Below are 111,374 nucleotides of genomic sequence, written 5' to 3' on the forward strand. Positions count from 1 at the left end.
CAGGCGAATCTCGCCGGCGGCATCGACGAACAGCGCGGCGTGCAGGGCGCCGCTGCGGCGGCCGATCTCCTGCACGGCGTTGACCCGTTCACGCAGGTGTTCGAAGTGGGCGGCGGGCGGCAGCGGCGCCGACGGCAACACCGGCAGGCCGGGCAGCGCCTGGTCCAGCGCCTCGACGCCGCACAGGCCGCAGCCGGTATTGCCGGCCAGCTGCCGGCGCTGGTCCTTGAGGGCCCAGAAGGCGCGATTGCTGACTTGCAGCTCGGCCGCGATAGCGTCGCCGTGGGGCGTCAGGCGCACGTCATAGATGTCGTCGATGGAGTCGATGAGACCGGCGCCAAGGCTGAAGCCGTAGGCGAAGTCTTCCAGGTCGTTCGGCGAGACCATCATGACGGCCTGGCTGAGCCCGTTGTAGGCAATTGCCAGGGCGATTTCCCCGGCCAGCACGGCGCGACCGGTGTCGCCCTCCGGGGTGAGTTCGGCATAGCTGTAGCCGTCGGCAGGCACGACGGCATCCCGGACCGCGGCGCTGGCCGGGCGGGTGATCAGGCAAGGCATGGGCTGAGCCCTGTGGTTCTAATAATGCGACCAGCCTATGCCTATGCCGGGGCAGCGTCTAATGGCTGCTGTCGATGTTGTGATCGACGCGGTCTATCGGTCTGCTTCGGAACCGCCCAGCAGAACCGCTGCTTCGCGGAAGCAGGCCTCGGCCAGTGCCGAGCGCGGCTCGCTGCGGCGCAGGATCAGGCCCAGCGGCGCCAGCGTGCGCGCGTCCTCTATCGGGGTGAGGGCGAAGTGCTCGCCCTGGGCGTCCAGCCCGCTGCCCAGCGGCATGATCGCGCAACACAGCCCGCGCTCCACGGCCTGCACCAGTTGGTGCACGGCGTCGGTTTCCAGGCGTGCCTGGGGTGTCAGGCCCCGGCTGCGAAAACCGTGGTCGATGGACTGGCGGAAGTGCATGCCGGCCGAGAGCAAGCCCAGCGGCAGCTCCGCCAGGGCGTCCCAGCTCAGGGTCGGGCTGTCGATCTGGAAGTGCCGGCGGTCATGCAGCAGACCCATGCGCGTGGCAGCCAGTTCGAGGCTTTCGAAGTGCTCGCGGTCGAGGCGGTCGAGGTACGACAGGCCGAGGTCCAGCTGGTTGCGACCGAGGCCTTCGAGGATGTTCTCCGAGCTCAGGGCGAACAGCTGGAAGCGCAGTTCCGGGTGGCGCTGGGCGAACAGCTCGATCAGTCGCATGGGGTCGAACCCCGCCAGTGGCACCAGGCCCAGGCGCAGGGTGCCGACCAGTTGGCCCCGACACGCGGCCGCTTCGGCGTAGAGTCCGTCGTGGGCCGCCAGCAGGCTGCGGGCCCAGGCCAGCACGCGTTCGCCGGCTTCGGTGAAACCCTCGAAGCGCTGCCCACGGCGCACCAGTTCCAGGCCCAGCTCTTCCTCCAGGCTGCGCACGCGCATGGACAGGGTCGGCTGGGTGACATGGCAGCGCGCCGCCGCCTGGCCGAAGTGTCGCGTCTCGTCCAGGGCGCAGAGAAATTTCAGCTGCTTGATGTCCATCGGCGGAAAGGCTCCGGGGGCGTTCTGTCGGGTCGGGGAGGGATTAGGACTTTTCCGTCAGGCGCTGCGGAAGTCGCCGTCTAGACTCCAGGGGCGCGCGGTCTGCCCAATGCCGGCCGCCTGTCACTGTAACCGTAGGGAGGTTGGAAATGGGCATTTTTGCGTTCGTGAAGGAAGCCGGCGAGAAGCTGTGGGAAAGCATTGTGGGCCAGGAGGCGCAGGCCGCCGAATCGCTCAAGGACCACATCGCCAAGGTTGGCCTGGGCAACCCGAACATCCAGGTCAGCGTCGAGGGCGACAAGGTGATCGCCACCGGTGAAGTGGCCAGCCAGGAAGAGAAGGAAAAGATCCTCCTCGCGCTGGGCAACGTTGCGGGGGTTTCCGGTGTGGAAGACCACATCACCGTTGCCGCTTCTGCAGCCCCTGCTGCCGAGGCGCGCTTCGTCACCGTGAAGAAGGGCGACACCCTGAGCGCCATCGCCAAGGCCGAGTACGGCAACGCCAACGCCTACATGAAGATATTCGAGGCGAACAAGCCGATGCTCAGCCATCCGGACAAGATCTATCCCGGCCAGGTGCTGCGGATTCCGGAGTAAAGCCAGAGAGCCCGGCCCAGCGCCGGGCTCGCTGTTTCTGCAGCCCTCGATTCACAACCCTTCGAGCAGCGCCCGGTAGTCTTCCTGGGCGGCGAATTCCTCGGTGTCCTTCGGCCCCTGGCGGCTGTCCGGCTGGCGCACCGCCAGCAACTGGGCGACGCCGAAGGTCCGCGCAGCGCGCAGGATCGGCAGGCTGTCGTCGATGAACAGGCTGCGCGCCGGATCGAAACCGACGTCCGCCCGCAGCGCCTGCCAGAACTGCTGGTCTTCCTTGGGGAAGCCGTAGTCGTGGGAGCTGATCAGCCGGTCGAACCAGGGCGACAGCTCCACTCGCTGCATCTTCAGCGTCAACGAATCGCGGTGGGCGTTGGTGATCAGCACCGCGCGCTTGCCGTGGCGGCGCAGTTCGGCGAGGAACAGGTCGGCGTCAGGGCGCAGGGCGATGAGGTCGGCGACCTCGTGCTTGAGGTCGAGGATCGACAGCTTGAGCTCGCGGCTCCAGAAGTCCAGGCAGTACCAGTTGAGCAGGCCTGCATTGTCGCGGAACAGCGGCAGCAACTCGGCGTCGGCCTCGGCCCGGCTGATGCCATGGTGTTCGGCGTAGCGTTGCGGGAGGTGTTCGAGCCAGAAGTGGTTGTCGAAATGCAGATCGAGCAGGGTGCCGTCCATGTCGAGCAGGACGGTGTCGATCTGGTTCCAGGGCAGGCGTGGCATGCTGGGCTTTCGCAAAAGGGTGTCGCAATTGCGCCGCTGGTGGACGGAATCGGCGCGATATCTGACACGGAGAATCGGAAAAGGCGGGTTATCATAGCCGACCCGGCCACCCCCAGGAGTCGCCCCATGCGTCAGAAACCCACGGTCCTCGCCCGAGAGATCGTTGCCAGAAGCCGGCTTTTCGCCGTCGAGGAGCTGCAGCTGCGCTTCTCCAATGGCGTCGAGCGTACCTACGAGCGCCTGGTGGGCAAGGGGCAGGGCTACGGCGCGGTGATGGTGATCGCCATGCTCGATGCCGAACACGCCGTGCTGGTCGAGGAATACTGTGCCGGGGTCGACGAGTACCAGCTGTCGCTGCCCAAGGGCCTGGTGGAGCCGGGCGAGGACATCCTCGACGCCGCCAACCGCGAGCTGAAGGAAGAGGCCGGCTATGGCGCCCGCCAGCTCGAGTACATCACCGAACTGTCGCTGTCACCCGGCTACATGAGCCAGCGCATCCAGGTGGTGCTCGCCCGCGACCTCTACGAGGAATCGCTGCCCGGCGACGAGCCCGAGCCGATGGGCGTGGACAAGATCAGCCTGCGCGAGCTTTCCAGCCTTGCGCAGAATGCCCAGTTCAGTGAGGGGCGGGCCCTGGCCGCGCTCTATCTGGTACGTGACCTGCTGACCCAACGAGGGGAATTCCAGCCGTGATGAATGCTTTTCTGCCCGCCGTGATCGACCTGGTACACAAGGCGGGTGATGTGATCCTGCCGTTCTGGCAAGGCGACCTGGATGTCCAGAGCAAGGCCGACGAGTCGCCGGTGACCGCCGCCGACCTGGCTGCCCACCGCGTACTGGCCGACGGTCTGCGCGCGCTGGCGCCGGATGTGCCGGTGCTGTCCGAGGAAGATTGCAACATCCCCCTCGAGCAGCGCGCCCAGTGGACTCGCTGGTGGCTGGTGGACCCGCTGGACGGTACCAAGGAGTTCATCTCCGGCAGTGACGAGTTCACCGTCAACGTCGCGTTGATCGAGCGCGGCCGGGTGGTCTTCGGCGTGGTCGGCATTCCGGCCAGCGGCCGCTGCTACTACGGCGGTGCCGGTCTGGGCGCCTGGTGCGAGGACCGTGGCGACGAGCCCGAAGCCATCGAAGTGCGCACCGAGCCGGACGATGTCTTTACCGTGGTAGCCAGCAAGCGCCACTCCAGCCCGCAGCAGGAAAGCCTGCTGGCCGGCCTGGCGCAGCGCTTCGGCAACCTGAACCTGGCCAGCATCGGCAGCTCGCTGAAGTTCTGCCTGCTCGCCGAAGGCTCGGCTGACTGTTACCCGCGACTGGCACCGACCAGCCAGTGGGACACCGCGGCGGCCCAGGGCGTACTGGAAGGTGCTGGCGGCGAAGTGTTGGATGTGCGCGGCGAGCCCTTCACCTATGAAGCGCGGGAGAGTCTGCTCAACGAGTCCTTCCTGGCGCTGCCCAAGGCGGCCCCCTGGCGCGCAGACCTGATCCAGCTGGCTCGTGCGCTGGACTGAGCTGCGTTTCATCCGGCAGGCATACGCCCGGCATTTACTTGCCGGGCGGTTCGCGAGCAAGCTCGCTCCTACGTAAAAGCCCCTCAGATATCGTCATCCATGCCCGAATTACCTGAAGTCGAAACCACCCGCCGGGGTATCGCACCCCACCTCGAAGGCCAGCGCGTCAGCCGCGTGATCGTCCGCGAGCGCCGCTTGCGCTGGCCGATCCCCGAGGACCTGGACGTTCGCCTGTCCGGGCAGCGCATCGTGCAGGTGGAGCGGCGCGCCAAGTACCTGTTGCTCAATGCCGAGGTGGGGACGCTGATCAGCCACCTGGGCATGTCCGGCAGCCTGCGCCTGGTGGAGTGCGGCACGCCGGCCGCGCGCCACGAGCATGTGGATATCGAGCTGGAATCGGGCATGGCGTTGCGCTACACCGACCCGCGTCGATTCGGTGCGCTGCTCTGGAGCCTGACACCACTGGAGCACGAACTGTTGCGCCACCTCGGCCCGGAACCGCTGACCGACGCTTTCGAAGGCGAGCGTCTGTTCCAGCTGTCGCGCAACCGCAGCATGGCGGTGAAGCCCTTCATCATGGATAACGCCGTGGTGGTCGGCGTGGGCAACATCTACGCCACCGAGGCGCTGTTCGCCGCCGGTATCGACCCGCGCCGCGAGGCCGGAACCCTCTCGCGAGCGCGCTACGTGAAGCTCGCCCAGGAGATCAAGCGCATCCTCGCCATTGCCATCGAGCGCGGTGGCACCACGCTGCGCGACTTCGTCGGCGGCGATGGCCAGCCCGGCTATTTCCAGCAGGAACTCTTCGTCTACGGACGCGGCGGCGAGCCGTGCAAGGTCTGCGGCTCGACCCTGCGCGAAGTGCGCCTCGGCCAGCGTGCCAGCGTCTACTGTTCGCGCTGCCAACGCTGAGGCCCTGGGGCGGCCGTTAAGCTGCCGCCCCATTCTGCCCGATCCACCCCCCATAACAACAAGGGTCCCCGAAGAGGGGCCTTCAGGTGATTCATGTCTGGCAACTATCTGCCCCGCAACCCGTTCGCCGAGGCGCTCGGCCACAGCATGCTGCGCGTGGCCGGCTGGCGTATCGAAGGTGCGCTGCCCAAACTCGACAAGTTCGTGGTGATCGGCGCGCACCATACGTCCAACTGGGACTTCATCCTGTTCCTGGCGGTCAAGTTCGTGCTGCGCCTGAACGCCCGCTGGTTCGGCAAGCACACTATCTTCCGCGCACCCTTTGGCGGCCTGATGCGCCGCTGGGGCGGCATCCCGATCCAGCGCCACCTCAAGCTGAACACCGTGGACCAGGCGATCCAGGCCTTCGCAGACAACCGCGAGATGATGCTGATCCTCTCCCCGGAGGGCACGCGCAAGAAGGTCGAGCGCTGGAAAATGGGCTTCTACCACATCGCCCGTGGCGCGGGCGTGCCCATTGTGCTGGCGGCGCTGGATTACCCCGGCCGGCGCATCGTCATCGGCGAGCCGTTCTGGCCCACCGGCGACGAGTCCGCCGACCTGCGCCGCATGCTGGCCTTCTACCGGCCTTTCGTGCCGAAAAAGCCTGAATACGCATTCTTCGGCGATTGAAGGCTGTCACGCGACAAGTCACGGAGCGCTGTTATAGTTATGGCAGTCTGCCTGCCCAACTACACAAAAAAGGACTTCCCTCCATGAACGTGTTCCGCACCGCCGCCACTGCAATGGCCCTGGTCTGTGCATTCTCGGTGTTGCCGGCCGTTGCTCAGGAAGAAGTGAGCAACGTCAGCGGTGACCCGACCTATGTCGTCTCGGCCCCGCCGTTCTACTCCATGATTGGCGACCTGCTGATCGCGCGTCCGCTGCTGATCGCCGCCACCGTGGTCGGCACCGCTGCCTTCGTGGTCACCCTGCCGTTCAGCGCGGCCGGCGGCAACATCGGCGAAGCGGGCAAGGCGCTGGTCGTCGATCCGGGTAAGGCCGCCTTCGTGCGCTGCCTGGGCTGCACCACCAGCGGCTACAAGAAGGACTGATCCGTCGTCCTGTTCCGGGGCGGAGCGTCCGCCTCGCCAGCCCGGCTTGCCGGGTAAGTCCCGTAGGTAGCCCATGAACCTGAGCGGCCTGAAGAAGCACCTGCGTCCGCTGCTTCTGCTGCTGGTCGCTGTCATCCTGGGCTACACCTTCTGGTCCAGCGCCGGTCTGCTGCAGTTGGGAGCGGGCCTGGCGCTGTTCCTGTTCGGCATGCAGTGCCTGGAAGAAGGCCTGCGCGACCTCGCCGGCAGCCAGCTCGAGCGCTGGCTGGAGAAGAGCACCGCGACTCGCGGCAAGAGCCTGCTGTTCGGGCTGTTCGGCACCTTCCTGCTGCAATCCTCCACCCTGGTTTCCCTGCTCACCATCGCCTTCATCAGCACCGGGCTGATCCAGCTGGCCGGTGGCATCGCCATTCTTTTCGGCGCCAACCTCGGCGCTACCAGCGGCATCTGGCTGCTGGCGCTGGCCGGGCAGAACCTCAGCCTCAGCCCCCTGGCGCTGCCACTGCTGGTGTTCGGCGTGCTGATGGGCTTCAACGGCGCCAAGAGCAAGGCCGCCGGGCGCATCCTGCTGGGCATCGCTTTCATCTTCCTGGGCATCGACCAGATCAAGGACGGCTTCGGCAGCTTCGGCGATGCCATGGACATGAGCGACCTGCGCTCCGAAGGCATGCTCGGCGCGCTGCTGTTCGTCACTTTCGGCATCCTCATCACCGTGGTGCTGCAGTCCAGTCACGCGACCCTGATGCTGACGCTCGCCGCCCTCGCCGGTGGCCAGCTGGAGCTGGGCCAGAGCCTGGCGATCGCCATCGGCTCCAACGTGGGCAGCAGCGTGACCACGGCCTTCGTCGGTTCCCTGGGCGGCAACCGCAGCGGGCAGCGTTTGGCGCTGGCGCACGTGCTGTTCAACGTGGTGACCGGGGTGCTGGCGTTCCTCCTGCTCGCGCCGCTGACCTGGCTGGTGCACTGGCTGGTGACGCCGGTGGGGCTGGCGGACAACCCGATGATCCAGCTGGCGCTGTTCCACACCCTGTTCAACGGCATGGGCGTGGTGCTGTTCTGGCCGATCCAGGGCGCATTGGCCAATGCGCTGGTGCGCTGGCTGCCGGAGGTCGAAGAGCCGGCGGTGCTGATCACCGACATGGCCCCGGCGCTGCCCACCATCGAACGTACCCATGCGCGCTACCTCAATGAGCGCGCGCTGGATTCCGCTGACGCCGCCGCCAGCGCGGTGCTGCAGGAACTGCGGCACCTGGGGCGGCTGAGCATCGAGGTGATCTGCCACGCGCTGTACCTGCCGGTGGAGATGCTCAACCAGCCGCGGGTGGACGAAAGCCAGCTGCAGGCTGCGCCGGATCGCCATGCGCTGGCCGCGGAAGTGCTTTACCAACGCCATATCAAGGGCGTGTACGGCGACCTGCTGAGCTTCATGAGTCGCCTGGAAGTGCCGCTGGACGAGGAGCACCAGCGCTTCTGGCTGTCCTGCCAGGTGGTGGCGCTGCAACTGGTGGATGCGGTGAAGGACGCCAAACACCTGCAGAAGAACCTTGGCCAGGCCTTGCATGGCGAGCCTTCGGCGCTGCGCGATACCTACGTCGAGCTGCGCCGGCACTTGATCGGCATGTTGCGGGAAGTGCGCGCGCTGGGCTCGCTGCTCGGTGGCGAGCTGCCGGAAGAAGCCCTGGTGGCGCGCTTGCAGTTGCTCGACGAGAGCGCTGCGGAGTTCGATGCGGCGTTCCGCCAGCGCCTGTTCGCGGCAGTGCGCCGGCAGGAGCTGGACGGCCTGCAGATGAGCTCGCTGATGAACGACCTGGGCTACGTCAGCCGGATCATCCAGAGCCTGCGCAACGTGCTGCAACTGGGCACCGAGCATGGTCTGTTCGATACCCGCGAAGACGACGCTCCGGCGCTGATCCTGCCCTGATCAGCGCAGCGGCGCCGCCAGTTCGGTCGCCAGGCCGATGCCGCGCGGGTCGCTGGCGGACTGCACTTCGCCGGACTTCTTGTTCCACAGCAGCACCTGCTGGTTGCCGTAGGCGCGGCCGACATCCTTGAGGGTGTAGCCACGGCGCTGCAGGTCGGCCATTTCGGCGGCCGTGAAGGCGCGCGGTTCGTGCTCGATCACGTCGGGCAGGAACTGATGGTGGTAGCGCGGCGAGGAGACCCAGCGCTGCACCGGCTTGCCGTCCAGATAATCCAGCATCGCCAGCAGCACCATGCTGGGAATCCGGCTGCCGCCCGGTGTGCCGAAGGCGGCCAGCTCAGTGGGGCTTTCGATGAAGCTCGGGCTCATGCTCGACAGCGGGCGCTTGCCGGCGGCCACCGCGTTGGCCTGGCTGCCGGCCAGCTGGTAGGCATTGGCGCCGCTGACGTCGGTGGCGAAGTCGTCCATCTCGTCGTTGAGCAGCACGCCGGTGCCCGGCACGGTGAAGGCTGCACCGAAGGGCAGGTTGACCGACAGGGTGGCGGCCACGGCATTGCCGTCGGCATCCATCACTACAAAGTGGGTGGTGTGATCGCCTTCGCGCCAGGCGGGTGCTGGCGGCAAGGAGGAGCTGGGTGTGGCGCGCTGCGGGTCGATGCCTGAGGCGAGGCGCTTCAGGTAGTCCGGGGCGAGCAGCTGGCTGACCGGGTTGGCGACGCGGTCCGGGTCGCCCAGCAGGCCGCGGTCACGGTAGGCGCGGCGCAGGGCTTCCACCACGTAATGCACGCGCTGCACCGGCTCGGCCTTCCGCCACGGCAGTTGCTGCAGTATGCCCAGGCTCTGCGCTAGAGCCACGCCGCCGGCGGAAGGCGGCGGGGCGCTGATCAGTTCGCGGCCGTCGGCCAGCGGGTAGCGCAGTGCCTGACGTTCGACGGTGCGGTAGCTGGCGAGGTCTTCCAGGCTCCACACGCCGCCGGCGGCGCGCACGCCTTCCACCAGTTTCTCGGCGGTTTCACCTTCGTAGAAACCGATGCGGCCGTAGCGCGCCAGTTTCTCCAGGGTGTTGGCCAGCTGCGGCTGGCGCATCAGGCTGTATTCCTCGGGCAGGTTGCCCTGGTCGAGGAAGATGCGCGCGGTCTCGCGGTCCTTGCGCATCGCGTCGAGGCGCCAGGAGGCACGGTCGATGTAGACGCGGTCGATGGACACGCCATCGGTGGCCAGGCGGATCGCCGGCACGAGGTTGTTCGCCAGGGTCTTGCGGCCGTAGCGGCTGCTGATGTCCGCCAGGGCGGCAGGCAGGCCGGGGATGCCGGCGGCCAGCGGGCCGTTGAGCGACAGCTGCGGGTCAACCTTGCCGTTGCGCTCGTACATCCGCGCGTGGGCGGCCAGCGGGGCGCGCTCGCGGGCGTCGATGAAGTGGTAGGTCGGCGGATTCCCGGCCTTGCGCAGCAGGAAGAAACCGCCGCCGCCCAGACCCGAGCCATAGGGCTCGACCACCGCCAGCGCGGCGGCGATGGCCACGGCGGCGTCGAAGGCGTTACCGCCGTCGGCGAGGGTCTCCAGACCGGCAACGGTGGCCGATGGATGTGCGCTGGCGACGCTGGCCTGGGCGGGATGTTCCGCGGCGTGCAGGGCGAAGCTCAGCAGCAGGAGGCTGCACAAGCCAAGCAGGGAGGCGCGGGAGCGGGAATTCAACAGGGACATGGCATCTCACGAACCGCCGGCAGGGCCGGCTGGAAAACCAAACGGGGCGAAGGTGGAGGATAGACAATCCACAACGCCCCGGGTTTGTGAGAACTCAATGAAAAAGTGTCGAAACGCGCGATGTCAGGCTTTGCCGGTGAGCTTCTTGTACTTTTCCATCAGCTGATCCTTGCTCTCGACGTTGCTGTCGTCGAGGGGGATGCAGTCGACCGGGCAGACCTGCTGGCACTGCGGCTCGTCATAGTGGCCGACGCACTCGGTGCACAAGTTCGGGTCGATGACGTAGATCTCCTCGCCCTGGGAGATCGCGGCGTTGGGGCACTCGGGTTCGCAGACGTCGCAGTTGATGCAATCGTCAGTGATTTTCAGGGACATCGAACAACTCCAACCATGACGGCAGCCATGGCGATCGGTAGCAACAATGGTGAAATTGTGCCGTATCGGCGCGCGTAGTGCACGCAATCAGGGAGTCAGCTGACGGAAACCGCCATCCTTGGCGGCACGCGGGTCAGCGCTTGAAGCGCTCGGCCAGGGCGCTGGCCACCGCGGGATGGACGAACTTGGTGATGTCGCCGCCCAGTGCTGCGATCTCGCGCACCAGGGTGGAGGAGATGAAGGAGTACTTCTCCGACGGCGTGAGGAACATGCTTTCCAGGTCGGGCGCGAGCTGGCGGTTCATGTTGGCCAGCTGGAACTCGTACTCGAAGTCCGACACCGCGCGCAGGCCGCGCAGCAGGATGTTGGCGTTCTGTTCCTTGGCGAAATGGGCGAGCAGCGTCGAGAAACCGACGACTTCCACGTTGGGCAGGTGCGAGGTGACCTGGCGGGCCAGTTCTACGCGCTGTTCCAGCGGGAACAGGGGGTTCTTCTTGGGGCTGGCGGCGACGGCAATGATCACCTGGTCGAACAGTCGCGAGGCGCGTTCGACCAGATCGGCATGGCCTTTGGTGATGGGGTCGAAGGTACCCGGGTACAACACTCGATTCATCGCGGCGTCCTGGTCGGCTCTTGTTGGCAGGCTGGTGCAATAGCGGGCGGATGGTAACGCAGCATGTCCGTGGGGCCAAGCGACCTTGGTAGTGCTTCTGTGAACGGACTACCTGAGATAACCGGCGAGAGACCGGCGAGTCACGCGCAGGCCCCGTGCCAGAGCCTGCGCGTGCGGATTTGCTCGATCCGGCTCCGTTTCGCAGGGCGAATAACCCGGAACGGGTTATCCGCCGGACAACCGGCGGCGGATAACGCTGGCGCGTTATGCGCCCCGCGGGTGCGCAGGAGTCGGCATGGGCGCTCGGGTTGCGTGTCAGGCCTTGCCCAGGCGCTTGGCCAGGGCGTCGGCCAGTTGCGCGGTGAGGCCGTAGACCGAGAGCTGCGGGTTGGCGCCGATGCTGGTGGGGAACAACGAGCCGTCGTGGATCGACAGGTTCTCCAACTGGTGGTGGCGGCCGAGGCTGTCGCACACCGATTGCTTGGCATCCTCGCCCATGGCGCAACCGCCCATCACGTGGGCGCTGCCCAGGCGGGTGCGGTACAACTCCAGGCTCAGGCCGTCGATCAGCGCATGGGCTTCCTTGGCGCTCTTCACGTAGTCGGCATCGGCATGCAGCGGCAGCACGGCCTTGGCGCCGGCGGCGAACTGGATGTCGGCCATGGTGTGGAAGGCGCGGCGGATGCCGTCCCAGGTGTAGTCGGTCATCTGGTAGTCGAGCACCGGGGTGTCATCGCCACGCAGGCTGACCGAGCCGACCGCGCTGTCCGGGTGGAAGCCGTCGCGCATCAGCGCCAGGATTACGTTGGTATGCGGCAGCTGCTCCATGCGCAGCGCGTTGTCCTCGCCGAAGCGGCCGAGCAGGGTGGCGCTGAGCGCCGGCTGTAGCGGCGGGACTTCGAGCTTGTAGGACATGCGCCCGGCGGCGCCGTCGTCCCACTGGAAGTGGTCGGAATAGATCGACTGCGGCGCGCCGTAGAAGGGGTTGATGACCTCGTCGAACAGGGCGGCGCTGAAGTTCACCGTGTGCAGGAAGGTGCGCTGGCCGACGCGGCCGTTCGGGTCCGGCGCCTTGGAGCGCAGGAGGATCGCCGGGGTGTTGATGCCGCCGCCGGAGAGTACGTAATGGCGTGCCTTGATGGTGATCTTGCGGCCGGTGGGGGCGACGCAGCGCTCGTCCATGGCCGAGCATTCCAGGCCGCTGACCTTGTTGCCGTCGTGCAGCAGGCGATCGGCGCGGGCGAGGAACAGCAGTTCGCCGCCCTTTTCCAGGGTGGCCGGAATGGTGGTCACCAGCATCGATTGCTTGGCGTTGGTCGGGCAGCCCATCCCGCAGTAGCCGATGTTCCAGCAGCCACGGACGTTTCGCGGGATGACCTTCCAGTGCAGGCCGAGCTTCTCGCAGCCGTTGCGGATCACGTCGTTGTTGGCGTTGGGCGGCATGATCCAGGGCGCGACGCCCAGGCGCTGCTCCATTTTCTCGAACCAGGGCGCCATCTCGGCGACGCTGTGGCCCTTCACGCCGTGTTCCTTGGCCCAGTGTTCCAGGGTCGGCTCGGGGGTGCGGAAGCTGGAGGTCCAGTTGACCAGCGTGGTGCCGCCCACGGCGCGGCCCTGGAGGATGGTGATGGCGCCATCCTTGCTCATGCGGCCGATGCCTTCCTGGTAGAGGCTGGGGTAGGCGTCGGACTCCTGCATCTTGAAGTCGCTGCTGGTCTTGAGCGGACCTTCTTCCATCAGCAGTACCTTGTAGCCGGCGGCGCTCAGGGCTTCGGCAGTGGTGCCGCCGCCGGCGCCGGAGCCGACGATCACGACATCGGCTTCCAGGGTCAGGTCCTTGTCCAGGCGCGAGCCGTTGTGGACTTTCCAGCCGCGGGCCAGGCCTTCGGCGAACAGATCGGGTACGGGCATCGGGAATCTCTCAGGCGAATTCTTGTTGTTCTGGTGACATCAGATCTTCGGCGGTCCGGGGTAGCCGCAGTGGCCCCAGGACTCCGTGCGGCCGTACCAGGCCATCATCACCAGTTGCAGCAGCGAGCTGTGGCCCATCTTCAGCAGGGAGATGAAGCTGTTCTGCCAGCGCTGCAGGAAGTTCTTCACGTCGTCCGCGCTGGCGTTGTCCCAGCTGCCCCAGATGCCGGTGAGCGGCCCGCGGGTGACCGGCAGGGCGAGCACGTCGAACAGCTGCACGGTGAGCTTGAGCATCTCCGGGGAGAGGTGGTTGAGGCTGTTGTCGAGGCTTTCGATGGTGCCCTTGACCGCCTCGGCCATGCGCTCGGCGGGCACGGCGCCGGCCAGCATCACCGGGATCAGCGCACGCAGGAAGGGCATGTCGGAGTCGCGCAGCACGGCGAAACCGTTGGCCGGAGTACTGGCCGAGCAGCCGCTCAGGGTGGCGGTGACGCCCGCCGTGGCGAGGAATGCCCCGCCCAGCAGGCCGATCTTGAGCACGCCGCGCCGGGAGAGTCCCGGCGCGCTCAGGGAGGTGTCTGTCATTCTTGTTCTGTCACCTTGGATGGATAGGGGCGGTCAGCGGATGAACAGCTTGTAGACCAGCTTTTGCAGCGACTTGCCGTAGGGCGGGTAGATCACCCGCGCGGCGTTGAAGCGCGGCTTGCTGAACACGCCCTTGGCCTTGGAGAAGGTCAGGAAGCCTTCGTGGCCGTGGTAGTGGCCCATGCCGGACGGGCCGACGCCGCCGAAGGGCATGTCGTCCTGCGCAACGTGCAGCAGGGTGTCGTTCAGGCATACGCCGCCCGAATGGGTCTGGGCCAATACGTGGTCCTGCTCGCGCTTGTCGTAGCCGAAGTAGTACAGCGCCAGCGGGCGGTCACGCTCGTTGATGTAGCTGAGCGCCTGGTCGAGGTTCTGGTAGGGGATCACCGGCAGCAGCGGACCGAAGATCTCTTCCTGCATGATCTTCATCTCGTCGGTCACGTTCAGCACCAGCGCCTGCGGCAGGCGGCGGCCCTGGGCCTGCGGGAACAGCGGCACGACGGTGGCGCCGCGGGCCTGGGCGTCGGCGAGGTAGCCGTTCAGGCGCGACAGCTGGCGCTCGTTGATGATCGCGGTGTAGTCGGGGTTGTTCTCCAGTTTCGGGAAGAAGCCCTGGACCACCTGGCGGTAACTCTCGACGAACTCGTCGACGCGATTCTGCGGCACCAGCACATAGTCCGGCGCGACGCAGGTCTGGCCGGCGTTGAGCGACTTGCCGAAGGCGATGCGCTCGGCGGCGTCCTTCATCGGCACGCTGGCGGAAACGATGGCCGGCGACTTGCCGCCCAGCTCCAGGGTGACCGGGGTGAGGTTCTCGGCGGCGGCGCGCATCACGTGCTTGCCGACACTGGTGGCTCCGGTGAACAGCAGGTGGTCGAAGGGCAGCTTGGAGAAGGCCACGCCGACGTCGACTTCACCCTGCACCACGGCGACCAGGTCTTCGGGGAACACCTTGCCCAGCAGCTCTTTCAGCACGCGGGCGGATTCCGGGGTGGATTCGCTCATCTTGATCATCACCCGGTTGCCGGCGGCCAGCGCCCCGGTCAACGGGCCGATGGCGAGGAACAGCGGGTAGTTCCACGGCACGATCACACCGACCACACCCAGCGGCTGGTAGATGACCTTGGCCGAGGCCGGCATGAACTGCATGCCGACGCTGCGGCGCGACGGTTTCATCCACTTCTTCACGCGCTTGGTCGCGTAGTGCACGCCGTGCAGGCTGGGCATCACTTCGGCGAGCAGGGTCTCGTCGGCGGAGCGGTTGCTGAAGTCACTGCTGATCGCATCGATGATCGCCTTCTGCTCGGTCACCAGCAGGTTGGCGAGGCTTTTCAGCCACTGGATGCGCTGGCCCGCGTCGGGCATCGGGTTGGCGCGGTACGCCTGGCGCTGGCGTTCGAGAAGGGTTTCCAGCTGACTGATCTGCTGCTGGGTCTGCTGCAGGTAGGCGATATCGGCAACCATGACGGGCTCCTGGCGCAAGCGTGGTGGGGAGGCTCTCGGATGATTCGCACAGGAATCCCGGATGCCTCGCGTTTTTATGCTGTCGCTGGTTTTTTAGAGCAATTGCTCTAGAGTGTCAATCAGCATGCCGGTTCCGCGTCGCCAGGCCCAGCCAACGAAAAGTTGGGCAGGCCCGCCAGTTGTGTCAGGTGGTAGCAATCGGTGTACCTTTGCGTCCGCGCAATCCGTTTCGATGAGTTTTGGCAATGGCACCACGCATCAACACCCGTGACCGCATCGCCCAGGCCAGCCTTGAGCTGTTCAATGCCCAGGGCGAGCGCAGCGTCACCACCAACCACATCGCCGCGCACCTGGGTATCTCGCCGGGCAACCTGTACTACCACTACCGCAACAAGCAGGTGATCATCGCCCAGCTGTTCGCCGAGTACGAAAGCCACGTCGACCAGTTCCTGCACCTGCCCGAGGGCCGCGCGCTGACGGTGGAGGACAAGACCTTCTACCTCGAAGCGCTGCTCGCCGCGATGTGGCACTACCGCTTCCTGCACCGCGACCTGGAGCACCTGCTGGATTCCGACCCGGAGCTGGCCGCCGGCTATCGTTCCTTCGCCCGACGCGCGATGGACAACGCCAAGGGGATCTACCGGGGCTTCGTCGACGCCGGCATCCTGCAGATGGACGAACCCCAGCTCGAGGCCCTGACCCTCAACGCCTGGATCATCCTTACTTCCTGGGTGCGCTACCTGTGCACCACCCGCGAAGTGGCCAATGACCTCAGCGAAGCGCTGATGCGCCGCGGTATCTACCAGGTGCTGGCGCTGGAAAGCGGACACATCGCCCCGGCGTTCCGCGAGGCCGTGGCGGCGGTGTTCGACCGCTTGTACGTGCCGCTGGAAGATTGATCTTCAGATGGCGGATAACCGTGAACGGTTATCCACCCTGCGCGTAACCATTGCGAAAGGCGTAGGGCGCATAACGCGCCAGCGTTATCCGCCGACAGCACCGCCCTACACGTCACGCATCCACCTGGCGCGGCCCCGGCACCCGTGGTCGGCGCAGGGCGATGCCATGGCGCAGGAAGAACTCCTCCACACCCTCGGTGGCGTCGGTGTAGAGCGTGCGGTTCGGGTGATCGGCGAGGAAGCGCGCCATCAGCGCAAGGCCGATCCCGCGGGACTGGAAGCCCGGCAGCACGGCGATTTCCGCCAGCCAGGTGGTCTGCGCCGTTTCGCTTTCGGCGCGTAGCAGGCCGAGCACCTGCTCGCCGTCCACGGCCAGCAGGAAGTAGCTGGAAAACTCGTAGAGGTCGCGCAGTTCCGCCGTGGTGCCGGGCGAACCCCAGCCCACGGCGCGGTACAGCGCGGTGATGCCCGCGCACTGGGCATCACTCAGCGGTTCGTTGTGCAGAATCGTCAGCGGCGTGTCGTGCATGGCGGCGCTCCTTCCTGGCGTTTCCTTCCTGGTGCAGCTCCAGTCTGCCTTATTCCCGCGCCCGCTGGCTGACCCAGCGCAGTCAGGACTCCCGCCGTTCGCGCAGCCACTGCGGGATACGGCGCTCCAGGTAGTAGTCCGGGCGGCTGGGTGAGCCGCCGATGAAGCCGACATGGCCGCCGTGGGGCAGCAGTTCCATCTGCGTCGAGGCGGACAACTCGTCCAGCTGCGGCACGCTGTGGGCGTGGATGAACGGATCGTCGCTGGACTGGATGATCAGCGTCGGCACGCGGATGCCGCCCAGGTAGTAGCGGCTGGAGGCGCGCCGATAGTAATCGTGCACATCGGCGAAACCGTGCAGGGGCGCGGTCACCCGATCGTCGAAGTCCCAAAAGGTGCGCATGCCGTCCAGCGGCCCGAGGCGCTCGAGCGCGGCGAGGTTTTCCGCGTGGCCGCCGGCGGCGAAGGCCTGGCGCTTGGTCTGCACATAAGCCACCAGCTCGCGCATGAAGTGCGCCTGGTAGACCCTGGAGAAGCCGATACCGATGCGGTCGGCGCACTGGTCCAGGCGGAAGGGCACCGACACCGCCACAGCGCCCTTCAGCGGGCAGCTGTCCGAGGCTTCACCCAGGTACTTGAGCAGCACGTTGCCGCCCAGCGAATAGCCCACCGCGTAGAGCGGCGCCATCGGCCGCTTGGCGCGGACGTGGGCGACCACCGAGGCGAGGTCTTCGCTGACGCCCGAGTGGTAGCCGCGCGGCAGCAAATTCGACTCGCCCGAGCAGCCGCGCCAGTTCAGCGCGACGCTGGCCCAGCCCTGCGCCGCCAGCTGTTGCTGCACGCCGAGGATGTAGTGCGAGGACGACGAGCCGGTCAGCCCGTGCAGCGCCAGCACCAGCGGCGCGTCGGCCTCGTGCGGGCCGTGCCAGTCGAGGTCGATGAAGTCGCCATCCTCCAGCCACAGGCGCTCGCGGATGCGCTCGAGGCTGGGCGCCTTGCGTGCGAGCGAGCCATAGAGGGTTTGCAGGTGCGGGCCGGGTAACCACCAGGCGGGTTTGAACGGGGAGGGTATAGTCATCACGGATCGAATGGGGCCGACGAGTCGTGATAGTAACGCCAACTCGGCCGTGCGATGGATGCCTCCTGCATCCGTCGTCAGGAAAACCCACGCAAAGGAGGGGAAGGAATGTGGAAGAAAATCGCGGCGTTGAGCCTGCTGGTGTGGCTGGCCGCGTGCGGCGAACCGGTGCCGCAGGAGCACAAGTCCTACGTGGGTTTGTGGACCGCGCCGCAGATGAGCCTGCTGGTCACGGCGGATGGCCGTGTCGCCTACAAGCGGGTCTCGGGCAGCACCTCAAAGTCCATCGAAGCGCCGATCAAGAGCTACGAAACCGACGGCTTCACCGTGGGCTTCGGCCCCTTCGACACGCACTTCAAGGTCTCCAGGCCGCCCTACCAGGACGGTAATCAATGGAAGATGGTGGTCGACGGCGTGGAGCTGGTGCGCACCAGCACCGTCGATGTCGGCAAGTCGATCTGAGCAATCAGCCTTCGCGCTGCCACAGCGCGTAATGCACCGAGCCCGCCTTCTTCTCCCGATGCAGCCGCCAGTTGCCCGGTAGGCCGAGGCTGGAGGGCACGGCTTCGCTTTCGGTGTAGACCCACGCGTCCTTGGCCAGCCAGCCGCGCTCTTCCAGCAGGCGGCAGACATTCTGCAGCAGGTCCTGGTGGAAGGGCGGGTCGAGGAAGACCAGGTCGAAGGGCTGCGCGGCCTGGTTGTCCAGGTAGCGCAGGGAGTCGGTCATCACCAACTGGCCATTGGCGCACTTCAAGGTATCGAGGGTGCTGCGCAGGGCGGCCACCGCTACACCGTTGGTGTCCAGCGCAAGGCCCGCGCTGGCGCCACGGGACAACGCCTCAAGGAACAGCGCGCCGCTGCCGGCGAACGGGTCGAGCACGCGGGCGCCAGGGACGTAGGGCGCCAGCCAGTTGAACAGGGTCTCGCGCACCCGGTCCGGCGTCGGGCGCAGGCCCGGGCCATCGGGGAAGGCGAAGCGCCGGCTGCGCCACTCGCCGCCGATGATGCGCAGCTGGCCCTGGCCGCCGTGGGGCTTCTGTGCGGCGCGCGGGGCGCCGCCGGGTCGTTTGCTCATCAGTGCTCCGGTACGCCGGCAGGTTGCGCGGCGGGTTTGTCGGTGGGCGGCGGCAGCGGTTGCTGCGGCACGGTGGGGCCGGCGGTGACGATGACGAAAGCGTCCGGGTCGAGGTGGCGGCGCATGGCTTGCTTCACCTGTTCCACGCTCAGGCCCTGGACCTGGCTGAGGAAGGTCTCCAGGTAATCCAGCGGCAGGTTGTAGAAGCCGATGGCGCCCAGCTGGCCGACGATGTCAGCGTTGCTCGCGGTGGACAGCGGGAAGCTGCCGGCCAGCTCGCGCTTGGCGTCGTCGAGTTCCTTCTGCGTCGGGCCCTTGTCGAGGTAGTCGCGGACGATGTCCTGGACCAGCTTGAGGGTGCCTTCGCTCATCTCGGCGCGGGTCTGCAGGCCGATGGTGAACGGCCCGCGCGACTGCATGCCGGTGAAGCCGGAGTACACGCCGTAGGTCAGCCCGCGCTTCTCGCGTACCTGGTCCATCAGGCGGGTGCCGAAGCCGCCGCCGCCGAGGATCTGGTTGCCCAGGTAGAGCGCGGCGTAGTCCGGGTCGTTACGGGTGATGCCCAGCTGCGCCAGCATCAGCTGGGTCTGCTTGGACGGGAACTCGATGTGGGTGACGCCGGCCTTGGGCATCTGCGGCTCGCCCGGTGCGGGCAGGGCAGGGCCCTTGGGCAGGGATCTGGAGACGCTGCCGGCGATGGCTTCGGCTTGCTCGCGGGTCAGGTCGCCGACCAGTGCGATGACCACGTTGCCGGCTGCGTAGGCCTTCTGGTGGAAGGCGCGCAGTTGGGCGACGCTGATCTTCGGCACCGACTTCTCGTTGCCGTCGCTGGAGTGGGCGTAGGGATGGTCGCCGTAGAGCCGCTTGAACAGCTCCAGGCCCGCCAGCTTGCCGGGGTTCTGCTTCTGGTACTCGAAGCCGGCCATGACCTGGTTCTTGATGCGTGCCAGGGCGTCCTCGGGGAAGGTCGGCTGGCCGATCACCTGGTCGAACAGCGCCAGCGCGGCGTCGCGCTTGGTCGGCTCGCTGAGGCTGCGCAGGCTGGCCACCGCCATGTCGCGGTAGGAGCCGTTGCCGAAGTTGGCGCCGAGGTCGTCGAAGCCGGCGGCGATGGCACTGGTGTCCTTGCCGGGCACGCCTTCGTTGAGCATGGCGTTGGTCAGCATGGCCAGGCCGTAGCTGTCGCCGTCCTGGCTGCTGCCGGCGGCGAATGTCAGGCGCAGGTCGAACATCGGCAGCTCATGGGCTTCGACGAAGAGCACGCGGGCGCCTTCGGCGGTCTGCCATTGCTGGATGTTCAGCTTGCGGTGGCTGGGCGCCTTGCCGGCGGCCTCGGCGAGGGATTGCAGGCCGGTGGGCGCGGCGGCTTCGGCGGCAGCCGGCTGTGCCGGTACTGGCGTGGGGGCGGGCGCGGCTGCCGCCGTCTCGGCGGCGGGGCGGGAAACGAACAGCACCAGTCCGGCGATCAGCGCGATGACGATCAGCCCGACCAGGCCGTAGCGCAGGCCATTGCGTTCACTCATGGCTCGGCTCCTTGTCGGTGGCGACTTCCGGCAGGACCTGGGCAAGGGTCAGGCGGGAGCGGGTGAAGTAGGTGCGGGCGGCTTGCTGGATGTCTTCGGCCGTGACCGCCTGGATGGCTTCCAGGTCCTTGTCCGCCAGGCGCCAGCCGAGGCCGACGCTTTCCAGTTCGCCGATGGTGCTGGCCTGCCCGGCGATGGAGTCACGCTCGTAGACCAGCCCGGCAATGACCTGGGCGCGCACGCGCTCCAGTTCTTCCTTGCTCGGCGGGTTCTTCTTCAGGTCCTCCAACTGCTTCCACAGCGCGGCCTCGACCTGGTCGAGGGTCTTGCCGGTCTGCACGTTGGGCGTGGCGGAGAGGAAGAACAGGCCGTCGCCACGGGAGAAGGCGTCGTAGGAGGCCGAGGCGCCGGCGACGATTTCCTCGCCGCGCTCAAGGCGCGCGGACAGGCGCGCGCTGTAGCCGCCGTCGAGGATCGCCGAGATCAGGCGCAGGGCGTTGATCTGTTTGGAGTCATCGCTGCTGCCCTGGGTCGGCACGTTGAAGCCCATGATCAGGCTGGGCAGCTGGGTGCGGACGTGCAGCTTCAGGCGGCGTTCACCCGGCTCGGCCAGTTCCAGCGGTTTGCGAGCGGCGGGCAGGTCGCGCTTGGGGATCTCGCCGAAGTACTTCTCGGCCAGGGCCTTCACCTCGTCGCCGCTGACGTCGCCGACCACCACCAGGGTGGCGTTGTTCGGCGTGTACCAGGCCTGGTACCAGTGGCGCAGGTCGTCGATGGTCATGCGTTGCAGGTCGGCCATCCAGCCGATGGTCGGCGTGCGGTAGCCGCTGGCGGGGTAGGCGGCGGCCTTGAAGCGTTCGAAGGCCAGCGCGCTGGGCTTGTCCTCGGTGCGCAGGCGGCGCTCTTCCTTGATCACCTCGATCTCGCTCTTGAACTGGTCGGCCGGCAGGGCGAGGTGCGCCATGCGGTCGGCTTCCAGCTCCAGCGCCACCGGCAGGCGGTCGCGGGCCAGCACCTGGTAATAGGCGGTGTAGTCGTCGGTGGTGAAGGCGTTCTCTTCCGCGCCGAGGTCGCGCAGCACCAGCGAAGCCTGGCCGGGGCCGAGCTTGCGGCTGCCCTTGAACATCATGTGTTCCAGGGCGTGGGAGAGCCCGGTGAGGCCGGGCGTCTCGTAGCTGGAGCCGACCTTGTACCAGAGCTGGGAGACCACCACGGGGGCGCGGTGGTCCTCGCGGACGACGACCTTCAGGCCGTTGTCCAGGGTGTATTCGTGGGTGGGCTGTGGCTCCGCGGCCACCGCCATCAGCGGCAGCAGCAGGGAGCCGAGCAGCAGGCCGGCGTGGCGGCGTGCAAGGGTTTTCATCGTGGACTGAACCTTTCGGGCTGTCCGCGGGGTCTATGCAGGCTGGCGGCCAGCCTCTTAACCCCGGCGGGCGAGGAGATGCTAGGATACCCATCCGTTTTCCGGGCGGCCACGTTCAGGGCTTCTCAAAGCTGTTTCGAGGCTTTTTTCTGCCTGGCTCTTTGTTGCCTGCCTGTGTGGCGCCCCCTAGAGATTCGATCCCTACATGTTTGGTTCCAACGACGACAAGAAGGCCCCGCCAGCCGGGGAGAAGAAGGGTCTGTTCGGCTGGTGGCGCAAGAAGCCCCAGGCCGAGGAACAACCCGCCGAGCAAGCCGAGTCCCAGGCTGAACAGCCTGTTGCCGCTGAACCGGCTCCCGCTCCCGAGCAGGCTCCCGCCGTCCAGGCCGAGCCGGTGGTCGCGCACGCCGAGCCGACGCCCGAACCCGTGATCGACGTAGTGCCCGCCAGCGTGCCGGTCGAGCCGCTGGCGCAGCCTGCCTTGCAAGCTGAGCCGGTGCCCGTGCCGCAATCTGAGCCGCAACCCATTGCGCCAGTCGTTGCCGAAATGCCGCAGCCCGTCGCCCAGCCGGTCGAGGCGCCAGTGGTTGCGCAGCCGGTAGAGTCCGCGCCGGTCGCCACTCCCGTTCAGCCCGAACCCGTTGCCGAAGCGCCCGTCGTGGTCGCCCAGCCGGAACCCGAGCCCGCTCCACAGCCCGAACCCGAGCCGCAGGCCAAGCCTGCTGCCAGCGAGCCGGCCAAGATTGGCTTCTTCGCCCGCCTCAAACAGGGCCTGTCGAAGACCAGTGCCAGCCTCGGCGAAGGCATGGCCAGCCTGTTCCTGGGCAAGAAGGCCATCGACGACGACCTGCTCGACGAGATCGAGACCCGCCTGCTGACCGCCGACGTCGGCGTCGAGGCCACCACCACCATCGTGCAGAACCTGACCAAGCGCGTGGCGCGCAAGGAGCTGGCCGACAGCGAAGCGCTGTACAAGGCCCTGCAGGAAGAGTTGGCCGGCCTGCTGCGCCCCGTCGAGCAGCCGCTGACCATCACTCGCGACAAGCAGCCCTACGTGATCCTCGTGGTCGGTGTGAACGGTGTCGGCAAGACCACCACCATCGGCAAGCTGGCGAAGAAGCTGCAGCTCGATGGCAAGAAAGTCATGCTGGCCGCCGGTGACACCTTCCGCGCCGCCGCCGTCGAGCAGCTGCAGGTCTGGGGCGAGCGCAACAACATCGCCGTGATCGCCCAGCACACCGGAGCGGACTCCGCCTCGGTGATCTTCGATGCCGTGCAGGCCGCCAAGGCCCGTGGCGTGGACGTGCTGATCGCCGACACCGCCGGTCGCCTGCACACCAAGGACAACCTGATGGAAGAGCTGAAGAAGGTGCGCCGCGTGATCGGCAAGCTGGACGAGACGGCTCCCCACGAAGTCCTGCTGGTGCTGGACGCCGGCACCGGGCAGAACGCCATCAACCAGGCCAAGCAGTTCAACAACGCCGTGGAACTCACCGGCCTGGCCCTGACCAAACTGGACGGCACCGCCAAGGGCGGGGTGATCTTCGCCCTGGCCAAGCAGTTCGGCCTGCCGATCCGCTACATCGGTGTCGGCGAAGGGATCGACGATCTGCGAACCTTCGAAGCCGACGCTTTCGTCCGTGCACTCTTCGAGACCCGGGAAATCGCATGATCCGTTTCGAGCAGGTTGGCAAACGCTATTCCAACGGCCATGTCGGCCTGCACGAGATTTCGTTCCGCGTGCCGCGCGGCGAGATCATGTTCGTCACCGGCCACTCCGGCGCGGGCAAGAGCACCCTGCTGCGCCTGATCCTGGCGATGGAGCGACCCACCTCCGGCAAGCTGCTGCTCGGCGGGCAGGACGTCTCGCGCATCTCCACCGCGCAGATTCCCTTCCTGCGCCGGCAGATCGGCGTGGTGTTCCAGAACCACCAGCTGCTCGATGACCGCAGCGTGTTCGAGAACGTCGCCCTGCCCATGCAGATCCTCGGCCTGCCCAAGGCGGACATCGCCTACCGCGTCGAAGCGGCGCTGGACCGGGTGAATCTCAAGGAGAAGGCCGAGGACCGTCCGTCCGACCTCTCCACCGGCCAGCAGCAGCGCGTCGGCATCGCCCGCGCGGTGGTGCACCGTCCGGCCCTGCTGCTTGCCGACGAACCCACCGGCAACCTCGACCCGCGCCTGGCCTCGGAAATCATGTCCGTGTTCGAAGACATCAACCGCCTGGGCACCACCGTGCTGATCGCCAGCCACGACCTGGCGCTGATCGCACGCATGCGCCACCGGATGATCACCCTGCAGCGTGGCCGGATCATCGCCGACCGTGAGGAGAACGCCTGATGAGCGCCAATGACCTGCCCCGCGGCGACGAAGAAGGCACCCCGACGCGCAACACCCGCGAGCGCCCGGAAGACAACGAACACCAGGACCACAGCGCCTCCCTCTCGGCCTACGCGGAAAACCACCGCGCCAGCCTGATGGACAGCCTGCACCGCCTGGTCAGCCACCCTTTCGGCAGCTTCTTCACCTGCCTGGTGATGGGCATTACCCTGAGCCTGCCCATGGGCCTGTCGCTGCTGCTGAACAACGTCGAGCGCCTTGGCGGCTCCTGGCAGCGCGCCGCACAGATTTCCCTGTTCCTCGACCTGAAGGCCAGCGAGGCCCAGGGCCAGGACCTGCGCGAACAGATCGAGAAAATGCCCGATGTGATCGAGGCGCAGTTGATCAGTCGCGACGATGCGCTGAAAGAGTTGCAGGAACAGTCCGGCCTCGGCGAAGCGCTGAAGGAATTGCCTGACAACCCGCTGCCGGCGGTCATCTCGGTGACGCCCAAGCAGATCGACAAGGCCCAGCTGGATGCCTTGCGTCAACGGTTGTCGGAGCTGCCGGGTGTACAACAGGCGCAGCTGGACCTGGTCTGGGTCGAGCGGCTGTCGGCGATCCTCAAGCTGGGCGACCGCTTCGTGTTCGGTCTGACCCTCCTGCTGGTGCTGACCCTGTTGCTGGTGATCGGCAACACCATCCGCCTGCACATCGAAAACCGCCGTAACGAAATCGAAGTCATCAAGCTGGTCGGCGGGACGGACGGCTATGTGCGTCGCCCCTTCCTCTATATGGGCGCGCTGTACGGCCTGGGTGCGGGCATCCTGTCCTGGGCCCTGCTGGCCTTCGGCCTGGACTGGCTGAACAGCTCCGTGGTCAACCTGGCCGGGCTGTACGGCAGTGATTTCGGCCTGGCGGGCGTACCGGTCGACGACGGCCTGTCGCTCACCATCGGCGCTGTGCTGCTGGGCTGGATCGGCGCCTGGCTGGCCGTGGCGCGCCACCTGCGCGAGCTGGCACCGCGCTGAAACCCCCTGATTTTGCAGGGGTTAAGTGGGTGTAAAGGAACTTTTACACCCGCTTGCAGTCAGATTTCGCAGTGCTACACTGCGCGAGTTTCGTGAATCGGAGGATTCGCATGACCACTTCTCTGCAACCTGTATATGCCCTGGCTCCCGGTGCAAACCTGGAAGCCTATGTGCACTCGGTGAACAGCATTCCGCTGCTGACGCCGGAGCAGGAGCGCGAACTGGCCGAACGCCTCTTCTACCAGCAAGATCTGGAAGCGGCACGGCAAATGGTTCTGGCGCACCTGCGCTTCGTCGTGCATATCGCCCGGAGTTATTCCGGGTACGGCCTGGCTCAGGCCGATCTGATCCAGGAAGGCAACGTCGGCCTGATGAAGGCCGTGAAGCGCTTCAACCCGGAAATGGGTGTGCGCCTGGTGTCGTTCGCCGTCCACTGGATCAAGGCGGAAATCCATGAGTTCATCCTGCGCAACTGGCGGATCGTGAAAGTCGCGACCACCAAGGCGCAGCGCAAGTTGTTCTTCAACCTGCGCAGCCAGAAGAAGAAACTGGCCTGGCTGAGCAATGACGAAGTGCACCGCGTCGCGGAAACCCTCGGTGTCGAGGCCCGCGAAGTCCGCGAGATGGAAAGCCGTCTCACCGGGCAGGACATGGCCTTCGACCCGGCGGCGGACGCCGACGACGAGAGCGCCTACCAGTCCCCGGCGCATTATCTGGAAGACCATCGCTACGACCCGGCGCGCCAGCTGGAGGAAGCGGACTGGAGTGACAGCTCCACCGCCAGCCTGCACGAGGCGCTGGAAGGCCTGGACGACCGCAGCCGCGACATCCTCTACCAGCGCTGGCTGGCCGAGGAGAAGGCGACCCTGCACGACCTCGCGGCCAAGTACAACGTGTCCGCCGAGCGGATCCGTCAGCTGGAAAAGAACGCAATGAACAAACTCAAGGGTCGCATCGAAGCCTGACCGGCTTCGACGCGCCCCGCGAGTCGCGAACCGCACCCTGGTGCGGTTTTTTTCTGCCCGCAATCAGCGTCTGGAGAGTCCCATGCCGCGCCTGCGTCCCGTCCACGGGATGTTCTTCCTGATCATCGCCTTGCTGGCCTTCGGCCTCGGTTCCTGGGTCGCCCGCACCTCGGCGCCGCCCAAGCCGCCGCAGTGGTTCAACGACTGGAAGGAAAAGGTCTTCGAGCCGCTGGCCGATGACAAGCTGACCCTGAACGAGCTGCGGGATCAGGAGCCGGGCGAGCTGTGGCTGACCGCCAGCCAGGACGGCCCGCAGCTGCATTACCGCGGCCGGCTGGTGACAGAAGAGGGCCCCTGGCACGTCGAGGCGGAGCTGGCCCTGAGTGAGGCCGAGCATGCCAGCCTGGCCAAGGCCACCGGCATGCAGCCGACCAGCAAGGACCAACCACTGAGCGCCGAGCTGATGGGCCAGCTGGGCAACAAATCGGTCTCCGAGCTGGCGCTGGCGCCGCAGGAAGACCTCGCCATCGGTCGCCTGGCGGTGAGCCTGGGCGACCCGCGCCTGCGCCTGCAGGTGGATGGCGGCGAGGCCTGGGTCTATCCGGAGAAGGGCATGACCCTGCTGCACCGCGACGGCACCCTGCAGTGGGTGCGGGTGGTGCCGCGCAATACCCTCAAGAGCAGCGAGACGCCTTAAAGGCGTTCGAGGTAGTCGCTGCCGCCCAGCTGCCACATCTGCTGGCGAATCCACGAGGCGCGCTGGCGCACGTAGGGGCCGGGCTTGCCGGCGCTCCACTTGCGCGGGTTCGGCAGTACGGCGGCCAGCAGGCTGGCCTGCTGCTGCGACAGGCGCTTGGCGTCGACGCCGAAGTGATGCTGAGCGGCGGCCTGGGCGCCGAATACGCCGGCATCCCATTCCACGCTGTTGAGGTAGACCTCGAGAATCCGCTGCTTGGACCAGAAGGTCTCGATCAGCAGGGTGAACCAGGCCTCGAAGCCCTTGCGTACCCAGCTGCGGCCGGTCCAGAGGAAGACGTTCTTCGCCACCTGCTGGCTGATAGTGCTGCCGCCGCGTACCCTGCCGCCCTGCTCGTTGTGCGCCAGGGCCTTCTGGATCGCCGGCAGGTCGAAGCCGTGGTGCTCGGCGAACTTCTGGTCCTCGCTGGCGATCACGGCGAGCTTGAGGCTGTCCGGCAGCTCGTCCCAGGAGCGCCAGCTGCGCTGCAGGTCGATGGGCTTGCCGTTGAACCAGGATTCGACCTTGCGCTCGATCATCACCATGGTTCCCGGTGGCGGCACCCAGCGCAGGACGACGACCAGCCCGACGCTGATGGCGACGAACCAGAGCGCGATCTTCAGCAGGCGGCGGAGCAGCTTGGGCATTCGAGGCTTTGACTGGGCGGATGAGCGGGCCATTATAGCGGCACTCACCTGTCTGGAGCTTTCCGATGCTGCGTACTTTCCTGATGCTCGCCGCCTTCTTCGGTTTCACCGGAGTCGCCCTCGGCGCCTTCGCTGCCCACGGCCTGAAGAGCAAGCTCACCCCCGAGTATCTGGCGGTGTTCCAGACTGGCGTGCATTATCAGATGCTGCATGCCCTGGCGCTGTTCGGCGTGGCGCTGCTCTCGGCGCACATCGGCGGCACCCTGGTCAGCCTCGCCGGCTGGGCCTTTACCGTCGGCATCCTGCTGTTTTCCGGCAGCCTCTACCTGCTGACCCTGGCCGGTCTGGGCGTGGGCATCATCACCCCGATCGGCGGGCTGTTCTTCCTGATCGGCTGGGCGCTGCTGCTGGCCGCGGCCTTCCGCCTGGGTTGACCCGGGCGTCAGAAAAGCCCGAGTGCGACGCTCCGGTAACTTGGTCATCGGGCGCGATCGGGCTAGAATGCGACCCCCTCCAGCAACGACCGTCCCGCCCATGCGTATTCAGTTGAACGGCGAACCCTTCGAGCTGCCCGACGGCCACAGCGTCGCCAACCTGCTCGAGCGTCTCGACCTCACCGGCAAGCGTGTCGCGGTCGAGCTCAACCAGGACATCGTGCCGCGCAGCCAGCACGCCGCCACCGCCCTGAGCGAAGGCGACCAGGTGGAAGTGGTGCATGCCATCGGCGGCGGCTAGCAGCCGCCTCCCAGACTTTCAGGCCCCGCCCGCCTTTCCTTCAGGAGTGATCCGATGAGCCAAACCAACTCCAACCTGCCGGTCGACAAGCCCTTCACCCTGGCTGGCCGCACCTACAATTCGCGCCTGCTGGTCGGCACCGGCAAGTACAAGGACCTCGAGGAGACCCGCGTCGCCATCGAGGCCTCGGGCGCCGAGATCGTCACTGTTGCCGTGCGCCGCACCAACATCGGCCAGAACCCGGGCGAACCGAACCTGCTGGACGTTATCCCGCCGGATCGCTACACCATCCTGCCGAACACCGCCGGCTGCTACGACGCCGTCGAGGCCGTGCGTACCTGCCGCCTGGCCCGCGAGCTGCTCGATGGCCACAACCTGGTCAAGCTGGAAGTCCTGGCCGACCAGAAGACTCTCTTCCCCAACGTCGTGGAAACCCTCAAGGCCGCCGAAGTGCTGGTCAAGGACGGCTTCGACGTCATGGTGTACACCAGTGACGACCCGATCATCGCGCGCCAGCTGGCCGAGATCGGCTGCATCGCGGTGATGCCGCTGGCCGGCCTGATCGGCTCCGGTCTGGGTATCTGCAACCCTTACAACCTGCGCATCATCCTCGAAGAAGCCACCGTTCCGGTGCTGGTGGATGCCGGCGTGGGTACCGCCTCCGACGCCACCATCGCCATGGAGCTGGGTTGCGAGGCCGTGCTGATGAACACCGCCATCGCCCACGCGCAGAACCCGGTGATGATGGCCGAGGCCATGAAGCACGCCATCGTCGCCGGCCGCCTGGCCTACCTGGCCGGCCGCATGCCGCGCAAGCTGTACGCCAGCGCGTCGTCGCCGATGACGGGCCTGATCAACTAAGTATTTCCATCCCGACGCGCGGGCCGGTTTGCCAGAGGCAGCCGGCCCGCGCGTGCATTTACCCGCAAGGTCCGAGTCATGAGTGACATTCCCGAGAATCAGCCCGAGAACCAGCCCGACGCCGAAAACCGTCCGATGCGCGCCATCAAGAGCTTCGTGATGCGCGCCGGGAGAATGACCGAAGGCCAGCAGCGCGGCCTCGACCAGGGGTGGCCGAAGTACGGCCTGGAGCTGGCCGACGGTGCGCGGGACTTCGACCAGGTATTCGGGCGCCAGGCGCCGCGTACCTTCGAGATCGGTTTCGGCATGGGCCACGCCACCCTGGAGATGGCGGCTGCCGCGCCGGAGCAGGACTTCATCGGCGTGGAAGTGCACCGTCCCGGTGTCGGCGCGCTGCTCAACGGCATGCTGACCCAGGACCTGAGCAACATCCGCGTCTACAGCTGCGATGCCCTTGAAGTGCTGCGCGACTGTGTGGCCGATGCCAGCCTCGACCGCCTGCTGCTGTTCTTCCCGGACCCGTGGCACAAGTCGCGTCACCACAAGCGTCGCATCGTGCAGCCGGCCTGGGCGGAGCTGGTGCGGCAGAAGCTGAAGGTCGGCGGTGTGCTGCACATGGCCACCGACTGGGAACAATATGCCGAGCACATGCTGGAAGTGATGAATGCCGCACCCGGCTATCGCAACCTTTCGGCGGACAATACCTACGTGCCGCGCCCGGAAGAGCGTCCGGTCACCAAGTTCGAACGTCGCGGGGAGCGACTCGGGCATGGCGTCTGGGATCTGAAGTTCGAGCGCGTCGACTGATGTACCGAAAGGCCTGCGCAGCAGGCCTTTTTCACGGATGAACACCCTATAGACCGGGATCACCCGGCAGGCCGCAAAGGCCACCCCTCACCTCCTGAATAAAAAGCGGCATCCGCCGCGGACGAAAATAAGAGTGATGGACAGGAGTCCGTCGCAAAGGAGTCTGCTGTGTTGAAGAAACTTGCTGTACTGCTGATGGCGGGGGCTTGGGCCCTGCCGGCGCAGGCGAAAGTCGATGCCACCGAGGCCGCTCGACTGGGCCGCGACCTGACGCCGATGGGGGCGGAAATGGCCGGCAACGCCAGTGGCACCATCCCCGCGTGGACCGGCGGCATCACCAGCGCCCCGGCGGGCTACCAGCCCGGCACCCACCACCTCGATCCATACGCCGCCGATACCGTGCAGTACAAGATCGACAGCAAGAACCTGGCGCAGTATCAGGCGCTGCTCACCCCCGGCACCCAGGCGCTGCTGCAGGAAAACCCGGACTACTACCTGCGCGTCTTCCCCAGCCGTCGCAGTGCATCCTTGCCCCAGCGCATCTATGACGCCACTCGCTTCAACGCCGAGAACGCCGAGCTGATCGCCGACGGCAACGGCGTGCAGGGCGCCGCCGCCGGTGTGCCGTTCCCGATGCCGAAGACCGGCCTGGAAGCCATCTGGAACCACATCATGCGCTACCGTGGCGAGCAGATTCACATGGTGACCAACCAGGCCGCCGTGCTCGCCAGCGGCAGCTACAACCTGCTCAAGCTCGACCGCTACGTGTACTTCAACTACGGCCGCGAGGGCATGGCTCCGCAGGACCTGAACAACACGCTGTTCTACTACAAGTACAACATCGTCGCCCCGGCCAAGCTCGCCGGCTCCGCGCTGGTGGTGCAGGAGACCATCGACCAGGTGCTGTCGATCCGCAAGGCCTGGCGTTTCAACAGCGGCGAGCGCCGCGTGCGCCGCCTGCCGAGCCTGGCCTACGACACCCTGCAGCCGGACACCAACGGCCTGGCTACCGCCGACACCGTGGACGTCTACAACGGTGCGCCGGACCACTACGAGTGGCAGCTGCTGGGCAAGCGCGAAATGCTGGTGCCGTACAACAGCTACGCGGTGCACCAGAAGGGCATTCCCTACGCCGACATCCTCAAGACCAAGACCCTCAACCCCGAGTTGCTGCGCTACGAGCCGCACCGCGTCTGGGTAGTCGAGGCGACCCTGCGCAAGGGCATGGGCCATCCGTTCGCCAAGCGTCGTTTCTACCTGGATGAAGACAGCTGGCAGATCCTCGCCTCGGACATCTACAACGCCGACGGCAAGCTGATCCGCGCCCAGGAAGTGCACCCGATCAACTACTACGACGTGCCCATGGTGCTCAGCACCCTGGAAGCGCTGTACGACTTCGAGGGCGCGCGCTACTTCGTCGACGGCCTGGACAACAACGAGCCGATGTACGATTTCAAGGTCCCGCTGGGGCCGCGCGACTTCACCCCTCAGGCGTTGCGCCGCGAGGGTAACTGAGTCCAGCAGAGGCCGCCGCGAGGCGGCCTTTGTGTTTGTGCCCGATGGGATGTCGTTGCTGACGCAACGAGTCGCGGGCATGGCCCGCTCCTACAACTCGGCGCCATATGGCAGCGCACTTTGTAGGAGCGGGCCATGCCCGCGAACCGCCTGAAAGGCGGTGCTTTCAGTTGGCGCCGTAACGGGCCGATCGTGGATGAGTCCGCTCCCAGGCAGACGCAGGCCTGCTACTCGATCAGCTCGGCCCCCAGCACGGTGGTCTCCGGCATGCGCATCGGCGCCGGGCTGATCTGCAGGTACTTGATGCTGGTGCGAGGGATGATCAGCAGGTCGCCGTCCACCTCGATGCTGATCACCGGCGATTCCATCTGCTTGCGGATGCCGCGGGCCACTTCGGCGGGGTCGTCGCTCTGTTGCGGGAAGCGCAGCGCCAGGCGCTGGCCATCGGAGAAATGCAGGTAGAGATGCTTGATCGGCTTCATGTGTCCTCCGGCGGGTTTGTGGCCAACCGCCGGAGGAACGCAGCTCAACTGCGGTCGGCGATCATGCCAATCACGAAGAACACTAGCAGCAGGACGGGCGCCAGGGTGTAGTTGTTGAAGTAACCCAGGCCCTTGGCCAGCCATGGGGTCACGAAGACCATCGCCAGGCCGTAGCCCACCGCGCAGATCAGCACGAACAGCAGGGTGCGGAAGACGAAGTTCAGGCTGCCGATGCGCTGCTGTACCCAGGCGTTGATCGCCGGGCCGAACAGCACCAGCACGGTCGCCATGATCGCCAGGGCGATGTCGGACAGGTGGCCGCGGCACCAGCGGGAGACGTTGGCAATCAGGTCGAGCGCGAAGTCCATTGGGGCTCCTTGGGATTCAGAGTCGCCGGGGAGTGTACACGTCGGGCGACGGCAGCGTCGCCCGACGCATTCTCAAGGCAGGAAGCGCTGCAACAGGTCGTTGAGGAACAACTGGCCGCGCTCGGTTGGCGCAAGACGCTGCGGGTCATCGAGCAGGAGGCCGTCCTGGCGTGCCTGGTGACAGGCTTCCTCGATGGCGGCCAGCGGCAGGCCGGTGCGCTCGGCGAAGGTCGCTGCCGGCACGCCGTCGGTGAGGCGCAGGGCGTTCATCATGAACTCGAAGGGCAGGTCGTCCGCTTCCAGGTCGCGCTCGCCGGCCTGGAAGGGTTTCTCCGGATTCAGGTAATCCTTCGGCAGGCGGGTCTTCCAGGTGCGCAGGATGCGGCCTTGCGGGGTGCTCAGCTTGGCGTGGGCGCCGGCGCCGATGCCGAGGAAGTCGCCGAAGGTCCAGTAGTTCAGGTTGTGCCGCGCGCGCTGGCCGTCACGGGCATAGGCCGAGGTTTCGTACTGCACATAACCCGCCTGGGCGAGCAGCGCCTGGCCGGCCTCCTGGATTTCCCACAGCTGGTCGTCCTCGGGCAGCTCCGGCGGCTGGCTCCAGAACACCGTGTTCGGCTCCATGGTCAGCTGGTACCAGGACAGGTGCGTCGGCGCCAGGGCGATGGCCTGCTGCAGGTCGGCCAGGGCGTCGGCGACGCTCTGTTCCGGCAGGCCGTGCATCAGGTCCAGGTTGAAGTTGTCGAAGCCGGCGCGGCGGGCCATTTCCGCGGCGCGTACCGCTTCGTCGCCATCGTGGATGCGCCCCAGTGCCTTGAGTTTCTCGGCCTGGAAGCTCTGGATGCCGATGGACAGCCGGTTGATGCCCAGCGCCCGGTAGTCGGCGAACTTGGCCTGTTCGAAGGTGCCGGGGTTGGCTTCCAGGGTGATCTCGATGTCGCTCTCGAAGCCGACTTGCCGCTCCAGGCCTTCGAGAATGCGCCCCAGTGCGCTGGCGGAGAACAGGCTGGGCGTGCCGCCGCCGAAGAAGATCGACGTCAGCTTGCGGCCGTACACGTAGCCGCGATCGGCCGCGAGGTCAGCCAGCAGCGCCTCGACATAGGCGTCCTCGGGCAGCTCCGGGCCGGCGGCGTGGGAGTTGAAGTCGCAATAGGGGCATTTGCGCACGCACCAGGGGATGTGCACGTACGCGGACAGCGGTGGCAGGTGGAAACCGGAAGCCACCGGCCCTGCGTCGAGCCCGTGGCTTCCTGCCTGGCTCATAGACCCAGCCGCTGCTTCAGCAGGGCCATCGCGCGGGCGCGGTGGCTGATCTGGTTCTTGCGCTCGGGCGCCAGCTCGGCGCTGGAGCACTCGGCTTCCGGCACCCAGAACAGCGGGTCGTAGCCGAAGCCGTGTTCGCCACGGGCTTCGCGCAGGATGCTGCCGTGCCAGAGACCTTCGCAGAGGATCGGCAGCGGGTCGTCGGCGTGGCGGACCAGGGCCAGCACGCTGACGAACTGGGCGCCGCGTTGCCCGTCCGGCACGTCCTTCAGGGCGTCCAGCAGCTTGGCGTTGTTCGCCGCGTCACCCTGGCCGTCGGCGTAGCGCGCGGAATAGATGCCCGGCGCGCCGCCGAGGAAGTCCACCGCCAGGCCCGAGTCGTCGGCCAGCGCCGGCAGGCCGGAGATGCGCGCGGCGTTGCGGGCCTTGAGGATGGCATTCTCGACGAACGACAGGCCGGTCTCTTCCGGTTCCACGTCGCTGAACTCGCCAATGGAGCGCACCTTCACGTGGGCTCCGAGCATGGCCTGGAGTTCCTTGAGCTTGCCGGCGTTGTGACTGGCCAGCACCAGTTGTTCGAGCTTGATCATTCGTCTGGGAAGATTTCCTGCATGAAATCGAAGCTTTGCGGGGCTTCGTTTCCGGACTGGACCTGGATGGAGAAGGTCAGGGTTTCGCGGCCTTCGATGGGGAACTGCGCCAGGTTGTAGACGGCGCCTTCCTCGACCACGCGCTTGAAGGTCAGGGGGACGGTCTGCCCCATCAGGTTCTTCGCGGAACCTGCGACGGTGACGTTGGCCGGTTTGCCGCTGGCGTCCAGCGGCACGATGTTGACCACGCCCTGGGCCTTGCTGCGCACCACGCCCACCGCTTGCGCGACATTGGGCTGGAGGAAGCTGGAGTTGAACACGCTGTAGTGCACCTGCAGATCACCCAGGCGCTTCACCTGTTCGGCAAAGGCGGGCAGGGCGAGAACCAGGCAGGCGAGGAAGGTAAGCAGGCGGCGCATGATGTTTCTCCCGGGCTCTATCAGATAGCCGCGATCAGACGGCGATGCGGTGGTCTTGCACGCCAGCGCCGCTGATCCGGTAGATGCCGATCTCACCCAACAGATTAGGCCAGATTCGCGAGGCCCAGCCATGCTGGTGTTCGTGGTCTACCGCCAGGCGGTCGAGCACTTTCGCGTGTTGCTCGTGGCAGAGCGCCTCGAAGTCGCGGAAGGTGCAGAAGTGGATGTTCGGCGTGTTGTACCAAGTGTACGGAAGGAACTCCGACACCGGCATGCGGCCATTGCGCGCGAGGTACCAGCGGCAGCGCCAGTGGCCGAAGTTGGGGAAGGTGATGATGCAGGTCTTGCCTACACGCAGCATCTCCGCCAGCACCTTGTCCGGGTAGCGCAGGGCCTGCAGCGACTGGGTCATCACCACCACGTCGAAGCTGTCGCTGGCGAAGTTGCCCAGGCCCTTGTCCAGGTCCTGTTCGATGACGTTGACGCCACGTTCGATGCATTTGGCGATCTTGTCCGGGTCGATCTCCAGCCCGTAGCCGCCGACCTGCTTGTGGTCGCGCAGCCAGGCGAGCAGCTCGCCGTCGCCGCAGCCCAGGTCGAGCACGCGGCTGCCGGCGGGGATCCAGTCTTGGATGATTTCCAGGTCGGCGCGCATGGTGGTCCTTATACGCTGATGCGGTGCATGTAACCGCTGAAGGCTTGCAGGTAGCGCGGAATCGGCATCAGGAAGGCGTCGTGGCCCTGCGGTGCGTCGATTTCCAGGTAGCTGACGTTCTTCTTCGCCGCCAGCAGCGCGTCGACGATCTCCCGCGAGCGTGCCGGGGAAAAGCGCCAGTCGGTGGTGAAGGACATCAGGCAGAAGTCCGCCTTCACCCCCGCGAGGGTGCGCGCCAGGTCGTCGCCGTTGGCGGCGGCCGGGTCGAAGTAGTCCAGCGCCTTGGTCATCAGCAGGTAGGTGTTGGCGTCGAAGCGGGTGGAGAACTCCTCGCCCTGGTAGCGCAGGTAGCTTTCCACCTGGAACTCGACGCTGTGCAGGTCGTAGTTGAGCTTCTCCGACTTCATGTCGCGGCCGAACTTGGCGCCCATGGCGTCATCGGAGAGGTAGGTGATGTGCCCGACCATCCGCGCCAGGCGCAGGCCGCGCTTGGGAATCACGTCGTGCTCCTGGAAGTGGCCGCCGAAGAACTCCGGGTCCGAGAGGATCGCCTGGCGCGCGACTTCGTTGAAGGCGATGTTCTGCGCCGACAGTTTGGGTGCACTGGCGATGCACAGGCAGTGGCGCACGCGCTCGGGGTAACTGATGGTCCATTGCAGCGCCTGCATGCCGCCCAGGCTGCCGCCGACGATGGCGGCCCAGCTGTGGATGCCGAGGCGGTCGGCCAGGCGCGCCTGGCTGTTGACCCAGTCTTCCACGGTGACCACCGGGAAATCCGCGCCATAGGTCTTGCCGGTGGCGGGGTTGGGGCTGGTCGGCCCGGTGGAGCCGTTGCAGCCGCCCAGGTTGTTCAGCGCGACGACGAAGAACTTGCGGGTGTCGATGGGCTTGCCCGGGCCGATGCAGCTGTCCCACCAGCCCGGCTTGCGTTCATCTTCGCTGTGGTAGCCGGCGGCGTGGTGGTGGCCGGAGAGCGCATGGCAGATCAGCACGGCGTTGCTCGCCGTGGCGTTCAGTTCGCCGTAGGTCTCGATCACCAGCTGGTATTCGGGCAGGGTCTTGCCGCAGGCCAGGGGCAGCGGTTCGTTGAACTGCAGCGTCTGGGGGGTGACCAGACCGACGGAATCTTCGGGGAAGACTGTTGGCATCGACCCAGCTCATGAATAAAAAAGGACGGCCAGTCTAAAGAGCGCCGCCCCCTGCGGCAAGCGCACTCGGAAGCGGCAGAGCGGGCGTGGCGCGGGGTTCAGGCGCGCTGGGAGGTGGGCAGGGTGACGACCTTGGCCTGGCGCTGCAGCGGCGCCGGGCGGCGCAGCTGGCGGAGGATGTCGGTGGCCTCGGTGAGCTGCTGTTCCAGCTCCTCGGTATAGCGTCCCAGCAACAGCGAGCGCTGCCGCGCCTGCTGGGTTTCCTGGGCCAGGGCCTTGAGGCGCAGCATGTGGGTTTCCAGCATCTGCTTGTGCTCCAGGCTGTACTGCATCAGCGGCATCAGGGCGTCGGCGGCCCATTGCTCGGCCTCTTCGCGCAGGCGCTGGTGCAGGCCGATGACTTCCTGGGCGACGGTGGCGAAGAAGCGCCGGGTCAGCAGGCGCTGCTCGGTGAGCAGGGTCTTGAGGTGCAGGCGGAAGCGGTCGGCCTTGTCCTGCAGCTTGGCGAGGTCGCGCAGGTAGCGCTGGACGCGGAACTGCGGGGCGTCCAGGGCATTGAGCGGGTTTTCCTCATTGTGCCGCTGGTAGATGGCCGCGACCATGCGGTTGGCGGTTTCCGCTTCGTGGCCGAGGGCGACCAGATCGCCTTCCACGGTACGGAAGAACTGCAGGATGGCCTGGTGGATGCCGACCGTGGTCCAGCTGCCGCGCAGCTTGTCGTGGACCTTCTTCAGGTGCTGTTCCAGGCGCTCGGCGCGCACTGCCTCGCGCAACTGCTCGCCCTGGTGGCGCAGCAGGCGCTGGTTGGTCTTCAGGCTGAGCAGGCGCTTGTGATGCAGGTTGTGGTCGTCCTTGGTCCGCGCGGTCAGCTCGAACAGCAATTGGCCGCTGTCCTGCTGCTGGTCATTGAGCAGCGCCTGTTGCTCCTTCACCTTGTCCAGGCGCACGCGCAGGCTGTGCTGGCTGTTGTTGACCAGTGCCAGCACCTGGCCGACCACGGCACTCTCCAGCAGACGCTCCTTCTGCGCGACGATGCGCTCGCAGAGCAGCTCTTCGAGGGATTCCATCTGGCTGCGCGCGAGCAGTTCGCGGTCGCCGCGCACCTTGGCCAGCAGCGCCTGCTTGGCCGACAGCGGCAGCACGTCCTCGCGGGCGATGCCCAGCTGGCGCGCGGTGGTGTCCTGGATGTGGCGGATGGCGTTCTGCACGAAGGCTTCGCCGGCCAGGTCGTCCCAGAGCACGTCGATCTTGTTCAGCACCGCATAAAGGGTGGTGTGGCCGTCCTCGCCGAGCTGGCGCACGTGATCTTGCCAGATCGCCATGTCGGAAGCGCTGACGCCGGTATCGGCGGCCAACAGGAAGAGGATCGACTGCGCGCTGGGCAGCATCGACAGGGTCAGCTCCGGTTCGCTGCCCAGTGCGTTCAGGCCGGGGGTGTCGAGGATGCGCAGGCCCTGGCGCAGCAGCGGGTGGTCGAAGTTGACCAGCGCGTGACGCCACGCCGGCACCAGCACGATGCCGGGCTTGTCGGTGGCTTCGAGCATGTCCGGGTGGAAGCCCAGCTGGATCGCTTGTTCTACCGGCAGCGGCTTGGTCTTGGCGACCTGGGCGAAGGCCTCGGCCATGTTCGCCGGGTCCGAGGTATCCAGCGGGATGTTCACCCAGTGCCGCGGAATGCGCTTGAACTGCGCCACGCTGGCATCGGCGACGCGGGTCTCGATGGGCAGCAGGCGGATGTACGGGCGCTCCGAACGCGGGTCGAAGAACAGCTCGGTGGGGCACATGGTGGTGCGCCCGGCCTGGGACGGCAGCATGCGGCGGCCGAACCCGGCGAAGAACAGGCTGTTGATCAGCTCGGTCTTGCCGCGCGAGTACTCGCCGACGAAGGCCAGGGTGATGTGGTCGACGCGCAGCAGGCGCAGGGTGCGTTCGAGGCGGTTCTCGATTTCCGGGGTATTCAGCCGGGCGCGCTCCAGCCAGCTGCGATAGCGGGTGATCTCGCGGACCAGCTCGCGCTTCCAGGTGACGTAGGCATCGATCTGCTGACTGAGACGTTCCATGCTCATCCGGGCGTTCCTTGGGCTGGCGCGTCCTGCGCGGGGAATGGATGGCGTGGATTATGCGACGGAGTGTAGGAATAGCAATTGGCCTACAGCACATTCCTACGCGTAAGGTCGGCCAAGGCTACCGAGCGGCTATCCCAAGTTCTGCCGGAAGTTTCGTCGGACGGGGAATGCGCACGCGCTTCTGGCGGTTCAGCTCGCCGCTTTCCAGCTTCACCGCGCTTTTCGGTACGCCGAAGGCCTTGCCGAGGAAGGCCAGCAGGTGGGCGTTGGCCTTGCCTTCGACCGGTGGCGCGGTAAGGCGGATCTTCAGGCGTTCACCGTGCAGCCCGGCGAACTCGTCGCGGCTCGCCTTGGGCTGCAGGTGGCAGTCGAGGATCAGGTCCTCGCCGTCCCAGTGATAGAACGGCATGCCTGATTACATGAAGGGGCTGAGAATCTGTGGCATCCCGGTCATGGCGGCCAGGTTGCCGATCACCAGCATGTCGATCAGCTTCAGCGCGATGAACGCGAAGATCGGCGAGATATCCAGCCCGCCGAGGTTCGGCAGCAGCTTGCGGAACGGCGCCAGGAACGGCTCGCAGATCTGGTTCACCAGCTGGGCGCCGGGGTTGTGGCTGCCCGGGGCGACCCAGGAGAGGATCACGCTGATGATCAGGGCGAAGAAGAACACCTTCAGGAACAGCGAGGTGACCGCGATGATCGACCACACCAGCAGTTGCAGGATGTAGCCGCCCACGCCATAGCCCATCAGGGTCAGGGTGATGACCATCAGCACCAGCTGGACCAGGATCGCCAGCACCAGCGAGGCGAAGTCGATGCCGCCGAAGCCGGGAATGATGCGGCGCAACGGGTTCAGCAGCGGCTTGGTGGCGCGCACGATGAACTGGCTGAGCGGGTTGTAGAAGTCGGCGCGGACCAGCTGCAGGATGAAGCGCAGCAGCACGATCAGCAGGTACAGGCTGCCAAGTGTCTGGATCACATAGATGGCGGCTGTGGAAAGTCCGGTCATTGGGCGGTCCTTGGTGAACGTTGGGCGCCGGCGCGCAGGGCCGGGCGAATCGGGCGGTCGGTCAACGACGGCGCTGTAACGCCATACTGTAGGGAATTCATCGTCGCCGGTCGCGTGTAAGTGTGTTTCGTCACGTGCAATTTCAACCCCGCCTGGCCATCAGGTCGCGGCCGTTGCACGGCGGGGCAGGGCGGTGGCGCTGGCCAGCAGGAAACAGACAGCGAGGGGCAGTGCGACCTTCCCTGGTCGCCGGGCGGCGTGCGTCATCGCAATCAGCGGCCCAGTTGTTCGGCCAGCTCGGCGGAGCGATGGTCGGCGGCGCCGACTGCCTTCTCCACCAGTGCCTCGAAGCCGTTGGCCTGGAAGGTGGTGATGGCGGCTTCAGTGGTGCCCTTGGGCGAGGTCACGCGGCGGCGCAGTTCGGCCGGGTCGACATCGCTGGTGGTGGCCATCTGCGCGGCGCCCAGGGCGGTCTGCCGGGCCAGCTGGCCGGCGACTTCGCGGGACAGGCCGAGCTTCTCGCCGGCGGCGGTCATGGCTTCCATCAGCAGGAAGAAGTAGGCCGGGCCGCTGCCGGAGACGGCGGTGACCGCGTCGATCTGGCGCTCCTCGTCGAGCCACAGGGCGATGCCCACGGCGCTCAGCAGTTGCTGCGCCTGCTCGCGCTGGGCGGCGCTGACGCTGGCGTTGGGGTACAGGCCGCTGGCGCCCAGGCCGACCAGCGCCGGGGTGTTGGGCATGCAGCGGACGATGGCGCGCGGCTTGCCGTTCACCTCGCCGAGCCAGCGCTCGAGGCTGGCGCAGGGGATGCCGGCGGCGATGGAGACGATCAGAGCGTTCTCGGTCAGCGCCGGCGCCAGGGCCAGGCAGACGTCCTTCATGACCTGCGGCTTGACCGCCAGGACCACCACATCGGCACCGGCTACGGCGCTGGCGTTGTCGCCGACCACTTCGATGCCGTGCTCGGCGGCAATCTTCGCGCGCTGCTCGGCGCCCGGATCGCTGGCGCGGATGTCGCTCGCGGCGACGCCCTTGGCGCGCAGGCCACCGATGAGACTGGCGGCCATGTTGCCGGCGCCGATGAAGGCAATGCGGGTGCTGCTCATGGAGTCTCTTCCTTTATTCAGTGGGAGGCGCCGTAGTCGCGGGCGCCGAACAGGGCGGTACCGATCCGCACCCAGGTGGCGCCTTCGCCGATGGCGGCTTCGAGGTCGTGGCTCATGCCCATGGACAGGGTGTCCAGGCCGAGATTCAGGGCTTGCATCAACTCGCGCAGGCGAGCGAACGCGGCGTGCTGCGCGGCAACGTCCTCGGTGGGTTCGGGGATGGCCATCAGGCCGCGCAGTTTCAGATGAGGCAGTTGCGCAACCGCCTGGGCGAGGGCGGGCAGCTCGGCAGGCGAGCAGCCGGACTTGCTGTCCTCGCCGCTGACATTTACCTGCAGCAGCACGTTCAGCGGCGGCAGGTTCGCCGGGCGCTGCTCGGAGAGGCGCTGGGCGACCTTCAGGCGGTCCACCGAGTGCACCCAGTCGAAGTGCTCGGCGATGGGCCGGGTCTTGTTCGACTGGATGGGGCCGATGAAATGCCAGGTCAGCGGCAGGTCGGCCAGTTCGGTCTGCTTGAGCAGCGCTTCCTGCAGGTAGTTCTCGCCAAAATCGGCCAGGCCGCAGGCAAACGCTTCGCGGATCGCGGCGGCGGGTTTGGTCTTGCTCACGGCAAGCAACTGCACCGAGTCAGGCGTGCGATTTTTCGCTTGTTCCGCCTCACGGATTCGTACGCGAACCTTTGCAATATTCTCTGCTATCGTGGACATTACCGTCGCTTTTCCGCCCGGCTGCTGCGTGTTCTGCGGCATTCTACCTGCTTGCTCTTGATTGGGGAGTCCCATGGATATTACCGAGCTGCTCGCCTTCAGCGCCAAGCAGGGCGCTTCGGACCTGCACCTCTCGGCCGGCCTGCCGCCGATGATCCGCGTCGACGGCGATGTTCGCCGCATCAACCTGCCGCCGCTGGAGCACAAGCAGGTTCACGCGCTGATCTACGACATCATGAACGACAAGCAGCGCAAGGATTACGAAGAGTTCCTGGAAACCGACTTCTCCTTCGAAGTGCCGGGCGTCGCCCGCTTCCGGGTCAACGCCTTCAACCAGAACCGCGGCGCCGGCGCCGTGTTCCGGACCATTCCCTCCAAGGTACTGACCATGGAAGACCTGGGGATGGGCGAAGTGTTCAAGCGCGTCTCCGACGTGCCGCGCGGCCTGGTCCTGGTGACCGGCCCGACCGGTTCGGGCAAGTCCACCTCGCTGGCGGCGATGCTCGACTACCTGAACAACACCAAGTACAGCCACATCCTCACCGTCGAAGACCCGATCGAATTCGTCCACGAGTCGAAGAAGTGCCTGGTCAACCAGCGCGAAGTGCACCGCGACACCCTGGGCTTCAACGAGGCCCTGCGCTCGGCCCTGCGTGAAGACCCGGACATCATCCTGGTGGGCGAGATGCGCGACCTGGAGACCATCCGCCTGGCGCTGACCGCCGCGGAAACCGGTCACCTGGTCTTCGGCACCCTGCACACCACCTCTGCGGCCAAGACCATCGACCGTATCGTCGACGTGTTCCCCGCCGAGGAGAAATCCATGGTCCGCTCCATGCTCTCCGAATCCCTGCAGGCGGTGATTTCACAGACCCTGCTGAAGAAGATCGGCGGCGGTCGGGTCGCGGCCCACGAGATCATGATCGGTACCCCGGCGATCCGTAACCTGATCCGCGAGGACAAGGTCGCGCAGATGTACTCCGCCATCCAGACCGGCGGTGCGATCGGCATGCAGACCCTCGACATGTGCCTCAAGGGCCTGGTCGCCAAGGGCCTGGTGACTCGCGACGCGGCGAAAGAAAAAGCCAAGATCCCGGAAAACTTCTAATCCCACCGGGCCCTTGCGGCCCGGCGCACGGAGCGCGCCACACGCACCCGCTTCGTGATCCGACAGCCCTGTCGTAGTCAGCGTGAACTCGGCGAGAAAGATCATGGAATTCGAGAAGCTGTTGCGCCTGATGGTGGAAAAGGGAGCCTCCGACCTGTTCATCACGGCGGGCGTGCCGCCTTCGATGAAGGTCAACGGCAAGGTGCTGCCGGTCACCAAGACTGCGCTGTCGCCGGAGCAGACCCGCGAGACTGTGCTGTCGGTGATGAACGAGCAGCAGCGCCGCGACTTCGCCGAGAACCACGAGTGCAACTTCGCCATCAGCGCCCGTGGCGTCGGTCGCTTCCGTGTCAGCGCCTTCTACCAGCGCAACCTGGTGGGCATGGTGCTGCGTCGCATCGAGACCAACATCCCGACCATCGATGACCTGAAGCTGCCGGAAATCCTCAAGAAGCTGGCGATGACCAAGCGCGGCCTGGTGATCTTCGTCGGTGCCACCGGCACCGGTAAGTCCACCTCGCTGGCGGCGATGATCGGCTACCGCAACAAGAACTCCACCGGCCACATCATCTCCATCGAAGACCCCATCGAGTACATCCACCAGCACCAGGGCTGCATCGTCACCCAGCGTGAGGTGGGTCTGGATACCGATACCTTCGAGGTGGCCCTGAAGAACACCCTGCGCCAGGCGCCGGACGTGATCATGATCGGCGAGGTGCGCTCGCGCGAGACCATGGACCACGCCGTGGCCTTCGCCGAAACCGGCCACCTGTGCCTGGCGACCCTGCACGCCAACAACGCCAACCAGGCGCTGGAGCGGATCATTCACTTCTTCCCGGCCGACCGGCATGGCCAGGTGTGGATGGACCTCTCGCTGAACCTCAAGGCCATCGTCGCCCAGCAACTGGTGCCCACCCCGGACGGCAAGGGCCGCCGCGCGGTGATCGAGGTGCTGCTGAACACCCCGCTGGCCGCCGACCTGATCCGCAAGGGCGAGGTCCACGAGCTCAAGCCGCTGATGAAGCGCTCCACCGAGCAGGGCATGCAGACCTTCGACCAGGCGCTGTACCAGCTCTACACCCAGGGCGAGATCACCTACGAAGATGCGCTGGCCTACGCCGACTCGGCGAACGACCTGCGCCTGATGATCAAGCTGGGTTCGGAGACCGACGCCGACCACCTGACCACCATGACCCAGGGCCTGACCCTGGAGATGAGCGAAGACGATCCCAACCGCCGTTTCCGCTGATCCTGCTCCTTGAGAAGCCCGCCCCGTGCGGGCTTTTCGTTTATGCTGGATGCCTTGTAACGCAACGGGAGAAAGGCATGTCCGCCAACCCTGATACCCACAGCAAGGTCATCGGCTACCTGCTTTGGATCTTCGGCTTCACCGGTTCGCATCGTTTCTACTACGGCCGGCCGATCACCGGCACGATCTGGTTCTTCACCCTCGGCCTGTTCTTCATCGGCTGGATCATCGACCTGTTCCTCATTCCCTCCATGGATGACGCGGCGGACCAGCGCTTCCGTTCCGGCGGCGTGGACTACAACGTCGCCTGGATCCTGCTGACCTTCCTCGGCGTGTTCGGCGTGCACCGCATGTACATGGGCAAGTGGCTCACCGGCATCCTCTACCTGTTCACCGGCGGGCTGTTCTTCATCGGCGTACTGTATGACTTCTGGACGCTGAACAGCCAGATATCCGAGCGCAACGGGCCGCAGCGTATCTGACGCCGCACCGTTCCCTGTAGGAGCGCCCCATGGGCGCGATCGCGCCTTCAGTGCCTTTATGGAAAACGGGCCGCTCCTGCAGGTGAACGCCATTCCTGACCGCCGTCTTTCGTCGCGCCGCCTGGCGCGACCTGTGCCTCCCGCCTAAGGTCAGGAGGACAGTAGCAGGCGCCGCCGGGCGATCCCCGTGGCGCCGCAGAAGGAGTGGCTGCCATGAGCAACGAATCCCGCCCTGCCGTACTCGACCTGATCGGCAATACCCCCATGGTCCGCGTGACGCGCTTCGATACCGGACCCTGCACCCTCTTCCTCAAGCTCGAATCGCAGAACCCCGGCGGCTCCATCAAGGACCGCATCGGCGTCGCCATGATCGAGGCCGCCGAGCGCGACGGCCGGCTCAAGCCCGGCGGCGTGATCGTCGAAGCCACCGCCGGCAACACCGGCCTGGGCCTGGCGCTGGTGGGCCGCGCCAAGGGCTACCGGGTAGTGCTGGTGGTGCCGGACAAGATGTCCACCGAGAAGGTCCTGCACCTGCGCGCCATGGGCGCCGAGGTGCACATCACCCGTTCCGACGTCGGCAAGGGCCACCCCGAGTATTACCAGGACGTCGCGGCGCGGCTGGCGAAAGACCTGCCCGACGCCTTCTTCGCCGACCAGTTCAACAACCCCGCCAACCCACTGGCCCATGAGACCGGCACCGGCCCGGAAATCTGGGCGCAGACCGGCCACGACCTGGACGCCGTGGTGGTCGGCGTCGGCTCCGCCGGCACGCTGACCGGCCTCACGCGCTTCTTCCAGAAGGTCCAGCCCGAGCTGGAAATGGTCCTCGCCGACCCGGTTGGCTCGATCATGGCCGAGTACTCGCGCTCCGGCGCCATCGGCACACCCGGCTCCTGGGCGGTAGAAGGCATCGGCGAAGACTTCGTACCGTCGATTGCCGACCTCTCCAGCGTGCGCCATGCCTACTCGATCAGCGACGAGGAAAGCTTCGCTACCGCCCGCGAGCTGCTGCGCAACGAAGGCATCGCCGCCGGTTCGTCCACCGGCACGCTGCTGGCCGCCGCGCTGCGCTTCTGCCGCGAGCAGAAGGAACCCAAGCGCGTGGTCAGCCTGGTCTGCGACACCGGCACGCGCTACCTGTCGAAGATCTACAACGACCAGTGGATGACCGACCAGGGCCTGCTGCAGCGCAAGCGCTACGGCGACCTGCGCGACATCATCGCGCGGCGCTTCGAGGAGGGACGCGTGGTCAGCGTCGGCCCCGGCGACACCCTGCTCACCGCCTTCCAGCGCATGCGCCTGGCGGACATCTCCCAGCTCCCCGTGCTCGACGGCAAACGCCTGGTCGGCGTGATCGACGAGTCCGACATCCTCATGGGCGTGCATGACGACCCGGCGCACTACCGCTGCGAAGTCTCCAGCGCCATGAGCGACGCCCCGGAAACCCTGGCCCCCGGCGCCAGCCTCGGCGAACTGGAAGCGGTGCTCGGGCGCGGTCTGGTGGCCATCATTGCCGACGCCTCGGGCTTCCACGGCCTGATCACAAGATTCGACCTGCTCAACCATTTGCGGAGGACCCTCCCATGAGTCAGCACGACGACCGCCTCGGTTTCGCCACCCGCGTGATCCACGCCGGGCAGGAGCCGGACCCGTCCACCGGGGCGATCATGCCGCCGATCTACGCCAACTCCACCTATCGCCAGGACAGCCCCGGCGTGCACAAGGGCCTCGACTACGGCCGCTCGCACAACCCCACGCGCTGGGCGCTGGAGCGCTGTGTGGCGGACCTGGAAGGCGGCAGCAAGGCGTTCGCCTTCGCCTCGGGGCTGGCGGCGATCTCGGCGGTGCTGGAGCTGCTCGACGCCGGCTCGCACATCGTCTCCGGCAATGACCTCTACGGTGGCACCTTCCGCCTGTTCGAGCGGGTGCGCCGGCGCAGCGCCGGGCACGACTTCCACTTCGCCGACCTGGCCCAGCCCGGCGCCCTGGAAGCGGCGTTGACCGACAAGACGCGCATGGTCTGGGTGGAAACCCCGAGCAACCCGCTGCTGCGCCTGACCGACCTGGCCGCCATCGCCCGCACCTGCCGCGAGCGCGGCATCCTCTGCGTGGCCGACAACACCTTCGCCAGCCCCTACGTGCAGCGCCCGCTGGACCTGGGCTTCGACATCGTCGTGCACTCCACCACCAAGTACCTCAATGGCCACTCCGACGTCATCGGCGGTATCGCCATCGTCGGCGACAACCCCGACCTCGCCGAACGCCTGGGCTTCCTGCAGAACTCGGTGGGCGCCATCGCCGGCCCGTTCGACGCCTTCCTTACCCTGCGCGGGGTGAAGACCCTGGCCCTGCGCATGGAGCGCCACTGCGCCAATGCACTGGAGCTGGCGAAATGGCTGGAACAGCAACCGCAGGTGAAGCGCGTCTACTACCCCGGCTTGGCCTCGCACCCGCAGCACGAACTGGCGCGCACGCAGATGAAGGGCTTCGGCGGGATGATCTCGCTGGACCTGGACACTGACCTCGCCGGCTCGCGGCGCTTCCTGGAGAACGTCCAGCTGTTCGCCCTCGCGGAAAGCCTGGGCGGCGTGGAAAGCCTGATCGAGCACCCTGCGATCATGACCCACGCCAGCATCCCGCCGGAGAACCGCGCGGCGCTGGGGATCGGCGATTCGCTGATTCGCCTGTCGGTGGGCGTGGAAGACGTGGAAGACCTGCGCGCTGACCTCGCCAAGGCCCTGGCGATGATCTGAAACGTGGCGCACTTGTAGGATGGCGTGGAGCGAAGCGATACCCATCAACCGCGGCACCGACAGCATGGGTATCGCTCCGCTCCACCCATCCTACGTTGAAGCTCCTACGCTCGCCGGTTGGTGCTGATGTTCGCTGTGGAGCCACAGGAAAAGAAAAAGCCCGCCGATTGGCGGGCTTTTTCGTGGAGCGGCGCAGCGTTACACCGCGTGGACTATGTGCCCGTCCACCAGGGTGCAGCGCACCACGCCCGGCAGGCAGTGGCCGAGGAACGGGCAGTTCTGGCCACGGGAGTGCCAGGTCTCGCCCGCCAGGGTCTGGCCGTCGGACTCGAACAGCACCACATCCGCTGCCGCGCCGATGGCCAGCTTGCCGGCCGGCAGGCGCAGGGCGGCAGCCGGGCCGCTGGAGAGGCGGGCGAGCAGGGTCGGCAGGTCGAGCAGGCCGTCCTGTATCAGGGTCATGGCCAGCGGCAGCAGCAGTTCGACGCTGCTGATACCCGGGTCGGTCGCGGCGAACGGGGCGTTCTTGGCGTCCGCCTCGTGGGGCTGGTGGTGGCTGGCGATGGCCTGGATCACGCCGCTCTTCACCGCTTCGCGCAGGGCGTCGCGGTCCTTGCGCGAGCGCAGCGGCGGCTGCACGTGGTACAGGCTGGAGAAGTCCGCCAGCGCCTCGTCGGTGAGGATCAGCTGGTACAGCGCCACGTCGGCGGTGACCGGCAGGCCACGGGCCTGGGCCTGGGCGATCATCTCGACGCCACGGGCGCTGGTCAGCTGGCTGAAGTGTGCGCGCACGCCGGACTGCTCGACCAGCAGCAGGTTGCGGGCCAGGGCCACGGTCTCGGCGGTTTCCGGGATGCCGGCCAGGCCGCGGAAGCTGGCGGTCGGGCCTTCGTGGGCGATGCCGTCGGCCGCCAGTTCGGCGTCCTGGGAGGTGAACACCACGGTCAGGTCGAAGGTCGCCGCGTATTCAAGCGAACGCAGCAGCACGCGGTTGCTCGCCATCGGCGCCAGGCCGTTGGTGAAGGCCACGCAGCCGGCGTCGCGCAGGGCGACCAGCTCGGACAGTTGCTCGCCGGCCAGGCCCTTGGTCAGCGCGCCGATGGGGAAGACCTTGGCGTTGCCGGCTTCGCGGGCGCGGTCGAGGATCAGCTCGGCGACGGCGGAGGTGTCCAGCACCGGCTTGGTCTGCGGCGGGAAGCACAGGCTGGTGACGCCACCGGCGGCGGCGGCGCGGGTTTCGCTTTCGATGCTGCCCTTGCGGCTGTAGCCCGGCTCGCGCAGGGCGACGCTCAGGTCCACCAGGCCGGGTGCGGCGACGAGGCCGGCGGCGTCGATTTCCTGGGCAGCGCGGAAGCCTTCGGGGGCGTCGCCGATGGCGACGATGCGGCCGGCCTCGATGTGCAGGTCGCAGACCTTGTCCAGACCGCTGGCCGGGTCGATCAGGTGGGCGCCACGAATACTGACGGTCATTGCGCGTCCTCCTGTTCCAGCTGGCGTTGGGCGTTCTGGCCGCTCATGGCCATGGACAGCACGGCCATGCGGATGGCGATGCCGTAGGTGACCTGGTTGAGGATCACCGACTGTTCACCGTCGGCCACGGCAGAATCGATCTCCACGCCGCGGTTGATCGGGCCGGGGTGCATGACGATGGCGTCGGGCTTGGCCAGTTGCAGGCGCTTCTGGGTCAGGCCGTAGAGCTTGAAGAACTCGCCTTCGCTGGGCAGCAGGCCGCCGGCCATGCGCTCGCGCTGCAGGCGCAGCATGATCACCACGTCGACGTCCTTCAGGCCTTCGTTGGCGTCGGTGAACACCTTCACCCCGTACTGGTCTTCCAGGCCGACCGGCAGCAGGGTGCGCGGGGCGATGACGCGGATGTCCGGGCAGCCGAGGGTCTTCAGCGCCAGCATGTCGGAACGCGCCACCCGCGAGTGCAGGATGTCGCCGACGATGGCCACCGAGAGGTTCTCGAAGCTGCCCTTGTGGCGGCGGATGGTGAGCATGTCGAGCATGCCCTGGGTCGGGTGGCCGTGGCGGCCGTCGCCGCCGTTGATGACGGCGACGTTGGGGCTGACGTGCTCGGCGATGAAGTGCGCGGCGCCCGAGTCGCTGTGACGCACGACGAACATGTCGGCGGCCATGGCCTCGAGGTTGCGCAGGGTGTCGGTGAGCGTCTCGCCCTTGCTGGTCGAGGAGGTCGACACGTTCAGCGAGATGACGTCGGCGGACAGGCGCTGGGCGGCCAGTTCAAAGGTAGTACGGGTGCGCGTGGAGTTTTCGAAGAACACGTTGCACACGGTCTTGCCGCGCAGCAGCGGGACTTTCTTCACCGCGCGGGCGCCGACTTCGAGGAAGGAGTCGGCGGTATCGAGGATTTCAGTCAGCAGTTCGCGGGACAACCCGTCGAGCGAGAGGAAGTGGCGCAGCTGGCCCAGGTCGTTGAGCTGCAGCGGGCGCTTGGCGTCGGTCGGCATGTGGCAGGCCCTGAAAGTTGGGGGTGGAGGTCCGGGCGCGCGGAGTTACAGCGCGGTGCTGAGAAGCGTGCGCTCGAGGACGAGTGGTGCGGGACCGCGCAATTTTACCCGCTCGTTGGGTGCCAGGGACAGGGTTTCGCCGACGATATCCGGGCGAATGGGCAGTTCGCGCTTGTTCAGGTCCACCAGGCTGACCAGGGTCACGCTGGCCGGGCGACCGTAGTCGAACAGCTCGTTGAGCGCGGCGCGGATGGTCCGGCCGCTCATCAGCACGTCGTCCACCAGGACCAGGTGCTGGCCGTCGATCTCGAAGGGCAGTTCCGACGGACGGACCTGCGGGTGCAGGCCGCTGCGGCTGAAATCGTCGCGGTAGAAGGACACGTCGAGGATGCCGAGGATCTCGTCGCTGCCCAGTGCCTTGAGCAGTTCCTGGGCGACCCAGATGCCACCGGTGTGGATGCCGACGAAGCGCGGCGAGTCGATCCCGCGCTGCGCCAGGTAGTTGCGCAGGTCAGTAGCCATGCGGGGGATGAGTTCGGCGGGGCTGGGCAGGGTCATGACGTCTCCGGTTCGGTTGGCGAGGCCACCCGGCGCGGGCGGCCATCGGGGCGGACCGCTTCCGCGAGGAGTGGTCCGGCAAGCTTAGTGGCTTTCGCTGCACTGGCGCTGCCTCAGGTCAAGGACGCTGCGGCCACGGCAGGCAGTGGCCAGGCATCAGGCGGGGGCGTTGTCGGCCAGCCAGCCCTCCAGCAGCAGGGCGGCGGCCAGGGCGTCCACCGGGCGTTCGCGGTAACCATCGCGCTGGCCCTGGGCCAGGCGCTCGCCCTTGGCGGCGTAGGTGGTCAGGCGTTCGTCGTGGGTGTGTACCGGCAGGTTGTAGCGGCCGTGCAGGCGGCGGGCGAATTTCTCGGCGCGCTCGCTCATGTCGCTGGGGGTGCCGTCCATGTTCAGCGGCAGGCCGACGACGATGGCGTCGGGCTGCCATTCCTTGATCAGGGCTTCGACGCGGTTCCAGTCCGGCACGCCGTTCTGTGCCTTGAGCACGCACAGTTCGCGGGCCTGGCCGGTGATAGCCTGGCCAACGGCGACGCCAATCTGCTTGGTGCCGTAGTCGAAACCCAGGAGCAGGCGCAGGGGTTTGCTGGTCATCAGGCGTGCCCGGCCTGGGCGGTGAGCAGGCTGAGGTTGATCCCCAGGCGCTCGGCAGCCGCGGACAGGCGCTGTTCGGCCGGGACCTCGAAGAGCACGGCCGGGTCGGCGGGGCAGGTCAGCCAGGCGTTGTCGGCGAGTTCGGCTTCCAGCTGGCCGGCTTCCCAGCCTGCATAGCCGAGGGTGATCAGGTGTTGCGCGGGGCCGCTGCCGTCGGCGATGGCGAACAGCACGTCCTGGGAGGTGGACAGCGACAGCTCGCCCAGCTCCAGGGTGGCCTGGTAGCTACGCCCGGCGGGGTGCAGGACGAAGCCGCGGTCGGTCTGCACCGGGCCGCCGTTATAGATGGTCACACCCTGGCAGCGCACCGGCGGCAGTTCGTCCGGACGCAGCTGTTCGAGTACGTCGGCGAGGCTCAGGCCGCTGGGGCGATTGATGATCAGGCCCATGGCGCCCTGCTCGTTGTGTTCCACGAGGTAGGTCACCGTCTGGGCGAAATTGGAGTCCGCCATGTGCGGCATGGCGATCAGGAAGTGGTGCTTGAGATAGCTGGCGGCTGTGCTTTTCATGCCGGCTAGTTTCAGGCCTGTGGGCCAAAGGGACAAGACTTGAAAGCGTCAGCAGACGCTTCGGGCGCGCTGGCTCAGTTGCTGGACAGGCGGTCGCCGCGCTCGAAGCGCCAGGTGCGGATAATTTCCAGGCGGTCGATGTCGTTCAGGTCGCCGGAGAAGGGCGCGAAGGGTGCGGCCAGGCGCACGATGCGCTGGGCGGCCTGGTCGAGCAGGGGCTGGCCGGAGGATTCCAGGACCTGCACTTCATACAGGGAGCCGTCGCGGTTGATCGACACCAGCAGCCGCAGGTTGCCGTAGATGCGCTGGCGGCGGGCCTCGTCCGGGTAGTTGAGGTTGCCGATGCGCTCGATCTTCTTGCGCCATTCCTCCTTGTACCAGGCGCCCTTGTCGCGCATGGTCGAGGCGGCGCTCAGGCGGTGGATGCGCGGGCGCTTGGCATAGGCCTGCTGCTCGCGGGCGAGGTCGGCCTCGAGGCTGGAGATTTCCGCCGACAGCTGGCTGGAGTCGAACTGCGGCGCCGGCTTGGCGACGGTCTCGGCCTTGGGCGTCTGCTGTTTGGTCTGCACCTTGTCCGGGCGCGGGGTGCGGGTGGCGACGGCGGCCTTGGGCGCTTCCGGGCTCTTGGCCTGGCGCGGGGTGGCCGGCGGGGAGACTTTCTTGACTTCGGTGTCCTGGAACGGCGCCTGCTCGGTGGTCTTGGGGATCGCCTTGTGTTCCAGGGTGCCGCTGCCCTGCTGGTTCATCTGGGCGAGGTAGTCGGCCTTCTCGGGCGCTTTGTCGCTCTTGAAGCTGGCCAGGGTGATTTCCAGGGTTTTGCTCAGCTGGCTGGGCGAGGGCATGGTGAAGCCCACGCCCAGCAGCACGGCCACGTGCAGGATGGCCGCAATGAACAGGGTGAAACCCAGACGGTCCGCCGGGCGTACGCCGGAGGACACGGGGAAGTCTTGGTGGGTTGCAGCGTTCATTGCGGATCGCACGGGCCAGGGTGGGGCGGAAGTCTGCCGACGAGGCTTATAAAAGTCTATGACGCACTGCGCGCCTTGAGCTTTTCGTCGATGACTGCCATCAGTCTCTCACCGATGCGCGTGTCGTAGGCCGCATCGATCTCGCGGATGCAGGTCGGGCTGGTGACGTTGATCTCGGTGAGGTTCTCGCCGATCACGTCCAGGCCGACGAACAGCAGGCCGCGCTTGCGCAGCTCCGGGCCGACCTGGGCGGCGATCCAGCGGTCGCGTTCGGTCAGCGGCTGGGCCACGCCACGGCCGCCGGCGGCGAGGTTGCCACGGGTCTCGCCCTGGGCGGGAATGCGCGCCAGGCAGTATTCCACCGGCTCGCCGTCGATCATCAGGATGCGCTTGTCGCCATCCTTGATGGCCGGCAGGTAGCGCTGCGCCATGACCTGCTCCTGGCCGTGGCGGGTCAGGGTCTCGAGGATCACCGAGAGGTTCGGGTCGCCTTCGCGGTGGCGGAAGATCATCGATCCGCCCATGCCATCCAGGGGTTTGAGAATGATGTCACGATGCTCCGCGGCGAATTCGCGGAGAATGTCGGACCGGCGGCTCACCACTGTCGGCGGCGCGCACTGCGGGAAGAGGGTGGCAAAGTACTTCTCGTTGCAGTCACGCAGGCTCTGCGGCTTGTTGACGATGAGCGTACCGGCGGTTTCGGCCTGTTCCAGCAGGTAGGTGGAGTAGACGAACTCGTTGTCGAAGGGCGGGTCCTTGCGCATCAGGATCACGTCCAGGTCCGACAGCGGCTGGTCGACTTCGTCTTCCAGTTCGAACCAGTGGCCCGGATCGTAGAACACCTTGAGCGGGCGCATGCGACCGCGGGCGACGTTCTCTTTCTGGTAAAGATCCTGCTGTTCCATATAGAAGAGCTGCCAGCCACGGGCCTGGGCGGCCAGCAACATGGCCAGCGAGCTGTCCTTCTTGAAACTGATCTGCGCGATGGGGTCCATCACGATCCCGAGGCGTACGCTCATGGGATGTCCTCCTGGGGGAATTCGTCGGCTTGGGGCTGCGACTCCGGGCCGCGCCGCAAAGGCTGAAAATGGACGCTCAGGGTGGCGCTGGATGTGCGCTCGGTCAAGGAAAAAGCCTGCGCGTTCGGGGTCTTATGGCCTGAATTTGCTGGGCGTGGTAAAGATTCTGACGATTGTGGTAAAAGGTTCCCACGATTGGGTCGCAGCCCGACGGTGGCAGGGCGCTAGCGCACTGAAATAAAAAGCGGAAAAAACGACTCACCGAGATGGTAAGGGCGAACATGGAACAGCATTCCGACGGTTTGAAAGTAATGGTGATCGACGATTCCAAGACGATTCGTCGCACGGCTGAAACCCTGCTGAAGAAAGTCGGCTGCGATGTCATCACAGCCATCGACGGCTTCGACGCGCTGGCCAAGATCGCCGATACCCATCCGAGCATCATCTTCGTCGACATCATGATGCCGCGCCTGGATGGCTATCAGACCTGCGCCCTGATCAAGAACAACAGTGCATTCAAATCCACGCCGGTGATCATGCTGTCCTCCAAGGACGGCCTGTTCGACAAGGCCAAGGGTCGCATCGTTGGTTCCGATCAGTACCTCACCAAGCCCTTCAGCAAGGAAGAACTGCTCGGCGCCATCAAGACCCATGTGCCCGACTTCACCCCGGTGGAGCACGCTTCCTGAAGTCCGGCGCGAGCGCCGGTGACGCCTATTCCGTATGGGGACCACAATGGCTCGAATTCTGATTGTTGATGACTCGCCGACCGAGATGTACAAGCTGACCGCGATGCTGGAAAAGCACTCGCACCAGGTACTCAAGGCCGAAAATGGCGCCGATGGCGTGGCCCTGGCTCGCCAGGAAAAGCCCGACGTCGTCCTGATGGACATCGTCATGCCCGGCCTGAACGGCTTCCAGGCGACCCGTCAGCTGTCCAAGGACCCGGAAACCAGCGCGATTCCGGTGATCATCGTCACCACCAAGGATCAGGAGACCGACAAGGTCTGGGGCAAGCGCCAGGGCGCTCGCGACTACCTGACCAAGCCGGTGGACGAAGAAACACTGCTCAAGACCATCAATTCGGTGCTGGCCGGCTGATACAGCCGTACCAGAACACCTGAACATAATTATTAGAGAAGGCCAGGGCCGGCATGGCGGAAGTCCAGAGTCCTTTCGAGGTTCTCGTCCAGATCGATCAGCGCTGTCGTCAGCTTGCCGCGGGTTTGCCCGCGCAGCGCGAGGTGGTGCAGAGCTGGAACGGCATCGGCTTTCGCATGGCTGGGCGCCTGTTCGTGGCGCCCATGGGGGAGGTCGGCGAGGTTCTTCACGAACCGCGCTACACACTGCTGCCCGGAGTCCGTGACTGGGTGAAGGGGGTCGCCAACGTGCGCGGCCGCCTGCTGCCGATCATGGACCTGTGCGGTTTCCTCGGCGCGGAGCTTTCGCCTCTGCGCAAGCAACGGCGCGTGCTCGTCGTGGAATACCAGGAAGTCTTCGCCGGCCTCATCGTCGATGAGGTGTTCGGCATGCAGCACTTCCCGGTAGACACCTTCTCCGAGCAGTTGCCGCCGCTGGAAGCGGTCCTGCAGCCCTTTATCCATGGCGTCTTCCATCGGGAGCAACCCTGGCTCGTGTTCAGCCCGCATGCGCTGGCTCAGCACCCGGGGTTCCTCGACGTCGCCAGCTAGAGTTTGACCGGTTGGGCCGGCATTGCCGGCCCTTGTTGTGACATGGAAACCGTAATCGTGGTGGGTCCAGGCGGGGGCCGAATATGAAAAATATAAAGGCAGGCAGTCTTTTTTCGGGTGCGCGTAGCAGCTCGCTGATCCTCGGACTCTTCGTGGTCCTGATCGTGGCGATCGTCTTGCTGTTCGCCAACTTCGCTTACCTCAACACCCAGGCGAACCACGACAAGCAGTACATCGGCCATGCCGGCGAACTGCGCGTGCTGTCCCAGCGTATCGCCAAGAACGCCACTGAAGCCGCGGCGGGCAAGGCGGAGGCGTTCAAGCTGCTGAAAGAAGCACGCAACGACTTCGAAAAGCGCTGGAACATCCTCTCCAAGGGTGACGAAACCACCGGCCTGCCGCCGAGCCCGGATTCGGTACAACCGCAGATGGCGGATGTGCAGAAGGACTGGGATACCCTGCGCAAGAATGCCGACTCCATCCTCGCCAGCGAACAGACCGTACTGTCCCTGCACCAGGTAGCCGCGACCCTCGCCGAAACCATCCCGCAGCTACAGGTGGAGTACGAAGAGGTCGTCGACATCCTGCTGGAAAACGGCGCCCCGGCCGACCAGGTCGCGGTAGCCCAGCGCCAGTCGCTGCTCGCCGAACGTATCCTCGGCTCGGTGAACAAGGTGCTCGCCGGTGACGAGAACTCCGTGCAGGCCGCCGACAGCTTCGGTCGTGACGCCAGCCTCTTCGGCCGTGTACTCAAGGGCATGAAGGAAGGCAACGCGGCGATGAGCATCTCCAAGGTGACCAACGCCGAAGCGGTGGACCGCCTCAACGAGATCGCCGAGCTCTTCGAATTCGTTTCCGGCTCGGTGGACGAGATCCTCGAGACCTCCCCGGAACTGTTCCAGGTCCGTGAAGCTGCCAACACCATCTTCGGTGGCTCGCAGACCCTGCTGGACAAGGCCTCCAGCCTGGCCAGCGGTTTCGAGAACCTGGCCGAAGGCCGCGTGTTCAACCAGGTCGCCAGCGCCATGCTGGGCATCATTGCCCTGGGCGCGATCATCCTCATCGGCCTGGTGATGGTGCGTGAAACCAACCGCCGACTGGCCGAGACCGCCGAGAAGAACGAACGTAACCAGGCGGCGATTCTGCGACTGCTCGACGAAATCGCCGACCTCGCCGACGGTGACCTGACGGTGGCCGCGACGGTAACCGAGGACTTCACCGGTGCGATCGCGGACTCCATCAACTACTCCATCGACCAGCTCCGCGAGCTGGTGGAAACCATCAACCTGACAGCCGTGCAGGTGGCCGCCGCCGCCCAGGAAACCCAGGCCACCGCCATGCACCTGGCCGAGGCTTCCGAGCACCAGGCCCAGGAAATCGCCGGCGCCTCCGCCGCGATCAACGAAATGGCCGTGTCCATTGACCAGGTATCGGCGAACGCCTCCGAGTCCTCGGCGGTAGCGGAACGTTCCGTAGCCATCGCCAACAAGGGCAACGAAGTGGTGCACAACACCATCACCGGCATGGACAACATCCGTGAACAGATCCAGGACACCTCGAAGCGGATCAAACGCCTCGGTGAATCGTCCCAGGAGATCGGTGACATCGTTAGCCTGATCAACGACATTGCCGACCAGACCAACATCCTCGCACTGAACGCCGCGATCCAGGCGTCCATGGCGGGCGACGCGGGCCGCGGCTTCGCCGTGGTAGCGGACGAAGTACAGCGCCTGGCGGAACGTTCCTCCGCTGCGACCAAACAGATCGAGGCGCTGGTGAAGACCATTCAGACGGACACCAACGAAGCGGTGATCTCGATGGAACAGACCACCTCCGAGGTGGTACGTGGTGCTCGCCTGGCGCAGGACGCCGGTGTGTCCCTGGAAGAGATCGAGAAGGTATCCAAGACCCTGGCAGCGTTGATCCAGAACATCTCCAACGCCGCCCGTCAGCAGGCCTCCTCCGCCGGCCACATTTCCAACACCATGAACGTGATCCAGGAGATCACCTCGCAGACCTCTGCCGGTACCACCGCTACCGCGCGCAGCATTGGTAACCTGGCCAAGATGGCCGGCGAGATGCGCCACTCCGTATCCGGCTTCAAACTGCCGGACACCGCCGAACAGGCCTGAGCAGAGGAGGTGCGCTGCTCTTAGCCGGGTAGCGCACGACGATCTTGAGCGAGGGGCGCGACATGCAGGCAAGTGGCGTCTGGTCGTTGCAGCCGTTGGCCGACATGTCGGCCGCGGACTTCCGCGACTGGCAGGCACTGTTGGAAGACCGCACCGGCGTTGTCGTCAACGAGCAGCGCCGTGCCTTCCTGCAGACCAGCCTCGGCGCGCGGATGCGCGAACTGGGTATCGCCGACTACGGCACCTATTACCGCCAGGTCACCGATGGCCCGCGCGGCGCCGTCGAGTGGTCGAACCTGCTGGACCGCCTCACCGTTCAGGAAACCCGTTTCTTTCGCCACAAGGCATCCTTCGACGTGCTGGAAAGCTACCTGCTCCAGCGCCTCGAACAGGTCGGCCCGAGCCGGCCGCTGGCCTTGTGGAGCGTCGGCTGTTCCAGCGGCGAGGAGCCTTACTCCCTCGCCATGGTGGCCGCCAAGGTACTGGAAGACGCAGGTCTTGCGCCGCTGTATGGCGTGACCGGCACCGACATCAGCCTCAATGCCCTCAACCGGGCGCGCGAGGCCACGTATGCGGCACGCAAGCTGGCGGATATCGACCCGGAACTGGCCACGCGCTACTTCAGCGCGCAGGATGACGGTCGATACCGTGTGATACCCGATCTCGCCGGGCGCGTCTGTTGCGCGCGGCTGAATGTGCTGGAACTGGCCAAGGCGCCAATGTCCGGCATGGACGTGATTTTTTGCCAGAACCTGCTGATCTATTTCCGCCGCTGGCGGCGGCGGGAAATCCTCAATCGCCTGGCCGAGCGGCTGGCGCCTGGGGGACTGCTGGTGATCGGAGTGGGCGAGGTCGCCGATTGGCACCACCCGCTGCTCGAACCGGTCGCCGATGAGCGCGTTCTGGCCTTTACCCGGAAGGGATGACACAGACACATGAGTGGAGTGGCTATGGGTGATCGGCACGATTATGTCGCCCTGGAATGGGTAAAAGGCGAGATTGCCGAAACGCTCAAGCAGGCGCGGCAAGCCCTCGAATCCTACGTCGAGAACCCCCAGGACCCGACGCGGATGGGCTTTTGCCTGGCCTATATCCACCAGGTGCGCGGCACTCTGCAGATGGTGGAGTTCTACGGCGCGGCCCTGCTCGCCGAAGAAATGGAGTACCTGACCCAGGCGCTGATCGACGGCACGACCTCCAGCCAGAGTGAAGCGCTGGAAGTGCTGATGCAGGCCATCCTGCAGCTGCCGGCGTACCTCGAGCGCATCCAGAGCGCCCGCCGCGACCTGCCGCTGGTGGTGCTGCCGCTGCTCAACGACCTGCGCACCGCCCGTGGCGAGAAGCTGCTGTCGGAAACCAGCCTGTTCTCCCCCGATCTGTCCCACGAGTCCCCGGTGCTGCCGGTGGACGCCCTGGCGCGCCTGCGCACCGCCGAACTGCCGGCGCTGCTGCGCAAGCTGCGGCAGATGCTGCAGGTCGCCCTGGTCGGCGTCATTCGCAACCAGGACCTGCCGACCAACCTGGGCTACCTGGCGCGCGTCTTCGCCCGCCTCGAATCCCTGTGCAAGGACGCCCCGCTGGGCCGCCTGTGGGTGATCGCCTCGGCGATGATCGAAGGCCTGGCCAACGGCAGCATCGCCAACGGTACCTCGGTGCGTAACCTGCTGCGCCAGGTCGACCGCGAATTCAAGCGCCTGGTCGACCAGGGCGCCGACGCCATGAACCAGCCGGCGCCGGACGAGCTGATCAAGAACCTGCTGTTCTATGTGGCCAAGGCCTCCGACCAGTCGCCGCGTGTGCGTGCGGTGAAGGACGAGTACCGCCTGGACGACGCCCTGCCGGGCGCCGCCCTGGTGGACGAGGAACGTGCCCGTCTCGCCGGCCCCGACCGCGACGCCATGCGCTCGGTCGTTGGCGCGCTGTGCGAGGAGCTGGTGCGGGTCAAGGACAGCCTCGACCTCTTCGTGCGCAGCGACCGCAGCGGCGTGAACGAGTTGGGCAGCCTGCTGGCGCCGCTCAAGCAGATTGCCGACACCCTCGCCGTGCTGGGTTTCGGCCAGCCGCGCAAGGTCATCCTCGACCAGATCGACGTGGTCAGCGCGCTCGCCCATGGCCAGCGCCAGCCCAACGACGCCACCCTGATGGATGTCGCCGGTGCGCTGCTCTATGTCGAGGCCACCCTGGCGGGCATGGTCGGCCCGAGCGAAGAGCCGGGCAGCGAAGAGAACGTCCTGCCGACCACCGACGTCGAGCAGATCCACCAGGTGGTGATCAAGGAAGCGCGCAACGGCCTGGAACTGGCCAAGGACGCGATCATCGAGTTCATCGCCTCGCAGTGGAACCACGAGCACCTGGCCCGCGTGCCGGAACTGCTGACGCAGGTTCGCGGCGGTCTGGCGATGATCTCCCAGGAACGTGCGGCGAAACTGCTGGAAAACTGCAATCGCTACATCCAGGAACAACTGCTGGTGCGTCAGGCCGTGCCGGACTGGCACAGCCTGGACACCCTGGCCGACGCCATCACCAGCGTCGAGTACTACCTCGAGCGCCTGTCGGAAGACCACAACACCCAGGGCGACATGATCCTCGATGTGGCCGAGGAGAGCCTGGACAGCCTGGGCTACTCGCTCAAGCCGCGTCCGTCGATCCTCGACGCCGAGCCGAGCACCTTCGCACCTGCTCCGCTGGACAACCCACTCGACGAGATCGACGTGCTGGCCGCCGAGCCGCTGGCCGAGCCGACCGAAGCGGTGCCGGTGAACGAAGTCCCGGAACTGGCCGCGCCGGTAGAGATCGCCGACAGCTTCGAGCCCGTCAGCCTGGACGCAGCGCCCGTCGAGGAGCTGTCGTTCGAACAGCCCACAGAGTCCGTCCTGGTTGACGAGCCGGCCCTGATCGAAGAACCGATCCTCGACCTGGCTGACCTCGACACGCCGCAACCTGTCGTCGAAGGCGAAGAGACCTTCACGTTCGAATCCCTGGAGCCGGTCGTCGAACCTGCTGCCGTGGAAGAGCCCGCACCGCTGGCCGACTTCGACCTCTCGACCGAGTCCGACCTGCAGCCCGCCGGCGAAGCCGAATCCAGCTTCACCTTCGAACCCCTGGAGCTGGACTCCGGCCTGCCTGCCGCCGAACCCGTCGCTGAGCCCTCCACCGAGCTGCGCGCCTGGACCCTGGACGAGGTCGAGCCGCTGGCCGCCTCTACCGAACCGAGCGAGCCGACCGCCACCCTGGAGCCGGAAAGCCTCAGCTGGGACATCGAACTGGAGCCGGCTGCACCGATCACCGACACCACCCTGGCCGACGAAGGCTGGTCGCTGGACGACAGCCACAAGGCCGACAGCATCGAGTTCAGCCTCGAAACGCTGGAAGAAACCCCTGCGCAGCCGGTGGCCGATGAACTGAGCTGGAGCCTGGACGACGCCGCTCCGCTTGCCGAGGCACCGCGCTTCGACGAGCCGGCTCAGGCGGAGCCCGCCGTTGCCGAGCAGTCCTGGGAAGCCCTGGACCTGTCCACAGCGCCGAGCGAAACCCCGGCAACCCCGGAGCTGCTCGAAGACTTCGCCAGCCTGCCGTCGCTGGAGGCCGCTCCGGCCCCGGTGGACGAGCTGAGCTGGGACATGGAAGCGCTCACCCCGGCTGGCGGGAAGCCTGCCGAGGAAGACTGGTTCAGCGTCGACCTGACCCAGCCGGCTGCCGAGTCGCCTGCGCCTTCCCTGGATCTGGACGAAAACTTCGCCAGCCTGGAAGCACTCGAACCCGCGCCGCTGGCGACCCTGGACTCCCTGGACGACCTGAGCTTCGACGCCCAACCGGCCACTGATGAGCCGTCCACCGCGCCAGTCGCGCTGGTCAGCGATGACAACTGGACCTTGGGCGAACTGAGCGAGCCGACCGCGCTGGACGCCGGCGTCGACCTCAGCCTCGACGCGCCGCTGCAGCTGGAAACGCTGGAGTCGCTGGCCGAAGCTGAAACTCCTGCCCTCCAGGCCGAAGCCTGGAGCGACGAGAACATCGCCGACCTGGACCTGCCGGAAGTCGAGCTGCCCAGCCCGCCGGCCGAGCCCGAGCCGGTCGCCGAGGCGCCGGCCAAGCCGCTGTCCCTGGCCGAAGTCATGGCTGCGCCGGTCCAGGCGATCAATCCGCCTGCCCAGGACGTGCCGCCCAGCCTGCTGCCGCCGCCCGCCGACGAAGAACCGATCGACGAAGAGCTGCGCGAAGTCTTCATCGAAGAAGCTGGCGAAGTGCTGGAAACCATCGGCGAGCACCTGCCGACCTGGATGGCCAGCACCGACGACCGCGACTCCCTGACCGAAATCCGCCGCGCCTTCCACACCCTCAAGGGCAGTGGCCGGATGGTCCGTGCGCTGGTGATCGGCGAGCTGGCCTGGTCCATCGAGAACCTGCTCAACCGCGTGCTCGACCGCAGCATCGCTGCCTCGCCTGCCGTGTTGCAGGTGGTGCAGGACGTGGTCGCGCTGATGCCCGAACTGGTCGACGAGTACGCCGCCAGCGCCCAGCGCCAGCGCGACGATGTCGATCTCCTGGCCGCCACCGCCCACGCCCTGGCCAAGGGGCAGCCGGTGCCGCCGCCAGGTGGCGGGCTGCCGGAATCGGCTCCGCAGGTAGAGGACATCACCCCCGAGCTGGCGGATGTCGAAGAGATTGCCGCGCAGGCCGCCAATGAGGGGCTCGACGAGAGCCTCGACCCGCAGTTGCTGGAGATCTTCCGCAATGAAGCGGAAGCCCACCTGGAAACCCTGGTCGGCTTCCTCGCCGATTGCGCGCAGCAGCTGCCGCAGCCGGTGACCGACGACCTGCAGCGCGCCCTGCACACGCTCAAGGGCAGCGCACACATGGCCGGCATCCTGCCGATCGCCGAAATCGCCACGCCGCTGGAGCGGCTGGTGAAGGAATTCAAGACCAACCTGCTGCAGGTCGACCTGCGCGAGGCCGAGCTGCTGCACGCCGCCGAAGGCCTGTTCCGTGTCGGTCTCGACCAGCTCGTCGAAGGTCGCCCGCTGGCGCCCATCGAGGGCAGCCCGGAGCTGCTGGCGCGCATCGCGCAGATCCACCAGGAGCGCCTGGAGGCCGCCGAGGCCAAGCGTCGCGGTGAAAGCGGCGAGGGCAGCGGCAACGACCCGCAGATGATCGGCATGTTCCTCGCCGAGGGCATGGACATCCTGCTCGATGCCGAGGACCTGCTGCGCCGCTGGCGTGAACACCCGCAGGAGCGCCACGAGCTGGGTGCCCTCTACGACGAACTGGAAACCCTCAGCCGTGGCGCGCAGATGGCCGAGCTGCCGCAGATGGCGGAACTCGCCGATGCGCTGCTGGCGGTCTACGGCGCCGTGCGCCAGGGTCGCCTGGAAACCGGCGATGCCTTCTTCTCCGCAGCCGAAACTGCCCACGAGGCGCTGATCGGCATGATGGACCAGGTGGCTGCGGCCCTGCAGGTCAGCGCCCGCCCGGAACAGGTCGAAGCGCTGCATCGCTTGCTGGACGCCCCGGTCGTCGCACCGGACGAGCCGGCGAACGACCTGCAGGACGCCACCGACATCGAGTTCGTCGACCTGGAAAGCCTCACCGCCGAGGACTTCCCGGCCGAGGACGAGGAGTTCCTGCTCGACAGCCGCCCGGTGGACGACGACAACCTGCCCGACGGCCTGAGCTGGTCGCCGCGCAACGACAATGACGGTGCCCCGCGCGGCGCCGCCGATGATGACGACGATGACGTCATCACCGCCGAGACCCCGCATGCCCATCCCGCCCCACAGCAGCCGCCGCGGGCGCTGGATGAGGAAATGGTGGCGATCTTCCTCGAAGAGGCAGTCGACATCCTGGATAACGCCGGCCAGGCGCTGGACCAGTGGCTGGCCTCGCCCGAAGGCCTCGCTGCGCTCTCGACCCTGCAGCGCGACCTGCACACCCTCAAGGGTGGCGCGCGCATGGCGGAAATCCGCGAGATCGGCGACCTGTCCCACGAACTCGAATCGCTCTACGAAGGCCTGCTGGACCATCGCTTCCAGCACAGCCAGCCGCTGGGCGACCTGCTGCGCACCTGCCACGACCGTCTGGCGACCCAGCTCGACCAGCTGCAGGCCGGCCAGACGCTGACCGACCCGGCCGACCTGGTGCAGACCATCCGCACCTTCCGCCAGAACCCGGCCGCCGGCCTGAACCTGCCGCAGGCGCTAGCCGCACAGCAGGACGCCGTGGCCGAGCAGGACGAAGCCCTCGAGCTGCCGCCAGTCATCGAAGACGCCATCGAGCTGGAGCTGCCCGCCGAGGTGGCGCCGGAAGCCGAAGTCGCCGACGAGCTCGAAGCAACTGAGGCTGAGGTCAGCGATCTCGAAAGCATCGATCTCGAAACCGTCAATCTTGAGAGCATCGATCTCGAGAGCAGCGAGCCGGAGCTGGAAGTCACGGCGCAGGACCTCGACCTGCAGGCCTTCCTCGACGCTGCCGAAACCGAGGTTGCCGGAGTGCAGCCGGCCGAGCCGGAAGCTGCTGTCCCTGAAGCCTCTGGCGTGCAGGACAGCGAGTACGAGCTGAACGAAGACCGCGACCAGGAACTGGTGGAAATCTTCCTCGAGGAAGGTTTCGACATCCTCGAAAGCTCCTCCGGTGCCCTGCACCGCTGGATGGAAAACCCGGACAACAGCGTCGAGCTGGAAGCGCTGCAACGCGACCTGCACACCCTCAAGGGCGGCGCGCGGATGGCCGAGATCCGCCCCATCGGCGATCTCTCCCACGAACTGGAATTCCTCTACGAAGGCCTCTGCGGCGGACGTCTGCGCGCCAGCCCGACACTCTTCGAGCTGCTGCAGCGCTGCCACGACCGTCTCGCCGAGATGCTCGAAGCGGTCCAGCAGCACCGCCGGATTCCGGGAGGTGAATCGCTGATCGATGCGATCCACCGATTTCGTGCCAACCCCGAAGAACAGCTGAGCATCCCCAGCAGCGTCAGCCTGCACGCGATCAGCTCCGCCCATGCCGCGTCGGAAGGCCCGGAAGCCGACATCCTGGATATCTTCCTGGAAGAGGCCGACGACCTGCTCGAAGCCATGGAACAGGCCCTGGGCCGCTGGGACGCCGAGCGCGAGAACGGTGCGCTCGACGAGCTGCTGCGCATTCTCCACACCCTCAAGGGCGGTGCGCGCCTGGCTGGCCAGACCAGCCTGGGCGACCTGGCCCACGACCTCGAACAGCACCTGGGCGAAGCCCAGCAGCAGGGCGCGCCCTGGCCGGAAAGCCTGCTGATGGACGCGCAGTCCGGCTTCGAAGGCCTGCAGGCCGAAGTCGATCAGCTGCGCCTGCACCTGGGTGAAGTCGAGAGCGCCGAAAGCCAGCCTGAAGACCTTGCCGAGGAACCGGTTGCCGAACAACCGGCTCCGCTGAACCTGCCGGCCTTGCCCGAAGCCATCATGGCCGCGGCCGTGCCGCAGCGCATCGATGCGCCGGTGGTGTTGCCCTTCGTCCGCCGGGCCCAGGAAGCCGCCCAGGAAGCCGCCGCGCGCCGTGCGCCGCAGGAACTGGTGAAGGTGCCCGCACAACTGCTCGAAGGCCTGGTCAACCTCGCCGGTGAGACCTCGATCTTCCGTGGTCGCGTCGAGCAGCAGGTGAGCGACGTCGGTTCGACCCTGGGCGAGATGGACGCCACCATCGAGCGGGTCCGCGACCAGCTGCGCCGTCTCGATACCGAAACCCAGGCGCAGATCCTCTCGCGCCACCAGGCCGACGCCGAGCGCGCCGGCTACGAAGAATTCGACCCGCTGGAAATGGACCGCTACTCGCAGCTGCAGCAGCTTTCGCGCGCGCTGTTCGAGTCCGCTTCCGACTTGTTCGACCTCAAGGAAACCCTGGCCGCCAAGAACCGCGACGCCGAGACCCTGCTGCTGCAACAGGCGCGGGTCAACACCGAGCTGCAGGAAGGCCTGATGCGCACCCGCATGGTGCCCTTCGACCGCCTGGTGCCACGCCTGCGCCGGATCGTCCGCCAGGTGGCGAGCGAGCTGGGCAAGCAGGTCGAGTTCGTGGTCAGCAACGCCGAAGGCGAAATGGACCGTACCGTGCTCGAACGCATCGTCGCGCCGCTGGAGCACATGCTGCGCAACGCGGTTGACCACGGCATCGAGTCCGGCGAGGCGCGCCGCATTGCCGGCAAGGCCGAGCAGGGCACCATCCGCCTGACCCTGGGCCGCGAGGGTGGCGACATCCTCCTGACCCTCGCCGACGACGGTGCCGGCATCCGCCTCGAAGCAGTTCGCCGCAAGGCCATCGAGCGTGGCCTGATGACCGACGACAGCGAGCTGAACGACCACGAGGTGCTGCAGTTCATTCTCGAGGCCGGCTTCAGTACCGCCGAGAAGGTCACGCAGATTTCCGGCCGTGGCGTGGGCATGGACGTGGTGAACTCCGAGGTGAAACAGCTCGGCGGCTCCATGAGCATCCATTCCAGTGTTGGCGAAGGCACCCGCTTCGACATCCGCCTGCCGTTCACCGTGTCGGTGAACCGCGCGCTGATGGTGCTCTCCGGCGAGGACCTGTACGCCCTGCCGCTGAATACCATCGAAGGTATCGTGCGGGTCTCCCCGTACGAGCTGGAAGCCCTCTACGAGCAGGCCGCCGCCGACGAGACCGGCGCCGCGCCGAGCTTCGAATACGCGGGCCAGAGCTATGAACTGAAATACCTGGGCGACCTGCTCAACAACGGCCAGCATCCCAAGCTGGTCGGGCAGTCGCTGCCGTTGCCGGTGATCCTCGTGCGCTCGGCGGATCACGCCGTGGCGGTGCAGGTGGATGCCCTGGCGGGCTCGCGCGAAATCGTGGTGAAGAGCCTCGGTGCGCAGTTCGCCGGCGTCAGCGGCATCTCCGGCGCGACCATCCTCGGTGACGGTCGCGTGGTGGTGATTCTCGACCTGCTGGCGACCATCCGCGTGCTCCATGCGCAGCATGTCCAGCACGCTCCGCGCCGCCTGCTGGCCGGCCCGGCCGCCGCGGAAATCGAGCACCAGCGCCCGACCCTGGTCATGGTGGTGGACGACTCGGTCACCGTGCGCAAGGTCACCAGCCGCCTGCTGGAGCGCAACGGCATGAACGTGCTCACCGCCAAGGACGGGGTGGACGCCATCGCCCAGCTGCAGGAACACAAGCCCGACATCATGCTGCTGGACATCGAGATGCCGCGCATGGATGGCTTCGAGGTGGCCACCCTGGTGCGCCACGATGAACAGCTGAAGGACCTGCCGATCATCATGATTACCTCCCGTACCGGCGAGAAGCACCGCGACCGTGCCCTGGCCATCGGCGTCAACCAGTACCTGGGCAAGCCGTACCAGGAATCCGAGCTGCTGGAGAATATCCACAAGCTGGTGAAGGCCCATGTCTGAGCAGAGCACGCCGCGGATCGCGGTGATCGCCGACACCTCGCTGCAGCGCCACGTGCTGGCGCAGGCCCTGGCTGGCCATGGCTACCAGGTGGTGCTCAACGCCGACCCGGCTCGCCTTGAAAGCGAGCAGCTGGACGCCTGCGAGACCGACCTGTGGCTGGTGGACCTGGCGCAGCAGGAAGATTCGCCGTTGGTGGACAACCTGCTGGAGCAGTCGCGGGTGCCCGTACTGTTCGGCGAAGGCCACGCACCGGAGCGGCATTCCGAACATTACCCGCGCTGGGAGCGCCGGCTGGTCTCCAAGCTGCGCAAGCTGGTGGGCGACCCCAGCGCCGGCGTCGGCCGCAGCCTGGCTGCGCTGCTCGACGAAGCGCAGCGCCCGACCCGCGTGACGCTGCCCGATGACCTCGCGGCTTCCCCGCTCAAGGCCGGTGAACCAGCTGCGCAGGTCTGGCTGCTGGCCGCTTCGCTGGGTGGCCCGGCGGCGGTGAAGACCTTCCTCGATGCGCTGCCTGGCGGCCTGCCAGTGGGCTTCCTGTATGCCCAGCACATCGATGCCTCCTTCGAGGCCAACCTGCCGCAAGCCGTCGGCCGCCACAGCCAGTGGCACGTCAACACCGTGCGCGACGGCGACCCGGTGCGCTGCGGCGAAGTCGTGGTGGTGCCGATCTCCCGCGAGCTGGGCTTCGACGACTCGGCACGCATGCGTGTAGAGGATCGCAGCTGGCCGGAGCCCTACAGCCCGTCCATCGACCAGATGATGCTCAACCTCGCCCAGCAGTACGGCGATCGTTGCGGCGTGATCGTGTTCAGCGGCATGTGCAGCGACGGCAGCGCCGCCGCGGCCTACGTGCGCCGCCAGGGAGCGCCGATCTGGACCCAGCGCGCCGACAGCTGCGCCTGCTCCAGCATGCCCGACAGCCTGCGCGAAGGCGGCTACAGCACTCTTTCCGGCGACCCGCGCGAACTCGCGGCGGCGCTGGTCAATCATCTCGCCGAGCAATGCGTCGGCGTAGTCACGCAGTGAGATCGGACCCATGAGTGATCTTCCCGTCGCCAATGCCGGCGTTGCCAATGGCGCAGTTGCCGCTGGTGCCGCGGCCAACGCCGCCCCCAGCAGCCTGACCGCGCTGCTGGTGCCGCTGGCCGACCGCAACCTGCTGCTGCCCAACGTGGCGGTGGCCGAGCTGATCACCTACCGTGCCCCGCACCCGGTCGACGGCCTGCCGTCCTGGTACCTGGGCCAGGTGGCCTGGCGCGACTTGCGCCTGCCGCTGCTGTCCTTCGAGGCGGCTTCCGATGGGCAGGCCGAAGTCAGCCCCGGCGCGCGGGTGATCGTGGTCAACGCCCTGGGCGGGCGACCCAACGTGAAGTTCTTCGCGCTGCTGGTGCAGGGCATCCCGCGTTCGGTGAAGATTGGCAGTGACCTCAAGCGCGCCGACTTGCCGCTGGCGCCGCTGGAGCTGGACGCGGTGGACCTGGGCGATGCCCAGGCGCGTATCCCCGACCTGGCCGCGCTGGAGCAGAAGCTGGCCGACTCCGGCCTGATCTGAGCCCGCCATGAACGGTGGCCTGCGCCTTGCCCAGCTGGGGGACAACCCCGGCTTCGAGGTCGCCGGCGCCACCCTCGGCGGCCACAGTTTCGAGCGCCACAGCCACGACGAATTCGTCATCAGCGCCAACCTGCGCGGCGAAGAGCGCGTATGGCTGGATGGCCGCACTTTCGACGCCGGCCCCGGCGCCATCACAGCCTATAACCCCGGACAGATCCAGGGCGGCGGCGTCGATCAGGAGCAGCCCTGGCAATTCGTCAGCCTCTACGTTGCTCCTGACCAACTGGCCGCGATTCTGGGTCTGCAGCGCCTGGAGTTCGAACGCCCCACCGACCACCTTCCCGCACTGGCCGCTGCCATGGCCGACGCCGTCGAGCGCGTGCTGGGCGATGATGCCTTCGTTCGCCAGCGCGGCGAAGAGCGCCTGACGCTGCTGCTGGCCGAGATCGCCCGCGCCATGGGCGTTCGCCTGCCGCACGAGAGTCTGGATGGCGGTGGGCGGATTGCCGACCTGCAGGACTGGCTGGCCGCCGATCTGGCGCGACAACCCAGCCTCGACGAAATGGCTGCCTACCTCGGTCTGTCGCGCTTCCACCTGCTGCGCAGCTTCCAGAAACAGGTCGGCCTGAGCCCCCGGCAGTGGGCCATGCAACTGCGCACCCGGCGCGCCCAGGCCTTGCTGCGCGCGGGGCGGCCGGCCACGGAAGTGGCTCATGAACTCGGCTTCGCCGACCAGAGCCACCTGAACCGGCACTTCCGCGCGGCGTATGGCGTTTCACCGGGCAACTTCCAGCGCGCCCTGCGCTGAGCAATCCGGTTCAAGTCCGGCCGCAGCCGCCCAGGCAGAATCGCGCCATTGCCCACCTGTTCGAGAGCTGATCCATGACCCTGTTCTTCGCCGCGCTGCTGTTCGGCATCGTCTTCTGCCTGTCCCCCGGCGCGGTCCTCGCCGAAACCCTGCGCCGCGGCCTGAAAGGCGGCTTCCGCCCGGCGCTGCTGGTGCAGTTCGGCTCGCTGATCGGCGACGCGGTGTGGGCGCTGATCGGACTCACCGGGCTGGCGCTGCTGCTGGGCCACGAGACCCTGCGCCTGCCCCTGACCCTGGCCAGCGCGGCCTATCTGGCCTGGCTGGGTGTGCAGAGCCTGATGGATGCTCGCCAGGTTGGCGTGATGGAGGAGGGCGACAGCGGTGAGCACAATGCCGGGGCTTTTGCGTCCGGGGCCATGCTGTCGCTGTCGAATCCGAAGAACATCGTCTACTGGGGCGCGCTGGGCGGCGCCATGGCCGGGCTGGTGAACGGCGTGCCGTCGCTGGCCGATTCGCTGGTGTTCTTCGCCGGCTTCATGACCGCCTCGGTGCTCTGCTGCTTCCTCTGCGCGGCGCTGGTGGACTGGCTGCGGCGCAACGCTTCGCCGCGCTGGCACCGGGTCAGCCATGCGCTGTGCGGGTTGGTACTGCTGGTGCTGGCGGGGTTGGCGTTGCGGGGCGTCTGACGCTGCTTCCCCCCATATTTTGGGAAGCATCCGAATAGCTGTTCCTGGTCCAGGTTGTTCCCATGCAGGCTCCTTTCCGGACACGGATGCCTGCAATGATCGGATTCCTGCGTGACCTCTATGAAGGCCTTAAAGACGAGTACCGAAGTCGCCGCGACCCACCGCGCGCGATGCCGAGTCGACCGTCTGAATCTCCACCCTGGCCGGCGGCTCCCAGGCCCGCAGAGCCGGCCTCGGCGGAGCCAATTCCCGGGCCTGTTCGTCCGGCGCTCGATAGCCCGGCGCCGCTGAAGCACTGGTCTCACCCCTTCCGGGACAAATCCAACCCGCTGGTCCAGCTGACCAACCTGTCCAAGGCCATTGGGGGCTACTACCCGGTCGGCCGCAACGGCATGTGGCATGGCGGTGTGCACTTCGACTCGGGTACAGCGGGAGTCATCGACCAGTCCAGCGTGCGCTGCCTCGCCGATGGCGAGGTAGTGGCCTACCGGATTCCCGCCACCAATTCGAAAACCACCTATTTCCCGGCGCCGGGCGTCACGGTTGAAGCGCCTTTCGCGTCCGGGTTCGTGCTGGTGCGCCATCGCCTGGCGGCACCCGCCATAGCGGAGAGCACTGATGCGCCACCGCAACTGGTCTTCTACAGCCACTACATGCACCTGGATGACTGGGCGAGCTACCAGGCAGACCCGGCCAGAGCACTGCCAGCCTTCTGGCGCGCGGGTAGCTATCGGGTCAAGGCCGACGTTGTGGATCGGGGACCACTGGGGGCTTCGGTTCACGGGGAAGCCAAGGATGGCAGCAAGATATTCGCGACCTTGCCTCGCGGCGCGGCTGTGCAGGCCGCCTATTACGATCTGCTCTTCTTCCGGCTGGAAAGCGTGCAGGCGGTGGACCTTCCCGAACTGGCCGAGCCGATCAGAACGGGCCGCGCCTTCCTGCGTACCTGTGACGTCGAGCGCGTCGAAGGAAGTGCTCGCATAAGAAGCAACGCGCTGGGCCTGCAACGGCACGACGGGCTCAACATTCATGCCGCCGCCAACGCGAAAAGCGATGTGCTGGCCGTGCTGCCGCGCGGTACCGAGATCGTCATCAGCGGCGAAGGCGACTATCGCAAGCTGGAAGGCGTCATTCCGGCGAGCCCGGATGATGCCGGGTTCAGTGCCGATGCCTACGAAGCCCCGCCAGGCTATGTGCGATTCGCGGCACTGGAGCCGATCCTCGCCCCTCAGCAGTTGGACTCCGTCGTTGTGCTCGATGAGCCCATTCCAATCAAGGCTGGCGAGTTGATCGGCCATCTCGGCCCCAACCAGACCGACGAACCCGCTCCTGCCGAATACCGACTGCACCTCGAAACCTTCACCGACGACTACCTGCCGAAGTTCCTCGAAGCCAGCCGCGCCTGGGCGCAACGCCTGCCGGAGCAGGAGCTGGGCTGGCTGAAGATCGCCCGTGTAACCCCCGTTGTCGCACCAAGGGAGAATGGGCCACCCGTACTGGGCGAAAACGGACCGCCTGCTGGCAATGACCTGCTGGTGCCGCGCGCCCTGCTTGACGGTTTGCCTGCCGAGTACAAACGCGTCGTGACTTTGCAGACCACCTCCTACAACTGGTATCGGCTCGAAGGACTGCTCAACGATGCCGACGGCAAACCCCTGGATGGCTGGGTCTGCGAAAAGGTCGGCGTCACGCCCTGGGTCAGCCCCTGGCACTGGGAGGGTTACGACATCATTCACGACTACGGGCCGATGGAGCGGAGCCTCGCCTACCGTCTCAGCATTGAAGGCCTGCTGGAGCAACACGAGCAGGAGCGCTACCGCCCACGAATCGATGCCTGGGATCAGGGGCCGGTGCAAAGCCGCCTCTACGCCATCATCGACAGCAACCGCGACGGCCAGCTCGGCACCGACGAAATCCGCGCCGCCCTATGCATTCCCGCACGGGCGCAATCAATTTCGCAGCTGGTGGTGCAGTACGAGAGCGAATGGCATTACCGCCAGCCGAAGTGGGATGCGTTGGATGAAGTACTGGGCCATACCACTTCGACACCTCATTTGAACTGGATCGCCGAGAAGGAACGCATCAGGCAGATCAGTTGGTGGAGCGAGGTGGCGGGGAAAGTGGGGCTGCCGGAGGACGGGGACGTATATCACCTGCACCCGATAGGGTTGGTGGCGGCGTTCAGGAAACCTCGGGAGAACACCTACCGGATATATCAGGACGGCACGATTGAGCGGTATCTATCGCCGGAGCAGAAGCCTGACTCGGCCCGGTATATCTATGTGGATAAAGAGGGGGCTGAGCATGATTTTGGGGTGTTTAAGGCTATAGAGGCGGGCCGATGGGAGAAAATAGGAACGCCGGGTGTCGGCAAAGTTTTTTTGGTTGATATAAGTGGGTTGGGCTCTAACTCGGCTAGGAAGTTTGGGTTTGAATTCTCTGGTACGTCAAGAAAATATATGAGTATGCCGGCGCTGGCCAGTTTAATCGGGGCACTTATGGAAGTTGGGTTTCCGGATGTGGTATGTACCGGGTTCAGCTTAAGAGACGGATCGCCTGGAGATGAAAGTAAGTCGCATATAAATGGACAGAACGGAGATTTTCGATTCTTGAGGCTTGATCGGAGTGGAGGGAGTTTGGATCTTTCTGAAAGGCCGGAGTTGTTGGATGAATTTCGACAGTCGGAGTTCATTGATGCTCTGCATAAATTTGGTTGGAAACAGATGTTGGCGTGGAAGTATAGGTTGAGTGGAATTGATAAGTTGCTTCCGCGAACATCTCATTATCCTGGGCATCATCATCACCTTCATGTTGGTAGGTATCAGCCTGACATTAGAGAAGTTAAAGATGAGAATTGATTTTTCGTTATTAATTTGCATTCTAGTAGTCGCTTTTTCTCCAGTGAAAGAGGCTTTTGGTAGCGAGTCAGGAGACAAGAAATTGGCCTCCTGTGAAAAGAGGCTAAAGGACCTGTCGGTTGCCTTGAGAGGTCCGGTTGGGATAAGTGTATATAGAATGTTTAACGTTTTTCCTCCGATAGGCCGAGGAGAGATTGATCATGAGTCGATTGCTCGAAGTATTAAATCTAGAGTCAAATCTATAGATTTGGCTTCACACTGCTTTCCTGAGCGCCTTCTTAAGTCTGCGATGTGGTATGGGCCAAAAGAAATGCAAGAAGTGCTAAATGATGATGTGGTCCCGGTTAGAGTATTGTCTGGGGAGAAAGGGTATTTTGTTGTGTTCTTGTATCCTGGATATATTGAGAGCGAAGGGACTGGGACTGAGTTGGCCGCTGGTGTTGCGGTTTATAAGAAAAATGGCGAATTTTTGCAAGTATTTGAGGGGGTCTCTTCTTGGGCGGGAAACGAAGGTACGTTGCTTATGCGTGAATCTTGCTTGTATGAAGAGGCGATATCTTTTTCCTATAGAAGATTTTACCCGGACAAAGTTACGGAAGATGGTTATGTGGTTACTTATGATCTTATGTTCGATATTTCAAAATCAATGAGATATTTGTTTTCTAGCGAGGATGCTTTGCAGGGTGGGTATGAATGCCCAGGTAATTCTTACATTAGGGTGAACAGAAAATAGAAGACTGAGTTATTTACTGAATTTGGTTGGCTTCTGGCTGCAGAAGCCATTTAAACCAACGGTTCGCGAGCAAGCTCGCTCCTACAACCAGCCGGCGGGCTCGGTGCGCTTTTCGTAGGAGCGAGCTTGCTCGCGAACCCGCCCCACGCCGAAGCCTCTAGAAATCACCCCAAAGCTGCTGCGCCACGCTCAGCGCCACCACCGGAGCGGTCTCGGTGCGCAGCACGCGCGGCCCCAGTCGCGCGGCATGGAATCCAGCGCCCTTGGCCTGTTCCACTTCCGCATCGCTCAAGCCGCCTTCCGGGCCGATCAGGAAGGCCAGGCTGGCCGGCTTGTCATGGCTGGTCAGCGGTTCGGCCACCGGGTGCAGCACCAGCTTGAGCTGTGCTTGGCAGCTCTCCAGCCATTCACCGAGGGTGACCGGCGCGTTGAGTACCGGCAGCACCGAGCGGCCGCACTGTTCGCAGGCGCTGATTGCCACCTGGCGCCAGTGGGCCATGCGCTTGTCGGCGCGTTCGTCCTTCAGGCGCACTTCGCAGCGTTCGCTGACGATCGGGGTGATCTCGCTGGCGCCCAGCTCGGTGGCCTTCTGGATCGCCCAGTCCATGCGCTCGCCACGGGACAGCCCCTGGCCCAGATGGATGTGCAGCGGCGATTCGGCCTGGCCGGCGAAGGCTTCTCGCAGTTCCACGCGGACGTTCTTCTTGCCGACCTCGATCAGTTCGCCCAGGTATTCGTGGCCCGAGCCGTCGAACAACTGCACGGCGTCGCCGGCCGTGTGCCGGAGCACGCGGCCGATGTAGTGGGCCTGGGCTTCGGGCAGCTCGTGCTGGCCGAGGGAGAGCGGGGCGTCGATGAAGAAGCGGGAGAGGCGCATGGCGATGTCGAACTGATGGAGGAAAGCGGCAAGCTTAAAGCTTTCGGCCTGCCGCTTGTAGCCGATCAGCCCGGATCGCGATGCTCGGGGAAGCGTTCGCTGACTGCCACGCTCACGCTGTCGCGGGTGGCGATGTCGATGCCTTCGCTGGCGACCTCGGCGAGGAAGTCGATCTGCTCGGGGGTGATGATGTACGGCGGCAGGAAGTACACCACGCTGCCCAGCGGACGCAGCAGCGCACCGCGCTCCAGGCCATGCTGGAAGACCTTCAGGCCGCGGCGCTCCTGCCACGGGTAGGGCGTCTTGCTGGCCTTGTCCTGGACCATCTCGATGGCGAGGATCATGCCGGTCTGGCGGATTTCCGAGACGTGTGGATGGTCGGCCAGGTGCGCGGTGGCGCTGGCCATTTTTGCCGCCAGGGCCTTGTTGGCCTCGATGACGTTGTCCTGCTCGAAGATGTCCAGGGTCGCCAGGGCGGCGGCGCAGGCCAGCGGGTTGCCGGTGTAGGTGTGCGAGTGGAGGAAGGCGCGCAGGGTAGCGTAGTCGTCGTAGAAGGCCTGGTAGACCTTGTCGGTGGTAAGCACCGCGCTCATCGCCAGGTAGCCGCCGGTCAGCGCCTTGGACAGCACGAGGAAGTCCGGGGTGATGCCGGCCTGCTCGCAGGCGAACATCGTACCGGTGCGGCCGAAGCCGACGGCGATCTCGTCGTGGATCAGGTGTACGCCGTAGCGGTCGCAGGCCTCGCGCAGCAGCTTGAGGTAGACCGGGTGGTACATGCGCATGCCGCCGGCGCCCTGTACCAGTGGCTCGACGATCACCGCCGCGACTTCTTTATGGTGTTGCTCCAGCGCCTGCTCCATGGCAGCGAACATCGTCCGCGAGTGTTCTTCCCAGCTCACGCCTTCGGGACGCAGGTAGCAGTCGGGGGTCGGCACCTTGATGGTGTCCATCAACAGCGACTTGTAGGTCTCGGTGAACAGCGCGACGTCGCCCACCGACATCGCTGCCACGGTTTCGCCGTGGTAGCTGTTGGTCAGGGTGATGAAGCGCTTCTTCTCCGGCTGGCCGAGGTTGTGCCAGTAGTGGTAGCTCATCTTCAGCGCCACTTCGATGCCGGCCGAGCCGCTGTCGGCGTAGAACACCCGGGAGAAGCCCGCCGGCGCCAGGCGCAGCAGGCGCTCGGACAGCTCGATCACCGGCTGGTGGCTGAAGCCGGCGAGTATCACGTGCTCCAGCTGGTCCACCTGGTCCTTGATGCGCTGGTTGATGCGCGGGTTGGCGTGGCCAAAGACGTTGACCCACCAGGAGCTGACCGCGTCCATGTAGCGCTTGCCTTCGAAGTCCTCCAGCCAGATGCCCTCGCCGCGGCGGATCGGGATCACCGGCAGGCGCTCGTGGTCTTTCATCTGGGTGCAGGGGTGCCACAGCACCTCGAGATCGCGCTGCATCCACTCGGCGTTCAGGCCCATGGTCTGCTCCTTGAATTGATGGCTCGTCAGAGGGTCGACTCGCCCGGATCGGGCAAGCCTATTCAATGCTCCTGAGATGAACAAGGACACGTCCTACGACACATGCTGCAGGTAGCCGACCAACACGGCTATTCGGCTTTCCGGCGCTCACGTATGCTTCGCGCCTTTGCACCAATTCGGGGAAATTCGGCGATGAAAATGGGATGGCTGCGCGCTGCCGCGTTGCTTGCTCTGGGGGTGTTCAGCGTAGTGGCGCTGGGCAAGGACAAACAACCGACCGCCATCGTGGTCGGCGGCGGTCTCGCCGGTCTTTCCGCAGCCTACGAGCTGCAGCAGGCGGGCTGGCAGGTCACCCTGCTGGAAGCCAAGCCGCAGGTGGGCGGTCGTTCGGGCCTGGCCACCAGCGAGTGGATCGGCAACAAGAAGGTCCAGCCGACCCTCAACGGCTACCTGGAAACCCTGAAGGTGAATTCGGTGCCGGCGCCGGAATTCGTTCGCACCCCGAGCTACCTGATCGACGGCGTCTACTACACCAGCGCCGACCTGAAGACCAAGATGCCGGCCGTCGCAGCGGACCTCGAGCGCTTCGAGAAGTCCCTGAACGAGCTGTCCGCCTCCATCGACGACCCGCTCAACCCGCTGGCGAACAAGACCCTGTTCGCCCTCGACCAGCTCACCGCCGCGCGCTGGCTGGACAAGCTGAACCTGTCGCCAACCGCGCGCCTGCTGGTCAACCAGCGCATCCGCTCGCATTACGACGAACCGTCGCGCCTGTCGCTGCTCTACCTCGCCCAGCAGGGCCGTGTGTACCGTGGCGTCGACGACCGTGACCTGCGCGCGTCGCGTCTGCCCGGCGGCAGCCAGGTGCTGGCCCAGGCCTTCGTCAAGCAGATCAAGACCATCAAGACCAACGCCAAGGTCACCTCGATCAGCCAGGACAAGGACGGCGTGACCGTGAAGGTCGGCCCCACCGGCTACACCGCTGACTACCTGGTGCTGGCCGTGCCGCTGCGCGCTCTGGGCAGCATCACCCTGACTCCGGGTCTGAATGAGAAGCAGCTGGCGGCCCTCAAGGGCACCAACTACGGCTGGCGCGACCAGATCCTGATGAAGTTCAAGCGCCCGGTGTGGGACGACAAGTCGCGCCTGTCCGGCGAGATCTACAGCGACCAGGGCCTGGGCATGATCTGGGTCGAGCCCGCGACCAAGGGCGGCGCCAACGTGCTGATCAACCTGTCCGGCGACAACGCCCGCGTGATGCAGGCCTTCGGCGACCGCCAGCTCTCCGAGCAGGTGCTGATCCGCATGAACAAGTACTACCCGAAGATGCGCGGTGCCTACGACGGCTATGAAATGCGTCGCTACAGCACCGATGCCGGCACTGGCGGTTCCTACCTGGCCTTCGGTCCGGGCCAGATCAGCCGCTTCTGGCGTGTGTGGGAGACCCCGGTGTCCCGCGTGGCCTTCGCCGGCGAGCACACCGATGCACTTTACCCGGGCACCATCGAAGGCGCCCTGCGCAGCGGCAAGCGTGCCGCCAGCCAGGTCCGCGACCTCTACGCCGGCAAGACGCCGGTGCTCGAAGGCGCCTCCCTGGTGGCCGACAACAAGCCGGCCGCCAGCGACAAGCCGGCCGATGCCAAGGGCGAGAAGAAGGGCATCATGTCCTGGCTGCCGTTCTGATCGAACCCGTTCTATCCACAATGCCGGCGAAAGCCGGCATTGTCGTTTCTGGCTCTGGGACGGGCGTTTCAGGCCGGACCTATCTTGTCAGTCGATGTTTCAAAGCAGATTTTTCTGCTTTTCTTCGATGGATTAACCGCTAGTCTTGAATTCCCGTTTTCAAGGATGTCGATCGATGCAATGGCGTAATTCCCCCGCTCGCTACGGACTGGTCAGCCTGTTCCTGCACTGGGGCAGTGCGCTGGTGGTCTTCGGCCTGTTCGGCCTGGGCCTGTGGATGCGCGAGCTGGACTACTACGACACCTGGTACCACCGTGCTCCGGAAATCCACAAAAGCATCGGCATCCTCCTGGCCATCGCCCTGATCGTGCGCGTGCTCTGGCGCTTCATCAGCCCGGCGCCGCCGACTCCGGCCAACCACGGCCAGATGACCCGCCTGGCCACCAAGCTCGGCCACCTGGCGCTCTACGCGCTGCTGTTCGCGGTGATCATCGCCGGCTACCTGATCTCCACCGCCGAAGGCAAACCCATCAGCGTGTTCGGCTGGTTCGACGTGCCCGCCACCCTGAGCGGCATCACCGACCAGGCCGACATCGCCGGCGCCATTCACCTGTACCTGGCCTGGACCCTGGTTGTACTGGCCGTGCTGCACGCCCTGGCGGCGTTCAAACACCATTTCTTCGACCGTGATGAGACGCTGGTCCGCATGCTCGGTCGTGCCGCGAAATAACACCTCACCTCAAAGGGAGATTGCTTCAATGCTGAAGAAGACGTTCGCCGCTCTGGCGCTGGGTACCGCCCTGTTCTCCGCTGGCCAGGCCATGGCCGCAGACTACAAGATCGACAAGGAAGGCCAGCACGCCTTCATCGAGTTCCGCATCAAGCACCTGGGTTACAGCTGGCTGTACGGCCGCTTTGACGACTTCGACGGTGCCTTCACCTTCGACGAGAAGAACCCGTCCGCCGACAAGGTCAAGGTGACCATCAACACCAACAGCGTGAACTCCAACCACGCCGAGCGTGACAAGCACCTGCGCAGCGCGGATTTCCTGAACGTCTCGAAGAACCCGACCGCGACCTTCGAATCCACCGGCGTGAAGGCCGATGGCAAGAATGCCGAGATCACCGGCAACCTGACCCTGAACGGCGTGACCAAGCCGGTCACCATCAAGGCTGAACTGATCGGCCAGGGCGATGACCCGTGGGGCGGCTACCGTGCCGGCTTCCTGGGCACCACCACCCTCAAGCTGAAGGACTTCAACATCCAGCGCGATCTTGGCCCGGCTTCCCAGGAAGTCGAGCTGACCCTGTCGGTAGAAGGGGTGCGTCAGTAAGACGCAGAATTGCGAAAACGCCGGCGAATGCCGGCGTTTTCGTTTGTGCTGTCAGTCCGCGTGACCTTGCAGGCACTGCCGCAGGAGCTGGGTGAGGGTGCGTTGCTCCTCGTCGTCCAGCGGTGCGAACAGACTGTCATGGGTACGTGCAAGGATGGCCTGGGTGCGCTCGTCGACGCGGCTCCCGGCCTCGGTCAGGAACAGCTGGAAGCTGCGCTGGTCGCCAGGGTTGCGCTCGCGGCGGACCAGGCCCAGTGTCTCCATCTCGCGGATCTTGCGGGTCACCAGCGCCTTGTCGCGGCACATCTTGCGGCTGAGGCTCTGCAGGCTCTGGCCGGCATCGGCGCCGATCAGCTCGAGCAGGCGGATGTCCGGCGGCGTGAGGTCGATGCCCTCCGCGCACAGTTGATCCTGGAGGCTCTCGCGCAAGTGGTCGAGGACCTTCATCAGGGTCTGTGGCAGGTCGGGATTCACGCTGTGGGTCATCGGCTCGGTCACGGTAAGTGTTGTGTAAATCAGGTTGATTGGCTCAACCATTTTTTCGTATTTTAGTTGATGTTATCAACTTTGTTCGTCGCCGCGACTGCCTTGCGGGAAACCTACTGCGTTATCAGCCAAAGGCTAAAACGTTTCAGTAGGTTTCCCTCAGGGCTTTCGGACGTTTACAAACACAGCTGAATGTAAGTATTTTTGCCAGCTTTTCCGGACCGGCAAGCCCACAGCCAAACCGGACGCTTTGCTCACGAGGACAACGATATGCAACGAAAGCCAGCCATGCGCGCCCTGGTCCCGGCCCTGCTCGTCGCCATGGCCACTCTTGCCGGCTGCGATAAAGCCCAGGCCCCGCAGGAGAAGCAGATCCCCGAGGTCGGTGTAGTGACCCTGCAGCCGCAGGAAGTCACCCTGAGCACCGAACTTCCGGGCCGTACTACCGCGTATCGCATTGCCGAAGTTCGCCCGCAGGTGAACGGCATCATCCTCAAGCGCCTGTTCAAGGAAGGCAGTGACGTCAAGGAAGGCCAGCAGCTGTACCAGATCGACCCGGCCACCTATCAGGCGACGCTGCAGAGCGCCCAGGCCAACTTGGTATCCACCCAGCAGCAGGCCGAACGCTACAAGGAACTGGTCAAGGACGAGGCGGTGAGCAAGCAGCAGTACGCTGACGCCCAGGCCGCCTACCTGCAGGCCAAGGCCACCGTCGACAGCGCGCAGATCAATGTGCGCTACACCAAGGTCTACTCGCCGATCTCCGGCCGTATCGGCCGCTCCAGCGTGACCGAAGGCGCCCTGGTGCAGAACGGCCAGAGCACCGCACTGGCCACCGTGCAGCAGCTGGACCCGATCTACGTCGACGTCACCCAGTCCTCCACCTCGCTGATCCGCCTGCGCCGCGAGCTGGCCGCCGGGCAGCTGGAGAAGGCCGGCGACAACGCCGCCAAGGTCAAGCTGTACCTGGAAGACGGCTCCGAATACCCCGTCGAGGGCAAGCTGGAGTTCTCCGAGGTCTCGGTTGACCAGGGCACCGGCTCGGTGACCGTGCGCGCCATCTTCCCCAACCCGAACAAGGAGCTGCTGCCGGGCATGTTCGTCCACGCGCAGCTGGAAGAGGGCATCAAGAAGCAGGCCATCCTGGCGCCGCAACAGGGCGTGACCCGTGACTTCCGTGGCATGGCGACCGCGCTGGTGCTCAATGCCGAGGACAAGGTCGAGCTGCGCACCATCAAGGCCGACCGCACCGTCGGTGCCTACTGGCTGGTCAGTGATGGCCTGAAGGCCGGCGACCGCCTGATCACCGAAGGCCTGCAGTACGTCCAGCCGGGCGCCCAGGCCAAGGCCGTACCCGCGAAGAACGTGGCGCCCACCGCTGGTGCCGCCGACAAGCCCGCCGCCGCTCAACCGGCCAAGCAGGGTTAATCAAGGGGATTCGTAATGTCGAAGTTTTTCATTGACCGGCCCATCTTCGCCTGGGTGATCGCCCTGGTGATCATGCTGGCGGGCGGTCTGTCGATCCTCAAGTTGCCGGTGAACCAGTACCCGGCCATTGCGCCGCCGGCCATCGCCATCCAGGTGAGCTACCCGGGCGCCTCCGCCGAAACGGTGCAGGACACCGTGGTGCAGGTCATCGAGCAGCAGATGAACGGTCTCGACCATCTGCGCTACATCTCCTCGGAGTCCAACTCCGACGGCAGCATGACCATCACCGTGACCTTCGACCAGGGCACCAGCCCTGACATCGCCCAGGTCCAGGTGCAGAACAAGCTGCAGCTGGCCACGCCGCTCCTGCCGCAGGAAGTGCAGCAGCAGGGCATCCGCGTGACCAAGGCGGTGAAGAACTTCCTGATGGTGGTCGGCGTCGTCTCCGAAGACGGCAGCATGACCAAGGAAGACCTGTCGAACTACATCGTCTCCAACATCCAGGACCCGCTGTCGCGGACCGCTGGCGTGGGCGACTTCCAGGTGTTCGGTTCGCAGTACGCCATGCGCATCTGGCTGGACCCGGCGAAGCTCAACAGCTTCCAGATGACGCCGGGCGACGTGAAGACGGCGATCCAGGCGCAGAACGTGCAGATCTCCTCCGGCCAGCTGGGCGGCCTGCCTGCGGTGAAGGGGCAGCAGCTCAACGCCACCATCATCGGCAAGACCCGCCTGCAGAGCGCCGAGCAGTTCAAGGACATCCTGCTCAAGGTCAACGCCGACGGCTCCCAGGTTCGCCTGAAGGACGTCGCCGACGTAGCCCTGGGCGGCCAGGACTACAGCATCAACGCCCAGTTCAACGGCAAGCCGGCCTCGGGTATCGCGATCAAGCTGGCCACCGGCGCCAACGCGCTGGACACCGCCAAGTCGATCCGCGCCACCCTGGCCACGCTGGAGCCGTTCTTCCCGCAGGGCATGAAGATCGTCTACCCGTACGACACCACCCCGGTGGTTTCCGCCTCGATCCATGAGGTAGTGAAGACCCTGGGCGAAGCGATCCTGCTGGTGTTCCTGGTGATGTACCTGTTCCTGCAGAACTTCCGCGCCACGCTGATCCCGACGATCGCCGTGCCGGTGGTCCTGCTGGGCACCTTCGGCGTACTCGCCGCCTTTGGCTTCTCGATCAACACCCTGACCATGTTCGGCATGGTGCTGGCGATCGGCCTGTTGGTGGACGACGCCATCGTGGTGGTGGAAAACGTCGAGCGGGTGATGGCCGAGGAAGGCTTGTCGCCCCGCGAGGCGGCGCGCAAGTCCATGGGCCAGATCCAGGGCGCTCTGGTGGGTATTGCCCTGGTGCTGTCGGCGGTGTTCCTGCCGATGGCCTTCTTCGGCGGCTCCACCGGGGTGATCTACCGTCAGTTCTCCATCACCATCGTCTCGGCCATGGCCCTGTCGGTGCTGGTGGCCCTGGTGCTGACCCCGGCGCTCTGCGCCACCATGCTCAAGCCCATCGAGAAGGGCGACCACGGCGAACACAAGCGCGGCTTCTTCGGCTGGTTCAACCGTGCGTTCCTCTCCACCACCCACGGCTACGAGCGCGGCGTCACCTCGATCCTCAAGCACCGCGTGCCGTACCTGCTGATGTACGTGCTGATCCTCGGCGGCATGGTCTTCCTGTTCACCCGCATCCCCACTGCGTTCCTCCCCGACGAGGACCAGGGCGTGCTGTTCGCCCAGGTGCAGACCCCGGCCGGTTCGTCCGCCGAGCGCACCCAGGTGGTGGTGGACTCCATGCGCGAGTACCTGCTGGACAAGGAAAGCAGCTCGGTGAACTCGGTGTTCACCGTGACCGGCTTCAACTTCGCCGGCCGTGGCCAGAGCTCGGGCATGGCATTCATCATGCTCAAGCCCTGGGAAGAGCGTCCGGGCGCGGAGAACAGCGTGTTCGCGCTGGCCCAGCGCGCGCAGCAGCACTTCTTCAGCTTCAAGGACGCGATGGTGTTCGCCTTCGCCCCGCCGGCGGTACTCGAACTGGGTAACGCCGTGGGCTTCGACATCTTCCTCCAGGACCAGGCCGGCGTCGGCCACGAAGTGCTGATGCAGGCGCGCAACCAGTTCCTTGGTCTTGCCGCACAGAACCCGGTATTGCAACGCGTGCGTCCCAACGGCCTGAACGACGAGCCGCAGTACAAACTGCTGATCGACGACGAGAAGGCCAGTGCGCTGGGCGTCTCGCTGGCGGACATCAACAGCACCATTTCCATCGCCTGGGGTTCGAACTACGTCAACGACTTCATCGACCGTGGTCGGGTGAAGAAGGTCTACCTGCAAGGCCGCCCGAATGCGCGGATGAGCCCGGAAGACCTGGACAAGTGGTACGTGCGCAACAGCACCGGCGAGATGGTGCCGTTCAGTGCCTTCGCCACCGGCGAGTGGAGCTATGGCTCGCCGAAGCTGGCGCGCTACAACGGCGTACCGGCCATGGAAGTCCTCGGCGAACCGGCCCCGGGCCGTTCCACCGGTGAGGCCATGGCGGCGGTCGAGGAGATCGTCAAGCAACTGCCCAAGGGCGTCGGCTATGCCTGGACCGGTCTGTCCTACGAGGAACGTCTGTCCGGCTCGCAGGCCCCCGCGCTCTACGCGCTGTCGCTGATCGTGGTGTTCCTCTGCCTGGCGGCGCTGTACGAGAGCTGGTCGATTCCGTTCTCGGTGATGCTGGTGGTGCCGCTGGGCGTCATCGGTGCACTGCTGGCGACGTCCATGCGCGGTCTGTCCAACGACGTGTTCTTCCAGGTGGGTCTGTTGACGACCATCGGCCTGTCGGCGAAGAACGCGATCCTGATCGTCGAGTTCGCCAAGGAACTGCACGAGCAGGGCAAGGGCATCGTCGAGGCGGCCATCGAGGCCTGCCGGATGCGTCTGCGCCCGATCGTCATGACCTCCCTGGCGTTCATCCTCGGCGTGGTACCGCTGGCGATTTCCACTGGCGCCGGCTCCGGCAGCCAGCATGCGATCGGTACCGGCGTGATCGGCGGCATGGTCACCGCGACCGTCCTCGCGATCTTCTGGGTGCCGTTGTTCTACGTGGTGGTCAGTACCCTGTTCAAGGACGCCGCGTCCAAGGAACAGGAATCCACCGAGAAGGGGCATTGATATGAGAAAGTCCTTACTGTCCCTCGCCATAGCAGCCGGCGTGTTGTCCGGCTGCTCGCTGATCCCCGACTACGAGCGCCCCGAGGCGCCCGTGGCCGCGGCTTATCCGCAGGGCGATGCCTACGATGCGGGGCAGCCGGCTACCGCCGGCGCCGACATCGGCTGGCGCGAGTTCTTCAAGGACCCGCAACTGCAGCGACTGGTCGAAGTGTCGCTGGAAAACAACCGTGACCTGCGCGTCGCCGCGCTGAATATCGAAGCCTACCGGGCGCAGTACCGCATCCAGCGGGCCGACCTGTTCCCGGCGGTGGACGCCGGCATCACCGGCTCGCGCCAGCGCCTGCCGGCCGACCTGTCGACCACCGGCAGCTCGATGATCAGCAGCCAGTACGGCGCGACCCTGGGCGTGACTTCCTGGGAGCTCGACCTGTTCGGCCGCCTGCGCGCCCTGCGTGACCAGGCGCTGGAAACCTACTTCGCCAGCGAAGAGGCCCGTCGCAGCACCCAGACCAGCCTGGTGGCCAACGTCGCCAACGCCTACCTGACGCTGCGCGCCGACCAGGCCCAACTGGAGCTGACCCGCAATACCCTGGTCACCTACCAGAAGAGCTACGACCTGACCAAGCGCAGCTACGAAGTCGGCGTCGCCTCGGCCCTGGACCTGCGCCAGTCGCAGACCTCGGTGGAAAGCGCGCGGGCGACCCTGGCGCAGTACACCCGCCTCGTCGCGCAGGACCAGAACGCGCTGGTCCTGCTGCTGGGTTCCGGTCTGCCGGGCGACCTGCCCCAGGGACGCCAGCTGTCCGACGAGCTGCTGGCCACCGTGCCGGCGGGCCTGCCTTCCGACCTGCTGCAGCGCCGCCCGGACATCCTCCAGGCGGAGCACCAGCTCAAGGCGGCCAACGCCAACATCGGCGCGGCGCGGGCGGCGTTCTTCCCGAACATCAGCCTCACCGCCAACGCCGGCAGTCTTAGCCCAGACCTGTCCGGCCTGTTCGACGGCGGCTCCGGCAGCTGGCTGTTCAAGCCCTCGATCACCTTGCCGATCTTCAACGCCGGCAGCCTGCAGGCGAGCCTGGACCTGGCCAAGGTGCAGAAGGACATCAACGTGGCGCAGTACGAGAAAGCCATCCAGACGGCCTTCTCCGAGGTCGCCGACGGCCTCGCCGCGCGCGGCACCTTCAACGAGCAACTGCAGGCGCAGCGCTCGCTGGTGGACGCCACCAGCGAGTACTACCGCCTGGCCGACAAGCGCTACCGCACCGGTGTGGATAACTACCTCACCGTGCTCGACGCGCAGCGCTCGCTGTTCAGTGCCCAACAGCAGCTGATCACCGACCGCCTCAACCAGCTGACCAGCGAGGTCAACCTGTACAAGGCCCTCGGCGGCGGCTGGCAGGCTACGGCGGCGCAAGCCAAGCCGATCTCCAGCGAGGCGCCCAAGGGCTGATCCTCACCGGCTGGAAACAACAGCGCCGCCCTTCGGGGCGGCGTTTTTTTTGGTGTGGAACTGGTTGTCTCGTAGGGCGCATAACTCGGAACGAGTTATCCGCCGTGTTGGTGGCGGATAACGCCTTAGGCGTTATGCGCCCTACGGGTTTTGCCGGTGGTCGAGGCGGCTCTACAGGTAGGCGCCGGAGCTGCGCCCCGCCGGCTGGATCTGGTTATCGGCGAGCCAGTCCAGCGCGCATTCGCGCAGGCGCTCGCCCTGGTAGACGTACCAGGCCTGCAGCAGCTCCGGGTAGCCCATCAGCACGTGGCGGAAGGCCTTGAACGGCTTGCGCCCCTCGATGGCGTTGGCCAGGGCGGAATAGGCGTGGGGTTCGGGCACTTCGCGGAGGAAGTCGCGCATCAGTTCAAGCGACTGGCCGCTGCTCAGCGGCTCGATGGGCAGCAGGCGCTCCGGCTCGCGGTGCAGCAGCTCGGCCAGCTCCGGGTCGGGGTCTTCTTCGGGAATCAGCAGCACCTGGCCACTGAACAGATCGAGGTAGTGATCGATACCCTGGGTATCAAGCGCGAAGGCCAGTTCGTCGAGGTCGATGGTCAGCGGGCGCATGGTCACTCTCCCTGGTTGGCGAGTGACCGATCCTACGCCATGCGCATGACAACTGTCCTGCCGTTGTCGGTCGGCGCGGGCGCACCGACCGACTGGCGCTTTACAGACGGAAGCGGCCCACCTGCAGTTGCAGCTCGTTGCCCAGGCGCGCCAGCTCGGTGCTGGAGCTGGCCGTCTGTTCGCTGGCGGCAGCGGACTGGTCGGCGATCTCGCGCACCTGCACCACGCTGCGGTTGATCTCCTCGGCGACGCTGCTCTGCTCCTCGGCGGCCGAGGCGATCTGCAGGTTCATGCCCTGGATGTCGGCCACGGTGCGGGCGATCACGCCCAGCGCCTCGCCGGCGCGGCGGGTCAGTTCCACCGAGCTGCCGGTCAGGCGGCGGCTGTCGTCCATGCGCGTCACCGCTTCCTGGGCACCGCGCTGCAGGCCGGCGATCAGGCCCTCGATCTCGGCGGTGGAAGACTGCGTGCGCTGGGCCAGGCCGCGCACCTCGTCGGCGACCACGGCGAAACCGCGCCCGGCCTCACCGGCACGGGCGGCTTCGATGGCGGCGTTGAGCGCCAGCAGGTTGGTCTGCTCGGCCACCGACTTGATCACGTCCAGCACGCTGCCGATCTTCTCGCTTTCCTTGCGCAGCAGTTCCATGGCCTCGGCGGAGCGATCCACCTCGGTGGCCAGGCGGTCGATCTGGTTCACCGCGTCCTGCACCACCTGATCGCCTTCGCGGGCCTGCTGGTCGGCCTGCTGGGCGGCGGCGGAGGCCTGCTCGGCGTTGCGCGCGACCTCCTGCACGGTGGCGGCCATTTCATGGATGGCGCTGGCGACCTGCTCGGTCTCCACGCGCTGGCTGTTCACCCCGGCGCGGGTCTGCTCGGTGACGGCGGAGAGTTCGTCGGCGGCGGTGGCCAGCTGGCTGACGCTGCCGCCGATGTGGCCGAGCAGCTGCGCCAGGCTCTCGCGCATGCGCAGCATCACCCGCTGCAACTGGCCCAGCTCGTCGCTGCGCTGCAGGTTGAGGTCGCGCGACAGGCCTTGGGAGAGGTCGCCCTGGGCAATGCGCTCGGCCAGCTCCAGGGCCTCGTGCAGCGGGCGGACGATCTGGCGATTGATGGCCCAGCCGGAGAGGAAGCCAAAGGCCAGGGCGAGCACGGCGATGAGGATCTGCCGGGTCTTGGCGGCAGCGGTCTCGGCGTCGTTGTGTGCCAGGGTGTCGTCGTAGAGGCGGTCGGCGGCGGCGAGCAGTGCATCGCTGGCGCCGCTCAGCGCCTTGCGGGCCTGCTGGGTGGCGTTCACCCCGTCGCGGAAGTGCTCGATGCCGCTGCGGTAGTTCTGCAGGTCCTTGAGCGCGTCGCCCAGTCCGTCGGCAGCGATGGCGGGCAGTTGGCTCTGCAGGGTCGTGCCGGTGTCGCGCAGCTTGTCGAAGGCGGCGAACGCAGCCTGTTCGGCGCTGGCGGATTGCTCGAAGACGTAGCCGCGTACCTGATAGCGCACCACCAGCAGTTGCTGGTGCAGCTGGCCAACGGCCTGGGCGCCGTCCAGCAGCTGGGCGTCGCCCGGCTGTTCGGCGAGCAGCTCGAAGAGTTGCTTGTCCAGCGCCTCGAAGGCCTGCAGGGCGCTCTGCGCGCTGCCCACCAGAGTGCCGCGGGCCTGGGTGCGCTGGTCGACGGCGCGGGTCAGGGCGGTGAAGGCCTCGCGGTACTCGCTGACTGCCTGGCGCGCTGCTGCCAGCTGTTTGGCATCGACGTCGCTGCCTTTCAGGCGCTGCTCGATCAGCTCCAGCATCTTCGTGCTGTGCTGTTCGACGCGCTCGGCCTGGCTGCGATCGCCGCCCAGCTCGAACTGCAGACGCGCGAGGTTGGCCTGCTGGCTGAGGTCGTTGAGTTCGGTGATGGTCGCCATCTGCTCGCCGCGCTCGGCCTGGTTGTCCAGGCTGTGCAGGCCGCTGAGCAGCACCAGCAGGGTGAGGAAGAGGAGGATGCCGAAGCCCACCACCAGCTTCAGGCTGACGTTCAGGCGTCCCAGCTGTACTACTAGCCAATCGTACATGTCGAAAACTCCAGGCAAGCGTCGCCACGGGATCGACGGCCCGTGGCTGGCAAGAACGAGTGTGCAGAGGCGAGGCGCAATTGTCGGGACGCATCTTCGTGCGTCAGAGGCTATCGGCGGCGAAAGGGGAAACTGAAGGCGGGAATTTGTCGCGATGTTTCGGGCATGAAGCGGACTGCGGGAGTATGCCCTGCGCGCGATCGCGGGCAGGGGCTGAGCGTTCCGCCCGTTTTACAGGGAGACTCCGGTGCTCGGGGCCCGCCCTCACCCTAACCCTCTCCCTGAGGGAGAGGTCTGGGGTGAGGGGGAAGCCCACGTGCAGATGCCTGGGGGCGGAGAAAGAAAAAAGGCCCGCTGTCCGCGGGCCTTTTCGTCTCGAGGCCGGATCAGACGCGGAAGCGGCTGACCAGTACCTGCAGTTCGTTGCCCAGGCGCGCCAGTTCGACGCTGGAGGCGGCAGTTTCCTCGCTGGCGGCGGCGGTCTGCTCGGAGATGTCGCGCACGTTCATCACACTGCGGTTGATCTCTTCGGCCACGGCGCTCTGCTGCTCGGAAGCGGCGGCGATCTGCTGGTTCATCGACTGGATGGTCGACACGGTGCGGGTGATGGCACCCAGGCGCTCGCCAGCGCGGCGGGTCAGGTCGACGGTGCTGACGGTCAGGTCGCGGCTGGTTTCCATCATCTGCACGGCCTGCTGGGTACCGCTCTGCAGGCCGGCGATCAGTTCCTCGATCTCCTCGGTGGAGGACTGGGTGCGCTGCGCCAGGCCGCGCACCTCGTCGGCCACCACGGCGAAGCCACGGCCGGCGTCGCCCGCACGGGCGGCTTCGATGGCGGCGTTGAGCGCCAGCAGGTTGGTCTGCTCGGCGACTGCCTTGATCACGTCCAGCACGCTGCCGATCTTCTCGCTTTCGCGCTTGAGCTTGAGCACCGACTCGTTGGTGCGGCCGACTTCGCCGGCCAGGCGATCCATCTGGGTCACCGCCTCGGTCACTGCGCCTTCGCCGTCACGGGCCTGGCGGTCGGCGGCGGAGGCGGCCTCTGAGGCCTCCTCGGCGTTGCGCGCGACTTCCTGCACGGTGGCGGCCATCTCGTTCATGGCGGTAGCGACCTGGTCGGTCTCGACCTTTTGGTTATTCACCCCGGCGCTGGTCTGCTCGGTTACCGCGGAGAGCTCCTCGGCGGCGCTGGCGATCTGAGTCACGCCGTCGTGGATACGGCCGATCAGCTCGCGCAGGGACAGGTTCATGCGCTGCATGCTCTTCTGCAGCTGGCCCAGTTCGTCGTGACGGTTGGTGGGGATGTCACGGCTGAGGTCGCCGTCGGCGATGCGCTCGGCATGGCCCAGCACGTCGCGCAGCGGATTGACGATCTGCCCGGTGATGATCCAGGCGGCGATGCTGCCCAGCACCAGGGCGATCAACGCGGCCAGGCCCAGCAGGGTCTTGGCCTGGGCGACGCCGGCGTCACGCTTGGCGGTCTGGGTGGAAGTCAGTTCGTTGCTCAGCTTCTCGATCTGCTGGCCGGCATCGCGCATACGGTCGCGGGCAGCCTGGCTGTCGTTGACCTCGTTGCGGTAGTTGCTCAGCGCGTTGCGGTAGGTCTCCAGCGCGTCGAGGGTGGCGCGGAACTCGCCGTTCAGCTCGGCCGGCGAGGTGCTCATGTCACTTTTCACGCCGTCGATGAGCTTCTGCAGGGCAGCGAAGGCGGGCTGCTCCAGGTTCTGCGCGTCGGTGCTGGTGTAGGCCATGACCTGCAGGCGCGCCTGCATGACGGCACGGCCGAGGCCGGAGAGGTCCTGCAGGTGCTGCAGACCTTCGGGACTGCCGTTGCTGACCAGCTTCTGCTCGGCCTTCTGCATGCCTTCGCTGACCGCGCCGGCGGCCTGGATCAGCACCTGCTTGGCAGCGTCGCGCTCTTCGAAGGATTTCAGCAGCTGGGCGTACAGCTTGCGGTACTCCACGCTCAGATCATGCTGCTGGTCGATGACCCGACGATCCTCTGTCTCGGTGAACCGCTCGTTCAGCGCGCGGTGGCGCTGGTCCAGCTTGTCCAGCGTATCGAGCACCGCCTTGGCGTCTTCGGGGGCGCGGGTGGACTGGAATTTCAGACGGGCGATACGCAGGTCCTTGGCGATAGCGATCAGCTCGGAAATCTCGCCGAGCTTGTCGCCCCGCGCGATCACGTTGCCCAGGTTGATCCAGCCGGTGAGGGCGATCAGCAGGGTGAGCAGCAGCACCAGGCCGAAGCCCGAGGCGAGTTTGAGTTTGACAGTCAGGTTGTTGAACCAGCGAAACATGAAGGCGGCGCTCCAGCGATGAACAGGGCCGGTACGCATGGCTGAGCAGGAAATGCGCAGAGTGGGGACGACCGGTACCGCTGATATCGGCTTCGCTGCGGGGAACTGAAGGGTTTTTCGGTAATTTTCTGACTGGTGGTTCACGCTGGAGGCCGCGTGGTTACTGGCCTCTAGCCATTTCCACTTAGAACAGTCGTGCCAAAAGCGCGGTCACGGCAGTCTCGACACGCAGGATGCGCTCGCCCAGTTGCACAGGGTTCAGGCCGGCTTCGCGCAGCTTGTCGACCTCGTAGGGAATCCAGCCGCCTTCCGGGCCGATGGCCAGGGTCACCGGCTCGCTCAGCGCCCGTGGGCACTCGGGCCACGGGCCGGGATGGCCGATCAGGCCGAGGCTGCCGGCGGCCAGCGCAGGCAGGCGGTCCTCGACGAAGGGCTTGAAGCGCTTCTCGATGATCACTTCGGGCAGCACGGTGTCGCGGGCCTGTTCGAGGCCCAGGATCAGTTGCTCGCGCACGGCCTCGGGATCGAGGAATGGGGTCTGCCAGAAGCTCTTTTCCACCCGGTAGCTGTTGAGCAGCACCAGGCGCGGCACGCCCATGGCGGCGACGGTCTGCAGCACGCGGCGGAGCATTTTCGGGCGGGGCAGGGCGAGCAGCAGGGTGAGCGGCAGCTTGGCCGGCGGGGCTTGCTCGAAGCTGACCTGCAACTCGGCCTCGTTGGCTTCCAGGCGCAGCAGACGGCCTTCGCCCATCAGGCCGCCAAGGCGGCCAACGCGCATCCGGTCGCCGCTTTCGGCGCGGTGGACTTCCTGCATGTGGGTCAGGCGGCGGTCGCGCAGGATCACGCGGTCCGCCGCCACGAAGTCGGCGTCGTCGAGGAGCAGCAGGTTCACGAGCGGGTGGCCGGAGGCTGGTCGCCCTTGGACTCTTCTTCTTCCTCTTCCGGGCCGCGCTTGCGGATCAGGTGGCTGAACAGCACGCCGGCCTCGAACAGCAACCACATCGGCACGGCCAGCAAGGTCTGCGACAGCGGGTCCGGCGGGGTGAGGATCATGCCGACGACGAAGCAGCCGATGATCACGTAGGGGCGGATCTTCTTCAGGTAGGCCACGTTGACCACCCCGATCCACACCAGCAGCACGGTGGCCACGGGAATCTCGAAGGCCACGCCGAAGGCGAACAGCAGGGTGAGGAAGTCCAGGTAGCTGTTGATGTCGGTCATCGGCGTCACACCTTCCGGGGCCGAGCCGAGGAAGAAGTGGAACATCAACGGGAACACCAGGAAGTAGGCGAAGGCCATGCCGGCGTAGAACAGCACGATGCTGGAGGCCAGCAGCGGCAGGGCGACGCGCTTCTCGTGCTTGTACAGGCCCGGTGCGATGAAGCCCCAGACCTGGGCGAGGATCACCGGCATGGCGAACAGCACGGCGACGATCATGGTCAGCTTCAGCGGCGCGAGGAAGGCCGACGCCGGGTCGATGGCGATCATGGTCGCGCCTTCGGGCAGGAAGCGGCGCAGCGGCTCGGAAGCCAGCGCGTAGATCTTCTGCGAGAAGTACAGCAGGCCGATGAAGATCACGAAGATCGCGACCACGCAGCGCAGCAGGCGCGTACGCAGCTCGGTCAGATGCGAGACCAGGGGCATTTCCTGGTCGTGTTCGGGCTGGTCGGGTTTTTCGGCGCTCATGGGGTACGCGGCGTCTCGGACGAAGCGGGTGGCTGGCTCGCGCCAGTCGGTTCAGTCGGTTGGCTCGGCTGGCCGGCTTCCGGTGCCTGCGCTGCAGCGGCAGGAACCTCCGCGGTGGCAGGCGCGAGGCCCGCACCCGGCAAGCTGTTCAGGCGGCTGTTGGGCGCGATGCTCGGCGCCGCGGGCGGCTCGGCAGGTGCGCTCTGGCCGCCGGACTGGGCCGGCTGCTGCGGGTTGAAAGTTTCCCGCGCCTGCTCCTGCAGGTCGGTCAGCGGCGCCATCAGCTTCTTGGCTTCCTGTTCCATCTGCAGGATGTGCTCGTTGTGCAGCTGGCGGCGGATTTCATCCGCGCCCAGCTCGCGCTCCACTTCCGTCTTGATGGCATTGAAGCTGCGCTTGAGCCGGCCAATCCACAGGCCGGCCGTGCGTGCGGCACCCGGCAGGCGGTCAGGGCCGAGCACCAGCAGGGCGACGAGGCCCACCAGCAGCAGTTCGCTGAAGCTGATACCGAACATGAATCAGTCCTTGCGCGCCGGCTCTTCGACCTTCTGCGCCTGGGCGTCGATGGTGTGCGGCTGGTTCAGCGACGGGTTGCCGGCAGCGGCGCTCGGGTCCTTCTTCTCGTCTTCTTCGGTGTTCATCGCCTTCTTGAAGCCCTTGATGGCTTCGCCGACGTCCGAACCGAGGTTCTTCAGGCGCTTGGTGCCGAAGACCAGGACCACGACGATCAGGATGACGACCCAGTGTTTCCAGTCAAAGATGCCCATCTTGTTTTCCTCGCAAAGTTGTCGGGTTCAGGCAGACGGTTGGCGCGCGGCCTTCTCGTCGTGCCCGGAAAGGCCGAAGCGGCGGTCCAGCTCGTCCAGTACCGCCTGCGGGTGCTGGCCGAGGGCGGCGAGCATCACCAGGGAGTGGAACCAGAGGTCGGCCGTTTCGTAGATCAGGTCCGTGCAGTCACCGCTGGCGGCGGCGTCCTTGGCGGCGAGAATGGTTTCCACCGACTCTTCGCCAACCTTCTCCAGGATCTTGTTCAGGCCCTTGTGATACAGGCTGGCCACGTAGGAGCTGTCCGCTGCGGCATTCTTGCGCGCTTCGAGGACTTCCGCCAGACGGGCGAGGGTATCAGTGCTCATGGGGTTTTCCTGTACCTACGTGGGAGTAGATGGCATCCGGGTCCTTCAGGACCGGGTCGACGGTCTGCCAGGCGCCGTTCTCGAACACCCGGTAGAAGCAGCTCTCGCGGCCGGTGTGGCAGGCGATGCCGCCCAGCTGTTCGACCATCAGGATCACCACGTCGGCGTCGCAGTCCAGGCGCAGCTCATGCAGCTTCTGCACGTGGCCGGAGTCCTCGCCCTTGCGCCAGAGCTTGCCGCGCGAGCGCGACCAGTAGATGGCGCGGTTCTCGGCGGCGGTGAGGGTGAGGGCCTCGCGGTTCATCCAGGCCATCATCAGCACGCGACCGGTGCGATGGTCCTGGGCGATCGCCGGCACCAGTCCATCGGCATTCCAGTTGATTTCGTCCAGCCAGTCTTTCATCTCGGGTTCCGTACAGCGGGCACTCGCGGTGCCCAGAGCCACTTCGTAAGCCACTTCGTATAGCGGTTAAGTGTGCCAGCCAGTGCGGCGACTGGCTATCGGCGCAGAATCAGATACAGACCACCGGCCAGCATCGCCCACGCCGGCCAGGCCGCGAGGCTGTGGGTGGCGAGGCCGGTTTCGGCGGCACCGGCGACCAGCACTGCGCCAATCAGCCGCGCCGGCCAGGCGCCGGCCATGCCGACCGGGGTGCCGCTCAGGCGCGCTTCGGGCTGCGGCTCGCGGGACAGGCGCTCGAGGGTGTCGCGGGTCATCTGCGCCAGGTGCGGCAGTTGTTCGATGTGCTGCTGGGCGTTGCGCAGCAGGGTGCCGGGGCTGACGCGCTCGCGCATCCAGCGTTCCAGGAACGGCTGCGCGGTGGTCCACAGGTCCAGCTCCGGGTAGAGCTGGCGGCCCAGGCCTTCGATGTTCAGCAGGGTCTTCTGCAGCAGCACCAGTTGCGGCTGCACTTCCATGTTGAAGCGCCGCGCGGTCTGGAACAGGCGCAGCAGCACCTGGCCGAAGGAAATGTCCTTGAGCGGCTTCTCGAAGATCGGCTCGCAGACGGTGCGGATCGCCGCTTCGAAATCATTGACCTTGGTTTCCGCCGGCACCCAGCCCGAGTCGATGTGCAGCTGGGCGACCTTGCGGTAATCACGCTTGAAGAAGGCGATCAGGTTGCGCGCCAGGTAGTCCTGGTCCTCGTCGGTGAGGCTGCCGACGATGCCGCAGTCCACCGCGATGTACTGCGGGCTCCACGGCGTGCGCGTACTGACGAAGATGTTGCCGGGGTGCATGTCGGCGTGGAAGAAGCTGTCGCGGAACACCTGGGTGAAGAAGATCTCCACGCCGCGCTCGGCCAGCGCCTTGAAGTCGGTGCGCTGGTCGCGCAGGGTGTCCAGGTCGGTGACCGGGATGCCGTAGATGCGCTCCATCACCAGCACCTTGGGGCGGCACCAGTCCCAGTAGACCTGGGGCACGTAGAGCAGCGGCGAGCCTTCGAAGTTGCGCCGCAGCTGCGAGGAGTTGGCCGCTTCGCGCAGCAGGTCCAGCTCGTCGTAGATGGTCTTCTCGTAGTCGCTGACCACTTCGGCCGGGTGCAGGCGGCGGGCATCGGCGGAGATGCGCTCGGCAGTGCGCGCGAGGATGTGCAGCCAGGCGATGTCGGAGCGGATCACCGGCTCCAGGTTCGGGCGGATGACCTTCACCACCACGTCTTCGCCGCTCTTGAGCTGCGCGGTATGCACCTGCGCCACCGAGGCGGAGGCCAGCGGTTCGCGCTCGAAGCGGGAGAACACCTGCTCGATCTTCGCGCCGAGCTGCTGCTCGATGAGCGCCACGGCCTGTTCCGGCGGGAAGGGCGGCACCTTGTCCTGCAGGAAGGCCAGCTCCAGGGCGATGTCGTCGGGGAGCAGGTCGCGGCGGGTGGAAAGTATCTGGCCGAACTTGATGAAGATCGGCCCGAGGTCCTCCAGCGCCAGCCGGATGCGTGCACCACGGCTGAGGTCGAGCGGCTTGCGCGGCAGCCAGCGCCAGGGCAGCAGCCCGCCGACCAGGCGCAGCCACCAGGGCAGGAAGGGCAGTTCGAGGACCATGTCGTCCAGACGGTAGCGGATGGCTACGCGCTGGATGCGCAGCAGGCGGCGGAAGGCGAGCAGCTTCATGCGTCAGGCTTGATCTTCTGGGTCAGGCGGTTGATCCGCGCGTCGAGGCGGTCGAGGGACATCTTCAACTGGTCCAGCTCGGCGAAGCGCGCTTCGGCTTCGTGCTGGCCGACCAGGCTGCGGCTTTCCTCGGCGAGATAGTCGGCGAGGCTCAGGCGCAGGCTTTCCAGGCTGTCGCCGGCCCAGGCCATGCCGCCGCGCAGACGCGCGCCGAGCAGGTGCGCGGGCACCGGGCCGAGCCAGCGGGAGACTTCGTATTCCCAGTCCAGCTCCAGGCTCTGGAGGACGTCGGCCAGCTCCAGCAGCATCGCGCTGTCGCCGCCCATGGTCACTTCAGGGCTGTGCAGGACACGGGTCTTGTCCTTGGCCAGCGCCAGTTGCAGCAGGCTGCCGGCGGGCGCGACGAGGGTGCAGTCGGCGGGCGCCTCGTGGTGCGCGGCCAGGTGCAGGCCGTCGGCGTCGGGCAGGATGAACAGCCGCAGCGCAGGCGCCTGGCAGTCCACTTCCAGCACCTTGCCGGCGAGCCGGCCGAGACGCCGCAGGGCCACGCCGTCGAGCCGCAGCACGCGGTTGACGGTGGCTTCGGCGCTGGCCAGGGCGGCCTGCAGGAGCAGGGTCATCAGGGCTTGATGCCGCGGTGCAGGGCGACCACGCCGCCGGTCATGTTGTGGTAGGTGACGCGGTCGAATCCGGCCTCCACCATCATCGACTTCAGCGTTTCCTGGTCGGGGTGCATGCGGATCGATTCGGCGAGGTAGCGATAGCTCTCGGAATCGTTGGTCACCAGCTTGCCCATCAGCGGCAGCAGGGTGAAGGAGTAAGCGTCGTAGGCCTTGGACAGCAGGCTGCTGGTGGGTTTGGAGAATTCCAGCACCAGCAGGCGGCCGCCGGGCTTGAGCACCCGCAGCATGGAGCGGATGGCTTCGTCCTTGTGGGTGACGTTGCGCAGGCCGAAAGCGATGGTCACCGCGTCGAAGTAGTTATCGGGGAACGGCAGCTTCTCGGCGTCGGCCTGGACGAAGTTGACGTTGCCGGCGACGCCGCTGTCGAGCAGCTTGTCGCGGCCGACCTTGAGCATCGAGGCGTTGATGTCGGCCAGCACCACTTCGCCGGTCGGGCCGACCAGGCGGGAGAACTGGCGGGTCAGGTCACCGGTGCCGCCGGCGATGTCCAGCACCCGGTTGCCGGCGCGCACGCCGGACAGCTCGATGGTGAAACGCTTCCACAGACGGTGGACGCCACCGGACATCAGGTCGTTCATCAGGTCGTACTTGGCGGCGACCGAGTGGAATACCTCGGCGACCTTCTCGGCCTTCTCGCTCTCGCGCACGGTCTTGTAGCCGAAGTGCGTGGTGGGATCGGCGCTGTCCTGGCCGGCTTGGGGCTTGCGCGGTTCGCTCATGGCGTTTGTACCCTGGAAGTCAGTGGCGGGCATTCTAACAGGATGCAGAGAAAACGCCGCCCCGGTCACGCCGCCAGCGGGGTGCGGCGATACGGCGCGGCGCGTATGATCGGCGGGGTCAGTCAATCGCGGAGTTCCAGCATGTCCCGTATCCACGTCGAACGTTCCCACTCCCTCGGCCTCGAAGCCGCCCGCGCCAAGGCGGAAAAGCTCGCCGACAAGCTCACCCGCGAGCACGGCGTGAGCAGCGAGTGGCAGGGCGACACCCTGCTGTTCAAGCGCAGCGGCGTGGACGGGCGCATCGAAGTGGGTGCGGACAAGGTCGCGGTGGACGTGAAGCTGGGCCTGATGCTCTCGGCCATGGGCGGCCTGCTCAAGGGCGAGATCGAGCGCGCGCTGGACAAGGCCCTGGCCTGATCCCCTGCCGGCCCCGTTCCCTGCGGGGCCATGCCGTTTTCGGGCGGCGCCGGCTTTCCTACAAAGCCTGGTATGTGTTTTCTAATTTTCCCCGATACCTTGGCTCACAGTCCCGCCTGATGCGGGCAGCTTTCGACATCATCGAATCTGAACCTGTGAGGTGCCACCATGGCCAAGGCTGTCAGCAAGAAGAAAGTCGCAGAACTCCAATCCTCCCTCTACTCCGATGCCAAGCACTACGCCCGGCAGATCTGGCTCGCAGGCCTGGGCTCCTACGCTCGTGTGGGCGCCGAAGGCAGCGAGTACTTCAAGGAACTGGTCAAGTCCGGCGAGTCCGTCGAGAAGAAAGGCCGTGACCTGGTGAGCACCCAGATCGACGCCGCCAACGACACCGTCAAGGGCCGTCTGCACAGCGTCAAGGCCAAGCTGAACTTCGACAGGATCGAAGAGGCGTTCGATGCGCGCGTGTCCTCCGCCCTCAACCGAATCGGAATTCCCTCCAGGCGTGATGTGGAGGCGCTCTCTGCTAAGCTGGATGAGCTGAGCGCAGTGCTCGAGCGTGTCGCGAGAACCCAATAAGGAGAGCAGGATGGCTGGCAAAAAAACTACCGATAAAAAAGAGTCCAGTTGGATCGGCGAGATCGAGAAATACTCGCGGCAGATCTGGCTGGCTGGCTTGGGGGCCTACTCGAAGGTCAGCAAGGACGGCAGCAAGGTGTTCGAGACCCTGGTCAAGGACGGCGAGAAGGCTGAGAAACTGGCCAAGACCGAGGTCGAGGGTGCGGTGAAGACCTCCACCCGTTCCGCGAAGGCGCGCGTCGATGCCGTCAAGGGCGCCGCGATCGGCAAGTGGGGCGAGCTGGAAGAGGCCTTCGACAAGCGCCTGAACAGCGCGATCTCGCGCCTGGGCGTGCCGAGCAGCCGTGAAGTGAAAGACCTGCACAGCAAGGTCGACAGCCTCACCAAGCAGATCGAGAAGCTCACCGGCGTCAGCGTCGCCAAACCGGCCGCCAAGGCCGCCGCCAAACCCGCAGCGAAAGCCGCCGCCAAACCGGCCGCGAAACCCGCTGTGAAGACCGCGGCTTCCAAACCGGCTGCCAAGGCTGCTGCAAAACCTGCAGCGAAGCCGGCCGCCAAAGCCGCCGCAAAACCGGCTGCCAAGGCTGCCGCGAAACCCGCTGCCAAGCCTGCTGCGAAGCCGGCTGCCAAGGCTGCGGCCAAGCCTGCCTCGAAACCGGCTGCCAAGCCCGCTGCTGCGAAAGCCGCCGCGAAGCCTGCCGCCAAACCCGCTGCAAAACCGGCTGCCGCCGCCAAGCCTGCCGCTGCGAAACCTGCAGCCAAGCCGGCCGCGGCGAAGAAGCCTGCCGTGAAGAAGCCCGCTGCACCCAAGGCCGCCGCCAAGCCGGCTGCTGCGAAACCGGCAACCGCTCCGGCCGCCACTCCGGCACCGTCGGCTCCCGCCGCCGCGCCGGCCGTGACGCCGTCCGCCGCTGCTCCGGCAACGCCGCCGCCGTCCCAGGCCTGACCGGTCTGCTGCAACACCCACGCCCGGCCTCGCGCCGGGCGTTTTCATTCTCTCAAGACAAAAGCCTGCAGGGATAAGTCAGGGGGCGAGGTAGCGCTTGGCGAGTCGCTCGGCGATCAGCTGCGAGTCCGGGCGCAGGTGCGGCGCCACCAGCATCATGACCTGGAACACCACCTGGCGGACGTCGCCCTCGTGGCCGAGGATGCGCTGGTAGTCGAGGGAGAACAGCAGCGTCAGGGTGATCTGCTCCACCAGCTGGCCGAGGGCTTCGGTGTCGCTGGCAAGTTCGTCCTGCGCCTTGAGCTGTGCCAGCAGGGTGGCCAGGGTGCGCTTGAGCTGGTTGAGCCAGGCCCGCACGCCACGGGCGAGCTTGGGCAGGCGCCCGGCGAGGTTGGAGAGATCCTGGAAGAGGAAGCGGTAGTGCGCCAGGCGCTCGACGATCAGGTGCAGGAACAGCCAGTAGTCCTCGGCGCCCAGTCGCACGTCTTCCGGCGGGTCGAGCAGCGGCGCCAGTTCGTCCTGGAAGCGCTCGAACAGCGCCAGCACCAGCGGCTCCTTGCCGTGGAAGTGGTAGTAGAGATTGCCGGGGCTGATGCCCAGTTCGGTGGCGATCTCCAGGGTTGAAACGTTGGGCTCGCCCTGCTCGTTGAACAGCTGCAGGGCGCATTCGAGAATCCGGTCGCGCGTTTTCATCCGTGTTCAGGTTCCAGCCGCAGTGGGGCCGACGATAGCCTTCCGGGGAGTTGGCTGCCAATGGCTTCGCGGCAAACTTCCGCATGGCCCGCTCGCACTCATGATTGCACCATCCTACAAGTGCTTGCGCGTGTCGTGACTGTAGGAGCGGGCCATGCCCGCGATCGCGCCCATGGGGCGCTCCTACAAGGTGCCTGCCGGACGCGCGGAGCGAACAACCCGCAACGGGTTGCCCGATCCATGCTTGCCTCAGCGTACGTGCACGTAGGTGCCCGGCGCGGCTTCCTTGGCCGGGTAGTCGGCGTTGCCCAGCTCGAAGTTCACCGGCCGGCGTTCGCCCGAGCGCTGCTGGATCCACTCCAGCCACAGCGGCCACCAGCTGCCTTCCTGGCGCTTGGTGTCGTAGTACCAGGCGCGCGGGTCGGAGCTGATCTTGCTGTTCTCGAAGTAGCAGGCCTTGGGGTTGCCCGGCGGGTTGAGGATGCTCTGGATGTGCCCGCTGTTGGACAGCACGAAGCGCGTCTCGCCGCCCAGCAGCTGGGCCGAGCGGTACACCGCGTCCCATGGGGTGATGTGGTCGGTGATGCCGGCGACGTGGAAGTTGTCCACCGCGACCTTCTTCAGGTCGATGGCGCTGCCGTTGACTTCCATGGCGCCGGGACGGGCCAGCGGGTTGTGCTTGAAGAAGTCGAGGAAGTCGCCGTGCAGTGCGGCGGGCAGCCGCGTGTTGTCGTTGTTCCAGTAGAGGATGTCGAAGGCCGGCGGCTGCTTGCCCAGCAGGTAGTTGTTGACCCAGTAGTTCCAGATCAGGTCGTTGGGGCGCATCCAGGCGAATATCTTCGCCATGTCGCGGCCGTCCAGTACACCGTGCTGGTAGGAGCGGCGCTTGCTGCTTTCCAGGGTCTGCTCGTCGGCGAACAGCGCGGCCGGGGTCTCCACCTGGCTGTCCAGCAGGCTCACCAGGTAGGTGGCGCTGGCGACCTTGCGCAGTTGCCGGCGCGCCTGCAGGTGGCCCTGCAGCGCGGCGATGGTCAACCCGCCCGAGCAGGCGCCCATCAGGTTGACGCTGCGGCTGCCGCTGATGGAGCGGCACACGTCGATGGCCTCGTCCAGCGCGGTGACGTAGGTCGACAGGCCCCACTCGCGGTGGCGCGCGTCGGGGTTGCGCCAGCTCACCATGAACAGCTGCAGATTGTTCTTCAGGGCGTACTGGACGAAGCTCTTCTCGGTGGTCAGGTCGAAGATGTAGAACTTGTTGATCTGCGGCGGCACGATCAGCAGCGGCTTGGCATGCAGGTGCTCGCCCATCGGCTTGTACTGGATCAGTTCCAGCACCTCGTTGCGGAATACCACCGCGCCGGGCGTGGTGGCAAGGTTCTGGCCGATCTCGAAGGCGCTGCGGTTGACCTGGCTGGGCATGCCACCGTTGTGCATCAGGTCGTCGAGCAGGTGCTGCGCGCCCTTGAGCAGGCTCTGCCCGCCGGTGTTGAACAGCTCCTTCACCGCCAGCGGATTGAGCAGGGTGTTCGATGGCGAGGCGGCGTCGGAGAGGATCGACAGCAGGAAGCGCGCGCGGGCGCGGTCGTCGCTGTTCAGGTCGCTCTCGTCGACCCAGGCCAGCAGTTGCTTCTGCCACGCCAGGTAGGCCTGCACGGTGCGCCGGTAGAAGGGGTTCAGGCGCCAGGACGGGTCCTGGAAGCGCGCGTCCTGCGGGTTGGGCTGCAGCGGGGAGTCGCCGATCAGCACCTTGCCCACCTCCTTGCCGAAGGCCGCCAGGTGCTTCGCCGAATGGACCGGCCGGCGCACGCCTTGCAGTGCCAGCATGCGCAGGGTGGACAGCATGTCCTTGCCGCGCAGGCCGACCATCGCACTCTGCGCATTCATGTACTCGGTGGGGACGGGGACGCTACCCGGCTCAGCTTTCTCGCGCATGAACAGCACTCCATGAAAGGTCCGACCTGAAAATGGCGACGCAAGGGCTGTACCAGAATCGGGAGACTCCCGTTCCAGACGCCTGCCGCCGGTTCGAGGGGTGTGCACGGGTATCGACGCGAGAGGGCAACTGCCCGAAAACAGGGCAGCGGATCAGCAGTCGGGCTGCCCTGCGGTCACCTTCGCAGGTGGCCGCAGCGCAGGTCCCGAATCAGGCGCTACGTGTCGATACCCGTGAACACGCCTGTTTGTTGTTCGGCTCTTTAAAAAAAGTGCCTGCGCAGCGATCGGTCAAGGCAGGATGCCCACCGACTGTGACGAAGCTGTGATGCTTCAGCTGGCTTTCGGAGCGAAGGGCCGGGGGTGGATGATCGCCCGCTGCCGTTCCTCCTGGAGGAATTTCATGATGATCGGCGCCACGGTTTCCGCGCGGGTCACCAGGAACAGGTGGCCGTCGTCGATCACGTGCAGCTCGGAGTTGGGGATGCGCCAGGCGATCATGCGCATGTTGATCAGCGGGATGATCGGGTCGTCGTCGCCGGCCAGGATCAGCGTCGGCTGACGGATCTTGTGCAGCCAGTGGATGCTGGTCCAGCCAAGGCCGGCGAACAGCTGCCAGTAGTAGCCCATCTTGCCGGACGAGCGCACCTTGCTGGCGAAGGCCATGGCCAGCTTCGGATCGCGGCGGAAGGCGCCGCCGTAGATGTCCGGGGCGATGTGCACCCCATAGGACGGCTGGATATAGCGCCGTGGGCTGGCCATGCGCCAGAGCACCCGCGGCTTGCCCGGCACCATCACCGCACCGGCGGCGGTGGCGGCGAGGATCAGCTTCTTGCAGCGCTCGGGGTAGTCATGGGCGAACTGCTGCGCCAGGGCGCCGCCCCAGGACACACCGATGGCCGTCACCTGGCCATAGTCCAGGTAGTCGAGCATCCGCGCGGCCAGCTTCGCCAGGCCGGGGAAGCGGTACGGCGTGCTGGGCGTGGATGAGCCGCCGACGCCGGGGACGTCGAAGGCGATCACCTCCAGGTCCGGGTCCAGTGCGGCGACGAAGGGGAAGACCAGTTCCAGGTTGGCGCCGATGCCGTTGAAGATCAGCAGCGGCGTCATGTGCCTCTTGCCCGGACGCACGGCGGTACGGATGGTCTGCCCGTCGAGTTCGATGGTGCGGAACTCGAAGGGCTGCGCCGCCGGCGCCTTGCTCGGCAGAATCTCCTCGTCGCTGCGTTTGCTGCGCGCGCGCCGGCTCGTCGGCGCGGCCACTTCCACGGCCTGCGACGATTCTGGGGTGTTGGCGTCGTCCACGGCGCCGGCTTGCGGGAGGAGTTCTGTTTTCATCGTTCGTGTACGTAGGTTCCAGGGGCGGCTTCGCCGGCCGGGTGGGCCTTGTTGCCCAGGGCGGTCGGTGCCTTGCGCGTCTTGCCCGAGCGCTCGGCGAGCCAGTTCTGCCAGTGCAGCCACCAGGAGTCGGCGTGCTTGCTGGCGTTTTCCTGCCAGGCCTTCGGATCGGCCGAGAGTTCAGGGCCGGTCATGAAGCGGGCCTTGGGGTTGCCTGGCGGGTTGAGGATGCTCTGGATGTGTCCGCTGTTGGACAGGATGAATTCACACTTGCCGCCCAGCAGACGAGCGGAGCGATAGCAGGCTTCCCAGGGCGTGATGTGGTCGGACAGGCCGGCCACGCAGTAGAAGTCGCAGGTGATCTGCTGGAGGTCGATCGGCGTACCGCCCACTTCCAGGGCGCCGGCGCGGGTCAGCGGGTTGGTCTTGAACATCTCCACCAGCTCGCCGTGCAGCGCGGCCGGCAGGCGCGTGGTGTCGTTGTTCCAGAACAGGATGTCGAAAGCCGGCGGCTCGTTGCCCAGCAGGTAGTTGTTGACCCAGTAGTTCCATATCAGGTCGTTGGGGCGCATCCAGGCGAACACCTTGGCCATGTCCTTGCCTTCGAGCACGCCGGACTGGTACGAGCGGCGCTTGGCGGCTTCCAGGGTCTTCTCGTCGGCGAACAGGGCGATCTGGGTGTTCATCTCGAAGTCCAGCACGCTGACCATCTGGGTGAAGGCGTGGACCTTCTTCTCGCCCAGGGCTGCGTAGTGACCGAGCAGGGTGACGGTGGTGATGCCACCGGAGCAGGCGCCGAGCATGTTCAGGTCCTTGGCGCCGGTGATGGCCAGGACCGCGTCGATGGCTTCCTTCAGCGCCTCGATGTAGGTGGTCAGGCCCCACTCGCGCTGCGCCTTGGTCGGGTTGCGCCAGCTGACGATGAAGGTCTGCACCTGGTTGCGCAGGCAGAAGCGCGCCAGGCTCTTCTCCGGCGACAGGTCGAAGACGTAGAACTTGTTGATCTGCGGCGGCACCACCAGCAGCGGGCGCTCATGCACGCTCTCGGTGATCGGCTTGTACTGGATGACTTCCAGCACGTCGTTGCGGAACACCACCGCACCTTCGGTCACGGCCAGGTTCTTGCCGACCTCGAAGGCTTCCATGTTGACCTGGCTGGGCATGCCGCCGTTGTTCACCAGGTCCTTGGCCAGATGGGTAAGACCGTCGAGCAGGCTCTTGCCGCCGGTCTCGAAGAAACGTTTGACCGCTGCCGGGTTGGACAGCGTGTTGGTCGGCGCCATGGCCTCGGTCATCAGGTTGATGACGAACTGGCCGCGGCTGATGTCCTGGCTGGACAGGTCGCTGTCGCCGATCCAGGTGTGCAGCTCCTTGCGCCAGGCCAGGTAGGTCTGCAGGTAGCGGCGGTAGAGCGGGTTCTGGCTCCAGGCCGGGTCGTTGAAGCGGCGGTCGTCGTCCGAGGGCTTGAGGTCGGACTTGCCGAGCAGCACGTTCTTCAGCTCGAGGCCGAAATGGGCCACGTGCTTGGCACTGTGGAACGGCTGCTTGACCGCTTGCAGCAGCACCATGCGGGCAGAGGTGAGCAGGTCCTTGCCCTGAATGCCGATCACCGGGCTGAGATTCAGGGTGTTTTCCGCGGCTTGCTGGGGTAGATCGCTGTTGTTCTTCTGGGTCATCGGCGACGCTCCATTGTCCTGAGACACATACTGGCGGGGCTCACCTTTCGTGACGTAGGGCCAAGTACTTCTCGGGGTTGCGGAACGTGGAGAGGGCTCCACGCGATTCATCTACTTGGCGGCATCACTGGAAGTTCAGGAAACCACGCTCTGTGCACTGTAGTTCCGTACATTGCACTGCCTTGGTTACCCGAGTTTCCTTCGCCGCGCAAGCTGGTGCAGCGTGGGCCAACTCCTAGGAGTATGTCGGGAAAAGTTAGAAAACGCGCCCTAGAGCGGGGGCATCTCGCCAAACCCGGGGTGACCGACCTGCACGCAGCAGTCTGCAACGGGAATATTGCAAATGGCGTGCCCTGGAGCGATTGCCCGACGAAGGTTGGTGCGCAGGGGGAGGTGGGGAGGAAAGATCGAACGAGTTGGAGGTGAGGATTTGCCTGATGGCCGGTTCTCACCTTGTAGGAGCGGGCCATGCCCGCGATCGCGCCCACGGGGCGCTCCTACAGGGAAAACCTACAGCATGAGTTTGACGACAGACTCCGACGGATCGCGCGACTTGCCGGCCTTCTCCAGCTGCGCCAGGTAGTCGGCCCACATCTCGTCCTGGCGCATGCACAGCTCGTAGAGGTAATCCCAGGTGAACAGGCCGCTGTCGTGGCCGTCGTCGAAGGTCAGCTTGAGCGCGTACTGCCCGGCCGGCTCCAGGTTGCTCAGGCCGACATTCAGCTTGCCCACCTGCAGCACCGGATTGCCGTGGCCCTGGACTTCCGCCGATGGCGAATGCACGCGCAGGAACTCGGCGGACAGCTCAAAGGACTGTTCCCCGTAGGTCAGCGAAAGCTTCTTCGAGGCCTTGTGCAGCTTGATGGCGGAAGGAATGCGCATGGACGGCTCCTGGACGGCGATTCCGGCATTGTAGCGCCGGCGGAAAAACAACGGGGCGCCCTGAGGCGCCCCGTCGCAGCGATGGAGACCGCTTAGAGGATGTAGCGGGACAGGTCTTCGTCCTGGGCCAGCTCGCCCAGGTGGCCGTTGACGTAGGTCGCGTCGATCACGATGGCCTTGTCGCTGTGCTCGCTGGCGAGGTCGGCGGCATCGAAGGACACCTCTTCGAGCAGGCGCTCGAGCAGGGTGTGCAGGCGACGGGCACCGATGTTCTCGGTCTTCTCGTTGACCTGGAAGGCGATCTCCGCGAGGCGCTTGATGCCGTCGGCGGCGAACTCGATGTCCAGGCCTTCGGTCTTCAGCAGCGCGGTGTACTGCTCGGTCAGCGAAGCGTGCGGCTCGCTGAGGATGCGCTCGAAGTCGCTCGGGCTCAGGGCTTTCAGCTCGACGCGGATCGGCAGGCGGCCCTGCAGTTCCGGCACCAGGTCGCTGGGCTTGGACAGGTGGAATGCGCCCGAGGCGATGAACAGGATGTGGTCGGTCTTCACCATGCCCAGCTTGGTGTTCACGGTGCAGCCCTCGATCAGCGGCAGCAGGTCACGCTGCACGCCCTCGCGGGAGACGTCGGCGCCGCCCACATTGCCGCGCTTGGCGATCTTGTCGATCTCGTCGATGAAGACGATGCCGTTCTGCTCCACCGCTTCCAGGGCGCGGGCCTTGAGGTCTTCTTCGTTGACCAGGCGCTGCGCTTCCTCGTCGCGGATCAGCTTCATGGCCTCGGCGACCTTCAGCTTGCGGCTCTTGCGCTTGCCCTTGCCCATGTTGGAGAACAGGCTCTGCAGCTGGTTGGTCATCTCTTCCATGCCGGGCGGGGCCATGATTTCCACGCCCGAAGGAATGTCGGCGACCTCGATGTCGATTTCCTTGTCGTCCAGCTGGCCTTCGCGCAGGCGCTTGCGGAACAGCTGACGGGTGTTGGAATCCTCGCGTGCCGGTTCGTCGCCGAAGCCGGTGGTGCGCGCCGGCGGCAGCAGGGCGTCGAGGATGCGCTCTTCGGCGGCGTCTTCGGCGCGGTACTTCACCTTCTGCACTTCCTGCTCGCGGAGCATCTTGATCGCGGCATCGGCGAGGTCGCGGATGATCGACTCGACGTCACGGCCGACGTAGCCGACTTCGGTGAACTTGGTCGCTTCGACCTTGATGAAGGGGGCGTTGGCCAGCTTGGCCAGGCGCCGGGCGATCTCGGTCTTGCCGACGCCGGTCGGGCCGATCATCAGGATGTTCTTCGGCGTCACTTCGGCGCGCAGCTCGGCCGGCAGCTGCATGCGCCGCCAGCGGTTGCGCAGGGCGATGGCGACGGCGCGCTTGGCGTCGTCCTGGCCGATGATGTGGCGGTTGAGTTCGTGGACGATCTCGCGGGGAGTCATGGACATTTGACGTGCTACTCCGGAACGACAGCGCTTAGACGGCGCTGTCGAGCTCCTCAAGGGTCAGGTTCTGGTTGGTGAACACGCAGATGGAGCCGGCGATGTTCAGTGCGGTCTCGGCGATCTCGCGGGCGCTCATGTCGTCGCTGCCTTTCTGCAGCAGGGCCAGGGCCGCCGCCTGGGCGAAGCCGCCGCCCGAACCCATGGCGATCAGGCCGTGCTCGGGTTCGACCACGTCACCGTTGCCGGTGATGATCAGCGAGGCATCCTTGTTGGCTACCGCCAGCATGGCTTCCAGACGGCTCAGCGAGCGGTCGGTACGCCAGTCCTTGGCCAGCTCGACAGCGGCGCGCACCAGGTGGCCCTGGTGTTTTTCCAGCTGCTGCTCGAAGCGTTCGAAGAGGGTGAAGGCATCGGCGGTGGCGCCGGCGAAGCCAGCCAGTACTTCACCGTGGTACAGGCGACGGACTTTCTTCGCGTTGCCTTTCATCACGGTGTTGCCCAGGGAAACCTGGCCGTCGCCGCCCATGACGACTTTGCCGTTACGGCGGACAGATACGATGGTGGTCAAGGGTCTTACTCCACACTAGCGGGGCGATGTGCCCGAATGCAGAGTCAGATGGGGACTAGGAAGGCGGGGTTCAAGTCCTGCGCCGGACGAGTAGCGCGCATTTCGCGCGCCGCCCGTCGGCGCAAGCCTTGGAGTAGCTGGGGTTCAGCGGGTCTGGCGCTGCTGTAACAGCAGGTTGCTGAAACCGTTGCCGGCGAGTTGTTTCTGCGCGGCGGAGGCCTTGGCGCGGTCGCCGTAGGGGCCGACCATGACGCGGTACCAGGTTTCGTCGCGGACGGTGCCGGACTCCACGCGGGCGTTCTGGCCCATCATGATGATCTGCGCGCGCAGGTGGTCGGCGTCGGTCTGTTTGCGGAACGAGCCGGCCTGCAGGTAGTACTGGGTGGCGGCCACCGCCGGTGGCGGCGTCGGCTTGGCTGGCGCAGTGTCGCTGGCCGGAGCCTGTGGCAGGGCCTGCTTCTGCGCGCTGGCGACCTGGGTCGCAGGCGGCGTGACGGGCGTTGCCGGTTTGACCACCGCGGGCGGCGGCGGGGTCTGCCCACTCAGCGCCGTCAGGGCGCGCTGGGTGTCGATCTTCTCGGCTTCTTCCTTGGTCGCGACCACGGTCGCCGGCGGCTGCGGCTTGGCCGGCGGCGGCACGGCTTCCGGCGGCACGGCGACTTCCGAGCCCGGCAGCAGGGTGTAGAAGTCGTACTTGGGCTTGACCCCGGTCGGTGCGGCCGGTTGCTGCGGCTGCACGGTGCCAGAGGGCTTGTTGGAGCCGACCACGGTCTTGGGCGCTTCCGGCTTCTCGCGTTTGACGTCGTTGCGACCCGGCTCCAGCTTCATCAGGAACATGATGAAGCCGCCGATGGCGAGGCCTGCGACCAGCCAGACCCAGCCGGGCACCGACGTCTTCTTGGCCGGGGCCTGGTAGCGGCTGGCGCCGCGCTTGGGAGCGGGTTTCTTCTTCGCCATGGGTGCTTACATGCGCTCCAGGGTTTCCAGGCCCAGCAGCTCCAGGCCCTGCTTGAGGGTACGGCCGGTCAGCGCGGCAAGGCGCAGGCGGCTCTCCTGTTGCGCCGGGTCTTCGGCGGTGAGGATCGGGCAGTGCTCGTAGAAGCTGGAGAACAGGCCGGCCAGCTCGTACAGGTAGGCGCAGAGGATGTGCGGGACACCCTTCACGGCGACGTTGTTGAGCAGGTCGGTGAACTGCGCCAGCTGCGCGGCCAGGGCGATTTCCTGCGGTTGTTGCAGGACGATCTTGCCGCCCACTTCGTCGTAGGTCTTGCCCAGCTTGCGGAAGATGCTCGCCACGCGGGTGTACGCGTACAGCAGGTACGGCGCGGTGTTGCCCTCGAAGCTCAGCATCAGGTCGAAGTTGAAGCTGTAGTCGCTGGTGCGGTGCTTGGACAGGTCGGCGTACTTCACCGCGCCGATGCCGACGGCGTGGGCGATCTGGCGCAGGTCCTGCTCGCTGAAATCGGGGTTCTTGCCCTTCACCAGGGTATAGGCGCGCTCTTCGGCTTCGATCAGCAGGTCGATCAGCTTCACGGTGCCGCCGTCGCGGGTCTTGAACGGCTTGCCGTCGGCGCCGTTCATGGTGCCGAAGCCCATGTGCTCCAGGTCCATGCTGGCCGGGACGAAACCGGCGCGGCGGGCGACTTCGAAGACCTGCTGGAAGTGCAGGGCCTGGCGCTGGTCGACGAAGTACAGCACGCGGTCGGAGTGCAGCACCTTGTGGCGGTAGCGCATGGCGGCGAGGTCGGTGGTGGCGTAGAGGTAGCCGCCGCCGGCCTTCTGCACGATCACCGGCAGCGGCTCGCCTTCGGCGTTCTTGAACTCGTCGAGGAACACGCACAGGGCGCCGTCGCTCTCGACCAGCAGGCCCTTGGCGGTCAGGTCGGCCACCACCTGCGCGAGGTCGTCGTTGTAGGCGCTCTCGCCCTTCACGTCGGCCATGGTCAGCTTCACGCCCAGCAGGTCGTAGACCTTCTGGCAGTGCGACAGGGAGATGTCGTTGAAGCGGGTCCACAGGGCGATGCACTTGGGATCGTTGGCCTGCAGCTTCACCACCAGCTCACGGGCGCGGTCGGCGAATTCTGGAGATTCGTCGAAACGCTTCTTGGCGGCGCGGTAGAAGACTTCCAGGTCGTGCAGTTCGGCCTGGGCATCCACTGGTTGTTCTTCCAGGTAGGCCAGCAGCATGCCGAACTGGGTGCCCCAGTCGCCCACGTGGTTCTGGCGGATCACGGTGTCGCCGAGGAACTCCAGCACGCGACTGACGGCGTCGCCGATGATGGTTGAGCGCAAGTGGCCGACGTGCATTTCCTTCGCCAGGTTCGGCGAGGACAGGTCCACCACCACGCGCTGGGCGGCGCCGGCCTTGCGTACGCCGATGTGGCCGTCGGCCAGGGCCTTGTCGAGGCTGGCGGCGAGCCAGGCCTGGTCCTGGAAGAAGTTCAGGAAGCCGGGGCCGGCGATCTCGACCTTGGCCACTTCCGGGCTCTGCGGCAGCGCGGCGACCAGCTTGGTGGCGAGGTCGCGCGGCTTCATGCCGGCCGGCTTGGCCAGCATCATGGCGATGTTGCTGGCGAAGTCACCGTGGGTTCGGTCCTTGGTGTTCTCCACCTGGATGTCGGGCGTCAGGCCGGCCGGCAGGGTGCCGTCTTCGGTGAGGCTGACAAGGGCTTGCTGGATCAGGTGGCGAATCGTGTCTTTCATGGTTTTCTCCGTGCTCGCGTGCATCCGGCGCGCGCGACCGGTTATCGGGCTCAGAACCGCGCATTATCCGTGGCCGGGCATGGCTTGCCAACCGCGGAGCGCTCCTTGTTCAGTCTCGCCGCTGTGCCATCCGTCGCGGCTGATGGAAGTCAATGTAGGACGGATGCGCAAGCCCGGAGGGATTTATCCGTGCGGCGCATCCGTCAGAACAGGTCAATCGGGTCCACGTCCAGCGACCAGCGTACCTGGCGCCCACTGGGCATGCCTTCGAGCGTCTGCAGCCAGGGCGTGAGCAGGCGGTGCAATGGCGCGCGGGCGGTGCTCATCAGCAGCAGCTGCGCGCGGTAGCGGCCGGCACGGCGCTCCATGGGCGCCGGTACCGGGCCGAGGAGGTCGACGTCGTGGCCGAGGGTCGCCTGCAGGCGTTCGGCCTCGGCGCAGGCCTCATCGAGGAAGCCTTCGGCCTGCCCCGGCTTGTGCGCCTCGGCACGCAGCAGGGCGAGGTGCGAGAAGGGCGGCAGGCCGGCGGAGCGGCGCTCGGTGAGGGCCTGGTCGGCGAAGGCGAAGTAGCCTTGCTCGGTGAGCTGCACCAGCAGCGGGTGGTCGGCCAGGTGGGTCTGGATCAGCACGCGGCCCGGCTCCTCGGCGCGTCCGGCCCGCCCGGCGACCTGGACGATCTGCTGGGCCATGCGCTCGCTGGCACGGAAATCGGCGGAGAACAGCCCGCCGTCGGCATCGAGGATCGCCACCAGGGTGACGCGTGGGAAGTGGTGCCCCTTGGCGAGCATCTGCGTGCCGACCAGGATGCACGGCTCGCCCTTATTGATAGTGGCGAACAGGTCGCGCATGGCGTTCTTGCGCGAGGTGCTGTCGCGGTCGATGCGCAGCACCGGGTAATCCGGGAAGAGGATGCGCAGGCGCTCCTCGGCGCGCTCGGTGCCGGCGCCGACCGGGCGCAGGTCCACCGTGCCGCATTTCGGACAGTTGCGCGGCGGCCGCTCGCGGTGGTCGCAGTGGTGGCAGCGCAGCTCGCCGCTGCCCTGGTGCACCGTCATCCGCGCGTCGCAGCGCGGGCACTGGCTGATCCAGCCGCAGTCGTGGCACAGCAGGGTCGGGGCGAAGCCGCGGCGGTTCAGGTAGACCAGCACCTGCTGGCCGGCGGCCAGGGTTTCCTTGATCGAACGCTGCAGCGGCATGGAGATGCCCGAGTCCAGCGGCAGGCTCTTCACGTCCAGGCGGTGGAACTTCGGCTGGTGCGCGCCGCCGGCGCGCTGGGTCAGGCGCAGCAGGCCGTAGCGGCCGCTCTGGGCGTTGTGCAGGCTCTCCAGCGCAGGGGTGGCGGAGCCCAGCAGGATCGGCACGTTCTCCAGCCGCGCGCGCACCATGGCCAGGTCGCGGGCGTGGTAGCGCAGGCCTTCCTGCTGTTTATAGGAAGCGTCGTGTTCTTCGTCGATGATGATCAGCCCCGGATTCTTCAGCGGGGTGAACAGCGCCGAGCGGGTGCCGATGACAATATCCGCCTCGCCATCGCGGGCGGCCAGCCAGGCGTCGAGGCGCTCGCGGTCGGTCAGCGCGGAATGCAGCAGGGCGATGCGCGCGTTGAAGCGGCGCTCGAAGCGGCTCAGGGTCTGCGGGCCGAGGTTGATCTCGGGGATCAGCACCAGCGCCTGCTTGCCGGCTTCCAGGGTCTCGCGGATCAGCTGCAGGTAGACCTCGGTCTTGCCGCTGCCGGTGACGCCAGCCAGGAGGAAGCTGTGGAAACTGCCAAACCCGGCGCGGACGGCCTCGAAGGCGGCGCGCTGCTCGGCGTTCAGCGGCAGTTCCGCCTGCGCCAGCCAAGGGCCGTGGTGCGGCGCCACGCTGTGGACGCGCACCTCCAGCGTGACGAGCCCCTTTTCCTGCAGCAGGTCGAGGCTGTCCTTGTTGATCTGCAGCTGGCTGAGCAGGTCGTGGGCGACGCCGTGGGGATGCTGCTTGAGGATCTTCAGCGTCTCGCGCTGGCGCGGCGCTCGGGCCAGGCGTGGGTCTTCCTCGCGGGCGCCGGGTTCGGCATGCCAGAAGCGCTGCTGGCGCGCCTCGGCCGGGTCGCCCTGGCGCAGCAGGTTGGGCAGTGCCCAGGAAAAGGTATCGCCCAGGCTGTGCTGGTAGTACTGCGCCGTCCAGCGGCACAGCTCCAGCAGGTGCGCCGGCATCGGCGGCTCGCGGTCGAGCACGGCCAGAGCAGGGCGCAGCTTGTCTGCCGGGACCTCGGAGCTTTCCACCTTGTCCACCAGCACGCCGACCATCTCGCGGCGGCCGAAGGGGACGCGCAGGCGCACGCCGGGCTGCAGGCGTGCGACGTCGATCCCGCGCGGAGGCAGGTAATCGAACAGGCGGCGCAGCGGCGAGGGCAGGGCGAGACGCAAGATGGACGGTGACGGCACGCGACGGATTCCGGGGCGGCGGGGAGCGTCGGATGGTAGCATGGGCGATGCGACGGTCGGTCATGCCTGATCTTGCGTTGAAAGCGTTCTCTGGTATGATCCACGCCCTTAATTTCCGTGCGGTGCCCGGTAAAAGATCCCGCCCGCGGTCCTCGATGA

104 protein-coding genes and 2 pseudogenes (1 of these 106 cut by a window edge) are annotated in these 111,374 nt (G+C 66.1%); 45 read left to right on the forward strand and 61 right to left on the reverse strand.

Going from position 1 to position 111,374, the window contains the following annotated elements:
* Both fdhD and ABKS89_RS01885 read right to left on the reverse strand, forming a co-directional pair.
* On the reverse strand, nt 1-558 hold the 5' portion of the coding sequence (gene fdhD / locus ABKS89_RS01880) for a formate dehydrogenase accessory sulfurtransferase FdhD (protein WP_348589218.1). Its footprint begins 279 nt before the window's first position; 558 of the gene's 837 nt are visible here — the first part of the coding sequence; it begins with the start codon at nt 556-558; its stop codon lies off the left edge, out of view.
* Between the two features lie 93 nt (nt 559-651).
* A complete protein-coding gene (locus ABKS89_RS01885; protein WP_138213151.1) occupies nt 652-1,551 on the reverse strand; it encodes a LysR family transcriptional regulator in 900 nt (299 codons plus the stop codon).
* Between the two features lie 149 nt (nt 1,552-1,700).
* Here ABKS89_RS01885 and lysM point away from each other — a divergent pair, with 149 nt between their 5' ends.
* Nucleotides 1,701-2,147 (forward strand): peptidoglycan-binding protein LysM, encoded by a 447-nt coding sequence (lysM, locus tag ABKS89_RS01890; RefSeq protein WP_138213150.1) that lies wholly within the window; start codon nt 1,701-1,703, stop codon nt 2,145-2,147.
* A 51-nt stretch (nt 2,148-2,198) separates the two neighbouring features.
* Here lysM and yrfG read toward each other — a convergent pair whose 3' ends face one another.
* Nucleotides 2,199-2,861: a GMP/IMP nucleotidase gene (gene yrfG, locus ABKS89_RS01895; RefSeq protein WP_348589217.1), complete on the reverse strand. Its 663-nt coding sequence runs from the start codon at nt 2,859-2,861 to the stop codon at nt 2,199-2,201.
* A 126-nt stretch (nt 2,862-2,987) separates the two neighbouring features.
* On the opposite strand from yrfG, the gene nudE reads away from it, so the two are divergent.
* From nudE to ABKS89_RS01925, 6 genes are all read left to right on the forward strand, one after another.
* Nucleotides 2,988-3,554: an ADP compounds hydrolase NudE gene (gene nudE / locus ABKS89_RS01900; RefSeq protein WP_088415924.1), complete on the forward strand. Its 567-nt coding sequence runs from the start codon at nt 2,988-2,990 to the stop codon at nt 3,552-3,554.
* A complete protein-coding gene (cysQ, locus tag ABKS89_RS01905; RefSeq protein ID WP_138213148.1) occupies nt 3,554-4,372 on the forward strand; it encodes a 3'(2'),5'-bisphosphate nucleotidase CysQ in 819 nt (272 codons plus the stop codon). The genes nudE and cysQ overlap by 1 nt, the downstream gene beginning before the upstream one ends.
* Nucleotides 4,373-4,471: 99 nt before the next feature.
* Nucleotides 4,472-5,284, forward strand: coding sequence for a bifunctional DNA-formamidopyrimidine glycosylase/DNA-(apurinic or apyrimidinic site) lyase (gene mutM, locus ABKS89_RS01910; RefSeq protein ID WP_045213067.1), 813 nt, complete (start codon nt 4,472-4,474; stop codon nt 5,282-5,284).
* A gap of 93 nt (nt 5,285-5,377) precedes the next feature.
* Nucleotides 5,378-5,956: a lysophospholipid acyltransferase family protein gene (locus ABKS89_RS01915; protein ID WP_138213146.1), complete on the forward strand. Its 579-nt coding sequence runs from the start codon at nt 5,378-5,380 to the stop codon at nt 5,954-5,956.
* Between the two features lie 83 nt (nt 5,957-6,039).
* Nucleotides 6,040-6,378: a multidrug transporter gene (locus ABKS89_RS01920; RefSeq protein ID WP_138213145.1), complete on the forward strand. Its 339-nt coding sequence runs from the start codon at nt 6,040-6,042 to the stop codon at nt 6,376-6,378.
* 73 nt (nt 6,379-6,451) lie between these two features.
* The gene (locus ABKS89_RS01925) at nt 6,452-8,299 is read left to right on the forward strand and encodes a Na/Pi cotransporter family protein (RefSeq protein WP_138213144.1); all 1,848 of its coding nucleotides are present in this window, start codon (nt 6,452-6,454) and stop codon (nt 8,297-8,299) included.
* Here the strand turns inward: ABKS89_RS01925 and ggt are convergent, their stop codons facing one another.
* The 6 genes from ggt to ABKS89_RS01955 all read right to left on the reverse strand — a co-directional run bounded on the left by ggt (nt 8,300) and on the right by ABKS89_RS01955 (nt 14,951).
* Nucleotides 8,300-10,003 carry a gamma-glutamyltransferase gene (ggt, locus tag ABKS89_RS01930; protein ID WP_348589216.1) on the reverse strand — a complete coding sequence of 568 codons (1,704 nt, stop codon included), beginning with the start codon at nt 10,001-10,003 and terminating at the stop codon, nt 8,300-8,302. It abuts the gene before it with no gap.
* Between the two features lie 123 nt (nt 10,004-10,126).
* Nucleotides 10,127-10,378, reverse strand: a complete 252-nt coding sequence (locus ABKS89_RS01935) for a YfhL family 4Fe-4S dicluster ferredoxin (RefSeq protein WP_138213142.1) — start codon at nt 10,376-10,378, stop codon at nt 10,127-10,129.
* Between the two features lie 133 nt (nt 10,379-10,511).
* The gene (coaD, locus tag ABKS89_RS01940; RefSeq protein WP_024767001.1) at nt 10,512-10,991 is read right to left on the reverse strand and encodes a pantetheine-phosphate adenylyltransferase; all 480 of its coding nucleotides are present in this window, start codon (nt 10,989-10,991) and stop codon (nt 10,512-10,514) included.
* A 315-nt stretch (nt 10,992-11,306) separates the two neighbouring features.
* The gene (locus ABKS89_RS01945) at nt 11,307-12,902 is read right to left on the reverse strand and encodes a GMC family oxidoreductase (RefSeq protein ID WP_348589215.1); all 1,596 of its coding nucleotides are present in this window, start codon (nt 12,900-12,902) and stop codon (nt 11,307-11,309) included.
* Between the two features lie 39 nt (nt 12,903-12,941).
* Nucleotides 12,942-13,487 carry a twin-arginine translocation pathway signal protein gene (locus tag ABKS89_RS01950; protein WP_192293837.1) on the reverse strand — a complete coding sequence of 182 codons (546 nt, stop codon included), beginning with the start codon at nt 13,485-13,487 and terminating at the stop codon, nt 12,942-12,944.
* A gap of 33 nt (nt 13,488-13,520) precedes the next feature.
* Nucleotides 13,521-14,951 (reverse strand): coniferyl aldehyde dehydrogenase, encoded by a 1,431-nt coding sequence (locus tag ABKS89_RS01955; protein WP_138213139.1) that lies wholly within the window; start codon nt 14,949-14,951, stop codon nt 13,521-13,523.
* A 245-nt stretch (nt 14,952-15,196) separates the two neighbouring features.
* Between ABKS89_RS01955 and ABKS89_RS01960 the strand changes: the two genes are divergently transcribed.
* The gene (locus ABKS89_RS01960) at nt 15,197-15,850 is read left to right on the forward strand and encodes a TetR/AcrR family transcriptional regulator (protein ID WP_138213138.1); all 654 of its coding nucleotides are present in this window, start codon (nt 15,197-15,199) and stop codon (nt 15,848-15,850) included.
* Between the two features lie 112 nt (nt 15,851-15,962).
* On the opposite strand, the gene ABKS89_RS01965 is transcribed toward ABKS89_RS01960, so the two are convergent.
* The gene (locus ABKS89_RS01965; RefSeq protein ID WP_138213137.1) at nt 15,963-16,379 is read right to left on the reverse strand and encodes a GNAT family N-acetyltransferase; all 417 of its coding nucleotides are present in this window, start codon (nt 16,377-16,379) and stop codon (nt 15,963-15,965) included.
* A gap of 82 nt (nt 16,380-16,461) precedes the next feature.
* Complete coding sequence (locus ABKS89_RS01970) at nt 16,462-17,457, reverse strand: hydrolase (protein ID WP_171039371.1); 996 nt, start codon at nt 17,455-17,457, stop codon at nt 16,462-16,464.
* 108 nt (nt 17,458-17,565) lie between these two features.
* Here ABKS89_RS01970 and ABKS89_RS01975 point away from each other — a divergent pair, with 108 nt between their 5' ends.
* Nucleotides 17,566-17,919: a hypothetical protein gene (locus ABKS89_RS01975; protein WP_348589214.1), complete on the forward strand. Its 354-nt coding sequence runs from the start codon at nt 17,566-17,568 to the stop codon at nt 17,917-17,919.
* Nucleotides 17,920-17,923: 4 nt separating this feature from the next.
* Here ABKS89_RS01975 and rsmD read toward each other — a convergent pair whose 3' ends face one another.
* Genes rsmD through ABKS89_RS01990 form a run of 3 tightly spaced genes read right to left on the reverse strand, consistent with a single transcriptional unit; the run spans nt 17,924 to nt 21,418 of the window.
* On the reverse strand, nt 17,924-18,532 hold the full coding sequence (gene rsmD / locus ABKS89_RS01980; RefSeq protein WP_348589213.1) for a 16S rRNA (guanine(966)-N(2))-methyltransferase RsmD: 609 nt from the start codon (nt 18,530-18,532) through the stop codon (nt 17,924-17,926).
* Nucleotides 18,532-20,055 (reverse strand): M16 family metallopeptidase, encoded by a 1,524-nt coding sequence (locus ABKS89_RS01985; protein WP_348589212.1) that lies wholly within the window; start codon nt 20,053-20,055, stop codon nt 18,532-18,534. Before ABKS89_RS01985 ends, rsmD begins: the two co-directional genes overlap by 1 nt.
* On the reverse strand, nt 20,048-21,418 hold the full coding sequence (locus ABKS89_RS01990; protein WP_348589211.1) for a M16 family metallopeptidase: 1,371 nt from the start codon (nt 21,416-21,418) through the stop codon (nt 20,048-20,050). The genes ABKS89_RS01985 and ABKS89_RS01990 overlap by 8 nt, the downstream gene beginning before the upstream one ends.
* 205 nt (nt 21,419-21,623) lie before the next feature.
* Between ABKS89_RS01990 and ftsY the strand changes: the two genes are divergently transcribed.
* The 5 genes from ftsY to ABKS89_RS02015 all read left to right on the forward strand — a co-directional run bounded on the left by ftsY (nt 21,624) and on the right by ABKS89_RS02015 (nt 26,430).
* Nucleotides 21,624-23,090, forward strand: coding sequence for a signal recognition particle-docking protein FtsY (gene ftsY / locus ABKS89_RS01995; RefSeq protein ID WP_348589210.1), 1,467 nt, complete (start codon nt 21,624-21,626; stop codon nt 23,088-23,090).
* Complete coding sequence (ftsE, locus tag ABKS89_RS02000; RefSeq protein WP_138213131.1) at nt 23,087-23,758, forward strand: cell division ATP-binding protein FtsE; 672 nt, start codon at nt 23,087-23,089, stop codon at nt 23,756-23,758. The genes ftsY and ftsE overlap by 4 nt, the downstream gene beginning before the upstream one ends.
* On the forward strand, nt 23,758-24,768 hold the full coding sequence (gene ftsX / locus ABKS89_RS02005; protein WP_081519575.1) for a permease-like cell division protein FtsX: 1,011 nt from the start codon (nt 23,758-23,760) through the stop codon (nt 24,766-24,768). The genes ftsE and ftsX overlap by 1 nt, the downstream gene beginning before the upstream one ends.
* A gap of 110 nt (nt 24,769-24,878) precedes the next feature.
* Nucleotides 24,879-25,733: an RNA polymerase sigma factor RpoH gene (gene rpoH / locus ABKS89_RS02010; RefSeq protein ID WP_045213023.1), complete on the forward strand. Its 855-nt coding sequence runs from the start codon at nt 24,879-24,881 to the stop codon at nt 25,731-25,733.
* Between the two features lie 82 nt (nt 25,734-25,815).
* Nucleotides 25,816-26,430: a hypothetical protein gene (locus ABKS89_RS02015; protein WP_348589209.1), complete on the forward strand. Its 615-nt coding sequence runs from the start codon at nt 25,816-25,818 to the stop codon at nt 26,428-26,430.
* Here ABKS89_RS02015 and mtgA read toward each other — a convergent pair.
* Nucleotides 26,427-27,149 (reverse strand): monofunctional biosynthetic peptidoglycan transglycosylase, encoded by a 723-nt coding sequence (gene mtgA / locus ABKS89_RS02020; protein ID WP_348589208.1) that lies wholly within the window; start codon nt 27,147-27,149, stop codon nt 26,427-26,429. The two genes, ABKS89_RS02015 and mtgA, sit on opposite strands and share 4 nt — an antisense overlap.
* Nucleotides 27,150-27,181: 32 nt before the next feature.
* On the opposite strand from mtgA, the gene ABKS89_RS02025 reads away from it, so the two are divergent.
* The 5 genes from ABKS89_RS02025 (at nt 27,182) to ABKS89_RS02045 (ending at nt 31,034) form a co-directional block, all read left to right on the forward strand.
* Entirely contained in the window at nt 27,182-27,550 is a 369-nt protein-coding gene (locus ABKS89_RS02025; protein WP_045213015.1) for a DUF423 domain-containing protein, read from the forward strand.
* A 100-nt stretch (nt 27,551-27,650) separates the two neighbouring features.
* The gene (gene thiS / locus ABKS89_RS02030) at nt 27,651-27,851 is read left to right on the forward strand and encodes a sulfur carrier protein ThiS (RefSeq protein ID WP_017520101.1); all 201 of its coding nucleotides are present in this window, start codon (nt 27,651-27,653) and stop codon (nt 27,849-27,851) included.
* A 54-nt stretch (nt 27,852-27,905) separates the two neighbouring features.
* On the forward strand, nt 27,906-28,712 hold the full coding sequence (locus tag ABKS89_RS02035) for a thiazole synthase (protein ID WP_045213012.1): 807 nt from the start codon (nt 27,906-27,908) through the stop codon (nt 28,710-28,712).
* A 135-nt stretch (nt 28,713-28,847) separates the two neighbouring features.
* Nucleotides 28,848-29,519 (forward strand): tRNA (guanosine(46)-N7)-methyltransferase TrmB, encoded by a 672-nt coding sequence (gene trmB / locus ABKS89_RS02040; protein ID WP_242015329.1) that lies wholly within the window; start codon nt 28,848-28,850, stop codon nt 29,517-29,519.
* Nucleotides 29,520-29,687: 168 nt separating this feature from the next.
* Nucleotides 29,688-31,034, forward strand: a complete 1,347-nt coding sequence (locus ABKS89_RS02045) for a DUF1329 domain-containing protein (RefSeq protein ID WP_348589207.1) — start codon at nt 29,688-29,690, stop codon at nt 31,032-31,034.
* A 227-nt stretch (nt 31,035-31,261) separates the two neighbouring features.
* On the opposite strand, the gene ABKS89_RS02050 is transcribed toward ABKS89_RS02045, so the two are convergent.
* The 12 genes from ABKS89_RS02050 to ABKS89_RS02105 all read right to left on the reverse strand — a co-directional run bounded on the left by ABKS89_RS02050 (nt 31,262) and on the right by ABKS89_RS02105 (nt 40,844).
* Nucleotides 31,262-31,516 (reverse strand): hypothetical protein, encoded by a 255-nt coding sequence (locus ABKS89_RS02050; protein ID WP_017520105.1) that lies wholly within the window; start codon nt 31,514-31,516, stop codon nt 31,262-31,264.
* Between the two features lie 44 nt (nt 31,517-31,560).
* The gene (locus tag ABKS89_RS02055) at nt 31,561-31,884 is read right to left on the reverse strand and encodes a DUF3392 domain-containing protein (RefSeq protein WP_017520106.1); all 324 of its coding nucleotides are present in this window, start codon (nt 31,882-31,884) and stop codon (nt 31,561-31,563) included.
* Nucleotides 31,885-31,956: 72 nt separating this feature from the next.
* Nucleotides 31,957-33,144 (reverse strand): radical SAM family heme chaperone HemW, encoded by a 1,188-nt coding sequence (gene hemW, locus ABKS89_RS02060; protein ID WP_348589206.1) that lies wholly within the window; start codon nt 33,142-33,144, stop codon nt 31,957-31,959.
* Nucleotides 33,141-33,734, reverse strand: a complete 594-nt coding sequence (gene rdgB, locus ABKS89_RS02065) for an RdgB/HAM1 family non-canonical purine NTP pyrophosphatase (protein ID WP_138213125.1) — start codon at nt 33,732-33,734, stop codon at nt 33,141-33,143. The genes hemW and rdgB overlap by 4 nt, the downstream gene beginning before the upstream one ends.
* Nucleotides 33,731-34,153: a DUF4426 domain-containing protein gene (locus tag ABKS89_RS02070; protein ID WP_138213124.1), complete on the reverse strand. Its 423-nt coding sequence runs from the start codon at nt 34,151-34,153 to the stop codon at nt 33,731-33,733. The genes rdgB and ABKS89_RS02070 overlap by 4 nt, the downstream gene beginning before the upstream one ends.
* A gap of 34 nt (nt 34,154-34,187) precedes the next feature.
* Nucleotides 34,188-34,808, reverse strand: coding sequence for a methionine biosynthesis protein MetW (gene metW, locus ABKS89_RS02075; protein ID WP_045212996.1), 621 nt, complete (start codon nt 34,806-34,808; stop codon nt 34,188-34,190).
* Nucleotides 34,809-34,816: 8 nt separating this feature from the next.
* Nucleotides 34,817-35,956, reverse strand: a complete 1,140-nt coding sequence (gene metX / locus ABKS89_RS02080; RefSeq protein ID WP_138213123.1) for a homoserine O-succinyltransferase MetX — start codon at nt 35,954-35,956, stop codon at nt 34,817-34,819.
* 98 nt (nt 35,957-36,054) lie between these two features.
* Complete coding sequence (locus ABKS89_RS02085) at nt 36,055-38,022, reverse strand: dynamin family protein (RefSeq protein WP_348589205.1); 1,968 nt, start codon at nt 38,020-38,022, stop codon at nt 36,055-36,057.
* Nucleotides 38,023-38,140: 118 nt separating this feature from the next.
* Nucleotides 38,141-38,431: a DUF167 domain-containing protein gene (locus ABKS89_RS02090; RefSeq protein ID WP_138213121.1), complete on the reverse strand. Its 291-nt coding sequence runs from the start codon at nt 38,429-38,431 to the stop codon at nt 38,141-38,143.
* 6 nt (nt 38,432-38,437) lie between these two features.
* Nucleotides 38,438-39,031, reverse strand: coding sequence for a YggT family protein (locus ABKS89_RS02095; protein WP_138213120.1), 594 nt, complete (start codon nt 39,029-39,031; stop codon nt 38,438-38,440).
* A 272-nt stretch (nt 39,032-39,303) separates the two neighbouring features.
* Entirely contained in the window at nt 39,304-40,137 is an 834-nt protein-coding gene (gene proC / locus ABKS89_RS02100; protein ID WP_348589204.1) for a pyrroline-5-carboxylate reductase, read from the reverse strand.
* A 17-nt stretch (nt 40,138-40,154) separates the two neighbouring features.
* On the reverse strand, nt 40,155-40,844 hold the full coding sequence (locus ABKS89_RS02105; RefSeq protein WP_138213118.1) for a YggS family pyridoxal phosphate-dependent enzyme: 690 nt from the start codon (nt 40,842-40,844) through the stop codon (nt 40,155-40,157).
* Between the two features lie 73 nt (nt 40,845-40,917).
* Between ABKS89_RS02105 and pilT the strand changes: the two genes are divergently transcribed.
* The 5 genes from pilT (at nt 40,918) to ABKS89_RS02130 (ending at nt 46,436) form a co-directional block, all read left to right on the forward strand.
* Nucleotides 40,918-41,952, forward strand: a complete 1,035-nt coding sequence (pilT, locus tag ABKS89_RS02110; RefSeq protein WP_017520118.1) for a type IV pilus twitching motility protein PilT — start codon at nt 40,918-40,920, stop codon at nt 41,950-41,952.
* A 103-nt stretch (nt 41,953-42,055) separates the two neighbouring features.
* Entirely contained in the window at nt 42,056-43,201 is a 1,146-nt protein-coding gene (gene pilU / locus ABKS89_RS02115) for a type IV pilus ATPase PilU (protein WP_081519592.1), read from the forward strand.
* A gap of 77 nt (nt 43,202-43,278) precedes the next feature.
* On the forward strand, nt 43,279-43,683 hold the full coding sequence (locus tag ABKS89_RS02120) for an NINE protein (RefSeq protein WP_348589203.1): 405 nt from the start codon (nt 43,279-43,281) through the stop codon (nt 43,681-43,683).
* Between the two features lie 213 nt (nt 43,684-43,896).
* The gene (locus tag ABKS89_RS02125; RefSeq protein WP_138213117.1) at nt 43,897-45,270 is read left to right on the forward strand and encodes a pyridoxal-phosphate dependent enzyme; all 1,374 of its coding nucleotides are present in this window, start codon (nt 43,897-43,899) and stop codon (nt 45,268-45,270) included.
* Nucleotides 45,267-46,436 carry a trans-sulfuration enzyme family protein gene (locus ABKS89_RS02130; RefSeq protein ID WP_348589202.1) on the forward strand — a complete coding sequence of 390 codons (1,170 nt, stop codon included), beginning with the start codon at nt 45,267-45,269 and terminating at the stop codon, nt 46,434-46,436. Before ABKS89_RS02125 ends, ABKS89_RS02130 begins: the two co-directional genes overlap by 4 nt.
* 198 nt (nt 46,437-46,634) lie before the next feature.
* Here ABKS89_RS02130 and ABKS89_RS02135 read toward each other — a convergent pair whose 3' ends face one another.
* The 7 genes from ABKS89_RS02135 to gshB all read right to left on the reverse strand — a co-directional run bounded on the left by ABKS89_RS02135 (nt 46,635) and on the right by gshB (nt 52,612).
* Nucleotides 46,635-47,906 carry a dihydroorotase gene (locus tag ABKS89_RS02135; protein ID WP_348589201.1) on the reverse strand — a complete coding sequence of 424 codons (1,272 nt, stop codon included), beginning with the start codon at nt 47,904-47,906 and terminating at the stop codon, nt 46,635-46,637.
* Nucleotides 47,903-48,907, reverse strand: coding sequence for an aspartate carbamoyltransferase catalytic subunit (locus ABKS89_RS02140; protein WP_138213114.1), 1,005 nt, complete (start codon nt 48,905-48,907; stop codon nt 47,903-47,905). The genes ABKS89_RS02135 and ABKS89_RS02140 overlap by 4 nt, the downstream gene beginning before the upstream one ends.
* A 45-nt stretch (nt 48,908-48,952) precedes the next feature.
* Entirely contained in the window at nt 48,953-49,465 is a 513-nt protein-coding gene (pyrR, locus tag ABKS89_RS02145) for a bifunctional pyr operon transcriptional regulator/uracil phosphoribosyltransferase PyrR (protein ID WP_081519598.1), read from the reverse strand.
* A gap of 156 nt (nt 49,466-49,621) precedes the next feature.
* The gene (ruvX, locus tag ABKS89_RS02150) at nt 49,622-50,059 is read right to left on the reverse strand and encodes a Holliday junction resolvase RuvX (RefSeq protein ID WP_138213113.1); all 438 of its coding nucleotides are present in this window, start codon (nt 50,057-50,059) and stop codon (nt 49,622-49,624) included.
* Nucleotides 50,056-50,625 carry a YqgE/AlgH family protein gene (locus ABKS89_RS02155; RefSeq protein ID WP_138213112.1) on the reverse strand — a complete coding sequence of 190 codons (570 nt, stop codon included), beginning with the start codon at nt 50,623-50,625 and terminating at the stop codon, nt 50,056-50,058. The genes ruvX and ABKS89_RS02155 overlap by 4 nt, the downstream gene beginning before the upstream one ends.
* 74 nt (nt 50,626-50,699) lie before the next feature.
* A complete protein-coding gene (locus ABKS89_RS02160; protein ID WP_138213111.1) occupies nt 50,700-51,593 on the reverse strand; it encodes an energy transducer TonB in 894 nt (297 codons plus the stop codon).
* A 56-nt stretch (nt 51,594-51,649) separates the two neighbouring features.
* Nucleotides 51,650-52,612, reverse strand: coding sequence for a glutathione synthase (gene gshB, locus ABKS89_RS02165; protein WP_348589200.1), 963 nt, complete (start codon nt 52,610-52,612; stop codon nt 51,650-51,652).
* A 281-nt stretch (nt 52,613-52,893) separates the two neighbouring features.
* On the opposite strand from gshB, the gene pilG reads away from it, so the two are divergent.
* The 12 genes from pilG (at nt 52,894) to ABKS89_RS02225 (ending at nt 72,465) form a co-directional block, all read left to right on the forward strand.
* On the forward strand, nt 52,894-53,301 hold the full coding sequence (pilG, locus tag ABKS89_RS02170) for a twitching motility response regulator PilG (RefSeq protein ID WP_015475142.1): 408 nt from the start codon (nt 52,894-52,896) through the stop codon (nt 53,299-53,301).
* 46 nt (nt 53,302-53,347) lie between these two features.
* Nucleotides 53,348-53,713, forward strand: coding sequence for a twitching motility response regulator PilH (gene pilH / locus ABKS89_RS02175; protein WP_024766237.1), 366 nt, complete (start codon nt 53,348-53,350; stop codon nt 53,711-53,713).
* 53 nt (nt 53,714-53,766) lie between these two features.
* Nucleotides 53,767-54,303: a chemotaxis protein CheW gene (locus ABKS89_RS02180; RefSeq protein WP_081519603.1), complete on the forward strand. Its 537-nt coding sequence runs from the start codon at nt 53,767-53,769 to the stop codon at nt 54,301-54,303.
* Nucleotides 54,304-54,386: 83 nt separating this feature from the next.
* A complete protein-coding gene (locus ABKS89_RS02185; RefSeq protein WP_138213109.1) occupies nt 54,387-56,435 on the forward strand; it encodes a methyl-accepting chemotaxis protein in 2,049 nt (682 codons plus the stop codon).
* Between the two features lie 62 nt (nt 56,436-56,497).
* A complete protein-coding gene (locus ABKS89_RS02190) occupies nt 56,498-57,361 on the forward strand; it encodes a protein-glutamate O-methyltransferase (protein ID WP_348589199.1) in 864 nt (287 codons plus the stop codon).
* A 24-nt stretch (nt 57,362-57,385) separates the two neighbouring features.
* Nucleotides 57,386-65,827 carry an Hpt domain-containing protein gene (locus ABKS89_RS02195; RefSeq protein WP_348589198.1) on the forward strand — a complete coding sequence of 2,814 codons (8,442 nt, stop codon included), beginning with the start codon at nt 57,386-57,388 and terminating at the stop codon, nt 65,825-65,827.
* The gene (locus ABKS89_RS02200; protein ID WP_138213106.1) at nt 65,820-66,854 is read left to right on the forward strand and encodes a chemotaxis protein CheB; all 1,035 of its coding nucleotides are present in this window, start codon (nt 65,820-65,822) and stop codon (nt 66,852-66,854) included. Before ABKS89_RS02195 ends, ABKS89_RS02200 begins: the two co-directional genes overlap by 8 nt.
* Nucleotides 66,855-66,864: 10 nt before the next feature.
* On the forward strand, nt 66,865-67,380 hold the full coding sequence (locus ABKS89_RS02205) for a chemotaxis protein CheW (RefSeq protein WP_138213105.1): 516 nt from the start codon (nt 66,865-66,867) through the stop codon (nt 67,378-67,380).
* A gap of 7 nt (nt 67,381-67,387) precedes the next feature.
* On the forward strand, nt 67,388-68,188 hold the full coding sequence (locus tag ABKS89_RS02210; RefSeq protein ID WP_348589197.1) for an AraC family transcriptional regulator: 801 nt from the start codon (nt 67,388-67,390) through the stop codon (nt 68,186-68,188).
* 74 nt (nt 68,189-68,262) lie between these two features.
* Nucleotides 68,263-68,874 (forward strand): LysE family transporter, encoded by a 612-nt coding sequence (locus ABKS89_RS02215; RefSeq protein WP_348589196.1) that lies wholly within the window; start codon nt 68,263-68,265, stop codon nt 68,872-68,874.
* A gap of 95 nt (nt 68,875-68,969) precedes the next feature.
* Nucleotides 68,970-71,732, forward strand: coding sequence for a hypothetical protein (locus ABKS89_RS02220; protein ID WP_348589195.1), 2,763 nt, complete (start codon nt 68,970-68,972; stop codon nt 71,730-71,732).
* The gene (locus tag ABKS89_RS02225) at nt 71,722-72,465 is read left to right on the forward strand and encodes a hypothetical protein (protein ID WP_348589194.1); all 744 of its coding nucleotides are present in this window, start codon (nt 71,722-71,724) and stop codon (nt 72,463-72,465) included. The genes ABKS89_RS02220 and ABKS89_RS02225 overlap by 11 nt, the downstream gene beginning before the upstream one ends.
* A 157-nt stretch (nt 72,466-72,622) precedes the next feature.
* Here the strand turns inward: ABKS89_RS02225 and ABKS89_RS02230 are convergent, their stop codons facing one another.
* The gene (locus ABKS89_RS02230; RefSeq protein WP_348589193.1) at nt 72,623-73,342 is read right to left on the reverse strand and encodes a 16S rRNA (uracil(1498)-N(3))-methyltransferase; all 720 of its coding nucleotides are present in this window, start codon (nt 73,340-73,342) and stop codon (nt 72,623-72,625) included.
* Between the two features lie 65 nt (nt 73,343-73,407).
* On the reverse strand, nt 73,408-74,811 hold the full coding sequence (locus tag ABKS89_RS02235) for an adenosylmethionine--8-amino-7-oxononanoate transaminase (protein WP_138213099.1): 1,404 nt from the start codon (nt 74,809-74,811) through the stop codon (nt 73,408-73,410).
* 192 nt (nt 74,812-75,003) lie between these two features.
* Here ABKS89_RS02235 and ABKS89_RS02240 point away from each other — a divergent pair, with 192 nt between their 5' ends.
* From ABKS89_RS02240 to ABKS89_RS02250, 3 genes are all read left to right on the forward strand, one after another.
* The gene (locus tag ABKS89_RS02240; protein ID WP_138213098.1) at nt 75,004-76,494 is read left to right on the forward strand and encodes a flavin monoamine oxidase family protein; all 1,491 of its coding nucleotides are present in this window, start codon (nt 75,004-75,006) and stop codon (nt 76,492-76,494) included.
* A gap of 175 nt (nt 76,495-76,669) precedes the next feature.
* Complete coding sequence (locus ABKS89_RS02245; protein WP_348589192.1) at nt 76,670-77,224, forward strand: cytochrome b; 555 nt, start codon at nt 76,670-76,672, stop codon at nt 77,222-77,224.
* Nucleotides 77,225-77,252: 28 nt separating this feature from the next.
* Nucleotides 77,253-77,828 (forward strand): YceI family protein, encoded by a 576-nt coding sequence (locus ABKS89_RS02250; protein ID WP_081519614.1) that lies wholly within the window; start codon nt 77,253-77,255, stop codon nt 77,826-77,828.
* Nucleotides 77,829-77,879: 51 nt separating this feature from the next.
* On the opposite strand, the gene ABKS89_RS02255 is transcribed toward ABKS89_RS02250, so the two are convergent.
* On the reverse strand, nt 77,880-78,314 hold the full coding sequence (locus tag ABKS89_RS02255; protein WP_348589245.1) for a MarR family winged helix-turn-helix transcriptional regulator: 435 nt from the start codon (nt 78,312-78,314) through the stop codon (nt 77,880-77,882).
* Between the two features lie 270 nt (nt 78,315-78,584).
* On the opposite strand from ABKS89_RS02255, the gene mexA reads away from it, so the two are divergent.
* From mexA to ABKS89_RS02270, 3 genes are read left to right on the forward strand one after another with little or no spacing between them, the layout of a single operon-like run.
* Entirely contained in the window at nt 78,585-79,742 is a 1,158-nt protein-coding gene (gene mexA / locus ABKS89_RS02260) for a multidrug efflux RND transporter periplasmic adaptor subunit MexA (RefSeq protein WP_138213095.1), read from the forward strand.
* 15 nt (nt 79,743-79,757) lie between these two features.
* Nucleotides 79,758-82,898, forward strand: a complete 3,141-nt coding sequence (locus tag ABKS89_RS02265; protein ID WP_192293765.1) for an efflux RND transporter permease subunit — start codon at nt 79,758-79,760, stop codon at nt 82,896-82,898.
* 1 nt (nt 82,899) lies between these two features.
* The gene (locus ABKS89_RS02270) at nt 82,900-84,348 is read left to right on the forward strand and encodes an AdeC/AdeK/OprM family multidrug efflux complex outer membrane factor (protein ID WP_138213093.1); all 1,449 of its coding nucleotides are present in this window, start codon (nt 82,900-82,902) and stop codon (nt 84,346-84,348) included.
* A 171-nt stretch (nt 84,349-84,519) separates the two neighbouring features.
* Here the strand turns inward: ABKS89_RS02270 and ABKS89_RS02275 are convergent, their stop codons facing one another.
* The 14 genes and pseudogenes from ABKS89_RS02275 to ubiE form a co-directional block, all read right to left on the reverse strand.
* A complete protein-coding gene (locus tag ABKS89_RS02275) occupies nt 84,520-84,954 on the reverse strand; it encodes a UPF0158 family protein (RefSeq protein ID WP_138213092.1) in 435 nt (144 codons plus the stop codon).
* 100 nt (nt 84,955-85,054) lie between these two features.
* A complete protein-coding gene (locus tag ABKS89_RS02280) occupies nt 85,055-85,927 on the reverse strand; it encodes a methyl-accepting chemotaxis protein (RefSeq protein ID WP_412548197.1) in 873 nt (290 codons plus the stop codon).
* Nucleotides 85,928-85,960: 33 nt separating this feature from the next.
* Nucleotides 85,961-87,001 (reverse strand): annotated as a pseudogene (locus tag ABKS89_RS02285) (methyl-accepting chemotaxis protein); the annotation flags it as partial.
* Between the two features lie 386 nt (nt 87,002-87,387).
* Complete coding sequence (locus ABKS89_RS02290) at nt 87,388-88,260, reverse strand: methyl-accepting chemotaxis protein (RefSeq protein WP_405307715.1); 873 nt, start codon at nt 88,258-88,260, stop codon at nt 87,388-87,390.
* A 48-nt stretch (nt 88,261-88,308) separates the two neighbouring features.
* Nucleotides 88,309-89,340: pseudogene (locus ABKS89_RS02295) on the reverse strand (methyl-accepting chemotaxis protein); the annotation flags it as partial.
* A 145-nt stretch (nt 89,341-89,485) separates the two neighbouring features.
* Nucleotides 89,486-90,193 carry a 16S rRNA (uracil(1498)-N(3))-methyltransferase gene (locus tag ABKS89_RS02300; protein ID WP_348589190.1) on the reverse strand — a complete coding sequence of 236 codons (708 nt, stop codon included), beginning with the start codon at nt 90,191-90,193 and terminating at the stop codon, nt 89,486-89,488.
* The gene (gene tatC / locus ABKS89_RS02305) at nt 90,190-90,987 is read right to left on the reverse strand and encodes a twin-arginine translocase subunit TatC (protein WP_138213088.1); all 798 of its coding nucleotides are present in this window, start codon (nt 90,985-90,987) and stop codon (nt 90,190-90,192) included. Before tatC ends, ABKS89_RS02300 begins: the two co-directional genes overlap by 4 nt.
* Complete coding sequence (tatB, locus tag ABKS89_RS02310; protein WP_138213087.1) at nt 90,984-91,502, reverse strand: Sec-independent protein translocase protein TatB; 519 nt, start codon at nt 91,500-91,502, stop codon at nt 90,984-90,986. Before tatB ends, tatC begins: the two co-directional genes overlap by 4 nt.
* A 3-nt stretch (nt 91,503-91,505) precedes the next feature.
* A complete protein-coding gene (locus tag ABKS89_RS02315; RefSeq protein ID WP_348589189.1) occupies nt 91,506-91,754 on the reverse strand; it encodes a twin-arginine translocase TatA/TatE family subunit in 249 nt (82 codons plus the stop codon).
* A 27-nt stretch (nt 91,755-91,781) separates the two neighbouring features.
* On the reverse strand, nt 91,782-92,120 hold the full coding sequence (locus ABKS89_RS02320; protein ID WP_138213085.1) for a phosphoribosyl-ATP diphosphatase: 339 nt from the start codon (nt 92,118-92,120) through the stop codon (nt 91,782-91,784).
* Nucleotides 92,110-92,523, reverse strand: coding sequence for a phosphoribosyl-AMP cyclohydrolase (gene hisI, locus ABKS89_RS02325; RefSeq protein WP_138213084.1), 414 nt, complete (start codon nt 92,521-92,523; stop codon nt 92,110-92,112). Before hisI ends, ABKS89_RS02320 begins: the two co-directional genes overlap by 11 nt.
* Before the next feature lie 95 nt (nt 92,524-92,618).
* Nucleotides 92,619-94,226: a ubiquinone biosynthesis regulatory protein kinase UbiB gene (gene ubiB, locus ABKS89_RS02330; RefSeq protein ID WP_138213083.1), complete on the reverse strand. Its 1,608-nt coding sequence runs from the start codon at nt 94,224-94,226 to the stop codon at nt 92,619-92,621.
* Nucleotides 94,223-94,849, reverse strand: coding sequence for a ubiquinone biosynthesis accessory factor UbiJ (locus ABKS89_RS02335; protein WP_225606169.1), 627 nt, complete (start codon nt 94,847-94,849; stop codon nt 94,223-94,225). The genes ubiB and ABKS89_RS02335 overlap by 4 nt, the downstream gene beginning before the upstream one ends.
* Nucleotides 94,846-95,628, reverse strand: a complete 783-nt coding sequence (gene ubiE, locus ABKS89_RS02340; protein ID WP_151189072.1) for a bifunctional demethylmenaquinone methyltransferase/2-methoxy-6-polyprenyl-1,4-benzoquinol methylase UbiE — start codon at nt 95,626-95,628, stop codon at nt 94,846-94,848. The genes ABKS89_RS02335 and ubiE overlap by 4 nt, the downstream gene beginning before the upstream one ends.
* A 141-nt stretch (nt 95,629-95,769) precedes the next feature.
* Here ubiE and ABKS89_RS02345 point away from each other — a divergent pair, with 141 nt between their 5' ends.
* From ABKS89_RS02345 to ABKS89_RS02355, 3 genes are all read left to right on the forward strand, one after another.
* Nucleotides 95,770-96,045, forward strand: a complete 276-nt coding sequence (locus ABKS89_RS02345) for a polyhydroxyalkanoic acid system family protein (RefSeq protein WP_138213081.1) — start codon at nt 95,770-95,772, stop codon at nt 96,043-96,045.
* A 168-nt stretch (nt 96,046-96,213) separates the two neighbouring features.
* Entirely contained in the window at nt 96,214-96,624 is a 411-nt protein-coding gene (locus ABKS89_RS02350; RefSeq protein ID WP_138213080.1) for a phasin family protein, read from the forward strand.
* Between the two features lie 10 nt (nt 96,625-96,634).
* Nucleotides 96,635-97,570 (forward strand): phasin family protein, encoded by a 936-nt coding sequence (locus ABKS89_RS02355; RefSeq protein WP_348589188.1) that lies wholly within the window; start codon nt 96,635-96,637, stop codon nt 97,568-97,570.
* A 78-nt stretch (nt 97,571-97,648) separates the two neighbouring features.
* Here ABKS89_RS02355 and ABKS89_RS02360 read toward each other — a convergent pair whose 3' ends face one another.
* From ABKS89_RS02360 to ABKS89_RS02405, 10 genes are all read right to left on the reverse strand, one after another.
* A complete protein-coding gene (locus tag ABKS89_RS02360) occupies nt 97,649-98,263 on the reverse strand; it encodes a TetR/AcrR family transcriptional regulator (RefSeq protein ID WP_138213078.1) in 615 nt (204 codons plus the stop codon).
* A 249-nt stretch (nt 98,264-98,512) separates the two neighbouring features.
* Complete coding sequence (gene phaC, locus ABKS89_RS02365) at nt 98,513-100,195, reverse strand: class II poly(R)-hydroxyalkanoic acid synthase (protein ID WP_138213077.1); 1,683 nt, start codon at nt 100,193-100,195, stop codon at nt 98,513-98,515.
* 333 nt (nt 100,196-100,528) lie between these two features.
* Nucleotides 100,529-101,533, reverse strand: a complete 1,005-nt coding sequence (gene phaZ / locus ABKS89_RS02370) for a poly(3-hydroxyalkanoate) depolymerase (protein ID WP_242015323.1) — start codon at nt 101,531-101,533, stop codon at nt 100,529-100,531.
* Nucleotides 101,530-103,209: a class II poly(R)-hydroxyalkanoic acid synthase gene (phaC, locus tag ABKS89_RS02375; RefSeq protein ID WP_348589187.1), complete on the reverse strand. Its 1,680-nt coding sequence runs from the start codon at nt 103,207-103,209 to the stop codon at nt 101,530-101,532. The genes phaZ and phaC (ABKS89_RS02375) overlap by 4 nt, the downstream gene beginning before the upstream one ends.
* 510 nt (nt 103,210-103,719) lie before the next feature.
* Entirely contained in the window at nt 103,720-104,091 is a 372-nt protein-coding gene (locus ABKS89_RS02380) for a gamma-butyrobetaine hydroxylase family protein (RefSeq protein WP_138213075.1), read from the reverse strand.
* A gap of 92 nt (nt 104,092-104,183) precedes the next feature.
* On the reverse strand, nt 104,184-105,524 hold the full coding sequence (hslU, locus tag ABKS89_RS02385; RefSeq protein ID WP_192293731.1) for an ATP-dependent protease ATPase subunit HslU: 1,341 nt from the start codon (nt 105,522-105,524) through the stop codon (nt 104,184-104,186).
* 28 nt (nt 105,525-105,552) lie between these two features.
* Nucleotides 105,553-106,089 (reverse strand): ATP-dependent protease subunit HslV, encoded by a 537-nt coding sequence (gene hslV / locus ABKS89_RS02390; protein ID WP_017520170.1) that lies wholly within the window; start codon nt 106,087-106,089, stop codon nt 105,553-105,555.
* 144 nt (nt 106,090-106,233) lie between these two features.
* Nucleotides 106,234-107,046, reverse strand: a complete 813-nt coding sequence (locus tag ABKS89_RS02395; protein ID WP_348589186.1) for an SPOR domain-containing protein — start codon at nt 107,044-107,046, stop codon at nt 106,234-106,236.
* Between the two features lie 6 nt (nt 107,047-107,052).
* Entirely contained in the window at nt 107,053-108,792 is a 1,740-nt protein-coding gene (gene argS, locus ABKS89_RS02400; RefSeq protein ID WP_348589185.1) for an arginine--tRNA ligase, read from the reverse strand.
* 203 nt (nt 108,793-108,995) lie between these two features.
* Nucleotides 108,996-111,215 (reverse strand): primosomal protein N', encoded by a 2,220-nt coding sequence (locus tag ABKS89_RS02405; RefSeq protein ID WP_518300982.1) that lies wholly within the window; start codon nt 111,213-111,215, stop codon nt 108,996-108,998.
* Nucleotides 111,216-111,374 lie beyond the last annotated feature (159 nt).

The organism is Pseudomonas sp. LABIM340 (genome assembly GCF_040017195.2).
Classification (GTDB): Bacteria; Pseudomonadota; Gammaproteobacteria; order Pseudomonadales; family Pseudomonadaceae; genus Pseudomonas.

Bases quoted from the DNA above. Each gene is read 5' to 3' on its own strand.
- ABKS89_RS02270 (WP_138213093.1), top strand. From the start codon at position 82,900: ATGAGAAAGTCCTTACTGTCCCTCGCCATAGCAGCCGGCGTGTTGTCC.
- hisI (WP_138213084.1), bottom strand. From the start codon at position 92,523: ATGAAAGACTGGCTGGACGAAATCAACTGGAATGCCGATGGACTGGTG.
- pyrR (WP_081519598.1), bottom strand. From the start codon at position 49,465: ATGACCCTGCCCAGCCCCGCCGAACTCATCCCCCGCATGGCTACTGAC.
- ABKS89_RS02035 (WP_045213012.1), top strand. From the start codon at position 27,906: ATGAGCCAAACCAACTCCAACCTGCCGGTCGACAAGCCCTTCACCCTG.
- ABKS89_RS02315 (WP_348589189.1), bottom strand. From the start codon at position 91,754: ATGGGCATCTTTGACTGGAAACACTGGGTCGTCATCCTGATCGTCGTG.
- ABKS89_RS01935 (WP_138213142.1), bottom strand. From the start codon at position 10,378: ATGTCCCTGAAAATCACTGACGATTGCATCAACTGCGACGTCTGCGAA.
- ABKS89_RS01985 (WP_348589212.1), bottom strand. From the start codon at position 20,055: ATGAGTGAACGCAATGGCCTGCGCTACGGCCTGGTCGGGCTGATCGTC.
- ABKS89_RS02185 (WP_138213109.1), top strand. From the start codon at position 54,387: ATGAAAAATATAAAGGCAGGCAGTCTTTTTTCGGGTGCGCGTAGCAGC.
- ABKS89_RS02290 (WP_405307715.1), bottom strand. From the start codon at position 88,260: ATGCAGCGCATGAACCTGTCCCTGCGCGAGCTGATCGGCCGTATCCAC.
- ABKS89_RS02355 (WP_348589188.1), top strand. From the start codon at position 96,635: ATGGCTGGCAAAAAAACTACCGATAAAAAAGAGTCCAGTTGGATCGGC.
- hemW (WP_348589206.1), bottom strand. From the start codon at position 33,144: ATGAGCCAGGCAGGAAGCCACGGGCTCGACGCAGGGCCGGTGGCTTCC.
- pilU (WP_081519592.1), top strand. From the start codon at position 42,056: ATGGAATTCGAGAAGCTGTTGCGCCTGATGGTGGAAAAGGGAGCCTCC.
- ABKS89_RS02275 (WP_138213092.1), bottom strand. From the start codon at position 84,954: ATGCGCCCGCTGACCATCGACCTCGACGAACTGGCCTTCGCGCTTGAT.
- phaC (WP_138213077.1), bottom strand. From the start codon at position 100,195: ATGCGCGAGAAAGCTGAGCCGGGTAGCGTCCCCGTCCCCACCGAGTAC.
- rsmD (WP_348589213.1), bottom strand. From the start codon at position 18,532: ATGAGCAAACGACCCGGCGGCGCCCCGCGCGCCGCACAGAAGCCCCAC.
- ABKS89_RS02205 (WP_138213105.1), top strand. From the start codon at position 66,865: ATGAGTGATCTTCCCGTCGCCAATGCCGGCGTTGCCAATGGCGCAGTT.
- ABKS89_RS02360 (WP_138213078.1), bottom strand. From the start codon at position 98,263: ATGAAAACGCGCGACCGGATTCTCGAATGCGCCCTGCAGCTGTTCAAC.
- ubiB (WP_138213083.1), bottom strand. From the start codon at position 94,226: ATGAAGCTGCTCGCCTTCCGCCGCCTGCTGCGCATCCAGCGCGTAGCC.
- ABKS89_RS02070 (WP_138213124.1), bottom strand. From the start codon at position 34,153: ATGCGCCGCCTGCTTACCTTCCTCGCCTGCCTGGTTCTCGCCCTGCCC.
- ABKS89_RS02085 (WP_348589205.1), bottom strand. From the start codon at position 38,022: ATGAGCATGGAACGTCTCAGTCAGCAGATCGATGCCTACGTCACCTGG.
- ABKS89_RS01885 (WP_138213151.1), bottom strand. From the start codon at position 1,551: ATGGACATCAAGCAGCTGAAATTTCTCTGCGCCCTGGACGAGACGCGA.
- ABKS89_RS01975 (WP_348589214.1), top strand. From the start codon at position 17,566: ATGTGGAAGAAAATCGCGGCGTTGAGCCTGCTGGTGTGGCTGGCCGCG.
- ABKS89_RS02055 (WP_017520106.1), bottom strand. From the start codon at position 31,884: ATGGACTTCGCGCTCGACCTGATTGCCAACGTCTCCCGCTGGTGCCGC.
- pilT (WP_017520118.1), top strand. From the start codon at position 40,918: ATGGATATTACCGAGCTGCTCGCCTTCAGCGCCAAGCAGGGCGCTTCG.
- ABKS89_RS02135 (WP_348589201.1), bottom strand. From the start codon at position 47,906: ATGACCGTCAGTATTCGTGGCGCCCACCTGATCGACCCGGCCAGCGGT.
- ABKS89_RS02095 (WP_138213120.1), bottom strand. From the start codon at position 39,031: ATGACCGGACTTTCCACAGCCGCCATCTATGTGATCCAGACACTTGGC.
- ABKS89_RS01960 (WP_138213138.1), top strand. From the start codon at position 15,197: ATGGCACCACGCATCAACACCCGTGACCGCATCGCCCAGGCCAGCCTT.
- ABKS89_RS01990 (WP_348589211.1), bottom strand. From the start codon at position 21,418: ATGAAAACCCTTGCACGCCGCCACGCCGGCCTGCTGCTCGGCTCCCTG.
- ABKS89_RS02245 (WP_348589192.1), top strand. From the start codon at position 76,670: ATGCAATGGCGTAATTCCCCCGCTCGCTACGGACTGGTCAGCCTGTTC.
- ABKS89_RS02230 (WP_348589193.1), bottom strand. From the start codon at position 73,342: ATGCGCCTCTCCCGCTTCTTCATCGACGCCCCGCTCTCCCTCGGCCAG.
- ABKS89_RS02215 (WP_348589196.1), top strand. From the start codon at position 68,263: ATGACCCTGTTCTTCGCCGCGCTGCTGTTCGGCATCGTCTTCTGCCTG.
- ftsE (WP_138213131.1), top strand. From the start codon at position 23,087: ATGATCCGTTTCGAGCAGGTTGGCAAACGCTATTCCAACGGCCATGTC.
- gshB (WP_348589200.1), bottom strand. From the start codon at position 52,612: ATGAGCGTACGCCTCGGGATCGTGATGGACCCCATCGCGCAGATCAGT.
- ubiE (WP_151189072.1), bottom strand. From the start codon at position 95,628: ATGAGCGAACCGCGCAAGCCCCAAGCCGGCCAGGACAGCGCCGATCCC.
- trmB (WP_242015329.1), top strand. From the start codon at position 28,848: ATGCGCGCCATCAAGAGCTTCGTGATGCGCGCCGGGAGAATGACCGAA.
- ABKS89_RS02395 (WP_348589186.1), bottom strand. From the start codon at position 107,046: ATGGCGAAGAAGAAACCCGCTCCCAAGCGCGGCGCCAGCCGCTACCAG.
- ABKS89_RS02195 (WP_348589198.1), top strand. From the start codon at position 57,386: ATGGGTGATCGGCACGATTATGTCGCCCTGGAATGGGTAAAAGGCGAG.
- ABKS89_RS02180 (WP_081519603.1), top strand. From the start codon at position 53,767: ATGGCGGAAGTCCAGAGTCCTTTCGAGGTTCTCGTCCAGATCGATCAG.
- yrfG (WP_348589217.1), bottom strand. From the start codon at position 2,861: ATGCCACGCCTGCCCTGGAACCAGATCGACACCGTCCTGCTCGACATG.
- ABKS89_RS02050 (WP_017520105.1), bottom strand. From the start codon at position 31,516: ATGAAGCCGATCAAGCATCTCTACCTGCATTTCTCCGATGGCCAGCGC.
- ABKS89_RS02380 (WP_138213075.1), bottom strand. From the start codon at position 104,091: ATGCGCATTCCTTCCGCCATCAAGCTGCACAAGGCCTCGAAGAAGCTT.
- phaC (WP_348589187.1), bottom strand. From the start codon at position 103,209: ATGACCCAGAAGAACAACAGCGATCTACCCCAGCAAGCCGCGGAAAAC.
- ABKS89_RS01950 (WP_192293837.1), bottom strand. From the start codon at position 13,487: ATGACAGACACCTCCCTGAGCGCGCCGGGACTCTCCCGGCGCGGCGTG.
- metX (WP_138213123.1), bottom strand. From the start codon at position 35,956: ATGCCAACAGTCTTCCCCGAAGATTCCGTCGGTCTGGTCACCCCCCAG.
- ABKS89_RS02105 (WP_138213118.1), bottom strand. From the start codon at position 40,844: ATGTCCACGATAGCAGAGAATATTGCAAAGGTTCGCGTACGAATCCGT.
- ABKS89_RS02345 (WP_138213081.1), top strand. From the start codon at position 95,770: ATGTCCCGTATCCACGTCGAACGTTCCCACTCCCTCGGCCTCGAAGCC.
- tatB (WP_138213087.1), bottom strand. From the start codon at position 91,502: ATGTTCGGTATCAGCTTCAGCGAACTGCTGCTGGTGGGCCTCGTCGCC.
- ABKS89_RS02125 (WP_138213117.1), top strand. From the start codon at position 43,897: ATGAGCAACGAATCCCGCCCTGCCGTACTCGACCTGATCGGCAATACC.
- rdgB (WP_138213125.1), bottom strand. From the start codon at position 33,734: ATGATCAAGCTCGAACAACTGGTGCTGGCCAGTCACAACGCCGGCAAG.
- ABKS89_RS02280 (WP_412548197.1), bottom strand. From the start codon at position 85,927: ATGCTGCGCATGCGCGAGAGCCTGGCGCAGCTGCTCGGCCACATCGGC.
- nudE (WP_088415924.1), top strand. From the start codon at position 2,988: ATGCGTCAGAAACCCACGGTCCTCGCCCGAGAGATCGTTGCCAGAAGC.
- ABKS89_RS02025 (WP_045213015.1), top strand. From the start codon at position 27,182: ATGCTGCGTACTTTCCTGATGCTCGCCGCCTTCTTCGGTTTCACCGGA.
- thiS (WP_017520101.1), top strand. From the start codon at position 27,651: ATGCGTATTCAGTTGAACGGCGAACCCTTCGAGCTGCCCGACGGCCAC.
- pilG (WP_015475142.1), top strand. From the start codon at position 52,894: ATGGAACAGCATTCCGACGGTTTGAAAGTAATGGTGATCGACGATTCC.
- ABKS89_RS01925 (WP_138213144.1), top strand. From the start codon at position 6,452: ATGAACCTGAGCGGCCTGAAGAAGCACCTGCGTCCGCTGCTTCTGCTG.
- ftsX (WP_081519575.1), top strand. From the start codon at position 23,758: ATGAGCGCCAATGACCTGCCCCGCGGCGACGAAGAAGGCACCCCGACG.
- ABKS89_RS01955 (WP_138213139.1), bottom strand. From the start codon at position 14,951: ATGGTTGCCGATATCGCCTACCTGCAGCAGACCCAGCAGCAGATCAGT.
- ABKS89_RS01970 (WP_171039371.1), bottom strand. From the start codon at position 17,457: ATGACTATACCCTCCCCGTTCAAACCCGCCTGGTGGTTACCCGGCCCG.
- ABKS89_RS02015 (WP_348589209.1), top strand. From the start codon at position 25,816: ATGCCGCGCCTGCGTCCCGTCCACGGGATGTTCTTCCTGATCATCGCC.
- ggt (WP_348589216.1), bottom strand. From the start codon at position 10,003: ATGTCCCTGTTGAATTCCCGCTCCCGCGCCTCCCTGCTTGGCTTGTGC.
- argS (WP_348589185.1), bottom strand. From the start codon at position 108,792: ATGAAAGACACGATTCGCCACCTGATCCAGCAAGCCCTTGTCAGCCTC.
- ABKS89_RS02160 (WP_138213111.1), bottom strand. From the start codon at position 51,593: ATGAACGCTGCAACCCACCAAGACTTCCCCGTGTCCTCCGGCGTACGC.
- hslU (WP_192293731.1), bottom strand. From the start codon at position 105,524: ATGTCCATGACTCCCCGCGAGATCGTCCACGAACTCAACCGCCACATC.
- mexA (WP_138213095.1), top strand. From the start codon at position 78,585: ATGCAACGAAAGCCAGCCATGCGCGCCCTGGTCCCGGCCCTGCTCGTC.
- ABKS89_RS02190 (WP_348589199.1), top strand. From the start codon at position 56,498: ATGCAGGCAAGTGGCGTCTGGTCGTTGCAGCCGTTGGCCGACATGTCG.
- ABKS89_RS01915 (WP_138213146.1), top strand. From the start codon at position 5,378: ATGTCTGGCAACTATCTGCCCCGCAACCCGTTCGCCGAGGCGCTCGGC.
- ABKS89_RS02350 (WP_138213080.1), top strand. From the start codon at position 96,214: ATGGCCAAGGCTGTCAGCAAGAAGAAAGTCGCAGAACTCCAATCCTCC.
- mtgA (WP_348589208.1), bottom strand. From the start codon at position 27,149: ATGGCCCGCTCATCCGCCCAGTCAAAGCCTCGAATGCCCAAGCTGCTC.
- ABKS89_RS02250 (WP_081519614.1), top strand. From the start codon at position 77,253: ATGCTGAAGAAGACGTTCGCCGCTCTGGCGCTGGGTACCGCCCTGTTC.
- ABKS89_RS02210 (WP_348589197.1), top strand. From the start codon at position 67,388: ATGAACGGTGGCCTGCGCCTTGCCCAGCTGGGGGACAACCCCGGCTTC.
- ABKS89_RS02265 (WP_192293765.1), top strand. From the start codon at position 79,758: ATGTCGAAGTTTTTCATTGACCGGCCCATCTTCGCCTGGGTGATCGCC.
- ABKS89_RS02220 (WP_348589195.1), top strand. From the start codon at position 68,970: ATGATCGGATTCCTGCGTGACCTCTATGAAGGCCTTAAAGACGAGTAC.
- ABKS89_RS01965 (WP_138213137.1), bottom strand. From the start codon at position 16,379: ATGCACGACACGCCGCTGACGATTCTGCACAACGAACCGCTGAGTGAT.
- ABKS89_RS02140 (WP_138213114.1), bottom strand. From the start codon at position 48,907: ATGCCGACCGACGCCAAGCGCCCGCTGCAGCTCAACGACCTGGGCCAG.
- rpoH (WP_045213023.1), top strand. From the start codon at position 24,879: ATGACCACTTCTCTGCAACCTGTATATGCCCTGGCTCCCGGTGCAAAC.
- metW (WP_045212996.1), bottom strand. From the start codon at position 34,808: ATGCGCGCCGACCTGGAAATCATCCAAGACTGGATCCCCGCCGGCAGC.
- ABKS89_RS01945 (WP_348589215.1), bottom strand. From the start codon at position 12,902: ATGCCCGTACCCGATCTGTTCGCCGAAGGCCTGGCCCGCGGCTGGAAA.
- ABKS89_RS02090 (WP_138213121.1), bottom strand. From the start codon at position 38,431: ATGCCGTTCTATCACTGGGACGGCGAGGACCTGATCCTCGACTGCCAC.
- cysQ (WP_138213148.1), top strand. From the start codon at position 3,554: ATGAATGCTTTTCTGCCCGCCGTGATCGACCTGGTACACAAGGCGGGT.
- ABKS89_RS02130 (WP_348589202.1), top strand. From the start codon at position 45,267: ATGAGTCAGCACGACGACCGCCTCGGTTTCGCCACCCGCGTGATCCAC.
- ABKS89_RS02320 (WP_138213085.1), bottom strand. From the start codon at position 92,120: ATGAGCACTGATACCCTCGCCCGTCTGGCGGAAGTCCTCGAAGCGCGC.
- ABKS89_RS02200 (WP_138213106.1), top strand. From the start codon at position 65,820: ATGTCTGAGCAGAGCACGCCGCGGATCGCGGTGATCGCCGACACCTCG.
- ABKS89_RS02225 (WP_348589194.1), top strand. From the start codon at position 71,722: ATGAGAATTGATTTTTCGTTATTAATTTGCATTCTAGTAGTCGCTTTT.
- phaZ (WP_242015323.1), bottom strand. From the start codon at position 101,533: ATGAAAACAGAACTCCTCCCGCAAGCCGGCGCCGTGGACGACGCCAAC.
- pilH (WP_024766237.1), top strand. From the start codon at position 53,348: ATGGCTCGAATTCTGATTGTTGATGACTCGCCGACCGAGATGTACAAG.
- tatC (WP_138213088.1), bottom strand. From the start codon at position 90,987: ATGAGCGCCGAAAAACCCGACCAGCCCGAACACGACCAGGAAATGCCC.
- ABKS89_RS02255 (WP_348589245.1), bottom strand. From the start codon at position 78,314: ATGACCCACAGCGTGAATCCCGACCTGCCACAGACCCTGATGAAGGTC.
- ABKS89_RS02240 (WP_138213098.1), top strand. From the start codon at position 75,004: ATGAAAATGGGATGGCTGCGCGCTGCCGCGTTGCTTGCTCTGGGGGTG.
- ftsY (WP_348589210.1), top strand. From the start codon at position 21,624: ATGTTTGGTTCCAACGACGACAAGAAGGCCCCGCCAGCCGGGGAGAAG.
- ABKS89_RS02155 (WP_138213112.1), bottom strand. From the start codon at position 50,625: ATGAAAAGCACAGCCGCCAGCTATCTCAAGCACCACTTCCTGATCGCC.
- ABKS89_RS02235 (WP_138213099.1), bottom strand. From the start codon at position 74,811: ATGGGCCTGAACGCCGAGTGGATGCAGCGCGATCTCGAGGTGCTGTGG.
- lysM (WP_138213150.1), top strand. From the start codon at position 1,701: ATGGGCATTTTTGCGTTCGTGAAGGAAGCCGGCGAGAAGCTGTGGGAA.
- ABKS89_RS02120 (WP_348589203.1), top strand. From the start codon at position 43,279: ATGTCCGCCAACCCTGATACCCACAGCAAGGTCATCGGCTACCTGCTT.
- coaD (WP_024767001.1), bottom strand. From the start codon at position 10,991: ATGAATCGAGTGTTGTACCCGGGTACCTTCGACCCCATCACCAAAGGC.
- mutM (WP_045213067.1), top strand. From the start codon at position 4,472: ATGCCCGAATTACCTGAAGTCGAAACCACCCGCCGGGGTATCGCACCC.
- proC (WP_348589204.1), bottom strand. From the start codon at position 40,137: ATGAGCAGCACCCGCATTGCCTTCATCGGCGCCGGCAACATGGCCGCC.
- ABKS89_RS01920 (WP_138213145.1), top strand. From the start codon at position 6,040: ATGAACGTGTTCCGCACCGCCGCCACTGCAATGGCCCTGGTCTGTGCA.